This window comes from Streptomyces sp. NPDC031210 (assembly GCF_055570395.1).
Map to the genome: position 1 here is coordinate 72,278 of NZ_JBVIHH010000002.1, position 100,193 is coordinate 172,470.

General features: G+C 72.7%; 88 protein-coding genes, 2 tRNA genes, 1 other RNA gene, 2 pseudogenes and 1 riboswitch (1 of these 94 cut by a window edge). Of the genes and pseudogenes, 63 read left to right on the forward strand and 30 right to left on the reverse strand.

Annotated elements, in window-relative coordinates; genetic code table 11:
- The 4 genes from ftsX to ssrA form a co-directional block, all read left to right on the forward strand.
- Positions 1–253: the final stretch of a permease-like cell division protein FtsX gene (gene ftsX, locus ACZ45Z_RS04060; protein ID WP_468355725.1), read on the forward strand. Its footprint begins 659 nt before the window's first position; the window shows 253 of its 912 coding nt (coding positions 660–912); its start codon lies beyond the left edge, outside the window; its stop codon occupies positions 251–253.
- Positions 254–320: 67 nt separating this feature from the next.
- Positions 321–1,517 (forward strand): S41 family peptidase, encoded by a 1,197-nt coding sequence (locus ACZ45Z_RS04065; RefSeq protein WP_468355728.1) that lies wholly within the window; start codon positions 321–323, stop codon positions 1,515–1,517.
- Positions 1,518–1,535: 18 nt separating this feature from the next.
- Positions 1,536–2,036, forward strand: a complete 501-nt coding sequence (gene smpB / locus ACZ45Z_RS04070) for an SsrA-binding protein SmpB (protein WP_468355731.1) — start codon at positions 1,536–1,538, stop codon at positions 2,034–2,036.
- An 80-nt stretch (positions 2,037–2,116) separates the two neighbouring features.
- Positions 2,117–2,486, forward strand: a transfer-messenger RNA (tmRNA) gene (ssrA, locus tag ACZ45Z_RS04075).
- Positions 2,487–2,500: 14 nt separating this feature from the next.
- Here ssrA and ACZ45Z_RS04080 read toward each other — a convergent pair.
- Complete coding sequence (locus tag ACZ45Z_RS04080) at positions 2,501–3,823, reverse strand: MFS transporter (RefSeq protein WP_468355734.1); 1,323 nt, start codon at positions 3,821–3,823, stop codon at positions 2,501–2,503.
- 105 nt (positions 3,824–3,928) lie between these two features.
- Here ACZ45Z_RS04080 and ACZ45Z_RS04085 point away from each other — a divergent pair, with 105 nt between their 5' ends.
- Entirely contained in the window at positions 3,929–4,897 is a 969-nt protein-coding gene (locus tag ACZ45Z_RS04085; protein ID WP_468355737.1) for a LysR family transcriptional regulator, read from the forward strand.
- On the opposite strand, the gene ACZ45Z_RS04090 is transcribed toward ACZ45Z_RS04085, so the two are convergent.
- Together ACZ45Z_RS04090 and ACZ45Z_RS04095 are read right to left on the reverse strand one after the other, a co-directional pair.
- Complete coding sequence (locus ACZ45Z_RS04090) at positions 4,894–5,139, reverse strand: DUF397 domain-containing protein (protein WP_468355740.1); 246 nt, start codon at positions 5,137–5,139, stop codon at positions 4,894–4,896. The two genes, ACZ45Z_RS04085 and ACZ45Z_RS04090, sit on opposite strands and share 4 nt — an antisense overlap.
- A complete protein-coding gene (locus tag ACZ45Z_RS04095; protein WP_468355743.1) occupies positions 5,136–5,963 on the reverse strand; it encodes a helix-turn-helix domain-containing protein in 828 nt (275 codons plus the stop codon). The genes ACZ45Z_RS04090 and ACZ45Z_RS04095 overlap by 4 nt, the downstream gene beginning before the upstream one ends.
- A gap of 80 nt (positions 5,964–6,043) precedes the next feature.
- Between ACZ45Z_RS04095 and ACZ45Z_RS04100 the strand changes: the two genes are divergently transcribed.
- Together ACZ45Z_RS04100 and ACZ45Z_RS04105 are read left to right on the forward strand one after the other, a co-directional pair.
- A complete protein-coding gene (locus ACZ45Z_RS04100; RefSeq protein ID WP_468355746.1) occupies positions 6,044–6,445 on the forward strand; it encodes an ATP-binding protein in 402 nt (133 codons plus the stop codon).
- Between the two features lie 259 nt (positions 6,446–6,704).
- Positions 6,705–7,761: pseudogene (locus ACZ45Z_RS04105) on the forward strand (IS110 family RNA-guided transposase).
- Here ACZ45Z_RS04105 and ACZ45Z_RS04110 read toward each other — a convergent pair.
- The gene (locus ACZ45Z_RS04110) at positions 7,727–9,745 is read right to left on the reverse strand and encodes an asparagine synthase-related protein (protein WP_468355749.1); all 2,019 of its coding nucleotides are present in this window, start codon (positions 9,743–9,745) and stop codon (positions 7,727–7,729) included. The pseudogene ACZ45Z_RS04105 and the gene ACZ45Z_RS04110 overlap by 35 nt on opposite strands.
- A 352-nt stretch (positions 9,746–10,097) precedes the next feature.
- Between ACZ45Z_RS04110 and ACZ45Z_RS04115 the strand changes: the two genes are divergently transcribed.
- From ACZ45Z_RS04115 to ACZ45Z_RS04150, 8 genes are all read left to right on the forward strand, one after another.
- The gene (locus tag ACZ45Z_RS04115; protein WP_468355751.1) at positions 10,098–11,513 is read left to right on the forward strand and encodes a nitrate/nitrite transporter; all 1,416 of its coding nucleotides are present in this window, start codon (positions 10,098–10,100) and stop codon (positions 11,511–11,513) included.
- 186 nt (positions 11,514–11,699) lie between these two features.
- Positions 11,700–12,935, forward strand: a complete 1,236-nt coding sequence (locus ACZ45Z_RS04120) for a uroporphyrinogen-III synthase (RefSeq protein WP_468355753.1) — start codon at positions 11,700–11,702, stop codon at positions 12,933–12,935.
- 118 nt (positions 12,936–13,053) lie between these two features.
- Positions 13,054–13,680 (forward strand): CGNR zinc finger domain-containing protein, encoded by a 627-nt coding sequence (locus ACZ45Z_RS04125; protein WP_468355756.1) that lies wholly within the window; start codon positions 13,054–13,056, stop codon positions 13,678–13,680.
- Positions 13,681–13,781: 101 nt separating this feature from the next.
- On the forward strand, positions 13,782–14,321 hold the full coding sequence (locus ACZ45Z_RS04130) for a sigma-70 family RNA polymerase sigma factor (protein ID WP_468355759.1): 540 nt from the start codon (positions 13,782–13,784) through the stop codon (positions 14,319–14,321).
- Positions 14,318–15,061 carry an anti-sigma factor family protein gene (locus tag ACZ45Z_RS04135; RefSeq protein ID WP_468355762.1) on the forward strand — a complete coding sequence of 248 codons (744 nt, stop codon included), beginning with the start codon at positions 14,318–14,320 and terminating at the stop codon, positions 15,059–15,061. Before ACZ45Z_RS04130 ends, ACZ45Z_RS04135 begins: the two co-directional genes overlap by 4 nt.
- Positions 15,062–15,223: 162 nt before the next feature.
- Entirely contained in the window at positions 15,224–17,827 is a 2,604-nt protein-coding gene (locus tag ACZ45Z_RS04140; RefSeq protein WP_468355765.1) for a HelD family protein, read from the forward strand.
- Positions 17,828–18,286: 459 nt separating this feature from the next.
- Complete coding sequence (locus ACZ45Z_RS04145) at positions 18,287–19,720, forward strand: NAD-dependent malic enzyme (protein WP_468355768.1); 1,434 nt, start codon at positions 18,287–18,289, stop codon at positions 19,718–19,720.
- A 337-nt stretch (positions 19,721–20,057) separates the two neighbouring features.
- Positions 20,058–20,339 carry an HU family DNA-binding protein gene (locus ACZ45Z_RS04150; RefSeq protein WP_006605312.1) on the forward strand — a complete coding sequence of 94 codons (282 nt, stop codon included), beginning with the start codon at positions 20,058–20,060 and terminating at the stop codon, positions 20,337–20,339.
- A gap of 202 nt (positions 20,340–20,541) precedes the next feature.
- On the opposite strand, the gene murA is transcribed toward ACZ45Z_RS04150, so the two are convergent.
- On the reverse strand, positions 20,542–21,888 hold the full coding sequence (gene murA, locus ACZ45Z_RS04155) for a UDP-N-acetylglucosamine 1-carboxyvinyltransferase (RefSeq protein ID WP_468355772.1): 1,347 nt from the start codon (positions 21,886–21,888) through the stop codon (positions 20,542–20,544).
- 361 nt (positions 21,889–22,249) lie between these two features.
- Between murA and ACZ45Z_RS04160 the strand changes: the two genes are divergently transcribed.
- A complete protein-coding gene (locus tag ACZ45Z_RS04160) occupies positions 22,250–22,924 on the forward strand; it encodes a YqgE/AlgH family protein (protein WP_468355775.1) in 675 nt (224 codons plus the stop codon).
- Positions 22,925–23,103: 179 nt separating this feature from the next.
- Positions 23,104–23,787 carry a hypothetical protein gene (locus ACZ45Z_RS04165; RefSeq protein ID WP_468355778.1) on the forward strand — a complete coding sequence of 228 codons (684 nt, stop codon included), beginning with the start codon at positions 23,104–23,106 and terminating at the stop codon, positions 23,785–23,787.
- Positions 23,788–23,842: 55 nt separating this feature from the next.
- Here ACZ45Z_RS04165 and ACZ45Z_RS04170 read toward each other — a convergent pair whose 3' ends face one another.
- Entirely contained in the window at positions 23,843–24,730 is an 888-nt protein-coding gene (locus tag ACZ45Z_RS04170; protein WP_468355781.1) for a LysR family transcriptional regulator, read from the reverse strand.
- A 134-nt stretch (positions 24,731–24,864) separates the two neighbouring features.
- Between ACZ45Z_RS04170 and ACZ45Z_RS04175 the strand changes: the two genes are divergently transcribed.
- Both ACZ45Z_RS04175 and ACZ45Z_RS04180 read left to right on the forward strand, forming a co-directional pair.
- Entirely contained in the window at positions 24,865–26,046 is a 1,182-nt protein-coding gene (locus ACZ45Z_RS04175; protein WP_468355784.1) for an MFS transporter, read from the forward strand.
- A complete protein-coding gene (locus tag ACZ45Z_RS04180; RefSeq protein ID WP_026169910.1) occupies positions 26,033–26,326 on the forward strand; it encodes a DUF3039 domain-containing protein in 294 nt (97 codons plus the stop codon). The genes ACZ45Z_RS04175 and ACZ45Z_RS04180 overlap by 14 nt, the downstream gene beginning before the upstream one ends.
- Before the next feature lie 246 nt (positions 26,327–26,572).
- Here the strand turns inward: ACZ45Z_RS04180 and ACZ45Z_RS04185 are convergent, their stop codons facing one another.
- Complete coding sequence (locus tag ACZ45Z_RS04185; protein ID WP_468355787.1) at positions 26,573–27,121, reverse strand: SSI family serine proteinase inhibitor; 549 nt, start codon at positions 27,119–27,121, stop codon at positions 26,573–26,575.
- Between the two features lie 275 nt (positions 27,122–27,396).
- Here ACZ45Z_RS04185 and ACZ45Z_RS04190 point away from each other — a divergent pair, with 275 nt between their 5' ends.
- The 6 genes from ACZ45Z_RS04190 to ACZ45Z_RS04215 all read left to right on the forward strand — a co-directional run bounded on the left by ACZ45Z_RS04190 (position 27,397) and on the right by ACZ45Z_RS04215 (position 39,438).
- Complete coding sequence (locus ACZ45Z_RS04190; protein WP_468355790.1) at positions 27,397–29,091, forward strand: beta-N-acetylhexosaminidase; 1,695 nt, start codon at positions 27,397–27,399, stop codon at positions 29,089–29,091.
- A 310-nt stretch (positions 29,092–29,401) separates the two neighbouring features.
- Complete coding sequence (locus ACZ45Z_RS04195) at positions 29,402–30,298, forward strand: FAD binding domain-containing protein (protein WP_468355793.1); 897 nt, start codon at positions 29,402–29,404, stop codon at positions 30,296–30,298.
- 73 nt (positions 30,299–30,371) lie between these two features.
- Entirely contained in the window at positions 30,372–33,029 is a 2,658-nt protein-coding gene (locus ACZ45Z_RS04200; protein WP_468355796.1) for a (2Fe-2S)-binding protein, read from the forward strand.
- Positions 33,026–35,362 carry a xanthine dehydrogenase family protein molybdopterin-binding subunit gene (locus tag ACZ45Z_RS04205; protein WP_468355799.1) on the forward strand — a complete coding sequence of 779 codons (2,337 nt, stop codon included), beginning with the start codon at positions 33,026–33,028 and terminating at the stop codon, positions 35,360–35,362. The genes ACZ45Z_RS04200 and ACZ45Z_RS04205 overlap by 4 nt, the downstream gene beginning before the upstream one ends.
- Before the next feature lie 483 nt (positions 35,363–35,845).
- Complete coding sequence (locus tag ACZ45Z_RS04210; RefSeq protein ID WP_468355802.1) at positions 35,846–37,915, forward strand: ATP-binding protein; 2,070 nt, start codon at positions 35,846–35,848, stop codon at positions 37,913–37,915.
- On the forward strand, positions 37,906–39,438 hold the full coding sequence (locus tag ACZ45Z_RS04215) for an ABC transporter substrate-binding protein (protein WP_468355805.1): 1,533 nt from the start codon (positions 37,906–37,908) through the stop codon (positions 39,436–39,438). The genes ACZ45Z_RS04210 and ACZ45Z_RS04215 overlap by 10 nt, the downstream gene beginning before the upstream one ends.
- A gap of 95 nt (positions 39,439–39,533) precedes the next feature.
- Here ACZ45Z_RS04215 and ACZ45Z_RS04220 read toward each other — a convergent pair.
- Both ACZ45Z_RS04220 and ACZ45Z_RS04225 read right to left on the reverse strand, forming a co-directional pair.
- Positions 39,534–39,605, reverse strand: a tRNA-Cys gene (locus tag ACZ45Z_RS04220).
- Positions 39,606–39,728: 123 nt separating this feature from the next.
- Positions 39,729–40,592: an alpha/beta fold hydrolase gene (locus tag ACZ45Z_RS04225; protein ID WP_468355808.1), complete on the reverse strand. Its 864-nt coding sequence runs from the start codon at positions 40,590–40,592 to the stop codon at positions 39,729–39,731.
- A 161-nt stretch (positions 40,593–40,753) separates the two neighbouring features.
- Between ACZ45Z_RS04225 and ACZ45Z_RS04230 the strand changes: the two genes are divergently transcribed.
- From ACZ45Z_RS04230 to ACZ45Z_RS04240, 3 genes are all read left to right on the forward strand, one after another.
- Positions 40,754–42,550: a DEAD/DEAH box helicase gene (locus tag ACZ45Z_RS04230; RefSeq protein ID WP_468355811.1), complete on the forward strand. Its 1,797-nt coding sequence runs from the start codon at positions 40,754–40,756 to the stop codon at positions 42,548–42,550.
- A gap of 471 nt (positions 42,551–43,021) precedes the next feature.
- Complete coding sequence (locus ACZ45Z_RS04235; RefSeq protein WP_468355814.1) at positions 43,022–43,663, forward strand: IclR family transcriptional regulator; 642 nt, start codon at positions 43,022–43,024, stop codon at positions 43,661–43,663.
- A 162-nt stretch (positions 43,664–43,825) separates the two neighbouring features.
- Entirely contained in the window at positions 43,826–44,605 is a 780-nt protein-coding gene (locus ACZ45Z_RS04240) for a S16 family serine protease (RefSeq protein ID WP_468355817.1), read from the forward strand.
- A gap of 29 nt (positions 44,606–44,634) precedes the next feature.
- Here the strand turns inward: ACZ45Z_RS04240 and ACZ45Z_RS04245 are convergent, their stop codons facing one another.
- Genes ACZ45Z_RS04245 through ACZ45Z_RS04265 form a run of 5 tightly spaced genes read right to left on the reverse strand, consistent with a single transcriptional unit; the run spans position 44,635 to position 48,852 of the window.
- Positions 44,635–45,627, reverse strand: coding sequence for a glycine betaine ABC transporter substrate-binding protein (locus tag ACZ45Z_RS04245; protein WP_468355820.1), 993 nt, complete (start codon positions 45,625–45,627; stop codon positions 44,635–44,637).
- On the reverse strand, positions 45,627–46,466 hold the full coding sequence (locus ACZ45Z_RS04250) for an ABC transporter permease (RefSeq protein ID WP_468355823.1): 840 nt from the start codon (positions 46,464–46,466) through the stop codon (positions 45,627–45,629). The genes ACZ45Z_RS04245 and ACZ45Z_RS04250 overlap by 1 nt, the downstream gene beginning before the upstream one ends.
- Positions 46,463–47,728, reverse strand: coding sequence for a betaine/proline/choline family ABC transporter ATP-binding protein (locus ACZ45Z_RS04255; protein WP_468355826.1), 1,266 nt, complete (start codon positions 47,726–47,728; stop codon positions 46,463–46,465). The genes ACZ45Z_RS04250 and ACZ45Z_RS04255 overlap by 4 nt, the downstream gene beginning before the upstream one ends.
- Positions 47,721–48,368: an ABC transporter permease gene (locus ACZ45Z_RS04260; RefSeq protein ID WP_468355830.1), complete on the reverse strand. Its 648-nt coding sequence runs from the start codon at positions 48,366–48,368 to the stop codon at positions 47,721–47,723. The genes ACZ45Z_RS04255 and ACZ45Z_RS04260 overlap by 8 nt, the downstream gene beginning before the upstream one ends.
- A gap of 16 nt (positions 48,369–48,384) precedes the next feature.
- Entirely contained in the window at positions 48,385–48,852 is a 468-nt protein-coding gene (locus tag ACZ45Z_RS04265; protein WP_468355833.1) for an Lrp/AsnC family transcriptional regulator, read from the reverse strand.
- Positions 48,853–48,981: 129 nt separating this feature from the next.
- On the opposite strand from ACZ45Z_RS04265, the gene hppD reads away from it, so the two are divergent.
- From hppD to ACZ45Z_RS04290, 5 genes are all read left to right on the forward strand, one after another.
- Positions 48,982–50,133 (forward strand): 4-hydroxyphenylpyruvate dioxygenase, encoded by a 1,152-nt coding sequence (gene hppD, locus ACZ45Z_RS04270; RefSeq protein ID WP_468355836.1) that lies wholly within the window; start codon positions 48,982–48,984, stop codon positions 50,131–50,133.
- Between the two features lie 125 nt (positions 50,134–50,258).
- Complete coding sequence (locus ACZ45Z_RS04275) at positions 50,259–51,623, forward strand: FAD-binding oxidoreductase (RefSeq protein WP_468355839.1); 1,365 nt, start codon at positions 50,259–50,261, stop codon at positions 51,621–51,623.
- A 69-nt stretch (positions 51,624–51,692) separates the two neighbouring features.
- Positions 51,693–52,013, forward strand: a complete 321-nt coding sequence (locus tag ACZ45Z_RS04280; RefSeq protein ID WP_468355842.1) for a hypothetical protein — start codon at positions 51,693–51,695, stop codon at positions 52,011–52,013.
- A gap of 11 nt (positions 52,014–52,024) precedes the next feature.
- A complete protein-coding gene (locus ACZ45Z_RS04285) occupies positions 52,025–52,321 on the forward strand; it encodes a hypothetical protein (RefSeq protein WP_468355845.1) in 297 nt (98 codons plus the stop codon).
- Positions 52,322–52,405: 84 nt separating this feature from the next.
- The gene (locus ACZ45Z_RS04290) at positions 52,406–53,851 is read left to right on the forward strand and encodes a dihydrolipoyl dehydrogenase family protein (RefSeq protein WP_468355848.1); all 1,446 of its coding nucleotides are present in this window, start codon (positions 52,406–52,408) and stop codon (positions 53,849–53,851) included.
- Positions 53,852–53,940: 89 nt separating this feature from the next.
- Here ACZ45Z_RS04290 and ACZ45Z_RS04295 read toward each other — a convergent pair whose 3' ends face one another.
- Together ACZ45Z_RS04295 and ACZ45Z_RS04300 are read right to left on the reverse strand one after the other, a co-directional pair.
- Positions 53,941–54,540: a CBS domain-containing protein gene (locus ACZ45Z_RS04295; RefSeq protein ID WP_468355851.1), complete on the reverse strand. Its 600-nt coding sequence runs from the start codon at positions 54,538–54,540 to the stop codon at positions 53,941–53,943.
- 108 nt (positions 54,541–54,648) lie between these two features.
- On the reverse strand, positions 54,649–55,125 hold the full coding sequence (locus tag ACZ45Z_RS04300) for an SsgA family sporulation/cell division regulator (protein ID WP_468355854.1): 477 nt from the start codon (positions 55,123–55,125) through the stop codon (positions 54,649–54,651).
- A gap of 239 nt (positions 55,126–55,364) precedes the next feature.
- On the opposite strand from ACZ45Z_RS04300, the gene ACZ45Z_RS04305 reads away from it, so the two are divergent.
- Entirely contained in the window at positions 55,365–56,897 is a 1,533-nt protein-coding gene (locus tag ACZ45Z_RS04305; RefSeq protein ID WP_468355857.1) for an RDD family protein, read from the forward strand.
- Positions 56,898–57,015: 118 nt separating this feature from the next.
- Complete coding sequence (locus ACZ45Z_RS04310) at positions 57,016–57,717, forward strand: RDD family protein (RefSeq protein WP_468355860.1); 702 nt, start codon at positions 57,016–57,018, stop codon at positions 57,715–57,717.
- A gap of 18 nt (positions 57,718–57,735) precedes the next feature.
- Here the strand turns inward: ACZ45Z_RS04310 and ACZ45Z_RS04315 are convergent, their stop codons facing one another.
- A complete protein-coding gene (locus tag ACZ45Z_RS04315; RefSeq protein ID WP_468355863.1) occupies positions 57,736–58,011 on the reverse strand; it encodes a hypothetical protein in 276 nt (91 codons plus the stop codon).
- A 392-nt stretch (positions 58,012–58,403) separates the two neighbouring features.
- Between ACZ45Z_RS04315 and ACZ45Z_RS04320 the strand changes: the two genes are divergently transcribed.
- Positions 58,404–60,788, forward strand: a complete 2,385-nt coding sequence (locus tag ACZ45Z_RS04320; RefSeq protein WP_468355866.1) for an immune inhibitor A domain-containing protein — start codon at positions 58,404–58,406, stop codon at positions 60,786–60,788.
- A gap of 116 nt (positions 60,789–60,904) precedes the next feature.
- Positions 60,905–61,237: pseudogene (locus ACZ45Z_RS04325) on the forward strand (hypothetical protein); the annotation flags it as partial.
- 286 nt (positions 61,238–61,523) lie between these two features.
- Here ACZ45Z_RS04325 and ACZ45Z_RS04330 read toward each other — a convergent pair.
- Positions 61,524–62,120: an isochorismatase family protein gene (locus ACZ45Z_RS04330; RefSeq protein WP_468355869.1), complete on the reverse strand. Its 597-nt coding sequence runs from the start codon at positions 62,118–62,120 to the stop codon at positions 61,524–61,526.
- A gap of 287 nt (positions 62,121–62,407) precedes the next feature.
- Positions 62,408–63,736 carry a nicotinate phosphoribosyltransferase gene (locus tag ACZ45Z_RS04335; RefSeq protein ID WP_468355872.1) on the reverse strand — a complete coding sequence of 443 codons (1,329 nt, stop codon included), beginning with the start codon at positions 63,734–63,736 and terminating at the stop codon, positions 62,408–62,410.
- 449 nt (positions 63,737–64,185) lie between these two features.
- On the opposite strand from ACZ45Z_RS04335, the gene clpS reads away from it, so the two are divergent.
- From clpS to ACZ45Z_RS04375, 8 genes are all read left to right on the forward strand, one after another.
- Positions 64,186–64,536: an ATP-dependent Clp protease adapter ClpS gene (clpS, locus tag ACZ45Z_RS04340; protein WP_468355875.1), complete on the forward strand. Its 351-nt coding sequence runs from the start codon at positions 64,186–64,188 to the stop codon at positions 64,534–64,536.
- Positions 64,536–65,132, forward strand: coding sequence for a DUF2017 domain-containing protein (locus ACZ45Z_RS04345; RefSeq protein ID WP_468355878.1), 597 nt, complete (start codon positions 64,536–64,538; stop codon positions 65,130–65,132). Before clpS ends, ACZ45Z_RS04345 begins: the two co-directional genes overlap by 1 nt.
- A 474-nt stretch (positions 65,133–65,606) precedes the next feature.
- On the forward strand, positions 65,607–67,067 hold the full coding sequence (locus ACZ45Z_RS04350) for an amino acid permease (RefSeq protein WP_468355881.1): 1,461 nt from the start codon (positions 65,607–65,609) through the stop codon (positions 67,065–67,067).
- A 79-nt stretch (positions 67,068–67,146) separates the two neighbouring features.
- Positions 67,147–67,572, forward strand: a complete 426-nt coding sequence (locus ACZ45Z_RS04355) for a M67 family metallopeptidase (protein WP_468355884.1) — start codon at positions 67,147–67,149, stop codon at positions 67,570–67,572.
- Between the two features lie 277 nt (positions 67,573–67,849).
- The gene (locus tag ACZ45Z_RS04360; RefSeq protein WP_468355887.1) at positions 67,850–68,011 is read left to right on the forward strand and encodes a putative leader peptide; all 162 of its coding nucleotides are present in this window, start codon (positions 67,850–67,852) and stop codon (positions 68,009–68,011) included.
- A gap of 138 nt (positions 68,012–68,149) precedes the next feature.
- Entirely contained in the window at positions 68,150–68,428 is a 279-nt protein-coding gene (locus tag ACZ45Z_RS04365; RefSeq protein WP_468355890.1) for a MoaD/ThiS family protein, read from the forward strand.
- Positions 68,428–69,378 carry a PLP-dependent cysteine synthase family protein gene (locus ACZ45Z_RS04370; protein ID WP_468355893.1) on the forward strand — a complete coding sequence of 317 codons (951 nt, stop codon included), beginning with the start codon at positions 68,428–68,430 and terminating at the stop codon, positions 69,376–69,378. The genes ACZ45Z_RS04365 and ACZ45Z_RS04370 overlap by 1 nt, the downstream gene beginning before the upstream one ends.
- Before the next feature lie 601 nt (positions 69,379–69,979).
- The gene (locus ACZ45Z_RS04375; protein ID WP_468355896.1) at positions 69,980–70,732 is read left to right on the forward strand and encodes an MBL fold metallo-hydrolase; all 753 of its coding nucleotides are present in this window, start codon (positions 69,980–69,982) and stop codon (positions 70,730–70,732) included.
- 129 nt (positions 70,733–70,861) lie between these two features.
- Here the strand turns inward: ACZ45Z_RS04375 and ACZ45Z_RS04380 are convergent, their stop codons facing one another.
- Positions 70,862–72,133, reverse strand: coding sequence for a PTS transporter subunit EIIC (locus tag ACZ45Z_RS04380; RefSeq protein ID WP_468355899.1), 1,272 nt, complete (start codon positions 72,131–72,133; stop codon positions 70,862–70,864).
- A 253-nt stretch (positions 72,134–72,386) separates the two neighbouring features.
- Complete coding sequence (locus tag ACZ45Z_RS04385) at positions 72,387–73,700, reverse strand: PTS transporter subunit EIIC (protein ID WP_468355902.1); 1,314 nt, start codon at positions 73,698–73,700, stop codon at positions 72,387–72,389.
- Here ACZ45Z_RS04385 and ACZ45Z_RS04390 point away from each other — a divergent pair.
- The 4 genes from ACZ45Z_RS04390 to rdgB all read left to right on the forward strand — a co-directional run bounded on the left by ACZ45Z_RS04390 (position 73,636) and on the right by rdgB (position 76,243).
- Entirely contained in the window at positions 73,636–74,160 is a 525-nt protein-coding gene (locus tag ACZ45Z_RS04390) for a PTS sugar transporter subunit IIB (RefSeq protein ID WP_468355905.1), read from the forward strand. The two genes, ACZ45Z_RS04385 and ACZ45Z_RS04390, sit on opposite strands and share 65 nt — an antisense overlap.
- A 97-nt stretch (positions 74,161–74,257) precedes the next feature.
- Entirely contained in the window at positions 74,258–74,989 is a 732-nt protein-coding gene (gene rph / locus ACZ45Z_RS04395; RefSeq protein ID WP_468355908.1) for a ribonuclease PH, read from the forward strand.
- 199 nt (positions 74,990–75,188) lie between these two features.
- Positions 75,189–75,599 carry a hypothetical protein gene (locus tag ACZ45Z_RS04400; RefSeq protein ID WP_468355911.1) on the forward strand — a complete coding sequence of 137 codons (411 nt, stop codon included), beginning with the start codon at positions 75,189–75,191 and terminating at the stop codon, positions 75,597–75,599.
- 8 nt (positions 75,600–75,607) lie between these two features.
- Positions 75,608–76,243 carry an RdgB/HAM1 family non-canonical purine NTP pyrophosphatase gene (rdgB, locus tag ACZ45Z_RS04405; protein WP_468355914.1) on the forward strand — a complete coding sequence of 212 codons (636 nt, stop codon included), beginning with the start codon at positions 75,608–75,610 and terminating at the stop codon, positions 76,241–76,243.
- A gap of 68 nt (positions 76,244–76,311) precedes the next feature.
- On the opposite strand, the gene ACZ45Z_RS04410 is transcribed toward rdgB, so the two are convergent.
- The 3 genes from ACZ45Z_RS04410 to proP form a co-directional block, all read right to left on the reverse strand.
- Positions 76,312–76,394: transfer RNA gene (locus ACZ45Z_RS04410), tRNA-Leu, on the reverse strand.
- A 10-nt stretch (positions 76,395–76,404) separates the two neighbouring features.
- The gene (locus ACZ45Z_RS04415) at positions 76,405–77,445 is read right to left on the reverse strand and encodes an HNH endonuclease signature motif containing protein (protein WP_468355917.1); all 1,041 of its coding nucleotides are present in this window, start codon (positions 77,443–77,445) and stop codon (positions 76,405–76,407) included.
- Positions 77,446–77,556: 111 nt separating this feature from the next.
- Entirely contained in the window at positions 77,557–79,098 is a 1,542-nt protein-coding gene (gene proP / locus ACZ45Z_RS04420; RefSeq protein WP_468355920.1) for a glycine betaine/L-proline transporter ProP, read from the reverse strand.
- A 391-nt stretch (positions 79,099–79,489) separates the two neighbouring features.
- Between proP and ACZ45Z_RS04425 the strand changes: the two genes are divergently transcribed.
- Together ACZ45Z_RS04425 and ACZ45Z_RS04430 are read left to right on the forward strand one after the other, a co-directional pair.
- Positions 79,490–79,996 carry a hypothetical protein gene (locus ACZ45Z_RS04425; protein ID WP_468355923.1) on the forward strand — a complete coding sequence of 169 codons (507 nt, stop codon included), beginning with the start codon at positions 79,490–79,492 and terminating at the stop codon, positions 79,994–79,996.
- Positions 79,996–81,276, forward strand: coding sequence for a sensor histidine kinase (locus tag ACZ45Z_RS04430; RefSeq protein ID WP_468355926.1), 1,281 nt, complete (start codon positions 79,996–79,998; stop codon positions 81,274–81,276). The genes ACZ45Z_RS04425 and ACZ45Z_RS04430 overlap by 1 nt, the downstream gene beginning before the upstream one ends.
- A 60-nt stretch (positions 81,277–81,336) precedes the next feature.
- On the opposite strand, the gene bcp is transcribed toward ACZ45Z_RS04430, so the two are convergent.
- A complete protein-coding gene (gene bcp, locus ACZ45Z_RS04435) occupies positions 81,337–81,804 on the reverse strand; it encodes a thioredoxin-dependent thiol peroxidase (RefSeq protein ID WP_468355929.1) in 468 nt (155 codons plus the stop codon).
- 227 nt (positions 81,805–82,031) lie between these two features.
- Between bcp and ACZ45Z_RS04440 the strand changes: the two genes are divergently transcribed.
- The 3 genes from ACZ45Z_RS04440 (at position 82,032) to ACZ45Z_RS04450 (ending at position 83,319) form a co-directional block, all read left to right on the forward strand.
- Positions 82,032–82,349: a DUF3618 domain-containing protein gene (locus ACZ45Z_RS04440; RefSeq protein WP_468355932.1), complete on the forward strand. Its 318-nt coding sequence runs from the start codon at positions 82,032–82,034 to the stop codon at positions 82,347–82,349.
- A gap of 144 nt (positions 82,350–82,493) precedes the next feature.
- Complete coding sequence (locus tag ACZ45Z_RS04445; RefSeq protein ID WP_468357318.1) at positions 82,494–82,796, forward strand: GroES family chaperonin; 303 nt, start codon at positions 82,494–82,496, stop codon at positions 82,794–82,796.
- A gap of 105 nt (positions 82,797–82,901) precedes the next feature.
- Positions 82,902–82,967: riboswitch (guanidine-III (ykkC-III) riboswitch) on the forward strand.
- Between the two features lie 31 nt (positions 82,968–82,998).
- Positions 82,999–83,319, forward strand: a complete 321-nt coding sequence (locus ACZ45Z_RS04450; RefSeq protein ID WP_468355935.1) for a DMT family transporter — start codon at positions 82,999–83,001, stop codon at positions 83,317–83,319.
- Between the two features lie 37 nt (positions 83,320–83,356).
- On the opposite strand, the gene ACZ45Z_RS04455 is transcribed toward ACZ45Z_RS04450, so the two are convergent.
- Positions 83,357–85,843 (reverse strand): transglycosylase domain-containing protein, encoded by a 2,487-nt coding sequence (locus tag ACZ45Z_RS04455; protein ID WP_468355938.1) that lies wholly within the window; start codon positions 85,841–85,843, stop codon positions 83,357–83,359.
- A gap of 290 nt (positions 85,844–86,133) precedes the next feature.
- Between ACZ45Z_RS04455 and ACZ45Z_RS04460 the strand changes: the two genes are divergently transcribed.
- The 4 genes from ACZ45Z_RS04460 (at position 86,134) to ACZ45Z_RS04475 (ending at position 89,618) form a co-directional block, all read left to right on the forward strand.
- Positions 86,134–86,931, forward strand: coding sequence for an ABC transporter permease (locus ACZ45Z_RS04460; protein ID WP_468355941.1), 798 nt, complete (start codon positions 86,134–86,136; stop codon positions 86,929–86,931).
- A gap of 88 nt (positions 86,932–87,019) precedes the next feature.
- Entirely contained in the window at positions 87,020–87,784 is a 765-nt protein-coding gene (locus tag ACZ45Z_RS04465; RefSeq protein ID WP_468357321.1) for an ABC transporter permease, read from the forward strand.
- Positions 87,785–87,884: 100 nt separating this feature from the next.
- Positions 87,885–88,943, forward strand: coding sequence for an ABC transporter ATP-binding protein (locus ACZ45Z_RS04470; protein WP_468355944.1), 1,059 nt, complete (start codon positions 87,885–87,887; stop codon positions 88,941–88,943).
- 9 nt (positions 88,944–88,952) lie between these two features.
- Complete coding sequence (locus ACZ45Z_RS04475) at positions 88,953–89,618, forward strand: DUF1707 SHOCT-like domain-containing protein (protein WP_468355947.1); 666 nt, start codon at positions 88,953–88,955, stop codon at positions 89,616–89,618.
- A 19-nt stretch (positions 89,619–89,637) separates the two neighbouring features.
- Here the strand turns inward: ACZ45Z_RS04475 and ACZ45Z_RS04480 are convergent, their stop codons facing one another.
- Entirely contained in the window at positions 89,638–90,948 is a 1,311-nt protein-coding gene (locus ACZ45Z_RS04480) for an SGNH/GDSL hydrolase family protein (RefSeq protein WP_468355950.1), read from the reverse strand.
- Between the two features lie 315 nt (positions 90,949–91,263).
- Here ACZ45Z_RS04480 and ACZ45Z_RS04485 point away from each other — a divergent pair, with 315 nt between their 5' ends.
- The 4 genes from ACZ45Z_RS04485 (at position 91,264) to ACZ45Z_RS04500 (ending at position 95,324) form a co-directional block, all read left to right on the forward strand.
- Entirely contained in the window at positions 91,264–92,589 is a 1,326-nt protein-coding gene (locus tag ACZ45Z_RS04485; RefSeq protein WP_468357324.1) for a DUF445 domain-containing protein, read from the forward strand.
- A 139-nt stretch (positions 92,590–92,728) separates the two neighbouring features.
- Positions 92,729–93,478, forward strand: coding sequence for a class E sortase (locus tag ACZ45Z_RS04490; protein WP_468355953.1), 750 nt, complete (start codon positions 92,729–92,731; stop codon positions 93,476–93,478).
- A gap of 80 nt (positions 93,479–93,558) precedes the next feature.
- Positions 93,559–93,792: a DUF3311 domain-containing protein gene (locus ACZ45Z_RS04495; protein ID WP_468355956.1), complete on the forward strand. Its 234-nt coding sequence runs from the start codon at positions 93,559–93,561 to the stop codon at positions 93,790–93,792.
- A complete protein-coding gene (locus ACZ45Z_RS04500) occupies positions 93,789–95,324 on the forward strand; it encodes a sodium:solute symporter family protein (RefSeq protein ID WP_468355959.1) in 1,536 nt (511 codons plus the stop codon). Before ACZ45Z_RS04495 ends, ACZ45Z_RS04500 begins: the two co-directional genes overlap by 4 nt.
- On the opposite strand, the gene ACZ45Z_RS04505 is transcribed toward ACZ45Z_RS04500, so the two are convergent.
- The 3 genes from ACZ45Z_RS04505 to ACZ45Z_RS04515 form a co-directional block, all read right to left on the reverse strand.
- Complete coding sequence (locus ACZ45Z_RS04505; protein WP_468355962.1) at positions 95,302–96,255, reverse strand: SCO0930 family lipoprotein; 954 nt, start codon at positions 96,253–96,255, stop codon at positions 95,302–95,304. The two genes, ACZ45Z_RS04500 and ACZ45Z_RS04505, sit on opposite strands and share 23 nt — an antisense overlap.
- A gap of 146 nt (positions 96,256–96,401) precedes the next feature.
- Entirely contained in the window at positions 96,402–97,925 is a 1,524-nt protein-coding gene (locus ACZ45Z_RS04510; RefSeq protein ID WP_468355965.1) for an NADH-ubiquinone oxidoreductase-F iron-sulfur binding region domain-containing protein, read from the reverse strand.
- Entirely contained in the window at positions 97,922–98,671 is a 750-nt protein-coding gene (locus tag ACZ45Z_RS04515) for a hypothetical protein (protein ID WP_468355968.1), read from the reverse strand. The genes ACZ45Z_RS04510 and ACZ45Z_RS04515 overlap by 4 nt, the downstream gene beginning before the upstream one ends.
- 578 nt (positions 98,672–99,249) lie before the next feature.
- Between ACZ45Z_RS04515 and ACZ45Z_RS04520 the strand changes: the two genes are divergently transcribed.
- Entirely contained in the window at positions 99,250–100,050 is an 801-nt protein-coding gene (locus tag ACZ45Z_RS04520) for a PucR family transcriptional regulator (RefSeq protein WP_468355971.1), read from the forward strand.
- Positions 100,051–100,193 lie beyond the last annotated feature (143 nt).

The window sequence follows — 100,193 nt, forward strand, 5'->3', positions numbered from 1 at the left end:
CAGCTTCTACATCCAGATGCCGTTCATCATGGAGGCGGCCATCGCGGGCCTGATCGGCGCCGCCTTCGCGTGCGTACTGATCGTCGGCGGGAAGTACGTCCTGATCAACAACTGGCTGGCGGAGAAGATCCAGGTGGTCAACTTCATCGGCTGGGACTCGGTGCTGTCGGTGTTGCCGCTGGTGCTGCTGATTGGCCTGTTGATGCCCGCGCTCGCCGCGTTCTTCGCCTTGCGCAAGTACCTGAAGGTGTGAGCTTCCCCAAGGGCGCCGTACGGTCAACTCACCGTGCGGCGCCCCTTTGTCGCCTAGACTCACCGGCATGTCGGGCCCGTGTGCGTACGACCGGCCCCGCCGCATTCGCCGCGGGGCGGCCCTGACGTTGGTCTTCGCCGCGATGCTGGCCACCGGTGTGGCGACGGGCTGGGGCGAGAAGGCCGAGGGCGCCGCTGGGCGGCCCGGCGGGCATTCCCGCGGCGGCCACCACGGTCGGGCCGCGGACCGCGCGGCCGTGGAGCGGGCCGCCGCTCAGGCCATGGAGGACGGCAAGTCCGGTTCGCAGGCCGCCGCCGACGTCGTCAGCCGCAGCGGCGACCGCTGGTCGGCGATCTACACCCCCGGGGAGTTCGAGGACTTCCGGCAGCAGTTGGACGGCGCGTACGTCGGCGTCGGCCTGTGGGTGCGCCAGGCGCACGGTGACCGCGTCGAGGTCTCCCGGGTCCAGCCGGGCAGCCCCGCCGCGCACGCCAGGATCGCGGTCGGCGACGACCTGCGGGCGATCGACGGGCGGGCCTGCCGGGGCCGCCCGGTCACCGAGATCGTCGCCCGGCTGCGCGGCGTCGCCCGGGACGGCTCGCACGCCGCGGCCGGCAGCCCCGTGGAGCTGGATCTCGGGCGCGGCACCCGCCACTGGAGCGTGACGCTGCACCGCACCCGGCTCAGCGCCCGCAACGTCGTCATCGACCGGCCGGCCGGGGCGCACGGACCGACGCGGATCAAGGTCACGGCGTTCGCCAAGGGCACCGGCCAGGAGGTCCGCCGAGCGGTGCGGTCCGCGGCGCCCAGGGCCGGGCTGCTGCTGGATCTGCGCGGCAACACCGGCGGGCTGGTCACCGAGGCCGTTCACACCGCCTCCGCGTTCCTGGACGGCGGCCTGGTCGCCACCTACGACGTCCGCGGCAGCCAGCGCGCCCTGTACGCCGAGCGGGGCGGCAACACCCGCCTGCCGGTGGTCGTCCTCGTCGACGGCGGCACGATGAGCGCCGGTGAGCTGCTGGCCGGGGCGCTCCAGGACCGTGGCCGGGCGCTCGTGGTGGGGTCGCCGACGTTCGGCAAGGGCTCGGTGCAGATGCCCAGCGAGCTGCCGGACGGTTCGGTGGCCGAGCTGACCGTCGGCCACTACCGCACGCCGTCCGGCCGGACCGTCGACGGGCGGGGCATCACCCCCGACGTGAGCGCCGGTGAGGGGGCGGAGAAGCGGGCACGGAAGGTATTGAGTGGCCTCGGGGGCGGTATGTAGTGCGAAAATGGCCGCACTATGGCTAAGGACAAGGGCAAGGACCCCGGGCGCAAGCTCATCGCGCAGCACAAGAAGGCGCGGCACGATTACCACATCCTGGACACCTATGAGTGCGGTCTGGTGCTGACCGGGACCGAGGTGAAGTCCCTGCGGCAGGGCCGGGCGTCGCTGGTGGACGGCTTCGTGCAGATCGACAGGAATGAAGCCTGGCTGCACAACGTTCACATTCCGGAATACGCGCAGGGCACCTGGACCAACCACAGCGCCCGCCGCAAGCGGAAGCTGCTGCTGCACCGCATCGAGATCGACAAGCTGGCCGCCAAGACCCAGGAGTCCGGCAACACCATCGTCCCGCTGGTGCTCTATTTCAAGGACGGCCGGGTCAAGGTCGAGATCGCGCTGGCGCGGGGCAAGAAGGAATACGACAAGCGGCAGACCCTCCGCGAGCAGCAGGACCGCCGCGAGGCGGACCGTGCGGTCTCGGCGGCGCGCCGGCGTCAGCGGGCTGCCGGGGAATAGGCTGGCATCGTCGTGCGTTGGTCACGTACGATGGGGCCTGCACCCCGCGAGGGGTGTGTACCACCTTGATAAAAAAACATGGGGATGATCGGTTTCGACAGCGGATGTTGAAGCAGGGGAAGCGAGTCGAGGAAGCGGCAATGATCTCGTTAACCATATGTCGCAAACAATAATCGCCAACACCAAGCGCGATTCCTTCGCCCTCGCTGCCTAAGTAGCGACTTGCGAAGTGTCAGCCCGGGGCTGTTCCCGACCCGGATCCTGGCATCAGCTAGGGAACTAAACTTCTAGACCCGGTCACGGGGCCTAGGAGGAAATCAAACAGTGACTGAGCCCGTCGGAGACTTGTTCGCGTGATCTCCGGGGCCGAGAAAATCGCAGCGAACTGCACTCGGAGAAACCCTGTTTTTGCACCGTTGGACGCGGGTTCGATTCCCGCCATCTCCACAATTCCCATGTGAGGCTCAGGCCCCGTGTGTCCGCGAGGACACCGGGGCCTGAGCCGTTCTCGCTCCCGTGCGCACCGCCACGCTCAGCGCGGCCAGGGCGGCCGCGGCGGCGGGCACGGCGTACGCGGCGGCGGTGGCGGCGCCGGGCAGGTGGTCCACGGCCCAGCCGCCGGTCGCCGAGCCGGCCGCGATGCCGGCCAGGATCGCGGTCACGGCGAGTGTCATTCCTTCGTTCAGGCGGTTTTCCGGGACGCGGGACTGGAGCAGTCCCATGCCGGTGACCATGGTCGGTGCGGTCGCCATGCCGGCCGCCAGGAGGGCGGCGGCCAGGGCCGCCGGGCTGCCGGTGGCGGCGGCGAGGAACGGCAGCGGCATCAGGGCGGCCATCGCCGTGACGCAGTGCCGCAGGCGGCGGGTGGCGCGACCGGCCGGTGGCAGCAGGCCGTAGAGCAGCCCGGCCGCGCCCGACCCGGCCGCCTGGAAGGCGAGCATGCCGCCCGCCGCGGACCGTATGCCTTGGCCGTCCGCGAAGGCGATCGTGACGACCTCCAGCGAGCCGAAGACGGCGCCGGTGCACCAGAACGTGAGCAGGAGCGGGGGCAGGCCGGGTAGGCGGAGCGGGGAGCGGGTGCGGGTCCGGGCGGCCGGGCGGGGCGGCACGGGCGGTTCGGTGCGGCGCTGGGCGGCGAAGAGCAGCACGCCGGTCATCAGCAGGGCCGCCCCCACCGCCGTGCCCGCCTCCGGGAAGAGCGTGGTGCACAGCAGGGTGGCGAGCACCGGGCCGAGCATGAAGCACAGCTCGTCCGCCGCCTGTTCGAAGGAGTTGGCGGTGTGCCGGGCGGCGGGGTCGGCGCGCAGGAGGTGGGCCCAGCGGGCGCGGGACATGCCGCCGGTGTTGGGGGTGGTGGCGGTCGCCGCGTAGGAGGCGAAGAGGGTCCAGGCGGGCGCGTCGTAGTGGACGCACAGCAGCAGGGCGAGGGAGCCGGCGACGGCGAGGGCGGTGGCCGGGACGGCGATCCGGGCCTGGCCGTGCCGGTCGACCAGCCGGGCCGTCCACGGCGCGACCAGCGCGGTCGCGGCGAGCCCGGTGGCGGTGACCGCCCCGGCCAGTGCGTAGGAGCCCCGCGCGGCGGCGATCATCAGCACCGCGCTGACGCTGAACATGCCCATCGGCAGGCGGGCCAGCAGGTTCGCGGCGGTGAAGGCGCGGGCGCCGGGGACGGCGAAGATCCGGCGGTACGGCGCGAGGAAGCGCGGCCGGGCCCGGCGGCGGCGCGCACGGGCGGCGGGGCGTACGGGCGGGGCGGTGACGGGGCGGGCGGCGAGGAAGAGGATCATGGGATACAGCCTCGCGGCGGGGCGTATCCGGCGTCCAACACCTGATCAGCCACCATTCACGCAACTCGGTTGTTAATGACGGGCGGTGGCTGGGAGGCTGCCCCCGTGCCCTATGACATCGATCCGCGCCTGCTGCGCGCGTTCACCGCCGTCGCCGACGAACTCCACTTCACCCGCGCCGCGGCCCGGCTGTACGTCGCCCAGCAGGCGCTGAGCCGGGACATCCGGCGGCTGGAGCGGGAGGTGGGCACCGGCCTCTTCACGCGGACCACCCGCCAGGTCGCGCTGACGGCGGAGGGCGCACGGCTGCTGCCCTACGCGCGGCGGGTGCTGGCCGCGTACGACGACCTGGCCGCCGCGTTCCTGGCCGCTCCGGAGCGGCCACTGCTGGTCGATGTCGGGGTGCCGATCGGTACGGCCCACCGGGTGCTGGAGGCGGCCCGGAGCCGGGTGCCGGAGAACTGTGAGCTGGTCGCCCGTTTCCACAGCGGGCTGACGGGAGCGGCGGCGGAGCTGGCGGCCGGGCGGCTGGACGTGTCCTTCGGCCGTATCGCGGCGCTGCCGGCCGGGACGCGGGCCGCACTCGCGCATCAGCCGGTCCGGCTGGAGCCGATGGCGGTGCTGCTGCGCGAGGACCATCCGCTGGCCGCGCGGGAGACCGTGCCGCTCGCGGAACTTTCCGGCGAGACGCTCTACGCGGGCGCGGGTAACCCGCGGACCGCCGAGTGGACGGATCTGGCGCAGCGGCTCTTCGCGGGGCGCGGTATCGCGATGGCCGCGCCGTTCCCCGAGATCGAGGGCTCGCAGGAGTTCGTACGCGTCGTACGCAAGCGGGGCTGGTCGGTGCTGGCCAGCGTGGAGTTCATCGACGTACCCGGGATGGTGCTGCGGCCGCTCACCGACCCCGTACCGCTGTCGCCGGTCTCGCTGGTGTGGCGCCGGGACCTGCGCCATCCGGGCCTGGACGCGCTGCGGACGGCCGCCCGCGAACTCGCCGACGACGGCGGCTGGCTGGCCGTTCCGGCGGAAGCGTGGCTGCCGCCGGAGGACGCGCGTGCGATGGGGGTCGGCTAGGCCGTCGGCCGGGCGGCGGCGAACGCGGTGAAGGCCGCCCAGGCATCGGGGGAGAGGGCGAGCTGAGGACCCTCGGGGTTCTTGGAGTCCCGGACGTGGATGGTGGTGGGGTGGGCGGCTACCTCGATGCAGGCCCCGCCCTCCTCGCTGCTGTAGCTGGACTTCTGCCAGTCATAGGCGACTTCGAGGCAGTTGCCGCCCTCTTCGCTGCTGTAGCTGGACTTGAACCACGTCACGGTCATTGCTCTCCTAGCAGCCGGTCCAACAGGCTCATGGTTTCCTCTGCGTTGAGGGCCTGCATTCGCAGCATTCCATACTTCTGAGAGAGGATGCTGACCTCGTCCGGGTCCTCAATCAGCTCGCTGCTGCGCTGTGCCTCCGTGTAGGCGAAGTGCTGGTGGTCGGGGGTTTCGAGCAGTACGAACGGGCCGGCGAGCCCGGCGTGTGTCTCGCGGCTCAGCGGGAGGGCCTGGATCGAGACGCCGGGGAGGTCCGCGCAGGCCCGCAGGTGGGCAATCTGGCCCCGCATGACCTCGCGTCCGCCGAGATTGCTCAGCAGGACGGCTTCGGAGATGACGAAGCTGGCGGTGATCGGTTCCGTCTTGTGCAGGATCTGCTGCCGGTCGAGCCGAGCCGTGGTGCGTCGTTCGATCTCTTGGTCGCTCAGGTGCTGGACATCGCTTCGGAACGTGGCGCGGGCGTACCCCTCCGTCTGGAGCAGGCCCGGGATATTGCCGTTCTCGTACCAGCAGAGCGCGATGGCGTCCTGCTCCAGCTCGATGAAGCCTTCCGCCCACACCGGATACTTCTCCCGCTTCGGGAGCTTGTCGACGCTCACCGCGAACACGCCGCCGGTGTTGAGGATGATGTCGAACTGGGCCGCCAGGTGCGGCATCAGGACCCGCCTGCCCTGTTCGATGGAGGCGACGGTTTCCTCGGCCGCTCCGGCGCGTTCGCCGAGCTGGCGTTGGGTGAGTCCGGCCTTGAGGCGGAAGAACGCCACCTGGGCGCCGATGACTTCCATGGCCGCCGAGTGCCGGTTCCTGGGCTTACTTCGTGGCTGCATGCCGATCCCATCCCCGTACGACCCCTTCGTACGGTTCCACTTACTGGCACAGCCTAGTTACGCAGTGCGACGGTCGTCGCATGAACGATGAGATTCAACTCCTCGGATTCCGCGAACGGTTCTATCGGCGCGAGCGTCGATCCGTGCCGTTGGCAAGGGAGTTCGTGCGGGACGCGCTCGCCGCGTGGGGGATCGGCGAGCGCGCGGACGCGGTGTTGCTGTGTGTGAGCGAGCTGGCGACGAACGCGGTGCGGCACGGCGTTCCGCCGGGGCGCGGGTTCCGCCTGTTCGTCCACTCCACGGACTGCCGGGTGCTGCGGGTGGAGGTGCATGACAGCGGTGACGGCTGTCCCCGGGTGCGGGCGGCGGGGCCGGGGGACGAGGGCGGGCGCGGATTGCTGCTGGTGGAGGCCCTGTCCGACAAGTGGGGCGTCGGGGAACGGCACCCGGGCAAGATCGTCTGGTGTGAGTTCCAGGTGTGAGCGCGACACGCGCATGCCGTCACCGGCCTCGCGGCGGCCGAGGGCGACCGCCATCAGGCTCCGTAAGTTGTTAGGCGGCCCGGAAGGGCCGGGTGTGGCTGATCAGGCTCTGCCATCAGTGGCTTCGAAGGAGTGGCCGCCCGGCTCTTCGGGGCGCCCTGGCTGCTGATTGAGATGTGCGCTCAAGTCGCTTTTTACGGAGATGACAGCGGGGTGTTCCTCGGGCCGACGGCATGCTGTTCGGAGCGAGGAGGGGCGAGTGAATGAGCGACGGGCCCGGGCCTGGGTCGGCATCGACGCGGGTAAGGGGCATCACTGGGCGGCGGTGGTCGATGAGACTGGTGCAACCCTGTGGTCGAAGAAGATCGACAACGACGAGTCGGCGATCCTGACCGCGCTCGGGGAGATCCTCGACCTGGCCGACGAGGTCCACTGGGCAGTGGATATCTCCGGCACCTCGTCTGCATTGCTGCTCGCGTTGCTGGCCGCTCACGGTCAGCAGGCCGTCTACGTCCCCGGCCGAACTGTCAACCGGATGTCCGGGGCCTACCGGGGCGATGCCAAGACCGACGCCCGTGACGCCTACGTCATCGCCGAGACGGCTCGTCACCGGCGGGACTTCGCAGCGATCGAGGTACCTGCCCAGCTTGCTGCGGATCTCGCCTTGCTGACGTCGCACCGCTCCGATCTGGTCGCCGACCGGGTGCGGATGATCAACCGGCTGAGGGACGTTCTGACCGGTGTCTTCCCCGCGCTGGAGCGGGCCTTCGACTACTCGTCCCACAAGGCCGCACTGTTCCTGCTGACCGGCCTGCGCGGCGCAGATCGTGGCCGACTTGGCCGCCCAGATCCTGGCCCTGGACGACCGGCTGAAGCGAATTGACAAGCAGATCCGCGAGACCTTCCGCAGCCATCCGCAGGCGGAGATCATCGAGTCCCTGCCAGGTATGGGACCCATACTCGGCGCGGAGTTTGTGGTCGCCGCGGGTGACCTGACGGCCTATGCGGACGCCGGCCACCTCGCTTCCGCAGCCGGCCTGGTGCCCGTCCCGCGCGACTCCGGACGGCGGACCGGCAACATGCATCGGCCCAAGCGCTACAGCCGCCACCTGCGCCGGGTGTTCTACATGTCCGCACAGACCAGCATGATGCGCGAGGGCCCGAACCGGGACTTCTACCTCAAGAAGCGTGGCGAAGGACTCAAGCATGTCCAGGCCGTGATCGCCCTGGCCCGTCGTCGGGCCAGCGTCCTGTGGGCACTTCTGCGAGATCAACGGGTCTTCACCCCTGCCCCTCCGATCGCCCTGACAGCTTGACTTCCGTCATTGAGACTCCTTCGGCCGCGGGGGCGGGGAAGTACGGCAGGCCCGCGGGGAGCTGTGCCGGGCGGAGCGAGCGCAGCCAGAACTCGGCGGCCAGGGTGGGGTCGAGGGCCCGCAGGGTGGATGTGGGGGGCTGGAGGGTCGTCAGGCTCAGGCGCAGCGCACCGGGGCGGATCAGGCCGAGGGCGGCCAGCGGGGAGTCGTCGCACAAGGCGGCCAGGGCGCGGCGGTTGCGGTGCAGGCCGGCGTACGCCTCCGCGCTCCGCTCGCCCGTGCTTCGGCGGCCGGGCACGTCCGTCGGCAGGTGCCGGCCGAGTGCGTCCGTCGGCAGGACACCGCGCAGCGCGGCGGCGAGTACGGGTTTGTACGTGTCCGCCTCGGCCTGGTCGGCGAGGCGGACGGTGAGGGCGGCCTCGATGACGGCGTCGTCCAGGAACGGGGCCTCGCAGGCGACGCCGTGGGACGCCGTCGTCACGGCGTCCATGCCGCGCACCACCTCGCCGGCGCGGACGGCGGCGCGCAGCGTCTCGTGCTGGGAGCGCAGCGGCGCCAGCGGCTCGGGGAAGCCGGCGGCGGCCTCGCGCAGCAGGCGGCGGACCGTGGCGACGGCGTCCGGATGGGCCCAGGGCGGCATGGTCGGCACGGCCTCCCAGTCGGCGCCGGTCGTGCCCAGGCCGTTGCCGGGTCCGACGCGGGCGGCGCAGGAGGCCAGCCACTGGGGATACGGTCTGCCGCCGAAGAGGGTGCGCGGGGTGTCGGGGAGCGTCCAGCGGTCGAGGCGGTGGGCCGTCCAGGCCCGGCGGGTGGCGGTGCGCAGGTCGCTGCGGGCCAGGCAGTGCAGGGTGGCCGGGCGGGGCGTGAACAGTTCGTCGCCGCCGAGGCCCACCAGGTGGACGCGCGAGCCGTGGGCGGCGGCGAGCTGGGCCCGGCGCAGCAGCCGGGCGCCCTCCCTGATCACCGCGAGCGGGCCGGCCGGGTCGGTGTGCGAGGGGCGCGCGGGCGGGGTGTACCAGGCGGGGGCCCCGTCGTGGGGCGGGGCGAGGTGCGTGAAGCGGCCGGTGTCCGCGCCGATGCGGATGTCCGGGCGGATGCCGGTGTCCGCGCGGCGGAGGAGGTCCGCGCCGCGGGCGCCCCACCGGGTGTCGTCGTCGCCCGGATCGCGGCCCTCCCAGGCGGTGGTGACCAGCCGGACGCCCTCGCCGGCGGCCAGGAAGCACAGGCCCGTGGATTCCATGCCGCCGGAGAGGTCGGCGCTCAGCGGCCGGCCCGCGGCGCGTGCCGTGCGGGCGCGGACCGCGGCGCGCAGGGCCTCGCGTACGGCCTCGGCGGCGTCCGTGAGCGGTAAGTCCGGCTCCGGGGGATGCCACCACCGCGCCTCCTCGTGGCCGCCGTCGGCGCGCAGGGTGAGGCGGTGGCCGGGCGGCACGGCGTGCACCGACCGCCAGAGCGGGCGCTGGGCGAGGGGGAGCGGCGCGAAGGGCGACAGCAGGCGCACCGCGAGGGCCTCCTCGTCCACGGTGCCCAGGCACGGTGCGCCGCCCGTCAGCCCGGACCTGGTGGCCCGGCCGGCCAGGTCCGTCAGATCCTGCGGGCGGTTCCCGGCGACGGTCACGCCCGCGATCCGGGCGTGGAAGATCTGCCGCAGCGCCGACAGGCCGCCCCGGCAGCGCACCCCCTCCCGCGCGGCGGTGAGCAGGAAGAAGCTGCCGGGGAGTTCGCGGACACGCCGGTCGAGGTCGCGGGGTGCGCGCAGCCGTCGCAGCAGCCGGGTGAGGGTGCGCCGGTCGGCGGAGGTCGTGCCCAGGAGCGCCACCCGGTGCGGGCCCGCCTCGGCCGTCACCAGCTCCGCATCGCGCCACCGCCCGACGATCCAGGGGCGGCCGGAGGCGTGCCGCAGGGTGCGCCGGCCCGGGCCGGCGGGCAGGCACAGGCTCAGCGGGTCCGTTGCGGGATGGTCGGGGAGGACGAGGAAATCCACGATGGCTTACCACCCTTGGCGTGGCGGCTGGGCGTGCGGTGCGGGGCCGGGGCCGTCAACGGAACGTATCGAATCAGTCACACAGAGTTCTAAGGTCAGATTGTCAGCGTTCGACGCACGTGCCAGTGCCCCTAACGAGTGAACGAAGGGGGCGCGCGACGCACGCCGAGGGCGGGCAGGGCCCCCGGGGCCGCCGGCGTGTGCCCCCGCTCAGCGCGGGCGCGGCCGGCCTGCTCACCGCCGGGCCGCGCGCCAAGTGAGTGCAAGGTTTCGCCGTGGTCACCTGTCGGCACGGGCCGGAAACGCGCCGTCCCTAGCTTCGAGGAAGAGAATCCGACCCCTGGGAGGCGCCATGACAGCCGAGGCCGCGGCAGAGACCGGAACGGGCAGTCGTAAGAGGAGGGGAGGGCGGTGGATCGAGCACTGGGACCCCGAGGACGAGGGTTTCTGGCAGGGGGGCGGCGAGCGGATCGCCCGGCGCAACCTCGCCTTCTCGGTGTTCTCCGAGCACATCGGCTTCTCCATCTGGAGCCTGTGGTCGGTCATGGTCCTGTTCATGGGACCGGAGTACGGCATCGACCCGGCCGGGAAGTTCTTCCTCGTGGCGGTCCCGACGATGGTCGGCGCCGTGCTGCGGGTGCCGTACACCTTCGCGGTGGCGCGGTTCGGCGGGCGTAACTGGACGGTCATGAGCGCGCTGATGCTGCTGGTGCCGACGGCCGCGGCGGCGGTGGTGATGACGCCGGGCACCTCCTACACCACGTTCCTGGTCGTCGCGGCGCTCACCGGGGTCGGCGGCGGCAACTTCGCCTCCTCCATGACCAACATCAACTCCTTCTATCCGCTGCGCAAGAAGGGCTGGGCGCTGGGCCTGAACGCCGGCGGCGGCAACATCGGGGTGCCGGTGATCCAGTTGCTGGGGCTGCTGGTGATCAGCACGGCCGGTGCCGCGCAGCCGCGGATCGTCCTCGCCGTCTACGTACCGCTGATCGTCCTCGCGGCGGTCCTCGCGGCACTGTTCATGGACAACCTCGCACCGGTGACCAACGACACCGGCGCGGCGAAGGACGCGGTCAGGGAGCGGCACACCTGGGTGATGTCGCTCCTCTACGTCGGCACCTTCGGCTCGTTCATCGGCTACAGCTTCGCCTTCGGCCTGGTGCTCCAGACCCAGTTCGCGCGCACCCCCCTCCAGGCGGCGTCGCTGACGTTCATCGGGCCACTGCTGGGCTCGCTGATCCGCCCGGTCGGCGGGCGGCTGGCGGACCGCTTCGGCGGCGCCCGCATCACCCTGGGCAACTTCATCGCGATGGGCCTGGCCACCGGAGTGGTCATCTACGCCTCCACCGTGCGCTCGCTGCCGGTCTTCCTCATCGGCTTCATCTCCCTGTTCGTCCTGACCGGGCTCGGCAACGGCTCGACGTACAAGATGATCCCCGGGATCTTCCACGGTCAGGCCCTGAGCCAGGGCCTGACGGGCGAGGAGGCAGCGGCGTACGGGCGGCGGCTCTCGGGCGCCGCGATGGGACTGATCGGCGCGGTCGGCGCACTCGGTGGCCTCGCCATCAACCTCGCCTTCCGGCAGGCGTTCCTCACCACGGGATCGGGCACCGCGGCGTTCGTGTCCTTCCTCGCCTTCTATGCGGTGTGCTGCGCCGTGACCTGGGCCGTATACCTGCGGCGCCCCTCCGGTGCGCGCCCCGACGCGGCGGCGGCCGACGGGGAGACGGAGGACGGGGCTCGGCGGCCGGTTTACGCCGAGGTGTGAGACGCGGTGGCGCGGCGCGCCGTAACCGTGTGGAAATACAGAGGGACCGGGCCTGTCACGTGGTGTTGGCAGGCTCGGCACCCTGACACCCCCGAAGCCGCCCGAGCCGCGGCGGCGACGCCAAGGGCGGCGGGAGGTGTCCGAGGCGCAACGGCACCACACCACTCTGGGCGGAGCGGGACCACCATGCACGATCAGCAGCAGGAGCAGAACGAGCGGCAGCGCGAGCGACAGGAACGCTACGAGCCGCACGAGCGGCCCGCGGCCGGGCAGCCGGAGGCGGCCGCTCCGGCCGTACGGCCCCTGGAGGGCTTCACCGTCGGAGTCACCGCGGCGCGCCGGGCGGAGGAACTGGGCGCGCTGCTGGAGCGGCGCGGCGCCCAGGTGCTGCACGCCCCGGCGCTGCGCATCGTCCCCCTGCCGGACGACGCCGAACTCCTCGCCGTGACCCGCGCGCTGCTCGCGGACGCGCCGGACGTGGTCGTGGCCACCACCGCCATCGGCTTCCGCGGCTGGATCGAGGCCGCCGAGGGCTGGGGGCTGGGCGAGGACCTGCTCGGCCGGCTGTCCGGGGTGGAACTGCTGGCGCGCGGACCGAAGGTGCGCGGCGCGATCCGTGCCGCGGGACTGACCGAGAAGTGGTCGCCCGCCTCCGAATCGATGGCCGAGGTCCTCGACCGGCTGCTGGCGGAGGGCGTCGACGGGCGCCGGGTGGCCGTACAACTGCACGGCGAGCCGCTGCCGGGCTTCGTCGAGGCGCTGCGGGCCGGCGGCGCGGAGGTCGTGGGCGTGCCCGTCTACCGCTGGATGCCCCCCGAGGACATCGCGCCCGTCGACCGGCTGCTGGACGCGATGATCAGTCGCGGCGTGGACGCGGTGACGTTCACCAGCGCCCCGGCCGCCGCCTCACTGCTGCGCCGGGCCGAGGAGCGCGGCATCCACGACGAGGTGCTCGCCGCCCTGCGGCAGGACGTGCTGCCGGTCTGCGTGGGACCGGTCACCGCACTGCCGCTCCAGGCGTACGGCCTGCCCACCCGCCAGCCCGAACGCTTCCGGCTCGGCCCGCTGGTCCAGCTCCTGTGCCGCGAACTCCCCGAGCGGGCACGGCCGTTGCCGGTCGCCGGGCGGCAGGTGGAGATCCGCGGGCACGCCGTCGTCGTGGACGGCGAACTGCGGCCGGTGCCACCGGCCGGAATGGCGCTGCTGCGTGCCCTGGCCCGCCGCCCCGGCTGGGTGGTGCCCCGCGCCGACCTGCTGCGGGCGCTGCCCGGCGCGGGCCGCGACGAGCACGCGGTGGAGACGGCGATGGCCCGGCTGCGGGTCGCGCTGGGCGCCCCCAAGCTCATCCAGACGGTCGTCAAGCGCGGCTACCGGCTGTCGCTGGACCCGCACGCGGACACCGACAAGTACGGCGGTGCGTGACAGAGCGCGTGGGTGACGCCCGCCGTCCGGGGCCGCTCCGCCCGGAGGGTTCCGGCGGGCGGTCGCGCCGGGCACTCTGGAGGCCCACGCGTTCGTTCTGGTGAGGAGTGACAGGCACATGGCGGCGCCTTGCGACCTGCGGTTCGACTGCGGGCGGATCTGCCTGGACCTCGCGGCCACCGCCGACGGCGCCCCCGGCGAACGCCTCACCGCCCCCGAACACCTGACGGCGTGGCTGGTCGGCGCGGGCGTGGTGCCCCAGGGCGTGCCGCTCGACGCCGTCGACGACCGCTGGATCGCCCGCTTCCGCGCCCTGCGCGAGGTGCTGCGCCGCGTCGTCCACGACGAACTGCGCGGCAGGGCGGCCGATGCCGACCTCGCCCTGCTCAACACCACGGCCGCGGCCGCGCCGCCACCGCCCCCGCGCGCGGTGCGCACCGAGGGCGGCACCCTCGTGCGGACCCTCACCGCCCCGCCCGACTGCGCCGGGCTGCTGGCGGCCGTCGCGCGGGACGCCGTGAGCCTGCTGACCGACCCGGCCGCCCGCGGCCAACTGCGCCAGTGCGAAGGCGCGGGCTGCTCACTGGTCTACCTCGACGCCTCCCGAGGGCGGCGCCGGCGCTGGTGCTCCAGCGAGGTGTGCGGCAACCGCGAACGGGTGGCCCGCCACCGCCGGCGGACCCTCCACCACACCGGGGAGCCGGCCCCCGCCACCCCTGCCGGAAACTTTTTCCCCGAACGCTGAGTCGCGCGGCCGCCTTCGTCCGTACACCTCACCGCAAGTCCGTTTCCAGGCATGGTCCCCGGCGCGCTCCGGGAACCCGCGCTATCGACCGGGGAGTTGGAGTGCGCAAGGATGCCGTCGTGGCAGACAGGACGACACCGGACGAGGAGCTCATGCGAGCCCTCTACGACGAGCACGCGGGTCCGCTTCTCGCCTTCGTCCTGCGACTGGTGGCGGGCGACCGGCACCGCGCGGAGGACGTCGTGCAGGAGACGCTGGTCCGCGCCTGGCGCAACGCCGACCAGTTGCAGCGGGCGACCGGCTCGATCCGCCCGTGGCTGGTGACGGTCGCCCGGCGGATCGTCATCGACGGACACCGCAGCCGCCAGGCCCGGCCGCAGGAGGTGGACCCGACTCCTTTGGAGACGATGCCCGCCGCCGACGTGCTCGACCGGGCGCTGCGCCTGATGACGATCTCCGAGGCGCTGAGCGACCTGAGCCAGGCACACCGCGAGGCCCTTGTCGAGACGTACTTCAAGGAGCGTACGGTCAGCGAGGCGGCGGAGGTGCTGCGGGTACCGGCCGGGACGGTGCGGTCCCGGGTCTTCTACGCGCTGCGCTCCCTGCGGCTCTCGCTGGAAGAACGAGGAGTGACGGAGTGAACCCGCCCACGCAGCCGGACCGGCACACCGACGTCGGCGCCTACGCGCTGGGCGTCCTGGACGCCGCCGACGCGGACCGGTTCGAGGCGCATCTGGCCGGCTGTGACCGGTGCGCGGCCGAACTGGAACAGCTCATGGGGCTGACCCCGGGGCTGGCCGAGTTCAAGGCGTCCGCGCCCACCCCCGAGACGCTCACCGCCGTCCCCGGCCCCCGGCTTCTGGACGGACTGCTCGCCGAGGTCGCCGGCACCCGCCGGGCGCGCGGCCGGCGCCGCCTGTTCCTCGTCGCGGCGGCCGCCGTACTGATCGTCGGAGGGCCGCTGGCCGCCGTCGCGCTGACGGACGCGGGGCCGGAGAACCAGCCGCCGCCGCCGCTGGCGAGCGCGGTGCGCGCGCAGTACGCCGCGGGTGAGAAGGCGGCGGCCGTCGACCCCGTCACCAAGGTCTCGGCGGGCGTGTCCATGGCGTCCAAGCCCTGGGGGACGCAGGTCGTCCTGGAGCTCGCCAACGTCAAGGGGCCGCTGACCTGCGACCTGGTCGCCGTCGGCAAGGACGGCCGGCGGCAGACCGTGACGACCTGGGCGGTGCCCGAGGGCGGCTACGGCATCAAGGGCGCCGGCGCGCGGTGGAACCGGGAGCCGCTGTACGCCGCGGGCGGGGCGGCCCTGGGCCGCGGCGACATCGACCGCTTCGAGATCCGTACCTCGGCGGGCGCGCGGCTGGCGACGGTGGACGTCTGAGGCGGGTCAGCGCTGACTGGGTCAAGGGTGGGGCCGGCAAAGTGACGGCTCAAGTCAACATCCGACCGAAGTCGCCCCCTTTTGTCCGTAAAGCCAGGTGCGCGCGGTGGCTGGTTCGCGTACGGTTGACGGCTGCCCTACGCACAGCAGAAGGGGGCCTGGGTGGCCGCGCAGAACGCCACGCACGCACCGGATCACGCCTCGGATTCCTCCGCCGACGGCACGGTGCCCGCCACACGCGATCGCGAGATCGCGGCGGAGCAAACACATCTCGACCGTGTCTACCGGCGCCTTGAGGAGAAAATCCACGAGGCGGAGTTCCTCATGGACGACGCCGCCAAGCGCGGCCAGGTCGGCACGCCCGGCGCGCTCGCCGAACGCGACGCGCAGGTCTTCCAGGCCGGCGTCCATCTCCACCGCCTGAACTCCGAATACGAGGACTTCCTCTTCGGCCGCGTCGACCTGCTCGCCGGCAAGGACGGGAAGAAGGGCCCCGACGGCGCCTACACCTCCGTGGAACCCGCCGACGGCGCCATCGAGGGCAACCGCGCCGCCATCGCCGAGACGCTGCACATCGGCCGGCTCGGCGTCCTCGACGCGGACTACTCCCCGCTGGTCATCGACTGGCGGGCGCCGGCCGCCGCCCCCTTCTACCGCGCCACCCCGGTCAGCCCCGGCCGCGTCGTGCGCCGCCGCGTCATCCGCTCCAAGGGCCGCAAGGTCCTCGGCGTCGAGGACGACCTGATGCGCCCGGAGATCACCGCCACCCTGGACGGCCGGGAACTGGCCGCGGTCGGCGACGGCGCGCTGATGGCCGCCCTGGGCCGGGCCCGCAGCCACAGCATGCGGGACATCGTCGCCTCCATCCAGGCCGAGCAGGACATGGTCATCCGCGCCCCCGCCGCCTCCGTCACGGAGGTCGAGGGCGGGCCCGGCACGGGCAAGACCGCCGTCGCCCTGCACCGCGCCGCCTACCTGCTCTACCAGGACCGCCGCCGCTATGCCGGCGGCATCCTGATCGTCTCCCCGACACCGCTGCTGGTCGCCTACACCGAAGGCGTCCTGCCGTCCCTGGGCGAAGAGGGCCAGGTCGCCATCCGGGCGCTCGGCTCGCTCGTCGACGGCGCGCAGGCCACCGCCTACGACCCGCCGGCGGTGTCCCGGATCAAGGGCTCCAGCCGGATGCAGAAGCTGCTGCGCAAGGCGGCCCGCGGGGCGCTGGAGATGGCGGCACCGGGCGCGGAGGCGGCACAGGACCCGCCGTCACCGGAGCCCGCGGCGGCCGGTGGGAACGGCGGGGCCGGCGCGGACGCCCAGCTCTCCTTGGAGGACCTCTTCGAGACGACCGGCTCCGAGACGACCGGCTCCGAGACGGCCGCCGACACCACCGGAGGCGACGGCGCCGCGCGCCCCGGACGGGAAGGCCGCCGGACCCGCTCGCGGGCGCCCCGCCCCGTCCCGTCCGCCCCCGCCCGCCTGCGCGTCGTCGTCTTCGGCGGCCGGATCGAGCTGGACGCCGACGAACTGCGCGCCATCCGGCAGTCCGCCCTCGGCGGCACCGCACCGGTCAACCTGCTGCGCCCGCGCGCCCGCAGGCTGATCCTGGACGCCCTGTGGGCCAAGTCGGGCGCCACCCGCCGCTACACCGACCCCGAGCTGCTCGCCGAGGCCCGCCAGGGATTCGACGAGGACATCGTCACCGAGCCGGAGTTCCAGGAGTTCCTCAACGCCTGGTGGCCGGAGCTGACCCCGCGCGGGGTGCTGGCCGCGATGGCCGACGAGCGCCTGCTGGGCCGTTGGGCGCGCCGCGTGCTGGCCCCGCGCGAGGTGCGCCAGTTGGCCCGCTCCCTGCGCCGGCTCGGCCCCGATGGCCAGGGCCCGCTGTCGGTGCACGACATCGCGCTGCTGGACGAACTCCAACTGGTCCTCGGCGCCCCGGCGCGCCCCGCCCGCAAGCGCGAGGCGGACCCACTGGACCATCTGACGGGCCTGGAGGAGCTGACGACGTTCGCGGACCGCAACTCCGGTGGCGGCCGCGGCCGCCGCGAGCGCCTTGAGGAGGAGCGCGCCGACTACGCCCACGTCATCGTCGACGAGGCCCAGGACCTGACGCCGATGCAGTGGCGGATGGTCGGCCGGCGCGGCCGGCACGCCACGTGGACGATCGTCGGCGACCCGGCGCAGTCCTCCTGGTCGGACCCGGACGAGGCGGCCCAGGCCCGCGACGAGGCGCTCGGCGCCCGCCCGCGCCGCCGCTTCACGCTCACCGTGAACTACCGCAACCCCGCCGAGGTCGCCGAGCTGGCGTCCAGGGTCCTGGCCCTGGCCATGCCCGGCATGGCCTCGCCGACGGCGGTGCGCTCCACGGGCCTGGCGCCGCGCTTCGCGCGCGCCGCCACGGACGGCGAACGGGGCGCGGCCGGTGACGAGGCGCTGGCCCGGGCGACGGCCGAGGAGGCCCGGCGGCTGCTGGGCGAGGTCGACGGCACGGTCGGCGTCGTGGTCGCGATGAACCGCCGGGAGCAGGCCCGGCGCTGGCTCGCCGGGCTCGGCGACCGGGTGGTGGCTCTGGGCTCCCTGGAGGCCAAGGGGCTGGAGTACGACGCGACGCTGGTGGTCTCGCCCGCCGAGATCGCCGACGAGTCCCCGGCCGGCCTGCGGGTGCTGTACGTGGCGCTGACCCGGGCCACCCAGCAGCTCACGGTCCTGTCCACCGGGCGCGACGAGCCGGACGCGGACGACGTGCCCGACCTGCTGCGCGACTGACCCCGGCGGCGGCCGCGCGGGAGACCGCGCGCGCCGCCGTATGGGGGGTCTTCAAATCGGTGGCGCGGGACGGGATTCGCTTCCCCGGAGGGTTTGTTAGCCTTGGAGACGGCACCGGCCCGATCCAAGCCCCCGGGCCCAACCATCGTCGCTACGAGCGACCACTTGCCGCGAGGCGAGCATGGCGGGTCGGTGCCACCTGAGCGAGTTACGGGCGTCTCTCCCAACGGGAGGGGCGCCCGTAGTCGTGTGCAAGGGTGTGGCGCGCGTTTCACCCGAAGGGGGTTTCGTTCCCCCGATCATCTCTCGTATGGTGGAATAGTTCTTCCGAATTTTGTAGCTGGTTACCGTGTACCGGCTGGTAGGTGGGACGATCGGACAACGTGCTCCGGACTCGGCACCCCTTGAGTCCCGGAGCGCCGCGCACAGAAAAACCAGGGAAAGCAGAGGAAGTCGGCCATGGCAACGGCGCCTAGCGTCTCGTACTCGATGACGGTGCGACTGGAAGTTCCCGCGAGCGGCACCGCCGTCAGCCAGCTCACCACGGCCGTGGAGTCCTCCGGCGGGTCGGTCACCGGCCTCGACGTGACCGCGTCCGGACACGAAAAACTCCGGATCGACGTCACCATCGCCGCGTCGTCCACCGCGCACGCCGACGAGATCGTCGGAAAGCTGCGCGAGATCGAGGGCGTCTCGCTGGGCAAGGTCTCCGACCGAACCTTCCTGATGCACCTCGGCGGCAAGATCGAGATGTCGTCCAAGCACCCGATCCGCAACCGCGACGACCTGTCGATGATCTACACCCCCGGCGTCGCGCGGGTCTGTCAGGCCATCGCCGACAACCCCGAGGACGCCCGCCGCCTGACGATCAAGCGCAACAGCGTCGCGGTCGTCACCGACGGCTCCGCGGTCCTGGGCCTGGGCAACATCGGCCCCAAGGCCGCGCTGCCCGTCATGGAGGGCAAGGCGGCCCTCTTCAAGCGTTTCGCCGGCATCGATGCCTGGCCGCTGTGCCTGGACACCCAGGACACCGACGCCATCGTCGAGATCGTCAAGGCCATCGCCCCCGGCTTCGCCGGCATCAACCTCGAAGACATCTCCGCGCCCCGCTGCTTCGAGATCGAGGCGCGCCTGCGCGAGGCCCTGGACATCCCGGTCTTCCACGACGACCAGCACGGCACCGCCATCGTCGTCCTCGCCGCCCTCACCAACGCGCTGCGTGTGGTCGGCAAGAAGATCGAGGACGTGCGGGTCGTGATGTCCGGCGCCGGCGCCGCCGGTACGGCCATCCTCAAGCTGCTCATCGCGGCCGGCGTCCGGCACGCCGTCGTCGCCGACATCCACGGCGTCGTCCACGCCGGCCGCCCCGACCTGGTCGACGCCGACCCCGACTCGCCGCTGCGCTGGATCGCCGACAACACCAACCCCGAGGGCGTCACCGGCACCCTCAAGGAGGCCGTGGTCGGCTCGGACGTCTTCATCGGCGTCTCGGCGCCCAACGTCCTGGACGGCGACGACGTGTCGCGGATGGCGAACGACGCGATCGTCTTCGCACTCGCCAACCCCGACCCCGAGGTCGACCCGGCCGTCGCCCGCCAGACCGCCGCCGTCGTGGCCACCGGCCGCTCCGACTTCCCCAACCAGATCAACAACGTCCTGGTGTTCCCCGGTGTCTTCCGCGGCCTGCTGGACGCGCAGTCCCGTACGGTGAACACCGAGATGATGCTGGCCGCGGCCCGCGCTCTCGCGGCGGTCGTCCTCGACGACGAGGTCAACCCGAACTACATCATCCCCAGCGTCTTCAACGACAAGGTCGCGGGCACGGTGGCCGGTGCGGTGAGGGACGCGGCGAAGGCGGCGGGCGAGACTGTGACGGCTGCCACGGCGCTCTGAGTACGGCGCGTCGTGTGACACGCCGTGCGGAACACCCCCATAGGGTGGCGGACAGCAGACGGCCGCCGCCCCGGTGGGGGCGGCCCGGAGCGGCACGGGTGCGGAACGTCACCACTACGAGGCAGTGGCGCTTTTCGTGTGACCCTCCAGGGTGCCGGATTGGCTTTACCGCCGCAGGTGGGGGCAGGATGCTCCCCCGAGGACTACGTCCAGGGGGGACCCCCACGGCGCGGAAAGATCAATTGGTCAGACCCGGGTTCGGGGACTGTCCGAGGGCCCTGGCAGCATCGGCTTCGATCTCACGCCTCATTGGCAAGAAGAACACGGGAGTACAAACATGAACCGCAGTGAGCTGGTGGCCGCTCTGGCCGATCGCGCCGAGGTGACCCGCAAGGACGCCGACGCCGTTCTGGCCGCCCTCGCCGAGGTGACCGGCGAGGTCGTCGCCAAGGGCGACGAGAAGGTCACCATCCCCGGCTTCCTGACCTTCGAGCGCACCCACCGTGCCGCTCGCACCGCGCGCAACCCGCAGACCGGCGACCCGATCCAGATCCCGGCCGGCTACAGCGTGAAGGTCTCCGCGGGCTCCAAGCTCAAGGAAGCCGCCAAGGGTAAGTAACACCCTCAGCAACGCCATAAAGGGCGGCCACCCCTCCCAGGGGCGGCCGCCCTTTCGTTGTCCCCGGCGCGGCGCCCGGAGGCGCCCTGAGGGGGCCTGAGGCGGCTGTACGGGGCGCCGGGGCGCCGACGGGGCCCGGCGCGACGCGAAGGGGCGGCCACCCGGACCGGGTGGCCGCCCCTTTCGCGTGCGTGGAGGGCGCTCAGTCGCGCGGTGCGCCGTTCGGCAGCTCGACGTGCGCGCCGAGGCTGACGAGCTTCGCCATGAAGTTCTCGTAGCCGCGGTTGATCAGGTCGATGCCGTGCACCCGGGACGTGCCCTGGGCGGCCAGCGCCGCGATCAGGTACGAGAAGCCGCCGCGCAGGTCGGGGATGACCAGGTCGGCGCCCTGGAGCTTGGTGGGGCCGGACACGACCGCGGAGTGCAGGAAGTTGCGCTGGCCGAAGCGGCAGGCCGAGCCGCCCAGGCACTCGCGGTAGAGCTGGATGTGCGCGCCCATCTGGTTGAGCGCGGAGGTGAAGCCGAGCCGCGACTCGTACACCGTCTCGTGGACGATGGACAGGCCCGAGGCCTGCGTCAGCGCGACGACCAGCGGCTGCTGCCAGTCGGTCTGGAAACCGGGGTGGACGTCGGTCTCCAGCGCGATGGCGTTGAGCGAGCCGCCCGGGTGCCAGAAGCGGATGCCCTCGTCCTCGATCTCGAAGGCGCCACCGACCCGGCGGAAGGTGTTCAGGAACGTCATCATCGACCGCTGCTGGGCGCCGCGGACGTAGATGTTGCCCTCGGTGGCCAGCGCGGCGGACGCCCAGGAGGCGGCCTCCAGGCGGTCGGGGAGGGCGCGGTGGTTGTAGCCGTCGAGCTTGTCGACACCCGTGATCCGGATCGTCCGGTCGGTGTCCATGGAGATGATCGCGCCCATCTTCTGCAGCACGCAGATGAGGTCCTCGATCTCCGGCTCCACGGCGGCGTTCGACAGCTCGGTGACGCCCTCCGCCAGGACGGCGGTCAGCAGCACCTGCTCGGTCGAGCCGACCGACGGGTACGGCAGCCGGATCTTGGTGCCGCGCAGCCGCTGCGGGGCCTCCAGGTACTGCCCGTCCGCCCGCTTCTCGATCGTCGCGCCGAACTGGCGCAGCACGTCGAAGTGGAAGTCGACGGGCCGGCCGCCGATGTCGCAGCCGCCCAGGCCCGGGATGAAGGCGTGGCCCAGGCGGTGCAGCAGCGGGCCGCAGAACAGGATCGGGATACGCGAGGAGCCGGCGTGCGCGTCGATGTCGGCGACGTTGGCGCTCTCCACGTGCGAGGGGTCGAGGATCAGCTCGCCCGGCTCGTCGCCCGGACGCACCGTGACGCCGTGCAACTGGAGCAGGCCGCGTACGACGCGGACGTCGCGGATGTCGGGCACGTTGCGCAGTCGGCTCGGACCGCTGCCGAGGAGGGCGGCGACCATGGCCTTCGGCACTAGGTTCTTCGCGCCGCGAACCCGGATCTCGCCCTCCAGCGGGGTGCCGCCGTGGACAAGCAGTACGTCGTCAGTAGAGACGGTCATGGATCTCGCGTTCCTGGAGACGGGCAGGGCCAAGGGGAAATGGTAAGGGCGGCCGAGGGGGTGTCCGTAGAGGTGTGCGGGCTTCGGCCATGTAATGGCTTTGTCACAGCACCCTCCGCTACGATCCGCCTTTGATCTGTAATCGCTGTTTGGCCGGGAAATCACCCCTATGTCGCGATTGCACGAGGGAACGAACGGCGCGACCCGGATTCACGTCACTTCTCGGGCGGGCCGGAATCCATCGCTCCGAGCCTCGGCGTTTCGCCGCGTGCGCCGGTGCTGCCGCTGTACGCCTGCCCTGTTTCGTACCGGTCAGGCCGTTGACTCCCCGATCAGGGCCGAAGTGCGGGATCATGTGGCCATGACCGAGGTGTCCTCGCTCACCGGCCGGCTGCTCGTGGCCACCCCCGCGCTCGCCGATCCCAACTTCGACCGCGCGGTCGTGCTGCTTCTCGACCACGACGAGGAGGGCTCCCTCGGCGTGGTCCTCAACCGCCCGACGCCGGTCGGTGTCGCCGACATCCTCGCGCCGTGGGCCGCGCTCACCGGCGAGCCGGGGGTCGTCTTCCAGGGCGGCCCGGTCTCGCTGGACTCCGCGCTCGGCGTGGCCGTGGTCCCCGGCGGGATCTCCGGCGACGGCGGCGGCCCGCCTCTGGGGAGGGGCGCCCGGCCCGGCGGCTCCGACACCGAGGTGGCCGGCGCGCCGGCGGCCGGTACGGCGGAGAACGACCGAGCCGAGGACGAACCGCTGGGATGGCGCCGGGTGCACGGCGCCATCGGCCTGGTCGACCTGGAGGCCCCGCCCGAACTCCTGGCCGCCGTCCTGGGCAGCCTGCGGATCTTCGCCGGGTACGCGGGCTGGGGCCCGGGCCAGTTGGAGGACGAACTGGTCGAGGGCGCCTGGTACGTCGTCGAGTCCGAACCGGGCGACGTCTCCTCACCCGCCCCCGAACAGCTCTGGCGCGCGGTCCTGCGGCGGCAGCGCAACGAACTGGCGATGGTGGCCACGTATCCGGACGACCCTTCGCTGAACTAGACGATCCCGCGCCGAACCGGCCTTCAGGCCGCGGGCGGAGGCGTCTCACAGGGTCTTGTTACGGGTTCGTCATGGGGAATTGTCAGTGCCCGTCGCTATCGTTCGACAGGTCAGGGCAAAGGAGCGCGGACGCCGGACGGCCGCGCGGGACACACGGCGAGACATACGGGGAGAGCGCCATGCACAGGCCGAGCGTGCCCGAGGACCTGGACCATCCGGCGCGGGTGTGGGCGCGCGCCGCGACGCTGGCGGTCGTCGCGGCCGCGGTGGAGGACGGCGACGAGTTCACCTGGAACGCCGACGGCCTGGAGTGCTGGCAGGGCGGCGGCAGCTACTGGTGGCGGCTGAAGATGTTCGAGGACGGCCGCGCGGTGCTGTGCGGCCACGACGCGGACGGCAGCTACACCCACAGCGGGAACCGGCAGATCGACTTCCTCGCCGGCGGGCCCGACTGGCTGCCCTGGAAGCGGCTGCGGGACGACGCCGAGGGAAACCTCCTCGGGTTCGTCTACTGGTGGCAGGACGGCGCCTGGGCCCGCGCGCCGTATCCGGAGAAGCTGCCGAACGACGGGCTGGAGATGGCCATGAGCTGGGCCGCCCCGGGAGAGGAGGCGGTCGCGGAGATCGTGGACCACCTCGTGGCGCGCACGGAGACGGACCTCGACCCGGCGGCGGAGGTCCGCGCCTTCCTCGCCGCGGCCGAGGCCCGCACGGTCGGCGCGGCGGACATCGCCGCGCTGCTGGCGGCGGCCTGCGACGAGGACTCCTGGTACGAAGTCCGGCCGGAGGCCGCCCTGGCGTTCGCCACGGAACTGGGGCTGACGGCGGGGGACCGGGGCGGGGTGACGGTGGGGACCGGGTGAGCGCCGCCAAAGCGGTCACCGGGCCGTCCGTGCGGTGACCGCGCCGCCGGTGCGGTCACCGGGCCGCCGGTGCGGCCAGGGCGAAGAAGCGCTCCGCGAGCGGATGGGCGTCGCGGGCCGGCAGCGCGAGACGGACGGGCACGGACGGCGCGTTCTTGAGCCGTAGGTAGCGGATGCCCGGGTGCGGGTGGCGCCGGGCGACCGGCTCCGGGGCCACGCCGACGCCGTGACCGGCCGCGACCGCCTCCAGCCACTCGTCGAAGTTGCCGGCCGTGCAGGCGAGTTGGGGACGCCGCTCGGCGGGCCACAGGTCGGGCCGGGTGGTGCCCGTGACGGTGTTGACCACCAGCGGCAGATCCGCCAGCTCCGACCAGTCCAGCACCCGGCGGCCGGCCAGGGCCCGCGGGGCTTCGCCCGTGCGCGAGACGGCGGCGACCCGCGGTTCGCGCAGCAGCACGGTGGTGCGCAGCCCGGCGCCCGGCGGCACGTCGCCCCGCAGGACGGCCACGTCCGACTCGCCGGTCTCCAGGCCGGCCAGGGGCGCGTCGCGGCGCACCAGCCGCACCCCCGCGCCGGTCGCCGCCTCGAATTCCGCGGTGAGCGCGGCGCAGGCGGCGGGCAGCAGCGAGGTGAAGCCGAGCCGCAGGATCGCGGGCCCGGCGGGGGAGCGCAGGGCGGCGGCGAGCCGGGGCAGCAGCGGCGCGAGGTCGGCGTAGAGGCGGCGGCCGGCGTCGGTGAGTTCGACGCGGCGGGTCGTACGGTCCAGCAGTTGGGCGCCGAGCGCCGTCTCCAGCGCGCGGACGGTCCGCGTCAGCGCGGGCTGGCCGATTCCCAGCCGGCCGGCGGCGTGCGTGAAGCTGCGCTCCTCCGCAACGGCGACGAATCCGCGCAGATGCCGCAGCTCCACACCCTCAAGGCCGTCGAAGGCATCGATCTCACTCATGCCGCCCCAGCATAAATGCCCCCGGCCAGGCATTTCCCCCGGCATCCGGAGACTGCCTACGTTTCCCCTCGGTGCGCCCCGGAGCCCCCGAGGGCGCCCGTAAACCCTCCGGACGATCACGGGAGTCGAACGCGGTGCGCAAGGTCTGGCTGCTGACGCTGGGGGCCTTCACCCTCGGCCTGGACGCGTATGTGATGGCCGGGCTGCTCCCGGTCCTGGCCGAGGACATCGGCACCCGGGTGGCCCTGGCCGGCCAGTTGGTCACCGTCTTCACCCTGGCCTACGCGCTCAGTGCCCCGCTGGTCGCCGGACTGCTCACCGGCGTCCGGCCCCGCGCCCTGATCCTGACGGCACTGGCCGTCTTCACCCTCGGCAACGGCGTGACGGCGCTCGCCCCCTCGCTCGGGGCCCTGCTCCTCGCCCGGGTGGTCGCGGGCGCCGGAGCCGGGGTGTACTCGGCGCTGTCCACCGCCGCGGCCGCCGCCCTCGCCCCGGCCGGACGGCGCGGACGGGCGCTGGCCCTGGTGATGGGCGGGATGAGCGCGGGCACCGTCCTGGGCGTGCCGATCGGGGTACTGCTGGCCGAGCACACCGGCTGGCGCGCCACGATGTGGCTGGTGACCGCCCTGGGCGCGGTGGCTCTCGGCGGCCTCGCCGCGCTGCTGCCGGATCTGCCGGCCGGGCCCGCCGTACCGGTCCGGGCCCGGCTGGCGGCCCTGACCGACCGTGCCGTGACACCCGTCGTCGGCGTGTCCTTCCTGGCCGCCGTCGCCAGCCTCGGCCTGTACACCTACCTCGCGCCGGTGCTGGCCGCCGCGGGCGGCGTCGGCGAGGTGGCCCCCTATCTGTGGGCCTGGGGCGTGGGCGGGGTGCTGGGCAGTGTGCTGGCCGGGCCGCTGGTGGACCGTACGGGCCGGGCCGGCGCGCTGGTCGGCGCGGTGCTCACGGTGATCGTCGTGGCGCAGGCGCTGCTGCCGCCGCTCGCGTCGGCCGCGCTGCCCGGCGCGGTGGTCGCGCTGGTGGCGTGGGGCGCGGCGGGCTGGGCCTTGCAGGTGCCGCAGCAGCACCGGCTGCTGGCGCTGCGCGCGGACCGCGGCACGGTCGCCCTCGCCCTGAACAACTCGGCGCTCTATCTGGGCAGCGCGGTCGGCTCCGCCCTCGCCGGGCTGGCGCTGGCGGCGGGCCTGGCGCCGTACGCGCTGCCGTGGGCCGCGGCCGGTGTGGCGGCCGCGGGACTCGCCCTGCATGTGGCGGCGGGCCGACGCTCCCGGGTTCGCGCGCGCCTGGGTACCCTTGGCGGTTATGAGCACTCTTGAGCCCGAGCGCGGGGCAGGTACGGGGACCCTCGTAGAGCCGACACCGCAGGTGTCGCACGGCGACGGCGACCACGAGCGCTTCGCCCACTACGTCCAGAAGGACAAGATCATGGCGAGCGCGCTCGACGGCACCCCCGTCGTCGCGCTGTGCGGCAAGGTCTGGGTCCCGGGGCGCGACCCGAAGAAGTATCCGGTGTGCCCGATGTGCAAGGAGATCTTCGAGTCCATGGGCGCCGGTGGCGACAAGGACAAGGGCGGCAAGGACGGCGGCAAGAAGTAGGACGCGCGCGGCGGTCCGGTGCCACGGCAGGTTGCGGCGGTGCGGGCCCGGGTCCCTCAAGGGATCCGGGCCCGCCGTCGGATGTGGGCCTGGGATTCGGGTGTGGGCCTGGGATTCGGGCCGTCGGACCCGGGCCTCGGATACGGGCCGTCGGGTCCGCCGTCGGCCCGGCCCGTCAGTGTGCCCTCGCCGCTCCGGCGACCCCGGACGGTCGCCTCCGGGTGACCGGCTCCCCCGGGGCCCGGCTCACTGACGGTGGTGCGGTGCCAGGTCGAAGACGTGGCCGCTGGAGACGCCGGCCACGCACGGGTTGGCGTAGGTGCGCGCGAAACCGATCGCCCGGCCCCGCCAGGTGCCGTGCGCGACGACGGTGACCGGCGCGTAGTGCAGCGGACAGGGCCGGGCGGCGGCCGGGAGCCGGGCGAAGTCGCCCTGCGCGGCGTCCAGGTTGCGGCAGGCGGAGTACGGCCGGGGATGCGTCCCGGAGTCCGGCGCGCAGGCCAGCCGGGCGGAGCCGATCACCTTTCCGGTGGAGTCCACGCCCCGGTGGACGGTGATGGTCACCGTGCCGCGCGGCGCCTGGCCGGGCCCCGGGTCGGCGACGGAGGCCGGCGCGGCGAGGGGCAGCAGCCCGAGCGTGGTGACGGCGAGCAGCGCGACGCGCAGGCGGTTGGCGCGGGCGGTGCGTGCGCGGCGGGTGGGAGGCGTGGTGCGTACGGCGGGCGCGGCGGTGCGTACGGCAGCCGGGCGCGGGCTGGTGACCACGGGATCGGGGTGGGAGGAAGCGGGGCGCATCCGGGCGTCTCCTTCGGGTCAGGGGCGGGCCGGGGCGGGCCGTGCGGGCGGAAGATGCCCTCTGGATAGCCCCACCGGGCGCCAACGGGCCGGAATGTGGGCCACCGGCGGCGTGTCGCACGGCCCACCGGCGCGCCGCCGCGGAAACCGGGCCCGCCCGTGCGGGGCCCTCCCGCCGAACCGGCCACCTCCCGCCGAACCGGCCCCCCTCCCGCGACAACGTGTCAGCATCGACCGCGACGACTCCCTATGCCCCACGACCAAGGACTGACGTCGTGACAGATGTGGACACGGACCTCCTCCCGCTGCCGCTGCGGGCCCGCACCGCCCGCCCCGAGGACGGCGAAGGCTTCGTCCTCGACCAGGACACCGGGATCGAGGCGCCGCCCGGGACGGAAGCGGTCGCCCAGTGGCTGCGCGCCACCGTCGGCGCGGCCACCGGCCTCCCCCTGTGGCCGCTGCCCGCCCCCGCGGACCCTCCGGGCGCCGCGCCCGGCGGCGACCCGCGCCCCGCCAACCGCATCGTGCTCCGCCTCCCGCCCGACGACGAGCCGCCCCTGGGCCGCGAGGGCTACCGGCTCGACGTCACCCCCGACCGCGTCCTCCTCGAAGGCGGCGGCGAGGCGGGACTCTTCTGGGCCGCGCAGACGCTCCGTCAACTCCTCGGCCCGGACGCCTTCCGGCGGGCGCCCGTCCGCCCCGGCTGGCGGGATCGGCCCCTCCCGGCGCTGACCGTCGAGGACGCCCCCCGCTTCCCCTGGCGCGGCATGCTGCTCGACGTCGCCCGCCACTTCCTGCCCACGGACGGGGTGTTGCGCTACATCGACCTGCTGGCCGCCCACAAGCTCAACGTCCTGCATCTGCACCTCACCGACGACCAGGGCTGGCGCATGGAGATCCGGCGCTATCCCCGGCTCACCGAGGTCGGTGCCTGGCGCAGGCGCACCAAGCTCGGCCACCGGGCCTCACCCCTGTGGGACGAGCGCCCGCACGGCGGCTTCTACACCCACGACGACCTCCGCGAGATCGTGGCCTACGCCGCCGCCCGGCATATCACCGTCGTCCCCGAGATCGACCTGCCCGGCCACTCGCAGGCCGCCATCGCGGCGTATCCGGAACTCGGTAACACCGACGTCATCGACACCACCTCCCTGGAGGTCTGGGACACCTGGGGCGTCAACCCGAACGTACTCGCACCCACTGACAACACCCTCCGCTTCTACGAGCACGTCCTGGAGGAGGTCCTCGCGCTCTTCCCCTCGCCCTTCGTGCACATCGGCGGCGACGAATGCCCCAAGGACCAGTGGAAGGCTTCACCCACCGCCCAGGCCCGCATCGCCGAGCTCGGGCTGTCCGGCGAGGAGGAGTTGCAGAGCTGGTTCATCCGGCACTTCGACCGCTGGCTCGCCGACCGGGGCCGGCGGCTGATCGGCTGGGACGAGATCCTGGAGGGCGGACTCGCCCCCGGCGCCGCGGTGTCCTCCTGGCGCGGCTACGCCGGCGGGGTCGCCGCCGCCCGCGCCGGGCACGACGTCGTCATGTGCCCCGAGCAGCAGGTGTATCTGGACCACCGCCAACACCCCGGCCCCGATGAGCCGGTGCCGATCGGCTACGTACGGACCCTGGAGGATGTCTACGCCTTCGAGCCGGTGCCGCCCGAGTTGACGGACGAGCAGGCCGCGCGCGTCCTGGGCACCCAGGCCAACGTCTGGACCGAGGTCATGGACAGTCAGCAGCGCCTCGACTACCAGGTCTTCCCGCGCCTGGCCGCCTTCGCCGAGGTCGCCTGGTCGCGGCTGCCACCGCCGGCCGCGCGCGACCTGGAGGACTTCGCCCGGCGGATGGCCGTCCACTACACGCGACTCGACGCGCTCGGCGTCGGCTACCGCCCGCCCGGCGGCCCCCACCCGTGGCAGAAACGCCCCGGCATCCTCGGACGCCCGATCGACGGGGCGCCCCCAAACGTGTGAGCCAGGGTGCGGGGGAGGAGCCCGCTTCGCCCGCCCCTGGGACCGTGGACGTCCGCACCGCCGTACGGGCGGCGAGCGCCCCGCCCGGAGCCGACGAACGGCCGCTCGGCGCCGCGTGGCACGGCAATCCGCACCTTCGGCACCAGTGGGAGAAATCGGACCAGCGCGCCGTTCGGGGACGGATTGTCGCTTCGCGGACCCTCTCGCCCGTGGGTCCGGCAAGATGTGCCAGAGTTGCCACGTCCGGGCCGTGAGCACGTACCGTACGGCGGAGCGGAACAGCCGGGACACCGGGGAAGGGGCAGCTCGCTTGACCACGCACGCACCGCACGCGTCGCACACGGTGACGTTGCCGGCCTCGCTCGACGAGGCGGTGGCGGCGCTCACCGCCATGCCCGCCGCCGTGCCCGTCGCGGGCGGCACCGACCTCATGGCGGCCGTCAACGCCGGACTCCTCAGGCCGGCCGCCCTGGTGGGCCTGGGACGGATCAGCGAGATCCGCGGCTGGCAGTACCAGGACGGCCACGCGCTGCTCGGCGCCGGCCTCACCCTCGCCCGCATGGGACGCCCCGACTTCGCCGCGCTCATCCCGGGCCTGGCCGCCGCCGCCCGCGCGGCCGGCCCCCCGCAGATCCGCAACGCCGGCACCCTCGGCGGCAACATCGTCACCTGCGCGCCCACCGGCGACACCCTGCCCGTCCTCGCCGCCCTCGAAGCAACGGTGATCATCGCCGGACCGGGAGGCGGCCGCCGCGAGATCCCGGTCAGCCACCTCCTGGCGGGCCGGGAGATGCTGCGGCCCGGCGAACTCGTCGGCTTCGTACGGGTGCCGCTGCTGCACGCCCCGCAGACCTTCCTCAAGGCCACCGGCCGCACCGGCCCCGGCCGCGCCACCGCCTCCGTGGCGATGGTCCTGGACCCGGCGCGGCGCGGCGTGCGCTGCGCGGTGGGCGCCGTCGCCGCCATGCCGCTGCGCCCCCTGGAGGCCGAGCAGTGGGTGGCCTCCCTCATCGACTGGGACGGCGAACGCGGCCTGGTACCGGAGGCGCTGACGGCCTTCGGCGACTACGTGGCCGCCGCCTGCATCCCCGACCCGGCGCCGCCCGAGGACGGCACGGAACCGGTGCCCCTGCCGCCCGCCGCACTGCACCTGCGCCGTACGGTGGCAGCCCTGGCCCGCCGCGCACTCGGGAGGGCGCTCTCATGAGCGAGCGCAGCGAGCCGATCATCAGGAGGTGCGCGCCTCGCGAATGCGAGGCCGAGCGAAGCGAGGGCTCGGCATGAGCGACGCAGACCACCGCAATCCGCAGCAGCACCCCGACCAGGGCTGGCAGCCGCTGCCGCAGGGCGGGGAGTACGAATCGGAGGCGACGGCCTTCGTCCAGCTCCCGGAGGGCTTCACCACCGGGGTCTACGGCGCGACACCCGGATACGGCACCCCCGGCGCCGACCCGCTCGCCGCGCCCGGCCACGGATACACCCCGCCGGCCTCCTTCACCCGGCACGCCGCCACCCCGCCGCTGCCCGGCGCAGCCACCGACCCGGCGTCGACCGGCCAGTGGACCATGCCGTTCGCCGACTCCTCGGCCGGCTACGCCGACCACTCCGGCGGCTACGCCAACCACCCCGGCGCGCACCAGGGACCGCCCGCCGACTACCAGGGCGGCGCCCCCGAAGCGGCGCAGCCGTGGGGCGGCGCCCAGGTGGACTGGCCGGTCGCGGGCGGCACCGAAGCGGCCGCCGCGTCCGGGCCGTGGTCGGTCCCGGCCGCGGCGGACGACGGCCTGGAGGAGTCCGGCGAGTACCTGGTCGGCAACGACGGCGGCCTGACCGACCACCCCGGGCATTCGGGCCTCCCCGGCCACGGCGGACACCCGGGTCACCCCGGGCTCCCCGGGCCGGGCGCCGCCGGCTACCAGGGCGGCGGATACCAGGACACCTACGGCGGCCAGGCCGGCCACGACGGCCCGGCGGGCACCGGCGGGCACGCGGAGACCGGCAACTGGAACTTCACGGCCGGGCTCGGCGCCACCACGGGTGCTGCGCACGGCGGCGAGCAGGGCACGGGCGGCGGTGAGCACGGCGCCTTCGGGGGCGGCCTCGGGGGTGATTTCCGGGGGGACGGTTTCGGCGACGGCGCCGGCGAGGGCTTCGGTGCCGGCGAGGGCTTCCGGGACGGCGTGGGGGAGAACCCCCACGGGCAGTCGGGGCAGCACGGGCAGCCGGCGCAGCCGGGGCAGGCGCACGGCCAGGAGGCTGCCGCCGGGTCGCACCCCGGGCCTGTGGACGGTCCGTACGCCCGGGAAGACGGCCCGTACGCCCGCGAAGGCGGACTGCCGGGCCACGACGTCGGCCCTGGTGGCGAACTGCCCGGCGGCGACCTCTCCGGTGGCGACCTGCCCGGTGGCGACCCGTTCGCGGCCGGAGCGGCCGGCGACGCCCTCGGTACCGGAGGCGCGACCGGGCACTGGTCCCTGCCGGCCGACGCGCTGGCCCAGTGGCCGCCGGCCTCCGAGAGGGCGCCTCAGCACGAGGCGGCCCCGGGTGGGCAGGAGCGGCCGGACCTTTCCGGTGAGTACCCCGGCGGCCCGGGTTCCGACGGCGCCGGTGGTGCGTACGGGGCGTATGGAGCGTACGAGAGCGCCCCGCTGACGGACGGGGAGCACGCCGCGGAGCCGCCCGCCGAGGAGCGCGCCGGGGAGGCCGCGCACCCGCAGGCCGCCGAGACGCACGCCCCCGACGCGCACGGCATGGACGCGCACGCCCCCGAGGCGCACGGCATGGACCACGCCCCGGACGCGCACGCCCCCGAGGCCCAGGCTCCGGACCCGCACGTTCCCGCCCCGCACGCCCCTGAGACGCACGCCCCTGAGACCCACCCGGCCGACGCGCGGGCGACCGCCGAGTCCGGCCCCGGCGGGGACGTCGGCCACGGCCCCGCGCCGGACGCGGACGCTCCCGGTGACGTCTCCGACGCGCCCCTGGCCGGTGCCGCCGACGACGCCGCGCAGCCCGCCGACGCCCCGGCCGAGGCCGCCGCCGTCACCGATCCCGCACCCGTCGCCGACCCGGACCCCGACCCCGCCCCCGGCGCTCCGGAAGCCGCCGAACCGTCGGCGCCGGCCGGCCCCGTGCCCCCCACCGCCGAAGCGGCCCCCGAGCCCCAGGCGGCCCCCGGAGCGGCCGAAGCGGCGGCCGGTGCCGCGGGGCACGCCGACGCCTCCGGCGGCCTCTCCGACGCCCCGGCCGAGCCCGCCGCCGACGCGTACGACGAACACCCCGCCACCTCCTACGTGCTGCGCGTCAACGGCACCGACCGACCGGTCACCGACGCCTGGATCGGCGAGTCGCTGCTCTACGTGCTGCGCGAACGCCTGGGCCTGGCCGGCGCCAAGGACGGTTGCTCCCAGGGCGAGTGCGGGGCCTGCTCGGTGCAGGTGGACGGCCGGCTGGTCGCCTCCTGCCTGGTGCCCGCGGCCACCGCGGCGGGCAGCGAGGTCCGTACCGTCGAGGGACTGGCGCAGGGCGGCGCGCCCTCCGACGTCCAGCGCGCCCTCGCCGCCTCCGGGGCCGTGCAGTGCGGCTTCTGCGTACCGGGCATGGCGATGACCGTCCACGACCTCCTGGAGGGCAACCACGCCCCCAGCGAGCTGGAGACGCGCAAGGCGCTGTGCGGCAACCTGTGCCGCTGCTCCGGCTACCGCGGGGTGCTCGACGCCGTCGGGGAGGTCGTCAAGGCCCGCGCGGAGGCCGCCGAGGCCGCGACGCAGGCGCCCCAGGACACGCCGGTCATTCCCCACCAGGCGGGCCCCGCCGACCCCACCGGCGCCGCCCCGTACGACCAGAGTTCCCCCGGCCACCACCCCCACGACCCGCTCCCGCACGGGCCGCACCACGAGGGCCCGGACGCCGGTCCGCAGACGGGAGGCCCCGCATGAGCGGCATGACAGACGGCGCCGGCTCCATCACGGCGACCCCCGCGGCGGGCGTCCCGGTCCCGCCCGTCGAGCCGTCCCCGCACGGCCTGGGCGTCTCCCTGCCGCCCGCCGACGCGCCGGCCAAGACCGAGGGCACGTTCCCGTACGCCGCCGACCTGTGGGCCGAGGGCCTGCTGTGGGCGGCGGTGCTGCGTTCGCCGCATCCCCGCGCGCGGATCGTGTCGATCGACACCAAGCACGCGGTGGAGATGCCGGGCGTACGCGCCGTCGTCACGCACGAGGACGTCCCCGGTGACGCCGGACACGGCCGCGGCACGGCCGACCGCCCGGTCTTCGCCAAGGACGAGGTCCGCCACCACGGTGAGCCGATCGCCGCGGTGGCCGCCGACCACCCCGACACCGCACGGCTGGCCGCCGCCGCCATCGCCGTCGAGTACGAGCTCCTGGACGCCGTCACCGACCCGCAGCTCGCCTTCGAGGCGGAGCCGCTGCACCCGGACGGCAACCTCATCCGGCACATCCCGCTCCGCTTCGGCGACGCGGAGGCGGTCGGCGACGTCATGGTCGAGGGCCTCTACCGGATCGGCCGCCAGGACCCGGCCCCCATCGGGGCCGAGGCCGGGCTCGCCGTGCCGCGCCCCGACGGCGGCGTGGAGATCTACACCGCCTCCACGGACCCGCACACCGACCGCGACCTGGCCGCCGCGTCCTTCGGCCTCGACCCCGAACGCGTCAAGGTCGTGGTGACCGGCGTCCCCGGCGCCACCGCCGACCGCGAGGACCCCGGCATCCAGCTCAGCCTCGGCCTGCTGGCGCTGCGTACGGGCTGCCCCGTCAAGCTCGCGGCGACCCGGGAGGAGTCCTTCCTCGCGCACGCCCACCGCCACCCCACTTTGCTGCGCTACCGCCATCACGCCGACTCCGAGGGCAAGCTCGTCAAGGTGGAGGCGCAGATCCTGATGGACGCCGGCGCCTACGCCGACACCTCCGCCGACGCGCTGGCCGCCGCGGTCTCCTTCGCCTGCGGCCCGTACGTCGTCCCGCACGCCGTCATCGAGGGCTGGGCGGTGCGCACGAACAACCCGCCGTCCGGGCACATGCGCGGCGAGGGGGCGCTCCAGGTGTGCGCCGCCTACGAGGGCCAGATGGACAAACTGGCCGCGCAGTTGGGGCTGGAACCGGACGAGATCCGGCTGCGCAACGTCATGGCCACCGGCGATCTGCTGCCCACCGGGCAGACGGTCACCTGCCCGGCCCCGGTCGCCGAACTCCTGCGCGCCGTCAAGGAAGAGCCGCTGCCCGAGCTGCCCAAGGACACCCCCGAAGCGGAATGGCTGCTGCCGGGCGGTCCCGAGGGTGCGGGCGAGCCGGGCGCGGTACGCCGCGGGGTGGGCTACGCCCTGGGCATGGTGCACATGCTCGGCGCGGAGGGCACCGACGAGGTGTCCACGGCCACGGTCAAGGTCAGCGGCTCGGTCGCCACCGTCATCTGCGCCGCCGTGGAGACCGGTTCGGGCTTCTCCACCCTGGCGCGGCAGATCGTGCAGGAGACGCTGGGCATCGAAGAGGTGCACGTCGCGGGCGTGGACACGGACCAGCCGCCGGCCGGCCCGGCCTGCCACGGCCGGCACACCTGGGTCTCCGGAGGCGCCGTCGAGCGCGCCGCCAAGATGGTCCGTACGCAACTGCTCCAGCCGCTGGCCCACAAGTTCGGGATGTCGACCGAGCTGCTCCAGATCACCGACGGCAAGATCACCTCCTACGACGGGGTGTTGAGCACGACGGTCGCGGAAGCGCTCGACGGCAAGGAGCTGTGGGCCACCGCCCAGTGCCGGCCGCACCCCACCGAGCCGCTGGACGAGAGCGGGCAGGGCGACGCGTTCGTGGGCCTGGCGTTCTGCGCGATCCGCTGCGTCGCCGACGTCGACATCGAACTGGGCACCATCCGGGTGGTGGAGATGACCGTCGCCCAGGACGTGGGCCGGGTGCTCAACCCGCGTCAGCTACGGGCCCGCATCGAGGCGGGGGTCACCCAGGGCCTGGGCGCCGCCCTGATGGAGAATCTGCGCACCACGCGGGGCCAGGTCCGCCACCCGGACCTCACCGGATACGCGCTGCCGACCGCGCTGGACGCGCCCGACATCAAGATCGTCAAGCTGGTCGAGGAACGCGATGTGGTCGCCCCGTTCGGCGCCAAGCCCGCCAGCGCGGTCCCCGTCGTGACCGCCCCGGCCGCCGTCGCGTCCGCCGTGCGCGCCGCCACCGGCCGCCCCATCGGCCGCCTCCCGATCCGCCCGCAGGCGGCGGTGGCGCAGACGGTGGCGCGGGGGTAGGCGCGCCGGCTGGTTGGTTTTTCCCCGCCGCCCACCCCCCTTCGGGGGGTGGGCGGGTGTATGTGCGTCAGGTTCGGCTGCCGTACGCCGGGGCCCCGGGGCGGCAGGCCGGAGCCCCGTGGCCGCACGCCGAGCCCCGCGGCCGCACGCCGGGGCTCGGTGCCCGGGGCCCTCCAGCTCCCCCGGCAGCCCCGGCCCCCGCCGCCACGCCCCCGCCTCACCCGCCTCCCGCCACGACCGCCTGCCTCACCCGCCTCCCCACCCCTCCCCCACCTGCAATTTCACTCTCCGTAATGGCAATTGTCAGTGTCGTCACGTACAGTGATTTTCGACGCGTGGGGAAGCGACGGGCGAGCGGGGCGGGCGAGTCGAATGGGATCAAAAGGCTTACAGGGCACGGTAATTGGAGGATCCTGGGGCGGCCGGAGGGAGAGTCGGCCGGTCGCGAGGGTCGCGGGGAGCGTGAGGCAGAGGGGGAGCGGGATGCCTCAGGAATGGGCGGGGGAGTCGGGTCGGGACCGGGCCGTGGAGCGGTACGTCCAGGAGCTGCTGGTGCGCCGGCCCGGCAGCCGGGCCGAGTTGCCCGCGACGCTGCTGCTCGGCGCCCGGGGCAGCGGCAAGACCACGGTGCTGCGGCACCTGGAGGACTGGGCGCGGCGGGCCCCGGTGGCCCGTCTCGACCTCGCGGCGCTGGGCCGCGAGGGCCGCAAACCGATCGACGTGCTGGCCGCGCTGGTCTTCCAACTCAACGAGAGGAAACCGGACTTCGCCCGCCTGCGGTTCCCCGCCTTCGGCCTGCTGACGATCGCCGTCGCGGCCCGGATGGAGGCCGCCGATCGGGACGCCGCCGTACGGCAGATGGAACAGGCGCTCATCGGGCCGCCCGGCAGCCGGTCGGAGGTCATGAACCAGCTCGCCCAGTACGCCGCCACGGTCCTGGGCGCCCCCGCCGCGATAACCGCCGCCCTCCCCCTGCTGCCGGAATGGCGGCGCCACTGGGCCCGGCTGCGGGTCCGCTGGCGGCTGGCCCGCATCCGTCGGCGTGCGCGGGGCGGCGGCTCCGTGGACGGCTTCCTGGTCAACCTCAACCAGCGCTACGGCGACCGCGAGGAGGCCGAGCGGCAGCGCGCCGAGGCGGTGCTCTTCGACGCCTTCCTGGACGACCTGCGCCGGTCCTACGGCTCGCACGGCGGCGACAAACGGCGCACCACGCACTGCCTGCTCCTGCTCGACAACGTCGACAGCCCACTCGGCAACGACTTCCTCAAAGCCCTGCTGGACGCCCGCAAGAAGGCCGGCGGACCCGACCCGCTGCTGGTCCTGGCCACCGCCGGCAGCTATCCCGCCGCGCTGGAGAGCTTCGCCTTCGGCGGCCCGCGGCGGCCCGGCGCACTGCCCGGCCGGTGGCCCGCGGAGGAGGAGGCGTTCCTCCCGGAGCACGTCGTCAAGGGCCTGGTGGTGGGCCGGCTGCGCGACCTGGTCCGGCACGAGGTGGAGCGGCAGGCCGAGGAGGTGCTGCGGTCGGCCGGGCGCCGGGTACCGCCGCCGGACGCCGACAACGGCGTGCGGTGGCTGGGCTGGGTGGTGCACGAACTCACCCGCGGCCACCCGGCGGGCACCGCCCAGTTGCTGCACGCTCTCCTGGAATGCGAGGCGGATGCGGCCTGGGAGGTGCGCCTGCGCCAGGTCCTGCGGCCGTCCGCCGACCTTGTCGACGCCCTGCTGGAGCGGCTCCTGCCGATCGACGCGAGCGGGGAACTGGCCCAGGCGCTGGCCCGCGCCGCGGCCGCTCCCGATCTGGCCCAGGCCCAGGCGGGCCGCGTCCTGTGGGACGAGGCGAACGCCCGCTTCCAGGAGGAGTTCAACGACTTCTGTACGGACGTGCTGCGCACCATGCACCTCGACAGCGGCGACGAGAGCGCCGACGGCCGCACCGAAACCCCGCATCCCCTGCTGCGCTTCCTGCTGCTGCGCCGCCTGACCGCCGTGTCCGAGGCGGGCGGCGAGGGCTCCGAGGGCGGCGAGGGCGGCGTCCGTGGCCGGCGCGCGGTGCACGCCGCGCTGCGCGACCGCGCGGCCGCCGCGGGCGACGAAGGCGCCGCGGCGTATCACGCCCTGGCCGGCGGCGATCTGCCCGTGGCCGCCGCCTATTTGGACGACGTGTTCGAGCGGATCAGCCCCGAGGAGTGGTGCGCCGAGCTGTGCCGGCTGCGCCGCGCCCCGCTCACCGAGGCCGGCGCCGGCCTCGACCAGCCGCTGTGGGAGCGCTACGAACGGCTGGTCGACCACCTCGGCCACGGCGCCGTCGAGCAGCGGCTGCGCACCATCACCCGGCTGCTGGCCGCCGTCTGGATCGCGCCCGAGCCGCCCGACGATCCCCGCACCGACCGGGTCGGCGATCCTTACCGCGACCCGCTGGGCGATCCCGGGGCGGAGCTGTACGGCGAGATCCAGGCCCGCTTCCACACCCTGGCCGTGCACGCCGACAGCGTGCCGTGGACCTCCGCGCTCCTGCGCAAGGCGAAGCAGTACGGAAAGGAGCCGTGGCTGTGAGCACCCGCGTCTTCGAACCACCCCGACCGCCCCGGCGCTGGGGCCTGTGGAGCCTGACGGCGCTCGTCGTGGTCGCCGCCGTCGTCGCCGTCGTCCTGCGGGTCGCCGACGCGGCCGGGACGTGCGCGGACGGCGTCAGCGCGACGGCCGGCGGCGAGTGCGTGGGCGTCACCGACGGCGCCTACACCTTCGAGAACATGCGGGGCCTGAGCGGGAAGATCCGCGCCGAGAACGACAAGGTCGCCAAGTCCGGTGAGCCGTCGGTGGCCATCGCCTACGTCGAGGCCATGGCCGGCGGCTCCGCCGACCGGGGGCCGGAGGCCACCCGGCAGGCCGTCCTCGGCGCCTACCTCGCCCAGCGGGCGCTGAACGCCGAACGCGCGACGCTGCCCAAGATCCGGCTGCTGCTCGCCAACACCGGCCGCGGCGACCGCCACTGGAGTCAGGTGGTCGACCAGCTCCTCGCCGTGAAGGACAAGGAGCGGCTCGTCGCGGTGGCGGGTTTCGGGCAGAGCAACGACCGGACGGCCGCCGCGGTGCGACGGCTGCGGGCCGCCGGGCTGCCCATGGTCGGCGCGACCGTCGCCGCGGACGGGCTGAGTTCGTCGGCGGCGGGCTTCTTCCGGGTCTCCTTCCCCAACCGCGACCAGACCGCGGCCGCCGCCCGCTATCTCAAGGCCCAGCAGCGCGCCCACCCCGGCTACCGCGTCCAGGTCATCCGGGACGGCAACGAAGCGGACGCCTACAACACCTCCCTCTACGACGACTTCTCCGCGGCGGCGCGCGGCGCGGGCCTGAAGGTGGACGCGGAAGTCATCCCGTTCCGCTCCGGAGAGGGCGAGGAGGCGACGGCGGGCAACGCCCTGTCCCTGGTCGCCGACAAGGTCTGCGGCGATCCCGAGCCCCCCGACGTGGTCTTCTTCGCCGGCCGGGGCCGGGAGCTGCGCCGCTTCATAGAGGCGGCTGGTGAGGGCGGACGGCGTTGCCGGACGACGGTCCTGTCCGGTTCCAGCGCGCTGGGCGTCTACTTCGACACCGGCGGCAGCCGGCACCGCGCCGAACTGGCCGCGCTCGCCCGACGGTGGAAATCCAGCCAACTGACCGTGTACTACACCGCCTTCACCCACCCCGAGATATCCAAGGCGGTCTACGGCGGCACCGGAAGAGGCCCGTTCGCCGACTTCGCACGCGCCTACGGCGACGAGGGCGGCGGCCCGGTGAGCGCCCTCGCCAGCGGCCAGGCGATGCTCGGCTACGACGCCACGTACGTCATAGGCAAGGCCGCCAGGGGCGCCGTCGGCGTCTACGGCACCCGCCACGTCACCGACCGGATGGTCCTGGCCATGCTGGAACAGACCAACGGCAAATCCCGGGTGCGGGGCGTCAGCGGCCATCTCGCCTTCGACCCCGACACGGGCGAGCCGGTGGACCGGCCCCTGGCACTGGTCGAGCTGCTCCGCCCGACCCCGACCGGACAAGCGGGCGCCACCTACCGGTTCGTGGCGCCCCTGCGGCCCCGCTGAGCCACGGGCGACGCGGCGCGCCGGCCGGCGCACGCCTGAAGGCGACCCCCCGGGTGTGGGGGCCGCCTTCAGGCCGGGACGCGCGGCGCGCGGCGAGGCCGTGGCGGGAATCGAACCCGCGTAACTCGCTTTGCAGGCGAGTCCCTGAACCACTCGGGCACACGGCCGGGATGAGGTGCCGCACCGACTGTAGGCCGCGAGCAGGGGGGCGGGACAAGAGGACGCGGCGGGCTGCCATGAGGCTGCAACGCGGCGTTCACGAAGGGCGCCGCTCGCGCCGCTCGCGCCGCTCAGCCGGTGTGGAGGAATTCTTCGACGACGGAGGTGAACAGGTCCGGTTCGTCCACCCACGGGTAGTGGCCGACGGCGTGCAGGGGGCGTACCCGGGCGTGCGGGAAGGAGGCGGCCACCAGTTCGCCGGCGCGCATGCCGGCCATGCCGTCGCGGTCCCCGGTCAGCACCAGCACCGGGCAGTCCACCCGTCGCAGCCCCTCCAGCACCGCGCGCCGGGCGGGCTCGTCCACGCCCTGCCAGAAGCCGGCCCGCGGCACCGGGCCCAACTGGGCGCCCTGCGTGGCCGCGTGGGCCCGCTGCGGCTCGTCCCAGCGGCCGTAGCCGAGGGGTGCGGCGGTCAGCAGGAGCGTACGCACCTCGTCCAGGTCGGTGGCCTCGGCCAGCCGCCGTACCGCCGCCGCGGCCGCGGGCCACCACTCCTCGTCGCGGCGCGCCTCGAAGATCTCCTGGGCGTCGTCGGGCAGTTCGCCCTGGAGCCGGGAGCCGGGGCAGACCAGTACCAGCCGGGTCAGCCGCCCCGGATACGCCGCCGCGTACGCCTGCGCGACGGCGGCACCGGCGCTGTGCGCGAGCAGCGCGAACCGTTCCAGGCCCAGATGCGCGCGGAGCGCCTCGACGTCCTCGGCGAGGTGGGGGAAGGCGTAGCGGGCGGGGTCGCCGGCGGTGGGGGAGTCGCCGGTGCCGCGGCTGTCGGGGATGATCAACCGCCGGTGTGCGGCCAGGCCGCCCAGATCGCCGAGGTAGGCGGCGTCCCGGCCGGGGCCGCCGGCCAGGCAGAGCAGGGGCGGCAGCGGGGCGTCGGCCGGACCGAGTACGCGGTAGTGGAGCTCGGTGTCGTCGTACGTGCGGAAGTGCGGCATACGCACAGCTTGCCCCGTAGCGGGCGAAGAACGAGGGGGCGGCGGGGCATGTGACCTCCGTCCCACCGCAGGGTGACCCGGTGCCGTGACCCTCAAGCGTGAAGTCGCGCACGGGTAGGCTGACGCGGTTGCCGATCGCCGAGTTCAGCCCGACGGAGACCGTGACTACCACCACCAGCGCCACCAACAGCCATCACCTGTCCCCGGCCTTCCCGGGCCGGGCACCTTGGGGTACCGCGAACAAGCTGCGTGCCTGGCAGCAGGCGGCCATGGACCGGTACATCCAGAGCCAGCCAAAGGACTTCCTCGCCGTCGCCACACCCGGCGCCGGCAAGACCACCTTCGCCCTGACCCTCGCCTCGTGGCTGCTGCACCACCACGTCGTGCAGCAGGTGACGGTCGTCGCGCCCACCGAGCACCTCAAGAAGCAGTGGGCGGAGGCGGCGGCCCGGATCGGGATCAAGCTCGACCCGGAGTACAGCGCGGGCCCGCTGGGCCGCGAGTACCACGGCGTGGCGATCACGTACGCGGGCGTCGGCGTACGGCCGATGCTGCACCGCAACCGGATCGAGCAGCGCAAGACGCTGGTCATCCTCGACGAGATCCACCACGCCGGTGACTCCAAGTCCTGGGGCGAGGCGTGCCTGGAGGCGTTCGAGCCGGCGACCCGGCGCCTGGCCCTGACCGGTACGCCGTTCCGGTCGGACACCAACCCGATCCCCTTCGTGACGTACGAGGAGGGCAACGACGGCATCCGGCGCTCCTCGGCCGACTACACCTACGGCTACGGCAACGCGCTCGCCGACGGCGTCGTCCGGCCGGTGATCTTCCTGTCCTACAGCGGCAACATGCGCTGGCGCACCAAGGCCGGGGACGAGATCGCGGCCCGCCTGGGCGAGCCGATGACCAAGGACGCCGTCTCCCAGGCGTGGCGCACCGCGCTGGACCCGCGCGGCGACTGGATGCCCAACGTGCTGCGCGCCGCCGACCAGCGGCTGACCGAGGTCCGCAAGGGCATCCCGGACGCCGGGGCGCTGGTGATCGCCTCCGACCAGGAACAGGCCCGCGCCTACGCCAAGCTGATCCGGGAGATCACCGGGCAGGGCGCCACGCTGGTGCTGTCCGACGACACCGGCGCCTCGCAGCGCATCGACGACTTCGCGCAGTCGAACGACCGCTGGATGGTCGCCGTGCGGATGGTGTCCGAGGGCGTGGACGTGCCGCGGCTCGCGGTCGGCGTCTACGCCACGACGATCTCCACGCCGCTGTTCTTCGCGCAGGCGGTGGGCCGTTTCGTACGGTCGCGCAAGCGCGGCGAGACGGCGTCCGTCTTCGTGCCGACGGTGCCGATGCTCCTGGAGTTCGCCAACGAGATGGAGGTCGAGCGCGATCACGTGCTCGACAAGCCGAAGAAGGACGGCGAAGAGGATCCGTACGCCGAGTCCGAGAAGGAGATGGACGAGGCCAACAAGGAGCAGGACGAGGACACCGGCGAGCAGGAGCAGTTCTCCTTCGAGGCGCTGGAGTCCGAGGCGGTCTTCGACCGGGTTCTCTACGACGGCGCGGAATTCGGCATGCAGGCGCACGCCGGCAGCGAGGAGGAGCAGGACTACCTCGGCATCCCCGGCCTGCTGGAGCCCGACCAGGTGCAGATGCTGCTCCAGAAGCGGCAGGCCCGGCAGATCGCGCACAGCAAGAAGCGGCCGGACTCCGAGGCCGACCTGCTGGAGCTGCCCGCCGAGCGGCGCCCGGTGGTCACCCACAAGGAACTGCTGGAACTCCGCAAGCAGCTCAACACCCTGGTCGGCGCCTACGTCCACCAGAGCGGCAAGCCGCACGGCGTGATCCACACCGAGCTGCGGCGGGTGTGCGGCGGACCGCCGAGCGCGGAGGCCACGGCCGGGCAGCTCACCGAGCGGATCAAGAAGGTACGGGAGTGGGCCACGCGGATGCGGTGACCTGAGCGGAGCGGCCGGCGGCGGTCCGGGACGCGTCCGCGAGGTGTGCGGGACGCGTCCGGGACGCTCGTGCCGGACGCTCGCCGCACCGCTTCGTCCGAGGAGGGCGGCGCACCTTTTCACGGTGCGCCGCCCTCCGCCTTCACCGGGCACCGCCTTCGCCTTCACCGGGCACCGCCCTCCGCCGTCGGAGGTAACGGCCGGGTCACGTTGTAGCCCTGACTGAAACACCGGAGAGCCGCTCCGTGCCCCCAAAACGGGATATTCCGGGCTCGGAAGCCCGGATTCTGGACGGACTCTTCCGCTGACCGGACCGGCTCGCTACTGTCCCGGTCACGCACACGCCCCGTGGCAGCGCCGCCGCGGAGCGCAGCCGGTGCCAAGCGGCCGGCGGCACTCTTGCGCGCGCTGCTCCGGGACTTGCAGCGCGTCGCGCCCGAGCGTCGCCACTCAAAACGAGGAGGGGGCGTCGTGACCGCGGAGACCTCCCAGACGCTCGACCGGGGACTACGCGTCCTGAAATTGCTAGCCGACACCGACCACGGGCTGACCGTCACCGAGCTGTCCAACAAGCTCGGCGTCAACCGCACGGTGGTCTACCGACTGCTGGCGACCCTGGAGCAGCACGCTCTGGTGCGCCGCGACATAGGCGGCCGTGCCCGCGTCGGCCTGGGCGTGCTGCGCCTGGGCCGCCAGGTGCATCCGCTCGTCAGAGAGGCCGCGCTGCCCGCGCTGCGCTCGCTCGCCGAGGACATCGGCGCCACCGCGCATCTCACCCTCGTCGACGGCACCGAAGCGCTGGCCGTCGCCGTCGTGGAGCCGACCTGGACCGACTACCACGTCGCCTACCGGGCCGGTTTCCGCCATCCGCTAGACCGGGGGGCCGCCGGACGGGCGATCCTCAAGGCCCGCCAGGGCCGTACGCAGGACGGCGGACTCGCCCTGACCCACGGGGAGTTGGAGGCCGGCGCGAGCGGGGCGGCGGCGCCGCTGATCGGCGTGTGCGGCATCGAGGGCAGTGTCGGGGTCGTGATGCTCGCGGACACCGTCTCCGAGCGGGTCGGACCGCGGGTGGTCGACGCGGCCCGGGAGGTGGCCGAGGCGCTGCGCTGAGACGGGCCGCCGACGGGCGCGGGCCGAGACGGGCCGTCGACGGGCGCGGGCCGAGACGGGCCTCCGGCGGGCGCGGGTGATCCGCGAAGATCCGCCGGACGGCCCCTGGGGCCGGAGTGCCGGGACCGCTCTGCCGGGGCGGGGGTCAACTAGGGTGGCGGGGTGTCCTCACGCGCCCGCGCCCTGGTGGTCTGCACCGCCCTCGTCCTCGCCCTCCTGCTCACCGCCGTCCTCGCGCCGCTGCCGTTCTCGCTCGCCTATCCGGGCCTGACGGTGAACGTCCTGGGTGCCGACAAGGGCAAACCGGTGATCACCCTCACCGGGGCCGGTACCCGCGGGACGAGCGGGCAGCTACGGATGACCTCGATCGTCGCCACCGGGCCGGAGGCCTCCGTCCGGCTGCCGGATGTCGTGCGGGGCTGGTTCCACGAGGACGAGGCCGTCATGCCGCGGGAGGCGGTCTATCCGGTGGGGCACAACACCGAGGAGATCGCCGAGCACAACGCGGGGGAGATGCGGAAGTCGCAGGACACCGCCACCCGTGCCGCGCTGGCCCACCTCCACCGGTCCGGCGCCGGCATCAAGGTCAAGCTGAGCCTGGCGGACGTCGGCGGGCCCAGCGCCGGACTGATGTTCGCCCTCGGCATCGTCGACAAGCTGGACGGCGACGGCCGCGGCGGCGATCTGACCGGCGGCCGGACCATCGCCGGCACCGGCACCATCACCGCGGGCGGCGAGGTCGGCGCCGTCGGCGGCGTCCCGCTCAAGACCCAGGCCGCGCGCCGCGACGGCGCGAGCGTCTTCCTCGTTCCCCGCGGGGAATGCGCCGACGCCCGCGCGGAACTCCCCAAGGGCCTGCGCCTGATCCCCGTCTCCACTCTCGGCGGCGCGGTGGACGCCCTCAAGGCCCTGCGCTCCGGCGGCAAGGTCCCCACCTGCTGAGCCCCTGGGCGGGTCCCCCGCCCGCCGGTTCAGCCCCCCTTGATGAAGCCCTTCGCCACCAGCCAGTCCTCCGCGACCTGGTGCGGGTCCTCGCCGTCCACGTCGACCTTGCGGTTGAGCTGCTGGGCGACGGTGTTGTTCAGTGCCCGGGTGACGGGTGCGAGGAGCGCGGCGATCTGCGGGTACTTCTTCATCGTCGCGGCGTTCATCTCGGGTGCGGCGTTGTAGTTGGGGAAGAAGTGTTTGTCGTCGGCGAGGACGGTCAGGCCCATCACCTTGATGCGTCCGTCGGTGGTGAAGACCTCGCCGAAGGTGCAGGAGGTGCCCTGGGCGGCCTCGGTGTAGACGACGCCGCCGGTCATCTTGCGGATGTTGCCGGGCGGGACGGTCATGCCGTACGTCTTCGCCATGCCGGGCAGTCCGTCGTTGCGGGTGGCGAACTCGTTCTCGACGCACAAGGTGACCGCGCCCGGCTTCCGCTTCAGCAGCGCGGCGACATCGGAGAGGTCCTTGACGCCGAACTCCTTGGCGTGGGCGGCGTTCAGTGCCAGCGCGTAGGTGTTGTTGAGGGAGGACTGCGGCAGCCAGACCAGTCCGTTGGCCCGGTCGGCGTCGCGGACCGCCTCCCACTGGCGCCGCACGTCGGGGATGGGCTTGTCGTGGCCCAGGTGGGTGATCCAGCCGGTGCCGGTGTATTCGTACATGCCGTCCGCGGTGCCGGTCCGCACCGCCTCGCGGGCGCCGACCGTGCCCTGGATGTTGGTCTTGTCGATGACGGTGGCGCCGGCCGCCTTGAAGACCAGGCCCATGATCTGTCCGAGGATGATGTTCTCGGTGAACTCCTTCGATGTGACGGTCAGTTCGGCGCCCTTGAGGGGCAGGCCCCGGCCGAGCGTGCCGGGTTCGACGTCGTCGCTCAGGGGGCTGCCGCTGACCAGGCCGCAGCCGCTGGGGGCGGCCGCGGCCAGCAGCGCGGCGGCCACGGCGGCGGGCAGGAAGCGGCGGGATCGGCGCGGCGCCATCAGGTGGTCCCCTCCAGGCCGCGCGGGCGCAGCAGCAGTTCGACGAGTGAGGCCAGCCATTCGACGAGCAGGGCGAGCGCCACGGTCAGAACGGATCCCAGGATCAGCACGGGCATCCGCTGGGTGATGATGCCCGCCGAGATCAGGTCGCCGAGCCCGCCGCCGCCGCCGAACGTGGCCAGCGTCGCGGTGCCGACGTTCAGTACCAGCGCGGTGCGCACGCCGGCCAGGATCAGCGGGACGGCCAGCGGCAGTTCGACCTTGCCCAGGACTCCCATGGGGGACATGCCGATGCCGCGGGCGGCCTCGGTCAGCGTCGGATCGATGCCCCGCAGCCCGGCGATGGTGTTGGCCAGGACCGGCAGCACGGCGTAGATGACCATGCCGATGACGGCCGATCGGGCGCCGATGCCCAGCCAGACCACCAGCAGCACCAGCAGGCCCAGCGCCGGGACGGCCTGGCCCAGGTTGGCCACGGCCATCGCGAAGGGTGTCGCCCGGCGCAGCCCGGCCCGGGTCAGCGCGATGCCCAGCGGAATGGCGATGACCAGCACGAGAAGGGTGGACAGGGCGGTGAGCTGGACGTGCTGACGCAGGGCCAGCCACACCTTGCCGTTGTCGACCGCCTGGTGGGCGACGGAGTCCAGTCGGGCGGCGCGGAACCACAGCCAGGTCGACAGCAGCGCCACGGCCAGGAAGAGCGGCATGAAGGTCCACTTCTGCCAACTGATGCGGCGGGGGCCGCGGGTGGCGGCCGGGGTGGGCGCCTCACCGGCGGCCACCTCGCGCTGCTCGGTCTCCGTATCCCGCGCGCCGCCGGGCGCGCCGTCGGGGCTCATGCCGTGGCCCCCTCGCCGCCGGCCCCGCCCGGGTGGGGGCCGGTCGCTCGGGCGGGCGGCTCCTGAAGGTCCGGCGGCTGCTCCGCGGCGTCGAGCCGGTCCGCCTCCAGCAGTTCGCGGACGTTGTTCATCAGCGTCTCCATGTCCACCACGCCGATGTACTCGCCGCGCCGCCCGGTGACCGCGACCCGGCCGGCGCTGTCGGTGAGCACCGCCTCCAAGGCGTCGCGCAGCGTCGCGTCCCGCGTCACCGTGTCGTGCACCGGCGTCCCGACCCGCGCCAGCGAACCGCGGGCGCGCGCCAGGTCGCCGCGGCGCAGCCATTTGTGGGGCCGGCGGTCGCGGTCCAGCAGCAGCACCTCGTTGACGGGGCCGGCGCGCAGCAGGTCCACGAGGGACTCCAGCGGGTCGTCCATCCCGGCGGTGGGGAAGTCGACGACGCCGACGTCGCGGACGCGGGTGAGGTTGAGCCGTTTGAGGGCGGCGCCGGCGCCGACGAAGCCGGAGACGAAGTCGTCGGTGGGGTTGGTGAGGATCGCTTCGGGGGTGTCGAACTGGGCGATGTGCGAGCGCTCGCGGAGCACCGCGATCCGGTCGCCGAGCTTGATCGCCTCGTCGAAGTCGTGGGTGACGAAGCAGATGGTCTTGTGCAGCTCGTGCTGGAGGCGGATCAGCTCGTCCTGGAGGTGGTCGCGGGTGATGGGGTCGACGGCGCCGAACGGTTCGTCCATCAGCAGGACGGGCGGGTCGGCGGCGAGCGCGCGGGCCACGCCGACGCGCTGCTGCTGGCCGCCGGAGAGCTGGCGCGGGTAGCGGCCCTCGAATTCGCCCGGGTCCAGGCCGACCAGGTCGAGCATCTCCGCCACCCGGCTCTTGATCCCCGACTTCGACCAGCCGGTCATCTTCGGCACCAGGGCGATGTTCTGGGCGACGGTCATGTGCGGGAAGAGGCCGGAGGACTGGATGGCGTAGCCGACCTTGCGGCGCAGCCTGACCGGGTCGATGCCGGTGACGTCCTCGTCGCCGATCCTGATCCGCCCCGAGGTCGGCTCGATCAGCCGGTTGATCATCTTCAGGGTGGTGGACTTGCCGCAGCCCGACGGCCCCACGAAGACCACCAGCTCGCCGGCCCTGATCTCCATGTTGACGCGGTCCACCGCCGGCTGCGGAGTGCCCGGATAGATCTTCGTCAGGTCCTCCAGTTGGATGCTCGCGCCGGAGGTGGCGGCCGCCGCCGTGGTCGTCCCGGACGTCTCAGGCACGAATCCCCCTGGGGATGGTCAGGCGTCCGATCAGGACGTACGCGGCGTCGAAGAGGAGGGCGAGCAGGACGATGCCCAGGGTGCCGGAGAGCACCTGGTTGAGGGCGTTGGCGCTGCCCAGCGAGGCGATGCCGCGGAAGATCTCGTTGCCCAGGCCGGGGCCCGAGGCGTAGGCGGCGATGGCGGCGATGCCCATCAGCATCTGGGTGGCGACCCGGATGCCGGTGAGGATCGGCGGCCAGGCCAGCGGCAGCTCGACCCGCAGCAACCGGGCCGCGCGCGACATGCCGATGCCCTTGGCCGCGTCGACCAGGGAGGGGTCCACGCCGCGCAGGCCCACGATGGCGTTGCGCACCACCGGCAGCAGCCCGTAGAGCGTCAGGGCGATCACGGTGGGGGCGACGCCCAGGCCCACGATCGGGATGAGCAGACCGATCAGGGCCAGGGAGGGGACGGTCAGGATGGTGGCGGTCGTGGTGGTGGCCAGGGCGCCCGCCCAGTCGCTGCGATAGGTGGCGACGCCGAGCGCGACCCCCAGCACGGTGGCGATCACCATGCACTGGAAGACCGCGCTGGCGTGCTGAAACGTATCCGTCAGCAGTTGGGCGTGCCGGTTGCCGACGTACTCCCAGAAGCCCACTGAGCACTCTCCTCGGTCAGTGACCCGACGCCTGTTTCACCAGCGGGATGATCCGCAGCGGAACCGGATTTTCCATGACGATCGCGGTCGAAGCCCGCACGATGCCATCAAAACCCACCACGCGGTCGATCACCCGCTGCAGATCGGCGTTGGACCGTGCGACGAGCCTGCACAGCATGTCCCCATGTCCCGTCGTTGTATGCAGCTCCAACACCTCGGGCACGGTCGCCAAATGCGCGCGCACATCACGCCCTTGGCCCTGTTTGATCTCCAGGGTCGCGAACGCGGTCACCGGATATCCCAGCGCCGCCGGGTCCACATCCGGCCCGAAACCCCTGATCACTCCGTTCGACTGAAGCCGCTCCAGCCGCGCCTGCACCGTCCCGCGGGCCACGCCCAGCCGCCTCGACGCCTCCAGGACGCCGATCCTCGGCTCCCGTGCGAGCAGCTCCAGCAGCGCCCCGTCCAAATGATCGATCGCCATGGCCGGTCCCTCCGCTTGTGATGGTCATCCTGTACAGATAGCCCGGCAACTGTGCCCCTTCACTGGACACAATGCCCAGTAGAAACGAGAACTATTGCGCACCTTGTGGATCGGAGGGACTCTGCGGCCATGGCAGACACCACGATGCACACCCAGCCCACCCCCGGCACGGCTCGGCAGGCGGACCCCTTCCCGGTCAAGGGGATGGACGCGGTCGTCTTCGCCGTCGGCAACGCCAAGCAGGCCGCGCACTACTACTCCACCGCCTTCGGCATGAAGCGCGTCGCCTACTCGGGACCGGAGAACGGCAACCGCGAGACCGCCAGTTACGTGCTCGAATCCGGCGGCGCCCGGTTCGTGTTCACCTCCGTCATCAAGGCCACCACCGACTGGGGCCGCTTCCTCACCGACCACGTCGCCGCCCACGGTGACGGCGTCATCGACCTCGCCATCGAGGTCCCCGACGCCCGCGCCGCCTACGCCTACGCCGTCGCGCACGGCGCCACGGGCATCGAGGAGCCCTACGACACCAAGGACGAGCACGGCACCGTCGTACGCGCCACCATCGCCACCTACGGCCAGACCCGGCACACCCTCGTCGAACGCACCGGCTACGACGGCCCCTACCTGCCAGGCTTCGTCGCCGCCACCCCCCTGGTGGAACCCGGCCCCCGGCGCTTCCAGGCCATCGACCACTGCGTCGGCAACGTCGAACTCGGCAAGATGAACGAGTGGGTGGCCTTCTACAACAACGTCATGGGCTTCACCAACATGAAGGAGTTCGTCGGCGACGACATCGCCACCGAATACTCCGCCCTGATGTCGAAGGTCGTCGCCGACGGCACCCGGAAGGTGAAGTTCCCGCTCAACGAGCCGGCCATCGCCAAGAAGAAGTCGCAGATCGACGAGTACCTGGAGTTCTACGGCGGCCCCGGTGTCCAGCACATCGCCCTCGCCACCAACGACATCGTCGCCACCGTCCGCGCCATGCGCGCCTCCGGCGTCGAATTCCTCGACACCCCGGGCTCCTACTACGACACCCTCGGCGACTGGGCCGGCGAGACCCGCGTGCCCGTCGAGACCCTGCGCGAACTGAAGATCCTCGTCGACCGCGACGAGGACGGCTACCTGCTCCAGATCTTCACCAAGCCCGTCCAGGACCGCCCGACCGTCTTCTTCGAGATGATCGAGCGGCACGGCTCCATGGGCTTCGGCAAGGGCAACTTCAAGGCCCTGTTCGAGGCGATCGAACGCGAGCAGGCCCGCCGCGGCAACCTCTGACCCGGCGGGCGGGGCCGGGGGGCTCCCCGCGAGCGCCCCGCCGCCGCCCGAACAGCCGCCCCGCCCCGCCTGATCGGCCGCCGGTGATCTTCCACCCGCGGCCCGCGGGTGCGACGCTGGACGCTATGGACCTCCTCGCCCGTCTGCGCGCCGGCCTCCCCCCGGACGCGATCCTCACCGATCCCGACGTCACCGGCTCCTACGCCCACGACATGGCGGGCTTCTGCGAGGCCGGCACACCCGCCGTCGTCGTCCTGCCGCGCACCACCGAAGAAGTCCAGCACGTCATGCGCACCGCCACCGAACTGCGCGTCCCCGTCGTCCCGCAGGGCGCGCGCACCGGCCTGTCGGGCGCCGCCAACGCCAGCGACGGCTGCGTCGTCCTGTCGCTGGTCAAGATGGACCGGATCCTCGAAATCAACCCCGTCGACCGGATCGCGGTCGTCGAGCCCGGCGTCGTCAACGCCGTCCTCTCCCGCGCCGTCAACGAACACGGCCTGTACTACCCACCCGACCCCTCCAGTTGGGAGCAGTGCTCGATCGGCGGCAACATCGGCACCGCCTCCGGCGGCCTGTGCTGCGTCAAATACGGCGTCACCGCCGAGTACGTCCTCGGCCTCGACGTCGTCCTCGCCGACGGCCGCCTGCTGACCACCGGCCGGCGCACCGCCAAGGGCGTCGCCGGCTACGACCTCACCCGCCTCTTCGTCGGCTCCGAAGGCACCCTCGGCGTCGTCGTACGCGCCGTCCTCGCCCTCAAACCCCAGCCGCCCCAACAACTCGTGCTGGCCGCCGAGTTCCCCTCCACCGCCACCGCCTGCGCCGCCGTCTGCGACATCATGGCCCGCGGCCACGCCCCCTCCCTGCTCGAACTCATGGACCGTACGAGCATCCGCGCCGTCAACGACATGGCCCGGATGGGCCTGCCGGACAGCACCGAAGCGCTGCTGCTCGCCGCCTTCGACACCCCCGACCCGGCCGCCGACCTCGCCGCCGTCGGCGAGCTGTGCGCCGCGGCCGGCGCCACCCAGGTCGTCCCCGCCGAGACGCCCGCCGAGTCCGACCTGCTGCTCCAGGCCCGCCGCCTGACCCTGACCGCCCTGGAGCGGGTGAAGTCCGCCACGATGATCGACGACGTGTGCGTACCGCGCTCCCAGCTCGCCGCGATGCTCGACGGCACCGCCGCCATCGCCGAGAAACACCAGCTCACCATCGGCGTCTGCGCGCACGCCGGCGACGGCAACACCCACCCCACCGTCTGCTTCGACGCCGCCGACCCCGACGAGTCCCGCCGGGCCCGCGCCTCCTTCGACGACATCATGGCGCTCGGCCTGGAACTGGGCGGCACCATCACCGGCGAACACGGCGTCGGCGTGCTGAAGAAGGAGTGGCTCGCCCGCGAACTGGGCCCCGTCGGGCTGGAGTTGCAGCGCGGCATCAAGCAGGTCTTCGACCCGCTCGGACTCCTCAACCCCGGCAAGCTGTTCTGACCCCCATCCGGCGCACGCGGCGGGGCGGCCGGATGTGCGCCGCCGCCCTGGGAGAGATTGACTGACCCCATGACGATGAACGATCCGAGCGGTCTCATAGAGGGCACGGTCACCTTCCGGGTGACCGGCCAGGGCGTCGACGACATCACCTACGCCGTCCAGCCCCCGGGCGCCGGAGCGGAGCAGCAGGTCACCCGTCCGGAGCTGCCCTGGTTCGCGGTCGTGGACGCGCGCGGAGTGGGCGCCATGCCGATGCTCACCCTCACCCTGGAGGGAGCCGACGCGCACGCCGAATGCGAAATCCTCACCGACGGCGCCCTGGCCGTCCGCGGCAGCGTGCACGGCCCCGCCGCCACTGTCGTGTTCATGGCGCGCGCCGCGGCGTCCTAGAGTTACCGATCATGGACAACTCCTTCGCCTGGGCCGTGCTCGCCCTCCTCCTCATCACCCTGACCGGCACCGCCGCGACCACCGACCGCCGCGGCAAGCAACTCGACCGCAGGCTCCAGCGCCTCGAACGCAAAATCGACCACCTCCTGGCCCACACCGGCGCCGAAGAGCCCAAGGACCCCGGCATGGCCGAAATCGACGAACTGATCCTCCAGGGCAAAACCCTCCATGCCATCAAGCGCCACCGCGAACTGACCGGCTCCGGCCTCGCCGAAGCCAAGGAAGCCGTCGACCGCCGGATGCGCTGACGCCCGCACGGGCCGAGGATGGCCCCTAGCAGGGCCCTGCGGGGCCCCGCAGGCACCACCGCCCACCCGGAAGGCGACGAGCCGATGGCAGCCACCGCAGCGACCCGAGCCGCCGAAGACGCCTACGACGTCCTCGTCCTGGGCGCCGGGCCCACCGGCGAGAACCTCGCCGACCGCGCGCACGCCGCCGGACTGAGCGCGGCGATCGTGGAAAACGAACTGGTCGGCGGCGAATGCTCCTACTGGGCGTGCATGCCCAGCAAGGCCCTGCTGCGCCCGGTCACCGCCCGCGCCGACGCCCTCCGCATGCCCGGCCTCAACGGCACCGCCGACGGGCCCCTCGACCCCCCGGCCGTCCTCGCCCGCCGCGACGCCTTCGCCTCCCACTGGCGCGACGACGCGCAGGTGCGCTGGCTGGACGCGGCCGGCATCGACCTGTTCCGCGGCCGCGCCCGGCTGGCCGGCCCCCGCCGCGTCGCACTCGACGACGGGAAAATCCTCACCGCCCGGCACGCCGTCGCCGTCTGCACCGGCAGCCGCCCCCTCCTGCCACCCATCCCCGGACTCGCCGACGCCACCCCCTGGACCAGCCGCGAAGCCACCAGCGCCACAACCGTCCCCGGCCGGCTCGTCATCGTCGGCGGTGGCGTCGTGGGCGTCGAGATGGCCACCGCCTGGCGGGCCCTGGGCGCCTCCGTGACCCTCCTCGCGCGCGGCGACGGACTGCTGCCCCGCATGGAACCGTTCGCCGGCCGCCTGATCGCCGAAGGGCTCGCCGAGGCCGGCGTCCTCCTGCGCACCGGCGTGGAAGTACGCGAGGTACGCCGGGAGGCACCCGGCGGCGTCGTCACCCTCGCCCTCGACTCCGGCGACGAGATCATCGCCGACGAACTGCTCATCGCCGCCGGCCGCGCACCCCGAACCGACGACCTCGGCCTCGAAAGCGTCGGCCTGGAACCCGGATCCTGGCTGGAGGTGGACGAAAGCTGCCGGGTGACCTCCGTGCCGGGCGGCTGGCTCTACGGCGTCGGCGACGTCAACCGCCGCGCACTCCTGACCCACCAGGGCAAATACCAGGCCCGGATCGCCGGCGCCGCCATCGCCGCCCGCGCCCGGCGGGTGCCGATCCTGGAGTCCGACCGCTGGGGCGCGCACGCCGCGACCGCCGACACCGCCGCCGTACCGCAGGTCGTCTTCACCGACCCCGAAGCCGCCTCGGTGGGCCTGACGGCCGCCGCCGCCGAACGAGCCGGCCACCGCGTCCGCGTCGTCGACCAGGACCTGGCCGCCGTCGCCGGCGCCTCCCTCTACGCCGACGGATACCGCGGCCGGGCCCGCATGATCGTCGACCTCGACCGCGAAGTGCTCCTCGGCGCCACCTTCGTCGGCCCCGGCGTCGCCGAACTCCTGCACTCCGCGACCATCGCCGTCACCGCCGAGGTCCCCATCGAACGCCTGTGGCACGCGGTGCCCGCCTACCCCACCATCAGCGAGGTGTGGCTCCGGCTGCTGGAGACCTACCGGGGCTGACGGCGGACCCACCGGCGCCGGGACGGACGGCGACCCGACCACACCCGGCGCACCGCCCCCCCACCCCGCCTACCGCCCCCGCACCCCGCTCACCCGTCGTCCTCCTCGTAGGCCAGATGGTTCACCACCTCCACCACCCCGTCGACGCTCGCACACAGCCGCACGGTCACCGCGACCAGACTCCGGCGCGGCACCGTACCGCTGAGCGTGACCCGCCCCTCGCTGACGTCGACGGTCAGGGCGGACGGCGCCAGCCCCAGCGTGCGGGTGACCACGTCCTCCACGATCTCCTCCTGGATCGCCCGGTCCCGCCGCAGGAAGAGCCGCAGCAGATCCCGCCGGCTGACGACCGCGACCAGCCGGCCGTCGTCGTCCACCACCGGCAGCCGCTTGACCCGGTGATCCTCCATCACGCGGGCGGCGTGCGCCGCCGTCCACTCAGGCCGCGCGACCACGGCCGGACTGGTCATCACATCCCCCGCCGTGCTCGGGGAACGGGCACCCGCCGGGAACCGCCGCCGCAGCAGATCCGCCTCGGACACCACACCGACCGGCCGCCCGTCCTCCACCACCGGCACCGCCGTGATGTCGTACTCGTCGAGCAGCCGCGCGATCTCCTTGAACGGCGTCCCCCGCTGCACACTCACCACGGAGGGCGTCATCAGGTCGGCGACCCGGCTGTGCTTCATCGCGCTCGCAGTCCTCTCCGGGGCGACCCCACGGTCTCCCCCCCACCAGGGTGGGGCCGGAACACCGCCCGCGCACGGGGCCGAGCGGCCCTGCGCGCCGCCACCGCCCTACGCGCCCGGCTCCGGCGACTCGTCCGACGGCCACGGGTCGCTCAACCACAGATCATCGCGCGGCGCCATCGCCAGCAGCTCGCTCAGCCCTTTGTCGATGCCCAGATGCCCGTGCTCCGAGCCCGGCGGCACGACCCGCAGCGTGCGCTCCAGCCACGCGGAGACCGCCGCGGCCGGCGCCTCCAGCAGAGCGTCGCCGTCGGGCGAACTCAGCGCCATGCACACCAGACTGCGGCCGTCCACCTTCGTCGGCCACACCCGCACGTCCCCGTGACCGCACGGCCGGAACACGCCCTCGACGAGCAGCTCGCGGGCGAACGTCCAGTTGACCGGGGCGTCCGAACCGATGTGAAAGGTCACATGGACGGCGTAGGGGTCATCCGTCCGGTACGTCAGCCGGGCCGGCACCGCGAGGGTGCGCTCCGGCGACAGGACCAGACCCAGCTCCAGCTCTCGTTCCACCACGGTGTGCATCGAATCCGCCTCTTTCCCTCTCCCTGAGCGGGCGCCCGTAACGAGCCCGCACCCACTGAGAGGCGGCCGGGACCGGACCCTTACACCACTTCGCACAACTTTTTTCGCGGCCCTCTTCCAGGTGGTCGTGACCGGGGACCGCCACCGCCAAGACCCGGGGTCTGATAGATGTGGACGTCGCGTTGCGGCAGACTGCACCCCACACCCACCAGGCCGAGTACAGATACGGGACTTCGGACATGAGCGCCCCTACCTCAGGATCCGCCGGCGGCAGCCCTACGCCAGGCTTCTACCCGGACCCGTCCATCCCCGGCTACATCCGGTACTGGAACGGTGCCGCATGGGTGCCGGGCACCAGCAGGCCGGCCCCGGCCGAGGGCGAAGCCATGCCCGCGCCCCCGCCCGGCGCCACCCCGCCGCCCGCAGCGGCCACCCCCGCCGTCGAGGAAACCGGCCCGGTCTTCCTCGACGAGGAGGCCCAGGCCGGCGGCGCCGCCGTGCCCGCCGTACGCCACGCCGGCGAAGCCGACACCCCGGCCGCCACCACCAACTGGGACGACCCGGCCCGACTGCACGGCACCGGCCCGGAGCCGGGCGCCACCTGGCAGGCCGACGCCTCCCGGCAGAGCGGCTTCGGCGGCGAGGCGGACCGCCGTATCTCCTGGGGCTCACCCGACCAGCCGGCCGGCGCACCCTCCTGGGGCAACGTGCCGCCCCCGCGCGAACAGGGAGCCGGAGCCTCCGAAACCGGCCGGGACGACGCCTCCGGCGAGGCACCCGGCACCCCACCCGCCGGTTCCGCCGCGCCCGGCACCCCGCGCCGGCCCGACGCCCCCGCCGACGGCACGGTCGCCATCCGCGCCGTCAACCCCTCCGCGCGCCCCGACTCCGGCCGCGGCGCCTCCGCCGACCAGGGCACCACCGCCATCCGCGCGGTCCGCCCCGGCGCCGCCCGCCCCAAGGCCAACGAGACCATGGCGATCCGCCTCGGCCCCGGCGACGTCCCCGGCGCCCGGACCGCCCCAACCGGCGGCGACGCGCCCCAGGCGCTGCCGTCCGTCGGCGCCCCCCAGCAGGGCCGCCCCGGACAGCCGCCCGCCGGCCGTACGCCCGCCCAGCAGGCACCCGCACCGCAACCGTCCGCCGCGCAGCCGGCCGCGCCGGCCGCCGGTTTCCCGCCCCAGGGCGGCACCACCACCCCCGGCCCGCGGGCCGCCGGCGCCGACGGCGTCATCCCCTGGAAGCCGCCGAGCGCCGACGTCTTCTTCGCCGCCGCGCAGGCCGCCCAGGGCCACCCGGCGGGCCTGGGCCGCCGCTTCGCGGCCCGGCTGATCGACACCCTCGTACTGGCCGCCGCGGCCGCCGCGGTCGCCGTACCGATGTGGGGCACCGCCGCCGACCACATCGACGCCAAGATCGAGGCGGCCAAGCAGTCCGGCCGCCAGGTGACGGTCTATCTGCTCGACGGCACCACCGCCCCGGTGCTCGGCGCCGTGCTCGCCGTCCTGCTCATCGGCGGCGCGCTCTACGAAGCGCTGCCGACCCTCAAGTGGGGCCGCACCCTCGGCAAGAAACTGTGCGGGGTGCGCGTCCTGGACATCGAGAGCCACGACACCCCGACCCTGGGCGCGGCCCTCAAACGCTGGTTCGTCTACGGCGTGCTCGGCATCCTCGTCGTCGGTGTCGTCAACGCCGCCTGGTGCCTGTTCGACCGTCCGTGGCGGCAGTGCTGGCACGACAAGGTCGCCCGCACGTTCGTCGCCGCCGACTGACGAACCCCGGACGGGACTTCGCGGCTTCGCGGACACCTGGCGCCCCACCGGGGAGCGGCGGTCCCCCGAACGGCCTTGGCCGGATGCGGCGGGCGGCCGTACGGGGTCGACTCGGGCCATGAGCACCGACCAGCCCGGGCCCGGATCCGGTGAACCCCCGGAGAACGACCCGTTCCTGAAGAAGCCGGGCGGGGTGCCCCCCGGCGGCGGCACCCCGCCCCCAGGGGGCACCCCGCCCCCGTACGGGACGCCCCCCGGGGGCATGCCGCCCCCACCGCCTCCCGGCGGCACCCCGCCCCCGTACGGGGCGGACCCCTACGGCGGCAATCCCTACGGCGGGCCGTACGGCGCGACCGACCCGCTCGCCGGGATGCCGCCACTGGCCCACCGCGGCCGCCGGCTCGTCGCGCGGATCATCGACTGGCTCGTCGTCGCCGTGCCGATGTCGCTCATCATGACCGCCCTCGTCGGGTGGCGGAACTACTTCACCGACGACGGCACCTATACCGGTAGGCAGCTAACGGTAGGCGGCATCACGATTTTGGCGTACTTCATCTACGAGGGGCTGATGCTCACCAGCCGAGGCCAGACCGTCGGCAAGATGGCGATGAAGATCCGCGTGGCGATGCTGGCCAACGGAGCGATCCCGTCCGGCCAGGCGGGCTGGGTCCGCGCCGGCGTCTACACCCTGCCGGAGGTCGTGCCGTGCTGCGGCTTCGTCTTCTGGCTCGTCAACGTCCTGTGGTGCGCCTGGGACCAGCCCTACCAACAGTGCCTGCACGACAAAGCGGCCCGAACCGTGGTCGTCTCCGCGGTCTGACCGCGCGGACGGGCCCGGTTACCGCGAATGGTCCCCGACCCGGGCCGGCACCGGCCGCGACGGGGCGGCCGTCCCCGCCGGGGAGCCGGCGCGTACGGCCTGGCGGCGCACGACCCGCGACCAGCGCGGCATCGGGACCGTCATGGCGACCAGCAGGCCGAGCCCGAGCCCGGCGAGAGCGATGACCGCGACCCCGATCCCGGTCTGCGTCTGCGAGAGCAGCAGCATCGCGAGGGTGGAGAGGAAGACGGTGGCCGAACCGTAGACGAGCTGGGTGGCAGTCGGACGAGGCATGGCGGAATCCGTCCTCGGGGGTCGGCAAGGGGTGGGTCGTGGCACGCCGTGAAGCGAGCCTACGGTCCTTACTTCCCGAGCGGAACGCCAGGTAAGCGTGACCTAACCCACGGTCCTGGTGCACAGGGGGCGCACGCGCTCCGCGAGGCGGAAAGGCGCCGCCGCATACGAGCAGTTGACGACGGGGGCGCATGCCCACGCGGCATATCCACCACCGCCCGCACCGACCGCGACCTGTCCGCTATGCCCCGTCCGTCCGTGTCCGATAGCCGTAACTCGTGGACCGGGTAACGTACTTCGCTGACGTGGGCAAGTCAAGATCTGTCTTTTTCGTCGCGCTTCCGGTCGAATGCCCTCGACCAGTGACCGTTCCAAGGGGAGGACAGCGCCAAGTGAGAGACAACAAAAGGGTGTTCAGATCGGCCGCCCTGGCCACGGCAATAGCCGCGATCGGGGCGGCCGCTCTCTCGTCCGGGGCGGTCGCGGCCACGCCCCCCTCGCCCGTCGCGAAGCGCCATGACCCCGCCCCCGAGCGGACCGTGGACCACGACCTCAAGGGCCCGTTCAGCGACACGCAGTCGGCGCAGCGCAAGGAAGCCCTCCAGCAGGTCATATCCGGCGACGCCACCGCCACCGAGCGCGGCGGCTCCAAGGTCGTCAAGCTCGCCAAGGGCAAGTACGTCGAGCTGGCCCGCCAGAAGACCGACAAGATCTTCACCGTCCTGGTGGACTTCGGCGACAAGGTCGACGACACCACCATGTTCGACCCGGACGGCGCCGGCCCGAAGCCGCCCGTCAAGAAATACGGCGGCGATGCCGGCCCCGCGCACAACCAGATAGCCCAGCCGGACCGTGCGAAGGACAACAGCACGGCCTGGCAGAAGGACTTCAACCGCCGGCACTTCCAGGACCTGTACTTCTCCCACGCCGAGAAGAAGGAGTCCCTGGCCAAGTACTACGAGAAGCAGTCCTCGGGCCGCTACTCCGTCGAGGGCGAGGTCTCCGACTGGGTCAAGGTCGACTGGAACGAAGCCCGCTACGGCTCCAACTACTGCGGCCAGACCAACTGCGCCAACGCCTGGGACCTGATCCGCGACGGCGTCAACCGGTGGGCCGAGAACCAGAAGGCGGCCGGCCGCACCGATGACCAGATCAAGACCGATCTGGCCAAATACGACCAGTGGGACCGCTACGACCACGACGCCGACGGCAACTTCAACGAGCCCGACGGCTACATCGACCACTTCCAGATCGTCCACGCCGGCGAGGACGAGTCCGCGGGCGGCGGCGTCCAGAAGACCAACGCCATCTGGGCGCACCGCTGGTACGCGTACGGCACCGACGCCGGCAAGACCGGACCGGCCGACAACAGGTCCGGCGGTACGCAGATCGGCGGCACCGGCCTGTGGGTCGGTGACTACACCATGCAGCCCGAGAACGGCGGCCTGGGCGTCTTCGCCCACGAATACGGCCACGACCTGGGCCTGCCGGACGAGTACGACACCACCGGCAGCGGCGAATCCTCCGTCGACTTCTGGTCGTTGATGTCCTCCGGTTCCTGGCTCGGCCGCGGCAAGGACTCCATCGGCGACCTGCCCGGCGACATGAGCGCCTGGGACAAGCTGCAGCTCGGCTGGCTCAACTACGGCAAGGCCAAGGCCGCCAAGAAGTCCACGCACAAGCTGGGCGTCGCGGAGTACAACACCAAGGACAAGCAGGCGGTGGTCGTCGAACTGCCCGCGAAGGCCGTCAAGACGGACATCGTCCCGCCCGCCGAAGGCTCCAAGCAGTGGTGGAGCGGCATGGGCGACGACCTGAAGAACACCCTCTCCCGGCCGGTGGACCTCACCGGCAAGTCCAAGGCGTCGCTGACGCTCAAGGGCTGGTGGGACATCGAGGAGAACTACGACTACCTCTACGCCGAGGTCTCCACCGACGGCGGCGCCAACTGGACGCCGGTCGACGGCACCGCGGGCGGCAAGGCCATCCCGCGCGACGGCGGCGACAAGCCCGCGCTGACCGGCACCGTCGGCGCCTACCAGGACCTCGTCTACCCGCTGGACGCCTACGCGGGCAAGAAGATCGACGTCCGCTTCCGCTACCAGAGCGACGGCGGCGTGGCCCAGAAGGGCTTCGCGGCCGACACCCTCAGCATCGTCGCCGACGGCCAGCCGCTGTTCACCGACAACGCCGAGGGCGACGACAACGGCTGGACCAGCAAGGGCTTCTCGCGGATCGGCGCGTCCTTCACCAAGGACTACCCGCAGTACTACATCGCCGAGAACCGCCAGTACGTCTCGTACGACAAGACCCTCAAGGTCGGCCCGTACAACTTCGGCTGGACCACCGAAAAGCCCAGTTGGGTCGAGCACTTCCCCTACCAGAACGGTGTGCTCATCTGGCTCTGGGACACCTCGCAGGCCGACAACAACGTCGGACAGCACCCGGGCCACGGGCAGATCCTGCCCGTCGACGCGCACCCCAAGGCCGAGCGGTGGTCCGACGGGAAGCTGATGCGCAACCGCTTCCAGTCCTACGACTCGACCTTCACGCGCTTCCGCACCGACGCGCTGTACCTGCACAAGGACGGCAAGCCGGTCACGATCACGTCGAAGAAGGGCGTCACCGTCTTCGACGACCGGCACGGCGTGTACTACGACACGGCCAACCCGACCGGTGGCGTGATCGTTCCTGACACCAACACCCGCATCAAGATCACCAAAGAGTCCGGAAACGGCGCCACGGCGACCCTCCGGATCGGCCCCGCCGGTAAGTAATCGGTAAAGCCGCAGGTCAGAAGCTAATCGGCCGTCGCCCCTAGCGGGCGGCGGCCGATTAGCGTTTAGATGCGTCCTATCAGTTCCTTGTTGACGATGAGTCTCACGGGGGAGATATGACACTGACCGGTGGCGGCTTCATCAAGCTTCCTGGCGGAAGCGTGGTGGTCGCCCTTTCCCTGCCCAGACCGGGCCACGGCCCGCTCCCGGGCCCCTACGACGGCGCCCGCCGCGTCCGGGTCCTCGTCCACGCCGTAAACCGCCCGCGCGCCCTGACCAGGCTGCGCAACCTCGGTCTACGCGCCGTCTACCTACGCGGCAACACCGAACCCCCCACACCCGACGAGATCACGGCCGTCCTGCACCACCCCGACGGCCTGGTCTGGCGCGCGGCCCCGGACGACGACACGGAGTCGTGGCATCCGATACGGGCGTTGCTGCGGGGGGCTGGGCCGGTGCCGGGGGCGGTGCCGAGCCCGGGGCCGGTGCCGGGCGCGGCGGTGTCGGGCCCGGGGGCGGCGGGGGCGGCGGAGGCTTCGGGTGGTTCTGCGACCCTGGGTGGTCCTGTGACTCCAGGGGTTAAGGGTGTGGGTGTCCCGGAGGCCGTGGTGGGGGTGGCGCCGGTGATAGCCGGACCGTAGGGGCTCCTGAGGGCGTGGCGGGCGCCTGAGGGGCGTGGCGGGCGGTGGCCGGCCCGTGGTGGTGGTGCCCCTCTCCCTGCCCCCGCCGGGGCGCTCAGCCGCCGGCGAGAACCGGTTTGCCGGTCAGCTCGGCGCCCGCCGCCCGCAGCTCCTCAACGGCCCGCTCGGTGGTGGCCGCCGAGACTCCCGCGGTCAGATCCAGCAGCACATGCGTACGCAGCCCGGCGCCGAGCGCGTCCAGGGCGGTGGCGCGCACGCAGTGGTCCGTGGCGATGCCGACCACGTCCACCTCGCTCACATCCCGCTCCCGCAGCCAGTCCGCGAGCAGCGTGCCGTTCTCGTCGGCGCCCTCGAAACCGCTGTAGGCGGCGGAGTAGGCGCCCTTGTCGAAGACCGCGTCGATCGCGCCCGAGGCGACGGCCGGCGCGAAATTGGCGTGGAACCCACTGCCTTCGGTACCCGCCACGCAGTGCGCCGGCCAGGACCGGACGAAGTCGGGATGGTCGGAGAAGTGGTCGCCCGGATCGATGTGGTGGTCCCGGGTGGCCACGACATGGCGGTAGCAGCCGCCGGCCGTCTGACCCACCAGGTCGGTGATGGCCGCGGCGACATCCGCCCCGCCCGCCACGGCGAGACTGCCGCCCTCGCAGAAGTCGTTCTGCACATCAACGACGATCAATGCCCGGTGCATGGTGCGTGCCTTCCGGCTGGGAGTCGGGGGAGGGGCGCGGAGTGAGTGGAACGATGTGACCGAGGGTAGTCACTGCGCACCCGATGCGGGAGGGGTCGAACCCCTCCACTCAATGAACCCCTCGTGCAGTAACATAGAGTGACGAATACCTGGAACTACTAACTCTCCGTAATCGTTGCGGTAAAAAGGAGGAAGCCCGCCGCGAGCCCCAGCCACCCGAGCCACCCCCCCCCCCCCCCGCCCCACGCACCCGCCCGCTCCCACCCCACCCGGTGGGCAGCCTCGCTCTACACGTACTCGGTGGGCAGGACGGGCTCCCCCCGCGAGAGCTGGGTCGCCGACAGCGGCAGTCCGGCGCGGGCCGCGATGTGCCGCTCGCGGGCGGCGTCCAGCGGCTCACGGGCCACCACCTCGCCCGCGCGAACCAGCGGCACCAGTAGCTGCCGGTCGGCGAGCTCGGCCGGCACCGGGCCCGTACCGATGACCTCGGCCTCGGCCACGCCGTCCTCGTCCAGCCGCCGGGCGGCCCACTTGCGGCCGCCGACCGAGGACTTGGCGCCCATCGACTTCTTCGCGACCGGCCGCAGCGGGGCTCCGGGCTCGTCGCTCTCGGCGCGGGCGACCAGCTTGTAGACCATCGAGCTGGTCGGGTGCCCGCTGCCGGTCACCAGTTGGGTGCCCACGCCGTACGCGTCCACGGGCGCGGCGGCCAGCGAGGCGATGGCGTACTCGTCCAGATCGCTGGTGACCACGATCTTGGTCTTCGTCGCACCCAGCTCGTCGAGCTGCTGGCGTACGCGGTGGGCGATGAGCAGCAGGTCGCCCGAGTCGATGCGTACCGCGCCCAGCTCCGGGCCGGCCACCTCCACGGCCGTACGGACCGCCTCGGTGACGTCGAAGGTGTCCACCAGCAGGGTCGTCCCGCTGCCGAGGGTCTGGACCTGGGCGGTGAAGGCGTCGCGCTCGTTGTCGTGCAGCAGGGTGAAGGCGTGGGCGCTGGTGCCGACGGTGGGGATGTTGTAGCGGAAGCCGGCGGCCAGGTCGGACGTGGTGTGGAAGCCGCCGACGTACGCGGAGCGGGCCGCGGCGACGGCCGCGAGTTCGTGGGTGCGGCGGGCGCCCATCTCCATCAGCGGGCGGCCGCCGGCCGCCACCGCCATCCGGGAGGCGGCCGCGGCGACCGCGGAGTCGTGGTTGAGGATCGAGAGGATCACCGTCTCCAGCAGCACCGCCTCGGCGAAGGTGCCCTCCACCCGCATGACCGGGGAGCCCGGGAAGTACACCTCGCCTTCCGGGTAGCCCCAGATGTCGCCGCGGAAGCGGTAGTCGGCCAGCCACTTCAGCGTCGGCTCGTCGAGGATGCCGCGCTCGCGCAGGAAGTCCAGGATCGTGGCGTCGAAGCGGAAGTTCTCCACCGCGTCCAGCACCCGGCCGGTGCCGGCGACGACGCCGTAGCGGCGGCCCTCGGGCAGGCGGCGGGTGAAGACCTCGAAGACCGCGTGCCGGTCCGCGGTCCCGGACCGCAACGCGGCCTGCAGCATGGTGAGTTCGTACTGGTCGGTGAAGAGCGCAGTCGCCGGCACGGTCACCGGGAGCCCCAGGTCTGCAACGTTCACTTCGACATACCTCGCAATTCGGTCCATGCCGGCCGCACCGGACACCTGACGGGGAGTGGGCAGCCGGCGACGGCGGCCGCCGGGCGTGCGATCCCCCGGGAGTGCGGCACGGAAAAGATGCTACCTCGAATACTCGTCAGTTTGACGATTTCTGCGGGCGGGAGGGGAGGGAGAGGGGGAGGAGGGGGAGGGGGAGGGGGAGGGGGTACGGGAGCGGGAGGGGGATGGAGTGCGGGATGGGGATGGGGGTGGAGATGGAGTGCGGGAGAGGGAGGGGGGAGGGGGGAGGGGGGAGAGCAGGGGCCAGTGCGCGGGTGGATGCAGCGAGCAGATGCGGCGGGGAGGCAGGCGCGCGGCAGGGGCCGAGGGCGGAGTTCGGCGGCGGGCGCCGACGCGGCCAGGTGAGGGTCGTTTGTGCGTCTCGCGTCCCCGGGTGGCAGCATGGGGCTGTGAGCGCCCATCCGTCACCCACGATCACTCTCCGGCCGCATCGCTGCACCCTCAGTGTTCCGGTTGAGATCGAGCGTCCCGAGTCGAGCGAGGCACCCGCCGAGGTCCCCGAACCCGACGTCCCGTGGGTCACGATCGTCCACAACGACCCCGTCAATCTCATGAGCTATGTGTCGTATGTCTTCCAGACGTACTTCGGCTACTCCAAGGACAAGGCGCATCAGTTGATGCTCGACGTGCACCACAAGGGCCGCGCGATCGTCTCCAGCGGCAGTCGCGAGGAAATGGAACGCGACGTGCAGGCGATGCACGGCTACGGCCTGTGGGCGACCCTTCAGCAGGACCGCTGATGAGCGGCCAGTTCGAGCCCCTGCCCGACGGAGGCGCCGCCGTCCTCCTGGACGAGGTCGAGATCTCCATCCTGCGCAGCCTGGCCGTGCAGCTCCTGGAACTCATCGGCCCCGGCGACGAGTCCGCCGGCAGCGAGAGCGACGACCTGCTCGCCTCGGTCTTCAACGACGGCCCCAGCGAGCCGCCGGAGGACCCGGTCCTCGCCCGCTTCTTCCCCGACGCCTACGGCGGCCCCGACCTCGTCCCCGACGACGATGTGCGGGCCGCCGCCGCCGAATTCCGCCGCTACACCGAGAACGACCTGCGGTCGCGCAAGCGGGACGACGCCCTCTCGTTGGTCCGCGCGCTGGACGCGCTGTCGCCGGGGGAGGACCGGGGTGCGGTGCTGCGACTGAAGCCGGACGAGTGCCGGCAGTGGCTGGGCGCCCTCAACGACCTCCGGCTGGCCATCGGCACCCGCCTGGAGGTCACCGACGAGGACGACGGCGGGGAGCTGCTGCGTCTGCCGGACACGGACCCGCGCAAGCCGATGGTGATGGCCTACCTCTGGCTCGGCGGCCTCCAGGAGACCCTCGTCGAATCGCTGATGGGCTGAACCCGGGCGCGGGACCGGGGCCCGGCACCGGGGCGCGGCACCCGCGGCGCACCGCCCGGCGCGCCGTCCGGCGCACCACCCAGGGCGCACCACCCCGGCGCGGCACCCGCGGCGCACCACCCGACGCACCACCCGGGGCCCACCACCCCGGCGCCGCGCCCCGGCCCCCCGGGCCCACCACCCCGGATGTTCGCTCAGCGGACGCTCAAATCCGGATAACGATCGCGTCACCACACCGGCGCACCTTGTGCCCGCTTCCGCTCTTTGTCCCCTTTTTCCTGTGACCGGCCTCACGCGGGCAGTAGTTGATCTTGATACTTCCGTGATAAATCTTCACGACCTGCCGTGCGTGACGCCACCCCTGTCACCGCGGGAGCGCTGAGCCGGCCGACCGTCGGCGTGCAGGAACTCCATCCGGGGGGTCGGGACCCGACCCGGACAGGCCGGGTCGGAATGGAGAAAGGCGCACCACTCATGACCTCTGTGCAGGTCGACAAGCAACACGACGGCAACGAGGCCGCTGGGCAAGCTCCCGAAGAGGGCTATCAGCGGGGTCTGGGAAGCCGGCAGATCCAGATGATCGCCATTGGTGGCGCCATCGGGACCGGCCTGTTCCTCGGAGCGGGGAAGGCGATCTCGAAGGCCGGGCCGAGCATCATCCTGGCCTACGCCATCGTCGGTCTGGTGATCTTCTTCATCATGCGGGCCCTGGGCGAACTGCTCATGTACCGGCCCGTGTCCGGCTCCTTCTCCGAGTACGGCCGTGAATTCCTCGGCCCGTTCATCGGCTTCGTGACCGGCTGGACCTATTGGCTCTTCTGGGTCGTCACCGGCATCACGGAAGTGACCGCGGCGGCCACCTACGTCCAGTACTGGAACGAAGGCATTCCGCAATGGGCCTCGGCGCTGGTCTTCACCTGCGCGCTCTTCGGGATCAACCTGATCTCCGTAAAGCTCTTCGGAGAGCTGGAGTTCTGGTTCTCGATGGTGAAGGTCACCGCGATTCTCGGCATGATCCTCATCGGTCTCGGCGTGATCATCCTCGGCTTCTCCGACGCCGGTGACACCGCTTCCTTCACGCTCCTGTGGTCCGACGGCGGATTCTTCCCCAAGGGCATCGGCGGCACGCTGATGACGCTGCAGATCGTGATGTTCGCCTTCCTCGCCGTCGAACTCGTCGGCGTCACCGCGGGCGAGGCGGCCAACCCGAAGAAGGTCCTGCCCAAGGCGATCAACACCGTGCCGTGGCGGATCGGCCTCTTCTACATCGGCGCGCTCATCATCATCCTGTCCGTCGTGAGCTGGACGGTCTTCAAGCCGAACGTGAGCCCGTTCGTCGCCGCGTTCCAGGAGATCGGCCTGCCCGCCGGCGCCGGCATCGTCAACTTCGTCGTGCTGACCGCCGCGCTGTCCTCGGCCAACTCCGGCATGTACTCCACCGGCCGGATGCTGCGCGACCTCGCGCTCAACGGACAGGGCCCGAAGCTCTTCACCCGCCTCAGCAAGAACGGCCTGCCCACCTGGGGCACCGGCGTCTCCGTGGCGATGATGCTCTGCGGCGTCTGGATCAACTACCAGTGGCCGGGCGAGGCGTTCAACTACGTCGTCTCCTTCGCGACCATCTCCGGTATGTGGGCCTGGATCGTCATCCTGCTCTCGCAGTTGCGCTACCGCGCCAAGGCCAACCGCGGCGAGCTGCCGCAGTCCGAGTTCAAGGCCCCCGGCAGCCCCTACACCTCGGTCTTCGCGCTGGCGTTCATCGCCATGGTGATCGTGATGATGGGCATCGACCCGGACGCCCGGATCTCGCTCTACGCGGCCCCGCTGTGGGCGCTCATCCTGGCGGTGGGCTACCTCTGCATCAAGCGCCGCGACGCGGCCGCCGCCCTGAAGGGGACGCCCGCGGGCGCCGCCGCCAAGGGCGAGAAGGACTGATCCTTCGCCGCTGTCCAGCATGCGGGCCCGCGCGTACCACTCTTCGGTACGCGCGGGCCCGCTGTCTATTCTTGGCGGCATGCTGACCCTCACCAAGGACCTCTACGACCGGATCGTCGAGCACGCCCGCCAGGACCACCCCGACGAGGCGTGCGGCGTGGTCGCGGGCCCGGCGGGCAGCGGGCGCCCGGAGCGGTTCATTCCGATGCTCAACGCCGCCCGCTCGCCCACGTTCTACGAGTTCGACTCGGCCGACCTGCTCAAGCTCTACCGCGAGATGGACGACCGCGACGAGGAGCCGGTGATCGTCTACCACTCGCACACCGCCACCGAGGCGTACCCCTCCCGCACGGACATCACGTACGCCAACGAGCCCGGCGCGCACTACGTCCTGGTCTCCACCGCCGACACCGACGACGCCGGCCCCTTCCAGTTCCGCTCGTTCCGGATCGTGGACGGCCAGGTCACGGAGGAAGACGTCGAGGTGGTGGCGGAGTACGCCTGAGTCGGGACGACGGGAGGGTGGGAAGCGGGTGAGCCGGGGCGTTTCCCCACGGGGGCGGCGGACGCCCCCGGAGTGACGCGAGGTGACGCACGCCCCACCGGTGCCGGGCGGCCGATCCGCCGACGGCCCGCACGCCGCCCGTGACCTGCCCATACGCCGACCGCCGGCCCGCCCGAGGGCCGGCCGCCCGGATCCGCGTCCCACCTGGCGTACACCGAGCGTCCGCATCATGGGACAAGCTTCCAATACCCGGACCGGGAATCGATACGATGCCCGCATGGTTGACCACGACGTGAGCGAGAAGAGGACGGGAATGCGACAGCACGCTCCCCTCGCCACGCGTCGGTGCGCCTCCGCCCTGCTGGGCGCCTTCGGCTGCGGAACCGCCCGGCTGCACATCGACCTGTGCCGCCTCTCCAGCGCCATCTGTCCGCGCTGAGCCGCCCGTCCCCGGACCGCTCCCTCCCACGGCCGCCCCGGTCCCCCCTCGCACCCCCCCGCACTTCCGCGTCATCCGGCGCACCCGCCCCGCACCCGCGACACCGCACCCGCCACTCACTCCCACAGGAGCACCGTCATGGCCATCGAGGTCCGAATCCCGACCATCCTGCGCACCTACACCGACGGCCAGAAGGCCGTCGAGGGCAGCGGTGAGACCCTCGCCGACCTCTTCGCCGACCTGGAGAGCCGCCACACCGGCATCCGCGAGCGACTGGTCGACGGCGAGCAGCTCCGCCGCTTCGTGAACGTCTACCTCAACGACGAGGACGTGCGCTTCCTGGAGGGCATCTCCACCAAGCTCGCCGACGGCGACAACGTCACGATCCTCCCCGCGGTCGCCGGCGGCTCGCGCTGATGCGGTACGACTCCCCGCTCGCGGCGGTCGGCAACACGCCCCTCGTCCGGCTGCCGCGGCTCTCCCCCTCCGAGGAGGTCCGTATCTGGGCCAAACTGGAGGACCGCAACCCCACGGGCTCGGTCAAGGACCGGCCCGCGCTGCACATGATCGAACAGGCCGAGAAGGCCGGCCGGCTCACGCCCGGCTGCACCATCCTGGAGCCGACCAGCGGCAACACCGGCATCTCGCTCGCCATGGCGGCCAAGCTCAAGGGCTACCGCATCGTGTGCGTCATGCCGGAGAACACCTCCTCCGAGCGGCGCGAGCTCCTCGCCATGTGGGGCGCGGAGATCATCTCCTCGCCCGCGGCCGGCGGGTCCAACACCGCCGTGCGGGTCGCCAAGGACCTGGCCGCCGAGCACCCGGACTGGGTGATGCTCTACCAGTACGGCAACCCCGACAACGCCGGCGCGCACTACGCCACCACCGGCCCCGAGATCCTCGCCGACCTGCCCTCCGTCACCCACTTCGTGGCCGGCCTGGGCACCACGGGCACGCTCATGGGCGTCGGGCGCTTTCTGCGCGAGCGGCTCCCCGACGTGCAGATCGTCGCCGCCGAACCGCGCTACGACGACGTCGTCTACGGGCTGCGCAACCTCGACGAGGGCTTCATCCCCGAGCTGTACGACGAGTCGGTGCTGACCACCCGCTTCTCGGTCGGCTCCGAGGACGCGGTGCGCCGTACCCGCGAACTCCTCGCCGAGGAGGGCATCTTCGCCGGCATCTCCACCGGCGCGGCGCTGCACGCGGCGATCGGTGTCGGACGGAAGGCGGTGCGCGCCGGGCAGAGCGCCGACATCGTCTTCGTCGTCGCCGACGGCGGCTGGAAGTACCTCTCCACCGGCGTCTACACCGCCGAGTCCACCGAGGCGGCCATCGCCACGCTGCACGGCCAGCTCTGGGCGTAGGGCGCCTTCCCGGGCCGAGCCCCGGCCGCGCCCGGGCCGGGCCCCCGCCCTCGCGGCAGGCCCTCACGGCAGGCCCGCCCCGGCCCCCGCTACCGCCCCACCGGCCCCGCGCGCCACGCCGGGGCCGGGCAGCCGAACCGCGAACATCCGTACGGACGCCCGCACGGCCCGGACACCGGGACGGCGGGCGTCCGCGCGTCCGCCCCCACCCCCTGCCGGCGGGCCCCGGCCCGCCCCCGCCGGCCCCCGCCGCGCCGGCCGCCACCCTCGCGACCAGCGCCGATACGCGACCGGCCGACGCACCCGGCCCCGACCCGCGTGCCCGTGCCCCGCGCACCGTCCGCCCGGCCCGGCCGCCGGGGCCCGCCACCGCCCGCCCGGCCCATGGGAACAGCGCCCGGTACGGGCCCACCCGGACTGGTGATTCCGCCCACAGCTCGCCCCGCTGGAGGAGCCACATGACCTTTCGCGCCTTACGCTCGTGGGCACCGCACAGCGCGCCGAGGCCCTCAAGGCTCACCACGAAACCGCGAGGATCCGCCGAGAAGCCCCGCCTGGACACCCCGCACCGTCGCCCCCGCCCACGGAGGTTCACGCCCGCATGAAGCTCACCGTCGTCGGATGCTCGGGGTCGTTCCCTTCCACGGAATCGGCCTGTTCGAGCTACCTCCTGGAGGCCGACGGCTTCAGGCTGCTCCTCGACATGGGCAACGGCGCCCTGGGCGAGCTGCAGCGCCACTGCGGTCTCTACGACCTGGACGCCGTCCTCCTGTCGCATCTGCACGCCGACCACTGCATCGACCTGTGCGGCTATTTCGTCGTGCGCTATTACCGCCCCGACGGCGGCCGTTGCGGGCCGATGCCGGTCTACGGGCCGGCCGGCACCGAGCAGCGGCTGACCGTCGCGCACGGGGACCTGCCGCACGACGGGGCGATGAGCGAGGTCTTCGACTTCCGCACGCTGACGCCCGGCACCTTCACCATCGGGCCGTTCACGCTGCGCACCGAGCGGGTGAGCCACCCGGTGGAGGCGTACGGCTTCCGCATCGAGCACGGCGGCAGGTCGCTGACGTACTCCGGGGACACCGGCCCCTGCGACGCGCTGGACACCCTGGCGGCGGGCACCGACTTCTTCCTGTGCGAGGCGTCGTTCACCCACGGCAAGGAAGACATCCCCGACCTGCACCTCAACGGCCGGGAGGCCGGCGAGCACGCCCGGCGGGCCGGCGCGGGCCGCCTGGTGCTGACCCATATCCCGCCGTGGACCGACCCGGACATCAGCCTGCGCGACGCGCAGAAGGTCTACGACGGACCGGTCGAGGTCGCCAAGGCCGGCGCGGTCTACGAGATCTGACGGCGGCGCGGGCGCGGCGGCCGCCCGGCGCCGGGAACGACGAGGGGCCCCGGAACCGAGTCACTCGGTTCCGGGGCCCCTTGTCGGGTCCGCCGGTTCGCGCCGGCGGGCGTCAGGCCACGGCGGCTCTCACGCCTTGAACTGCGCCTTGTCCTGCTCGGCGATCTCCTCGTCGGACTCGCGGCCCGGCGTGGGGATGTTGAACTTGACGATGGCGAAGCGGAAGACGGCGTAGTAGAGCGCCGCGAAGCAGAGCCCCACGAGGGCCAGCATCCACGGCTTGGTGGCGATGCCGAGGTTCAGGACGTAGTCGATCGCGCCGGCCGAGAAGCCGAAGCCGTCCTTCATGCCCAGCGCCCAGGTCAGCGCCATCGAGATGCCGGTGAGCACCGCGTGGATCGCGTACAGGACCGGCGCGATGAACATGAACGTGAACTCGATGGGCTCGGTCACGCCGGTGACGAAGGCGGTCAGGGCGAGGGAGACCATCATGCCGCCGACGACCTTGCGGCGCTCGGGGCGGGCGCAGTGCGTGATCGCCAGGCAGGCGGCCGGGAGGGCGAACATCATGATCGGGAAGAAGCCGGTCATGAACTGTCCGGCCTGCGGGTCGCCGGCCAGGAACCGGGCGATGTCGCCGTGCTTGCCGTCGAAGTCGCCGGCCTGGAACCAGGGGAAGGAGTTGAGCAGGTGGTGCATGCCGACGGGGATCAGCGCGCGGTTGGCGACACCGAAGATGCCCGCGCCCACGGCGCCCGAGCCGACCAGCCACTCGCCGAAGTTGTGCAGACCCGCGCCGAGGACCGGCCAGATGTAGCCGAAGAGGATGCCGATGAGCAGGCCGGCGAAGGACGCCAGGATCGGGACGAGGCGGCGGCCGCTGAAGAAGCCCAGCCAGTCGGGGAGCTTCTTGCGGCTGTAGCGCTGGTAGAGGAGGGCGACGACGATGCCTATCACGACACCGCCGAGGACTCCGGCGTTGACCGGCGGCGCGGCCTCGACGATCTTGCCGTCGACGACGTTCTGCACCTTGGGCAGGCTGCTGTCGGTGAACGTCCCCAGGACCTTGCTGAAGACCAGGTAGCCGACGACGGCGGCGAGCGCGGTGGAGCCGTCGGACTTCTTGGCGAAGCCGATGGCGATACCCACCGCGAACAGCAGCGGCATGTTGTCCAGGAGGGCGCCGCCGCCGGCGGCCATGAACTCGGCGAGCTTGTTCAGGAACGCCGGGAGGGCCTCCCGGCCGAGCATGTCGGGCTGGCCGAGGCGGACCATCAGGGCGGCGGCGGGCAGGGTGGCGATCGGCAGCATGAGGCTGCGGCCGATGCGCTGAGCCACTGCCATGGCGCCTGAGCCGCGGCCCTTCTTCTTGGGGGCCGCCGGAGCGGTGGCCGAACTCATCGGATTCCTCCTGGTGAGGCGGGCGCTCGAAAGGGGGGACGGCCCGCTCGCTGGTCGTACCGTGGTCTACACCACAAGTGGTTTAGACCATTCTTAGCACGTCGCCCCGACATAAAGGAATCCATTGTTCCAAGTGGTTTGGACCACATGACGACCGGCCCCGGAGTCCTGGGACCCGGGGCCGGCCGACACGGGCCGCGAGGCCCTGGCGCACACGGCCGGAGCCGCCCCGCGGCGGCCCGGCGCGCAGGCGCTACCGGACGTTCTCCTTCTCCAGTTCCTCCCCGACCTCCGGCGGTTCACGCCCCGGAGTCTGGAGATCGAATTTCGTGATCACGAAGCGGAAGAGCGCGTAATAGACCACCGCGAAACACAGCCCGATCGGAATGATCAGCCACGGCTTGGTCGCCAGCCCCCAATTGATGACGTAATCGATCAGCCCCGCCGAGAAACTGAAACTGTCGTGCGCCCCCAGCGCCCAGCTCACCGCCATCGACACACCCGTCAGCAGCGCGTGGAGCACGTACAGCACCGGCGCGATGAACAGGAAGGAATACTCGATCGGCTCGGTCACGCCCGTCACGAACGACGTCAGACCGACCGACAGCATCATGCCGGCGACCTCCTTGCGGCGATGCGGCCGCGCGCAGTGCGCGATCGCCAGCGCCGCGGCCGGCAGCGCGAACATCATGATCGGGAAGAAGCCCGTGGTGAACTGGCCCGCACTCGGATCGCCCGCCAGGAACCGGTTGATGTCACCGTGCACCACCGTCCCGTCCGGCTTGGTGTAGTCACCGAACTGGAACCAGACGAACGTGTTCAGGAACTGGTGCAGGCCCACCACCAGTAGCGCCCGGTTGGCCACACCGAAGAGTCCCGAACCGATCCAGTCCAGATCGGTCAGCCACTTGCTGAAATCGGTCAGCGCGTCACCGATCGGCGCCCACACCCACAGGCACACCACCGCGAACGCCAGCCCGATGAACGCCATGATGATCGGCACCAGCCGGCGGCCGTTGAAGAAGCCCAGCCAGTCCACCAGCTTCACCCGGTGGAAACGCACCCAGAACCAGGCGGCGAGGAACCCCATCAGGATGCCGCCGAACACCCCCGGATTCTGGAACAGCGCGGGCGTCGCCGTCCCGTCCGGCGCCACACACACCCCGCTCCACAGGCCCGCCTGCGCATACGTCCCACCCGCCGCGCAGTCCACCGGGAACTGGTGCAACACCGCGTAATAGACCAGGAACCCGACCACCGCCGCCAGCGCCGTCGACCCGTCCGCCTTCTTCGCCATCCCGATCGCCACACCGACGCAGAACAACAGCGGCAGGCCCAGCCCGGAATCCAGCAGCGCGCCACCCGCACCCGCGAACACCTTCGCGACGTCGTCCCAGCCCAGCCCGTCCGCGCCGAACACATCGGGCTGGCCCAGGCGGTTGAGGATGCCCGCGGCGGGCAGAACCGCGATGGGCAACTGAAGGCTGCGCCCCATCTTCTGCATGCCCTGGAAGACTGTGGCCGACCACTTCTTCTTCGGCGCCTGGGCCGCTGCTTGGGAACTCATCCGCTTCCTCCCGGCGATCGGCCCGCCGGCAGCCGGCGCGCCACGTGCCGCATACTGGTGGTGTAGACCACTTGTGGTGCGGTTCCGGTCACCCGGAGCGCGCCCCGAGTGCTCGCCATCCTTCGCCAGAGCGCGGACATACGCCCATGTAGTTGGGCTGAACGTGCGTTACCGTTTGAAAACCGTGCGGCACAACCGCCGGCGGCCGAGACAAGCAGGAGTGGACATGGCCAGCAAGGCTGAGAAGATCGTCGCCGGGCTCGGCGGACTCGACAACATCGAAGAGGTCGAGGGCTGCATCACCCGCCTCCGCACCGAGGTCAACGACCCCTCCCTCGTCGACGAGGCCGCGCTCAAGGCCGCCGGCGCCCACGGCGTCGTCAAGATGGGCACCGCGATCCAGGTCGTCATCGGCACCGACGCCGACCCCATCGCCGCCGAGATCGAAGACATGATGTGAGCTGAGACCACGGCCACTCCCCGGGCCCCGCACCGGACGCGGAACGACCAACCGCCACCGGAACGGGGCCCGCGCCATTCCCGCTAGGCTCTCCACCATGTCTCGCATCGACGGCCGCACCCCCGAACAGCTCCGCCCCATCACCATCGAACGCGGCTGGAGCAAGCACGCCGAAGGCTCCGTACTCGTCTCCTTCGGCGACACCAAAGTCTTCTGCACCGCCTCCGTCACCGAAGGCGTCCCGCGCTGGCGCAAAGGCACCGGCGAAGGCTGGGTCACGGCCGAATACTCGATGCTGCCCCGCTCCACCAACACCCGCGGCGACCGCGAATCCGTACGCGGCAAGATCGGCGGCCGCACCCACGAGATCAGCCGCCTCATCGGCCGCTCCCTCCGCGCCGTCATCGACTACAAAGCCCTCGGCGAGAACACCATCGTCCTGGACTGCGACGTCCTCCAGGCCGACGGCGGCACCCGCACCGCCGCGATCACCGGCGCCTACGTCGCACTGGCCGACGCCATCACCTGGGCCCAGCACAAGAAGCTCATCAAGCACGGCCGCCAGCCCCTGACCGGCACCGTCTCCGCCGTCAGCGTCGGCATCGTCGCCGGCGTCCCCCTCCTCGACCTCTGCTACGAAGAGGACGTCCGCGCCGAAACCGACATGAACGTCGTCTGCACCGGAGACGGCCGCTTCGTCGAGGTCCAGGGCACCGCCGAAGCCGAACCCTTCGCCCGCGACGAACTCAACGCCCTCCTCGACCTCGCCGTCGCCGGCTGCGCCGAACTCGACACCGCCCAGCGCGAAGCACTCGCCCGCACCCTGTGACCCGCCCCGGGACGCGCACGGCCGAACGGGCCGGGGCGCGTCCCGGGACGGGCCGGTGACGGGCCGGTGACGGGCCGGGCCGGCCGTCGCCGGCCGGCCCCGCAGCCCGCCCCCTCCGCTCTCGTCTCGCCCCGGCAACCAAACCCCCGCCCCCTGCGTTCTTCCTCTTGCCCGCACCCGAACCCAGGGAGAGCCCACCATGGCCCAGCGCACCCGCCGCACCCGCCGCCGTCCCGCCACCGCCGCACTCGCCGCGCTGGCCGCCACCGCGCTCGCGATACCGCTCCTGTCCTCCTGCGGAGCGGTCCAGAGGGCCATGGACTGCGCCAAGACCGCCACCGCCGTCGCCAACGGCGTCGACAAACTCCAGCAATCGGCCGGCAACGCGGTCGACAACCCCCAGGACGCCCAGAAGGCCCTGGACGACATCGACCAAAGCCTCTCCAAGGTCGGCGAAACCGCCTCCGACCCCGAGCTGGCCAAAGCCGTCGACAAGATGAACACCGGCATCAAGGACGCCCGCAAAGCCCTCGACGACGCCAAGGCCCCCGACCTCGACCCCCTCGTCGACACGGCCGGTGACATGACCAAGATCTGCACCCCGGGATAATCACCGGCATGCAGCCTCACACTGGCGGGCGACCCGCACACCCCCGACGCCTCATCCTCGCCACCCGCAACGCCGGCAAGGTCACCGAACTCCGCGCCATCCTCGACGCCGCCGACCTCGACGTCGAACTCGTCGGCGCCGACGCCTACCCCGACATCCCCGACGTCAAGGAAACCGGCGTCACCTTCGCCGAGAACGCCCTCCTCAAAGCGCACGCCCTCGCCAAGGCCACCGGACACCCCGCCGTCGCCGACGACTCCGGCCTCTGTGTCGACGTCCTCGGCGGCGCCCCCGGCATCTTCTCCGCCCGCTGGGCCGGCAGGCACGGCGACGACCGCGCCAACCTCGAACTGCTCCTCGCCCAACTCGCCGACATCGCCGACGAACACCGCGCCGCCCACTTCGCCTGCGCCGCGGCCCTCGCCCTCCCCGACGGCACCCAACGCGTCGTGGAAGGCACCCTCGAAGGCACCCTCCGCCACACCCCCACCGGCACCGGCGGCTTCGGTTACGACCCCATCCTCCAGCCCCTCGGCGACACCCGCACCTGCGCCGAACTCACCGCCGCCGAGAAGAACGCCATCAGCCACCGCGGCCAGGCGTTCCGCGCGCTGGCACCGGTGCTGAAGGAGTTGCTGGGCTGAGCGACGTCCCCGCCCACGAAAAACGGCCCGCGAATCGAAAGCTTCGATTCGCGGGCCGTTTGTCTTTGTGCGGCGGAAGGGATTCGAACCCTCAAACCCTTAACGGGTCACTGGACCTAAACCAGCTGCGTCGCCACTGCGCCACCGCCGCTAGCCGTCAGTCATGGTATCGGGCCGGAGGTGGGGATGGGAGTCGGGTGGCGATGGCCTGTCTTCCGGGTCCGATGCCCGCGGCGGCACCACGTGGCGGTAAGGGCGTGGCAATTCGGGCAGAGGTAGCGCAGATTCTCCGCGCGATTGTCGAGCCAATCGCCGTTGATGTGGTCGATCTGCAGCGTGAGGGGTTGGCCGCGCCATACGCCGGGGTTGCCGCAGAAGGCACAGGCGCAGGCGACGCCGACCTCGCCGAGGGCACGATGCAGGCGATCCCGATTGACGCGAGGCGACCCCTCGGGGCGTAGGCACAGCACCTGCTCGGCGACGGGCTTGAGGCGGGCGGGCTGGACGACGCGTCGCGACTTCCGCGTGAAGTGGGACACGTCCAGACGAAGTTGGGCGGCCTTGCGCTGGACTCGACGGTGGTTCGCGTCATTCACGGGCAGGCCGAGCGCCCGCATCACATCGGCGTAGCTGGTGGCCTCGGCTGTCGCCGCGCGCAGCCGGTCCTCGGGCAGCGGCGCTCGGGAGTGGGTGAAGTGGCTTACCTCCACTCCGAGCTCGGTCAGTACACGCCGCAGTGCGGCGCGCGTGCGGCCGTCGTCGGAAACGCCGAGGGCGCGCGCCAACGCGCGGACGCTGGTGACCGACGCGGCGGCCGATCGCAGCTCCTGCGGCGTGCACGAGAACTCCGGTCCGGAGCGTGTCAGCCCCGGGAAGTGACCGGTGTCGACGCCGGCGGCGGTGATGCGGCGGCGCAGGTGGGAGAGCGTTCCCGGCGCGGGCGTGGCGCCCAGCTTCTCGGCGACTTCGCGCAGCGTGGTGGACGTCGCCACCGCCCGCGCTATCGCCTCGTCGGAGTACCTGCGCCAGGGGTTCCGCGGTGTGAAGTGCCCGACGTCGATGCCGAAGTCGGCGACCGCCGCCTGGAGGGCCCGGCGCCTCCCGCCGCTCGCCCGGACGCCGAGCCCGCGCATCAGATCGGCCCAGCTCGATGCCTCGGCGACCGCCGTGGTCAAGCGCTCACGGGTGAGGTCACCGGGCAACTGACACCACCTCCCGTTCCCGTTCCGCGCACCGGGCCCGCCCCGGGCGCTCGCTCCTTCTCGAACTGGAGAACGAGCGAGGGCGGGGGCGGTTACGCGCGGTCGGAGGGGTCAGAAGCGTGGTTCCGGGGATTGGGCGGTGACCATTTCGATGGCTTCTTCCTTGGTGGCCACCGAGGGTGGGGAGCCGTCCAGGGGCTGTTGGGCGGTTTCCTTCATGCAGGCGACCGCGATGACGCCGACGAGGGCGGCGGCCATGGTGTAGAAGGCGGGGACCATGACGTTCTTGTCGAAGGCGTCCGTCAGGGCGGTGATGATCAGCGGGGTGGTGCCGCCGAAGAGGGAGACCGCCACGTTGTAGCCGATGGAGAGCGAGCCGTAGCGGACGTGGGTGGGGAAGAGGGCCGGGAGGGCGGCGGACATGGTGCCCAGGAGGCAGACGAGGGAGAGGCCGAGCATCAGCATGCCGCCGATGACCGCCGGCAGGCTGCCCTGGTTGACCAGGAGGAAGGCGGGGACGGCCAGCAGGAAGAAGCCCAGCATGCCGCCCATCAGCAGGGGCTTGCGGCCGTAGCGGTCGTTCAGTTTGCCGACGGAGCTGATGACGCACATGAGGGCGACCATGGTGCCCAGCAGGATCAGCAGGCCGTGGGTCTCGTCGTAGTCGAGGGAGTCCGTGAGGTAGGTCGGCATGTAGGACAGCAGCATGTAGTGGCACATGTTGTACGCGCCGACCAGGCCGACGCACAGGATCAGGGTCGGCCACTGCTGGGAGAAGATCTCGCCGAGCTTCTTCTTGGGGGCGTTCTCGGAGAGGTGGGAGAACTCCGCTTCGGTCTCCGGCGTCACGGTCTCGACGGTGCCGTGCGTCTGGGACGCCTCCAGCTTCTGGAAGGCGGGGGTCTCGTCCAGCTTGACCCGCAGGTAGAGGCCGACGAGGCCGAGCGGCCCGGCGACGAGGAAGGGGATGCGCCAGCCCCAGTCGAGCATGGCGGCGTCGCCGAGCGCGGTGTCGAGGACGAGCACGATGCCGGCGGCGCCGGTGTAGCCGATCAGGGTGCCCATTTCCAGGAAGCTGCCGAAGAAGCCGCGCCGCTTGTCGGGGGCGTATTCGGCGATGAAGGTGGAGGCGCCGCCGTATTCGCCGCCGGTGGAGAAGCCCTGGACGAGGCGGAAGAGGATCAGCAGGACGGGCGCCCAGAAGCCGATGGCGGCGTAGGAGGGGATGAGGCCGATGCAGAGGGTGCCCAGCGCCATCATGATCATGGTGAGGGCGAGGACCTTCTTGCGGCCGACGCGGTCGCCGAGGGGCCCGAAGTAGACGCCGCCGAGGGGGCGTACGAGGAAGGCGACGGCGAAGGTGGCGAAGGAGGACAGCAGGCTGGCGGTGTCGCTGCCGCCGGGGAAGAAGACCTTGCCGATGGTGACGGCGAGGTAGCTGTAGATGCCGAAGTCGAACCATTCCATGGCGTTGCCGAGTGCGGCGGCCTTGACGGCGCGCTTGACGATCTTCTCGTCGGTGATGGTGATGTCGGTACGCCGCAGTTTGGGGTTCCTGCGCCGGGCGACGGCACGGAAGAGTACCCGGTGGCGCTTGAGTGCTTCCGGGTCGTGTTCGGAAGCGGGGTCGGCTTCGGTGCTGCCGGTCGGCACGAGGCGGTCCTCTCGGTCGGTCAGCGCGTGGTGCGCGGTGGGGGGTACGACAGGTGCGCCTGCGCCGTGGCGCGCGGATCAAACCACTTTGGCCGGATCTCGCGATGAACGTCACGCGTGGCGGGGCCGTACGGAGCAGGAGACGGAGCGCGAAACGGCGGCCGCCGCCAGGGTGGTGACGGGGCTTGTTACAGGACTGGTACACAGCCGAGCGGTCACCGCAGTGTCCGGGCAACGCGCCTGTGTGACGGGGAAGGGAGAGTGGCGGTCGAAACCGCTGTTTTCCGTCGAAGCCTGTCCGGTCGCCGGACCCCTTTTCCGGTGGGGTGGCGGCGTTCGTGTGTGGTGGGGTTTCAGGGGCGCGGGTGCGCGGCCCCGGAAGGAGAACGTGATGACCGACCGTGCGGGGTTTCGCCGGTTGCGGGGGCGGGCCGCTTTGGTGGTCTTCGCCGTGGTGACGGTGCTGGCGGCGGGCGGGGTGTGGCTGGGCCAGGCGTCGCACCGGGCGTCGGCGGTGGACGCGGCGCCGAAGACGTCGGCCGTGCGCGAGGTGAAGTCGGCCGGTAAGCCCTCGGGGGGGCTGCCGGGTGTGCGGGACTGCGGGATCGGCGAGCCGGAGGTCAAGCCGCGGGTGATCACGCTGACGTGCGCGGACTCGGGGATGGTGGCGACGGCGATCACCTGGGAGCGGTACGGCTCGCGGGAGGCGGAGGGCAGGGGCGTGGTGCAGGTCGAGAAGGCCACCGCGGGGGTGGGTTCGGACGCGGGTTTCGCGGCGACGTTCCGGCTCTACGGTCCGGAGACGGTCGAGGGCGGGCGGGCTTTCACGGGGCTCGAGGTGACGTACGAGGGTTCGACGCCGCTGGGTGACACGAGGGAGCTGTACAACCTCGCGTGATGGGCATTCGAGGCCGGATCGCCCTGGCCATTTCGTGTATGACGGCGCTGGCGGTGGTGGTGCTCGGCTTCGCCGTGCATCACATAGCGGACGTCGAGCGGGAGCGGGCGGCGCGGGCGTATCAGGACGACCGGCTGAGTTCGGCGCTGCAGATCTACGAGCGGGACGCGAAGCTGGCGCTGGGGGCGCAGTTGGATGACGCGACGTTGCCGGCGCCGTTGCGGGCGGCGGTGTTCCGGGGCAGGTCGGGGACGTACATCAGCGGGGGCGGGGATCCGCGGGTGTGGGCGGCGACGGGGGTCGGCGGGGGGTCGGCGGATGATCCGGAGCGGTCGTTGTCGGTGTCGGCGCCGTTTCCCGAGGACGATCCGGCGCGGCTGGCGCTGGACCGGACGCTGTTGGTCGCGGGGTGCGGCACGGTCGTGCTGATGGCGGGGGTGTCGTGGTTCGTGGCGCAGCGGTTGTCGCGGCGGCTGCGGCTCAGCGCGGCGGCGGCGCGGCGGATCGCGGCGGGTGCGGCGCCGGACGCGGACGCGCTGGCCAGTCAGGGCCGGGACGAGGTGGCCGAGTTGGGGCGCAGTGTGCATCACATGGCGATGTCGCTGGCGGCGCAGGCGCAGGCGGAGCGGGAGTTCACCGCGGATGTGGCGCATGAGCTGCGGACGCCGGTGGCGGGGCTGGTGGCGGCGGCGGAGTTGTTGCCGCAGCCGCGTGCGGTGGAGATGGTGCGGGACCGGGCGCAGGCGATGCGGCACCTGGTGGAGGATCTGCTGGAGGTGTCGCGGCTGGACGCGGGGGTGGAGCGGGCGGATCTGGATGCCTGTGAGCTGCCGTCGCTGGTGCGCGGGATCGTGACGCGGGCGGCTCGTCAGCGGGGGGTGGCCGGGGTGTCGGTGGCGGTGGAGGGGGAGCCGTGGATCGTGGAGACGGACCGGCGGCGGGTGGAGCGGGTGCTGGTGAATCTGCTGGCGAACGCGGCGAAGCACGGCGAGCCGCCGATCGAGGTGGTGGTGCGGGGTGCGCGGATCGTGGTGCGTGATCACGGGCCGGGGTATCCGCCGGAGTTGTGCGCGGAGGGGCCGCGGCGGTTTCGTACGGCGGCGCCGGAGCGGGGGACCGGGCACGGTCTGGGGCTGACGATCGCGGCGGGGCAGGCGGAGGTGCTGGGGGCGCGGCTGGACTTCGGCGCCGCCGCGGGGGGCGGCGCCGAGGCCGTGCTGGAGCTGCCGGACCGGTCGGCGGTGGTGGCCGGTGGGCCGGGTCCGGCGGAGGGGCTTTAGAGGCCCGGGTCCTTGGAGGCTCGAATCCTCAGAGGCCCGGGTCCTTGGAGGCCGAGACCCTTAGAGGCCCAGATCCTTGATGATCTTGGCGACGTGGCCGGTGGCCTTGACGTTGTAGAGGGCGCGCTCGACCTTGCCGTCCTCGTCGATGACGACGGTGGAGCGGATGACGCCGGTGACGGTCTTGCCGTAGAGCTTCTTCTCGCCGAACGCGCCGTACGCCTCAAGGATCTGCTTGTCGGGGTCGCCGAGCAGCGTGACGCCGAGGTTCTCCTTCTCGCGGAACTTCGCGAGCTTCTCCGGCTTGTCGGGGGAGATGCCGATGACGTCGTAGCCGTGGCCGGCGAGGAAGTCGAGGTTGTCGGTGAAGTCGCACGCCTGCTTGGTGCAGCCGGGGGTCAGGGCGGCGGGGTAGAAGTAGACGATGACCTTGCGGCCCTTGTGGTCGGCGAGCGAGACCTGCTTGCCGTCCGCGTCGGGAAGGGTGAAGGCGGGGGCGGTGTCGCCGGTTGCCAGTCGCTCGCTCATGGCTCTCCTCGTGGGGTGGGTGTGTATGTCCCGAGGTTACGCAGCCGGGCGGGGTGGCGGGCCTCGGGGCGGGGCGGCCGTTCCGAATCGGGGGTGCTGTGGGGCGCGGGCGGGTGGGAGCTGACAGACTGTCCATCACGAATCGGTACGCCAGGATGTGGCCGGTTCCGTGCGGGGCCTCGTGCGGGTTCCCGTACGCATCGGCCCGAGACGACGGAGGCAGCGCGGTGTCGGAAGCCAGGACCCCTGCGCAGATCGAGGCGGACATCGCCCGCAGGCGGCAGGATCTCGCCGTGACGCTCGATGAGATCGGTGTGCGCCTGCACCCCAAGACGATCATGGGTGACGCGAAGGCGAAGGCCGCGGCGGCGGTGGACCGCACGGCCGGGCGGGCGTACGTGGCCGCGCACCGGGCGATGTCGGACATGCGGGGCCAGTTCGTGGCGGAGGACGGGGCGCCGCGGCTGGAGCGGATCATTCCGGTCGCTCTGGTCGGTGTGGCCGTGGTGGGTCTGCTGGCGATGCGCTCCCAGCGCCGCCGCTAGAGGGTGTCGCCAGGTGTCGTGTCCGGCGGTTGACGGTGGGCCCCGTTCGCGGCCCGCGGTGCGTGCGGGGCGGCTCCGGCCAGGTACGGTCGTGCCGTGAGCCCGAATAACACCAAGGACACCCACGACAAGCTGCCGATCCGGATGCTGCACGACCGTGTGCTGGTCCGGACCGATATTCCCGAGGGCGAGCGCCGCTCGTCCGGCGGCATCGTCATTCCGGCGACCGCGGCGGTCGGCCGTCGCCTGGCCTGGGCCGAGGTGGTCGCGGTCGGGCAGAACGTGCGGACCGTCGAGGTGGGCGACCGGGTGCTGTACGACCCCGAGGACCGCGGCGAGGTCGAGGTGCGCGGGGTGGCGTACGTGCTGATGCGCGAGCGGGATCTGCACGCGGTGGCCGCGGAGCGGCTGGAGGGCGCGGAGGACGCGACGGGGCTGTACCTGTAGGCCCCGAACCTGTGGGCCCCGACGTCTCGACCCCGACTTCTTGATACGGCCTCTCGACCCTGGTGTGCGGCGGGCGGTGACCTCGGTCACCGCCCGTTTCGCTGCCCTTTGTTAGCCTCGGACGGAACCCGACGAGACGCGCCGTACCGGGTCACGACAAGACGACGCACCCCTGTTGAAGCACGTTCACGGAGGTGCCGTCATGGCCTGGGTCCTGCTTGTCGTCGCCGGTCTGCTGGAGATCGGCTGGTCGGTCGGGATGAAGTTCACCGAGGGCTTCACCCGCCTCTGGCCGAGTGTCTTCACCGGCGCGGGCATCGTCGCCAGCATGCTGCTGCTGTCGTACGCGGCCCGCACCCTGCCGATCGGGACCGCCTACGGCGTCTGGGTCGGCATCGGGGCCGCCGGAGCGGCGGTGGTGGGGATGCTGGTGCTCGGCGAGCCGGCGACCGCCGCCCGGATCTTCTTCATCTGCCTGCTGCTGGTCGCGGTGGTCGGCCTCAAGGCGACGTCCGGCCACTGACCGGGCGGCCGGACGGGCCTCATTTTCCCGGTCCGCCTCATCCCTCCCATCCGGCCCGGCGTCCCCAGCCGCCCTCCTCCGGTCCGACGGTCGGGAAGTCCTCCGTCGGCTCGCCGGTCGGCTCCTCCGTCGGGAAGGTCGGGGTGGGCGGTTCGACGGTCGGCGGGGTGGGGAAGTCGGTCGGCGGCGCCACGGTGGGGCTGGGCGGCTCGGTGGTCGGCGAGGTGGTCTCGGTGGGCGGCGCCGGGGCGCTGGTGGTCGGCGCGGGCGTGGGTGATTCGGCGCCCTCCTCCAGTTCCAGGTCGAAGTCGCGGACCGGCCGGCCCTCCAGGGCGGCGGCGGTGTACTCGGCCCAGATCTCGGCGGGGAAGCCGCCGCCGTTGATGCGGGGCAGGCCCGCCGCGCCGTACAGCGGCTCCTGCGCGGCGGTTTCGGGGTGCTGGCCCAGGACGGCGACGACGGTGGCGAGTTCGGGGGTGTAGCCCGCGAACCAGGCCGCCTTGTCCTTCTCCGCGGTGCCGGTCTTGCCGGCCGCGGGCCGCCCGGCCTCCTGGGCGGCGGTGCCGGTGCCGCCCTCGACGACGCTGCGCAGGACCGAGGTGGTGGTGTCGGCGGCCTCCCGGCTGAGGGCGGTGCCCTCGTCCCGCTCGGGCAGCCGGAGGTCCTCGCCGCTCCTGGAGACCTTGTCGACCAGGGTGTAGTCCCGCTGCCGGCCGTGGCGGGCGAAGGTCGCGTAGACCTGTGTCATGTCCAGGACGCTGGGGGTGGCGGTGCCGAGCGAGATGGCGCCCTGGGAGGAGGCCAGGCTGGGAGTGTCGGCGGGGATGCCCAGGTCGATGGCGGTCTTCTTGACCGTTTCGGGGCCGACGTCGATTCCCATCTGGGCGTAGACGGCGTTCACGGATTTGTCGGTGGCCTCGGTGACGGTGATCGGGCCGTAGGAGCGGTCGTCCTCGTTGGCCGGGGCGAAGCCGGTGGGGGAGCCGTGGCTGACGGTCATCCGCTTGTTGGTGCCGTCGTACACCGTGTAGGGGGTGATGCGGGCGCCGTCCTGGGTGGTGGAGGCGTTCTGCACGGCGGCGGCGAACACGAGGGGCTTGAAGGTGGAGCCGACCTGGTACTCGCGGCGGGTGGCGCCGTTGACGTACTGCTTGGCGTAGTCGATGCCGCCGTACATGGCGACGACGCGGCCGGTCGCGGGGTCGATGGAGGCGCCGCCGGCCCGGACGTAGGAGTCGACCTTCCGGGAGTCGCTGAGCTTGTCCATCAGCCGATTGTCGACCGCCTTGACGAAGGCGTTCTGGCGCTTCCTGCTGAGGGTGGTGGTGATGCGGTAGCCGCCGGCGCGCAGCGTGTCCTCGTCGAGGATGTCGTGGGAGGTGAGGTAGTCCTTGACGGCTTCGACGAGGTAGCCGCGCTGGCCGGAGAGTCCCGCGGACGGCTTGGCGCGTCCGGGCGTCGGGAACTTCATCGCCGACCGCTCGGCGCGGGTGAGCCACTTCTTCTTCACCATGCCGTCCAGGACGTAGTCCCAGCGCGCCAGGGCCCGCGGCTTGTTCTCGGGGTGGGCGGCGATGTCGTAGGCGCTGGGGGCGTTGAGGAGGGTGGCGAGGTAGGCGCCCTGGGCGGTGGTCAGCTTCTCGGAGTTCTTGCCGTAGTACGCCTGGGCGGCGGCCTGGATGCCGTAGGCGTTGCGGCCGTAGTAGCTGGTGTTGAGGTAGCCCTCCAGGATGTCGTCCTTGCTCACCTCGCGGTCCAGCTTGATGGCGATGAAGAACTCCTTCGCCTTGCGGGTGAGGGTCTGTTCCTGGGCGAGGTAGTAGTTCTTGACGTACTGCTGGGTGATGGTCGAGCCGGACTGCTTGCCCTTGCCGGTGAGGGTGTTCCAGCCCGCGCGGACCATCGCGGCCGGGTCGACGGCGGACTCGGAGTAGAAGTCGCGGTCCTCGGCGGCCAGTACGGCCTGCTGGACGGATTTGGGGATCTGGCTGAGCGTGACGTTCTCGCGGTTCACCTCGCCGTCGCGGGCCAGCTCGGAGCCGTCGGAGTAGAGATAGACGTTGCTCTGCGCCTTGGCGGCCTTGTTGGCGGGCGGGATGTCGACGAGGAGGTAGCCGGCGATCATTCCGCCGGTGATCACCAGGAGGATCAGCAGCACGGTGCCGAGGACCACGCGCCAGGTGGGGATGACGCGGCGCCAGCCGGTGCGCCGGGGGCGGGACTCGGCGCCCCCGGCCGTCTCCGCGCCGGCCGTCTCCGCGCCGGTGTCGTCCGGCCGGGCGTCCTCCCCGCCGGCGTCCTCGGCTCCGGCGTCGTCCGCTCCGGCGTCGTCCGCCCGGGCGTCGTCCGCGCCGGTGTCGTCCGCCGGGGCGTCCTCCGCGCCGGTGCCCTCCCCGCTGTCGGCGTTCTCGCCGGCGGTGTCCCCGCCACCGGCCTTCCCGCGCTCGGCGTCCGGGCCGTCGGCGTGGTGGCCGTCGTCCCCGCCCTCGGCGTTCTTGCCGTCGTTCTGCGGATCGTCGCTCATGTCTGTATGGACTCCTCGGCCGCCGCCGATGGTTGTGCCGCGGCGGAGCGGTGTGGTGCGCGGGGGGTGCGGGGCCCGACGCCGGAAAGGGAACTGCCGCCCGAGAACAAACTCTCGCATCCCGCGTGTCGCTCCACGGAGGGGGCGCGCACCCGTGACCCCGTCGTGACCGGCCGGATGGAGCCGGGGACTCACCCGAAGCGGTGAAAACCGATAGTGCGGAGCGAGGTCGCGCCACTAGGCTCCGGTGCTTCGCCGTCCGGCGGCAGCGAGGCGGGGAGGACGCGGACGTGTGGTACGCGGCAGTGGCGTCCGGCAGCTTCCGGCGGTACGCCACCTACCGGACCGCCACCGTGGCGGGCGTCTTCACCAACACCGTCTTCGGATTCATCATGGCCTACGCCTATCTCGCCCTGTGGCACGAGCGGCCGCGGCTGGGCGGCTACGACCAGGCCCAGGCGCTGACGTTCGTGTGGGTCGGCCAGGCGCTGCTGGCGGCCGTGTCGCTGCTGGCCGGCGGCGGCCTGGACGAGCTCTCCGAACGCATCCGCACCGGCGACATCGCGGTGGACCTCTACCGGCCCGCCGACCTCCAGACGTGGTGGCTGGCCGCGGACCTGGGGCGGGCGGCGTTCTCGCTGATCGGCCGCGGGGTGGTGCCGATGGCGGTGGGCGCCGCCTGCTTCGAACTGGCCCTGCCCCACGACGCGTTGACGTGGGGCTGCTTCCTGCTCTCGGTGACCCTCGCGGTGGTGGTCAGCTTCGCGCTGCGCTATCTCGTGGCGCTGGCGTCCTTCTGGCTGCTCGACGGATCGGGACTCTCCATGATCAGCGGGCTGGCGTGCATGTTCTTCTCCGGCATGGTGCTGCCCCTGCGGGTCTTCCCCGACGGCTTCGCCGAGGCCGCCCAACTGCTGCCCTGGGCGGCGATGCTCCAGGTACCGGCCGATGTGCTGCTCGGCGCCCGCAGCGGCGGCGCGGTGTGGGGCGGGCTGGCCTTCCAGGCGGCGTGGGGCGCGGCGCTGCTCGCGCTGGGCCGGGCCGTCCAGGCCGCCGCCACCCGCAAGGTGGTGGTGCACGGTGGCTGACAGCCTTCGGGGCGGCCGGGGCGGGGGGTTACGCGGCCGGGCGGGCACGGTGGCGCACGGCGTGTGCGCCTACGGGCTGATCGCGGGGATGTGGGTGCGCTCCACCCTCGCCTACCGCGCCTCCTTCCTGATGATGGCGTTCGGCAGCTTCGCGGCCAACGGCCTCGACTTCGTCGCGATCATGCTGATGTTCTCGCGGGTGGACGCCCTCGGCGGGTTCTCGCTCCCCGAAGTCGCCTTCCTCTACGGCACCTCCGGCCTCTCCCTGGGCCTGGCCGACCTGCTGCTGGGCAACATGGACCGGCTCGGCCGGCGGATCCGCGACGGCACCCTCGACACGCTGCTGCTGCGGCCGGTGCCGGTCTTCGCGCAGTTGGCCGCGGACCGTTTCGCCCTGCGCCGGCTGGGCCGGATCACGCAGGCGCTGCTGGTCCTGGGCTGGTCGCTGGGCCAACTGGAGGTCGACTGGACGCCGGGCCGGGTGCTGCTGGTGCCGCTGATGGCGGTGTGCGGCGCGGTCATCTTCGGCGCCGTGTTCACCGCCGGTGCCGCGTTCCAGTTCTGGGCCCAGGACGCGGCCGAGGTGCAGAACTCCTTCACCTACGGCGGCAACGCCCTGTTGCAGTATCCGCCGACGGTCTTCGCCAAGGACCTGGTGCGCGGGGTCACCTTCGTCGTGCCGCTGGCGTTCGTGAACTGGCTGCCGGCGCTGCGGCTGCTGGGCCGCCCCGATCCGCTGGGCCTGCCGGGCTGGGTGGATCTCCTGGGGCCGGCGGTGGCGGCCGTGATGTGGGCGGGGGCCGGGCTGGCCTGGCGGGCCGGGCTGCGCGCGTACCGCGGTACGGGGAGTTGAGTGCGGGTGAGGGGAGGGGCCGGGAGCGGCCGGGTCCAGGGGGCGGACTCGGGACAGCGGCGGGTGCCGGAGGCATGGGTGACGGGTGGGGAGGCGTGTGGTGAGCGGTGTAGCGAGGGATGAGCTGATCGTGGTGGACGGCGTCGAGAAGGTCTTCGACGTGCGGCGCAGGGTGGGCCGGTGGCGGAGGGTCAGGAAGCGGGTGCGGGCCGTGGACGGCATCAGCTTCGGCGTGCCGCGCGGCGAGATGGTCGGCTACATCGGGCCGAACGGCGCGGGCAAGTCCACCACCATCAAGATGCTGACCGGCATCCTGGTGCCCAGCGGCGGCCGGGTGCGGGTGGCGGGCATCGATCCGGCGCGGGAGCGGACCCGGCTCGCGCGCCGGATCGGGGTGGTCTTCGGACAGCGCACCACGCTGTGGTGGGACCTGCCGCTGAAGGACTCCTACGCGCTGGTGCGGCGGCTGTACCGGATCCCGGAGGCCACCTACCGCGCCAACCTCGCCCGCTGCGTCGAGCTGCTGGACCTCGCGCCGCTGCTGGAGGTGCCCGTACGGCAGTTGTCGCTGGGCCAGCGGATGCGCGGCGACCTGGCGGCGGCGCTGCTGCCGGACCCCGAGGTGCTCTACCTTGACGAGCCGACCATCGGCCTGGACATGATCAGCAAGGCGAAGGTGCGCGCGTTCCTGCGTGAGGTGAACGCCGAGCGGGGCACCACGGTCCTGCTGACCACCCACGACCTGACCGACATCGAGCAACTGTGCCGGCGGGTGATGGTCATCGACCACGGCCGTCTGGTCTACGACGGCGGACTCGACGGGCTGCGGGCCGCCGGGGACGGCGAGCGGACGCTGGTGGTCGACCTGGAACGGGAACTGCCGCCGATCGAGGGCGTGGCGGGCGCCCGCACGGTGAAGGTGGAGGGGCCCCGGCAGTGGCTGGCCTTCCCGGCGGCACACAGCGCGGCGCCCCTGGTGGCGGCCGTCGCCGCGCGCTACCCGCTGGTGGACCTGTCGGTGCGCGAGCCGGACATCGAGGAGGTCATCGCGCGGCTGTACGCCCGGGGCGGCCCGCCGCCGGCCCCCGCCGGCCCGGACGCGCCGAGCGGTGCGCGGGGCGCGGCCGAAGACCGCCCGCCGGTGCCCGGCACGCCCTAATCTGTTCGTATGACCGACGAACTCCCCCAGTTGCGGGCCTCCGACACCGACCGCGAGCGGGTCGCCGAGATCCTGCGCGACGCCCTCGCCGAGGGGCGGCTGGTGATGGAGGAGTTCGAGGAGCGGCTCGAAGCGGCGTACAAGGCCCGCACCTACGGGGAGTTGGCGCCCCTGACCGCCGACCTGCCGGCGGCCGGCGCGTCGCCGGCCCCGCTGTCGCTGCGCAAGGACCACGGCGAGGTGACGGCCTGGTCCGGGCGGATCGTCACCGGCGCGGACGGCTCCTCCGCGGGCGTCGGCATCATGGGCGGCTTCCAGCGCAAGGGGCGGTGGACGATCGCGCGCCGTTTCACGGCCGTGTGCTGCATGGGCGGCGGCGAGATCGACCTGCGGGAGGCGGACTTCGCCGGCCCGGAGATCGTCATCACCTGCTACGCGCTCATGGGCGGGGTGAACATCGTGGTGCCGCCGGGCGTCGAGGTCGACGTGCGGGGGCTGGGCATCATGGGCGGCTTCGACTCGGGGGAGGAGGGGGTGCCGGGCGAGCCCGGCGCGCCCCGCGTCATCGTCCGGGGCGTGGCGCTGATGGGCGGCGTCGGCGTCGAGCGCAAGCGGCGCAAGTCCGACAAGCGCGGCCCCGGCCCGGAGCGGGACCGGCGCGGGGAGCTGGACTGAGCGGTCGCGCCGGGGGCGGTCAGAGGGAGGCCGGTGCCGCCCGCTTGAGGTGGTGCAGGTTCACCGCGCCGGCCATCGCCCGGTAGCCCGCGTCGCTGGGGTGGAGGTGGTCGCCCGAGTCGTAGACGGGGCGCAGCCGCACCGGCGCGGACGGGTCGCGCAGCACCTTGTCGAAGTCGACGACCTCGTCGTAGACGGTGCCCGAACGGATGATGCGGTTGACCCGTTCGCGGACGGAGTTGAGCACGGCGGAGTAGCCGCGGTGGCCGCCGAACGGGGTGAGGGTGGAGCCGGTGACGCGCAGGCCGCGGGCGTGCGCCTCCCGCACGATCTGCCGCATCCCCTCGACGATCTTCTGCGGGTCGAGCTGGCGCGGCGACTTGAACAGGTCGTTGAGGCCGATCTCGACGATCACCGCCTTCACGCCGGTGCGGGCCAGCGCGTCGCGCTCCAGGCGGGACAGCACGCTGGGGCCGTTGTTGGGCGAGAAGCGGCTGCCGTTGACCAGCAGCCGGTTGCCGCTGATGCCCTGGTTGAGGACGCCGTAGCGCGGCGCTCCCGGCTCGGTGCGCAACCGGGCGGCGAGGAAGTCCGTCCAGCGGTGGTTGGCGCCGGCGGTGGAGGTGATGCCGTCGGTGATCGAGTCGCCGATGGCGACGACCGTGCCGCGCGCCTGGGTGCTCCACACGTCCACGCCGGTCAGGTAGCGCCAGTAGGGGCTCTGCTCGGTGTAGGCGGCGCCGGTGGCGTCCTCGGCCCGGTCACCGCGCGCCAGATAGGACGTCTGGCGGGCATAGGGGTGGTAGGTGGCGGGGCCGGAGGGCGACGGGGTGTAGGTGGTGACCAGGAGGTCGGCGTCGTGCGGCACGTTGAGCCGGACGGGGTCGCTGGTGACGGCGCCGCCCGCCGGGATGGTGACGGCGGGCCGGCCGCCGAAGGACAGCATGCGCATGGTGCCGGCCGCCGCGGTGGGGTTGCTGGGGGCGGCGGCGAGGGCCAGCGAGGCATGGCTGACGGGCAGCGGGCGGGTGCCGTAGAGGTTGGAGAGCTGGATACGGGCGCTGGTGCCGCCGACGCTGGTGTGGACGACGTTGCGTATCGACATGCCCGCGTAGCCGTCCAGGGTGCCCGGCTCCGCGGCCGCGGCCGCCGCCGACCAGGTGCCGACCCAGTGCCCCGCGACGGCCGGGTCGGCCGGGTCGCGGGGCTTGCGCGGGGAGCTGCCCGGGCCGCCGTTATCGCCGCCGAAGCCGACGAATATCGCGGTCGAGATCAGTACGACCACTGCCGCCAGGCCGGCGAGCAGGGCGCAACCCACACTTTTGTTCATGGCCGGAGGGGTCTCCTGGGGCAAGCGGAGCCTGACGCTCCGGGCGGACAAGGGCAGCGGATGATCAGCGGCACCGTCGCGGTCCGATCGGTCCTCCATGATCCCACGGACCTCTGTACGACCGCCCGGCGCCCTGGGCTCCGCGCTCCGGATGGGACGCGGGGAACTCGTGGCGGGTTCCGGGAGTAGGTCACAGTGGGACATACGGCGGGAGAGGTGACCCGGACGGGTGGCCGGGCGGCGCGTCCCGCCCGCCGCAGCGTGGCGCGGGGTACGGCCGTACGGATGGCGGGCACGGTGGGAGCGGTGGAGCGGATGGAACGGACGGATGCGGAGATGGCGGCCCGGGCCCCGAGGGGCCGGGCCGCGCCGGCGGGTGGTTTCGGCGACACCGCGGCCGACGAGGAGCGGCGGCGCGGCGTACGGCGGATGAAGGCGTTCGCCACCGGGCTGCTGCTGGCCGTGGCGCTGGTCTACGTACTGGCGAAATGGGGGCAATCCTCCGGGGCGGGCGGCTGGACGGGCTTCGTTGCGGCGGCCGCGGAGGCCGGCATGGTCGGTGCGCTGGCCGACTGGTTCGCGGTCACCGCCCTGTTCAAGCGGCCCATGGGACTGCCGATCCCGCACACCGCCATCATTCCTACCAAAAAGGATCAACTAGGTCAGAGTCTGGGCGACTTCGTCGGGGAGAATTTTCTCTCCGGTGACGTCGTCCGCCGCCGGCTGCGCTCGGTCGGCATCGGCGGCCGGCTCGGCGCCTGGCTCGCCGAGCCGCAGAACGCCGACCGGGTCACCGCCGAGCTGTCCACCGCGCTGCGCGGCGCCCTGACCGTGCTGCGCGACGCCGACGTGCAGGCGGTCGTCGGGGAAGCCATCACCCGGCGCGCGGACGCCCAGGAGATCGCGCCCGGCCTCGGCGCGATGCTGGAGAAGATCGTCTCGGAGGGCGGCCACAAACGGGTGGTGGACCTGGTGTGCGGACGCGCCCACGACTGGCTGGTCCTGCACGGCGACTCCGTCATGGCGGCGGTCTCCGGCGGCGCGCCGGGCTGGACGCCGCGGTTCGTCGACCGCAAAGTGGGCGACCGGGTCTACAAGGAGCTGCTGCGGTTCGTCACGGAGATGCGCGACATGCCCGAGCACCCCGCGCGCGGCGCGGTGGACCGCTTCCTGAAGGACTTCGCGGGCGACCTGCGGTCCGACCCGGACACCCGGGCCAAGGTGGAGCGGCTGAAGTCCGATGTGCTCGGGCGCGCCGAGGTCCAGGACCTGATCGCGTCGGCGTGGGGCTCGGTGCGGGCCATGATCGTGGCCGCCGCCGAGGACGAGCGCAGCGAACTGCGGCTGCGGGTCCGGGCGTCGCTGCTGTCCCTGGGCCGGCGGATGGCCGTCGACGCCCGACTCCAGGGCAAGGTCGACGGCTGGCTGGAGGGCGCGGCGGTCTATGTGGTGACGACCTACCAGCGGGAGATCACGTCGCTGATCACCGACACCGTCGCCGGCTGGGACGCCGAGCACACCTCGAAGAAGATCGAGGCGCACATCGGCCGGGACCTCCAGTTCATCCGGATCAACGGCACGGTCGTCGGCGCGCTGGCCGGCCTGTGCATCTACGCCCTCTCGCGCGCCCTCGGCGGATGACCGCCCCCGACCGGGCCGCGCTCCCGGGGCCGGCCGGTCCGCCATGCCTCTGGTGACCCGCGCCCCGAGGGCTTACGGTGCCCGCGTGCGGGAGCGGATACCGGTAGTGGTGCGGGGGCGGCCCAGGCGCCGCCGGCCTGTGGCGCGGGCACTGTGGACCGGCGCCGAACTGGCCGTCACCCTCGGCGTCGTCCTGCTGCTGCTCGTCGCCCATCAGGTGTGGTGGACCAACCGTCAGGCGCGTGGCGAGGCGCGTGAGGGCGTCGCCCGGCTGGAGCGGCAGTGGCAGGCGCGGCCGCCGGGCGCGGACCCGGCACCCGGCGGCGCGGACGACGGCCACCACGGCGGCGCGGACCACGGCGACGACGGCACCGCCGGGCCGCGCGGCGGCGCGAGCACCCCGCCCGGGCCCGGTCGCGGCCCCGCCCGGCCGCCGGCCGACCTGGCCTACGCGGTCCTGCGCATCCCGCGGATCGGCCTGACCGCGCCGATCGCCCAGGGCGTCGCCAAGTCCGCGGTCCTCAACCGGGGCTACGTCGGGCACTACCGGCACACCGCGCAGCCGGGCCGGGCCGGCAACGTCGGGCTGGCGGGCCACCGCGACACCCACGGCGAGCCGTTCCGCGACCTCGACCGGCTGCGGCCCGGCGACACCGTCCGCATCGACACCGCGGCCGCCCGCTACACGTACGTCATCGCGCGGATCCTGCCGAGGACGACGCCCGGCGACGGCACGGTCCTGGCGCCGGTCCCCCGCAGCGGCGTGCATCCCGCCCAAGGGTTCACCCGGCCGGGCGCGTATCTGACGCTGACGACCTGTACGCCGCGGTTCAGCTCGGCCTACCGGCTGGTGGTGTGGGGCGTGCTGCGGTCGGCACGGCCGCGATGAAAAGGCGAAGAAGACGAAGAAGGGGGCGGCGGGCCGTCCCCTGACGGGGGGTTCGCGGTCACCCCGTAGGCTTTCGCCACGTGCGAGACGATACGTCCGGCGGACGATCCCCGGCCTCCCGAAAGCGCCCCGCGCTGCTGTGGCTGCTGCTGCCCTATGTGCTGTTCCTGGGGGTGCTGCCGCTGGTGAACCGGGTGACGCCCACCGTGCTCGGGGTGCCGCTGCTGTTCTTCTGGATGCTGGTGGCGACCGTGCTGACGCCGGTGTCGGTGTGGCTGGCGCGCCGCGCGGAGCTCAGGCGGGGCCGCGCGTGAACGCCGCCGTCGCGACCTCCGTCTTCGGCGCGTTCATGGTGCTGACCGTCGTGCTGGGCCTGCTCGCGGTGCGCGGGCGCGGGTCCGGCGGGGGCCTGAGCGAGTGGTCGCTGGGCGGCCGGAGCCTGGGCACCGCCTTCATCTGGGTGCTGATGGCCGGCGAGAGCTATACGAGCTTCAGCTACCTCGGGGCCGCCGGCTGGGGCTACAAGTCCGGTGCCCCGGTGCTCTATGTGCTGGCCTACATGTCGTGCGGCTACGCGCTCGGCTACGTCGTCGGCCCGATGCTGTGGGCCTACGCACGCCGGCACGGCCTGGTCGGCATCTCCGACATCGTCGCGCACCGCTACGGCCGGCCGTGGCTGGGCGCCGTCGTCACCCTGCTCGCCACCGTCTGCCTGCTGCCGTACATCCAGCTCCAGATCACCGGCATGGGCGTGGTCGTCACGACCATTTCCTACGGGGCGATCGGCATCGAGTGGGCCTACTTCCTGGGCTTCGCCGTCACCACCGGCTTCGTGGTGGTCAGCGGGCTGCGCGGCAGCGCGTGGGTGTCGGTGCTCAAGGACGTCCTCGTCATCGCCACCCTCGCCTTCCTCGCGCTGTATGTGCCGCTGCACTACTTCGGCGGCTACGGGCCCCTCCTGGACCGGATCGTCGCCGAGAAGCCGCGGTGGCTGACCTTCCCCGGACACGCCTCGGGCGGTCTGGGCCAGAGCTGGTTCGTGACCACGACCCTCGTCAACTCGCTGACCGTGGTGATCTTCCCGACCACGGTGGCGGGCTATCTCGGTGCCCGCGACGCCGACGCGCTGCGCCGCAACGCGGTGTTCCTGCCGCTCTACAACGTGCTGCTGTTCGTGCCGGTGCTGCTGGGGATGGCGGCCCTGTTCGTGGTGCCCGGGCTGGTCGGCGCCGAATCCGATCTGGCGCTGTTCAAGCTGGTGGTGGACTCCCTTCCGGCGTGGGCGGTGGGGCTGATCGGGGTGGCCGCCGCGCTCTCCTCCATCGTGCCGATGGCCGTGTTCATGCTGGTCATCGGCACGATGTGGGGGAGGAGCGTGCTGGGGGCCGTGCCGCGGCTGGCCGGCCGCCAAAAGCTCTGGTCGCAACTGGTGGTGGTGGCCGCCGGTTCGCTGGCGCTGCTGCTGACCTACACCGTCCCCGACACCCTCGTACGCCTGTCGTTGATTTCGTACGAGGGCATGGCGCAGCTCGTGCCGATGCTGCTGCTGGGGTTGGTGTGGCGGCGGCTGACGTGGCAGGCCGCGGTGAGCGGGCTGGTGGCGGGCCTGGCGCTGGTGTGCGCGCTGGTGTTCGGGGGCCGCGACCCGGTGTGGGGGATCAACGCCGGGCTCGTCGGGCTCGCGGTGAACACGGTGGTGGCCCTCGCGGTCACCTGGCTGGGACCGCGGCCCGCGGACGACCGTCCGGACGCCGAGGTGCTGGCGCTGGACGACGCCTTTCCCGAGGACGGGGAGCGGGCGCCACAGCCGGCGGTGGCCGGTGTCAGCCGGCCGGCTCGTCCGTGATCTTCTTGCCGTCCTTGGAGACGGCGAACCACAGGCCCATCTTGCCCTGTCCGTTGATGTCACCGGGCTGCTTGTCGCCGGTGAACCAGTAGACCGGCCAGCAGTCGACGGCCAACTGCCGTACGCCGTCGGGGCGGGTGACGGTGCTGATCAGCTTCTCGGGGATGCCGTTCAGTTGCGAACGGTCGGCGGGCTTGGCGGGCTTCCAGGTGTCCAGGCACGCGTCGTTGCAGGCGAACTTCATCGGCCAGGCGCTGTCCTTGTTGAAGCGGTAGAGCGTGCGGCCCTTGCCGTCGACGAGCATCTCCCCGAGCTCGGGGTGGGGGAACACCGAGACGTCGCCCGGCTTTTGGGCGCCGGCCTTCTTGCCGTCGGCGGCCAGCGCGTTCCAGGTGCCGCCGACGCCGTGGCCCTTGGTGTCGCCGGCCTTGGTGTCCTTGCTGTAGCGGTAGGCGGGCCAGCCGCCGATGGTGAGCTGCTTGGTGCCGTCGGCGCGGGTGACCGAGCCGAGCGCGCTCTTGGCGATGCCGGCGGGGGCGCTGGAGCCGGTGGCCGGTACCGGCGGCCAGGTGGTCGCGCAGGCGCCGGAGCAGTTGGACTCGGGCGGTTTCGCGGTGTCGTTGTCGAAGCGGTAGAGCGTCATGCCCTTGGCGTCGGTGACGACCGGGCCCAACTCGGGCGCCTGGCGCAGGCCGAGCTTCCCGGCCGAGGGTCCGGCCTGCGCGGCCTTGCCGTCGTCGCCGCCCGCCTGCCCTCCGTACGAGCCGTCGCCGCCGGAGGTGCCGTAGTCGCTGGTGCCCTGGCCGGCGGGCTGCACGGTGTCGGTGGTGGGGGTGCCCGCGCTCTGGTCGCCGCTGCTGCCGCAGGCGGCGGTCAGTGCCAGTGTGGCGACGGCCGCGGCCGCGAGTCCCGCACGACGTCGAGTGATCATGGTTTCTCCTTGGTGGGTTGCCTGTCCGGTGGTCTGGAAGGTGCCGTTGCCGGGGCGCCGTCGGTGGGGGATACGCGGGGCGGGGTGCCCCGCGTTCACCCCGGCCGCGAATTTTCCGCACCGGGCGGAAAACCGGCCCCGCGCGCCTAGTTGGCGCCCTGGATGCGCAGCGCCAGCGCCGGGCAGCGGCGTACCGCCAGTTGCGCGCGGCGCCGCATCCGGGCCGGCATCGGCATGCTGGCCTCCTGCGGATAGCCGTCCGGGCCGAGCCGCACCATGCCGGGCACGACGTCCGCGCACAGCCCGTGGCCCCGGCACAGCGTCCAGTCGACCAGCAGCCGTTCCTGGGGCGGTGGGGGAGGGGCGGCCGGTGGTGGCGGCAGATGCCCGGTGACCGGCAGGGCTCCGGTCACCGGGCGGCCGCACCCGAACCCGCGCGCGTGGCGTTCGAACTCCTCGGGGAAGGCGGCGAGGGCCGAGGCCACGAAACGCGCGGTGCCGTCCGGGTGGCTGCAGGCGCCGCGCCCGCGCACCGCCCGCATCCGGGCGCGGACCGCCTCCAGGGCGGTGTCACCGCCGCCCCGTACGGCGAGTGCGAGGGCGTCGGCGAGGGCCGGCAGGCCCAGTACGCAGGGGCCGCACTGGCCCGCCGACTCGCCGGCCATCCACTGCGCGACGCGTACCGTCTCGCCCGCCGGGCACGTCTCGGGCGGCAGCGGGAGGACCGCGCCGGCGCCGAGCACCGCCCCGTGGTCGGCCAGCTCCTGGCGGGAGAGCAGCGCGGTGGCGGCGGTCTCCGGGGACAGCCAGGTGCCGTGGTAGCCGCCGAGCAGCACGCCCTGGCCCGGCCCGCTGCCGCACAGGGCGAGGACGCGGGCCAGCGGGATGCCGTAGGGGACTTCGACGACGCGGTTGCCGGCGACGGTCAGCAGCAGGGTGCCGGGCTCGGCGGGCAGGCCCGTGGTGCGGTAGCCCAGCGCGCCCAGCCGTGCGGCGACGGCGAGCTGGGCGTAGGTCTCGGTGTTCGACAGCAGCGTCGGCACACCGTTCAGCCCGCGTTCGCTGGAGCGGACCTTGCGCCCGGAGGGGAGGCCGGGGCCGCCGCCCAGGCCGTTGGTGAGCGCGGTGCCCTCGCCGGTGACGAACCGTTCGGTCAGCAGCGTGACGCGTAAGGCCGGGCGGACCGGGCCGCGTTCGGCGATGGCGCGGCGCACCGAGTCCGCCACGTCCTTGCGGGTCACGCCGATCGCGACCTCCTGGGCGCCCAGCGCCTCGGCGGCCAGCAGCGCGCCGTCCAGCACCAGGTGCGGGACGTGCAGCAGCAGCGCGGTGTCCTTCAGGCAACTGGGCTCGCCCTCGCTGCCGTTGACGACCACCGCCGCCTTGCCGTCCGCGCGCCGCATACCGTCCAGCACGGCGGTCAGCTTGCGGGCGAAGGGGAAGCCCGCACCGCCGCGGCCGCGCAGATCGGTGTCCTCGGCGAGCGCCACCAGCTCCGGTGCGGTCATCCTGGGCGGTGTGCCGTGCCGGGCCAGGTGCGCCACCCGGTCCAGGCGCGGCATCTCCTCAAGGCCCGCCAGCAGCCGCGGCGGACCCAGCGACGCCAGCGTCGGGACGGGCTCGGGGCCGGTGACGGCGGGCAGCGGGCGGGTGGGGGCGGGTGCGGTCACGGTCGTCCTCCGCGGGTCGTGCCCGGGCCGCCGCGCAGCCGCAGCGCGAGCCGGACGGCCACCGCCACCAGGCAGATGCCGTATCCGGCCGTCGCCCAACCGGCCGCCTCACGGCCCGATTTCAGTCCGTGGACGAGCGCCAGCGCCCAGGCGGCGTAGGCGCTGGTGTGCAGCGCCCGCCACCAGCGGGACGCGGCGATGCCGGTGAACGCGCCGCGCACCGCGCCGGTCACCGCGACGGCGATGAAGAGGTAGGCGGCGAGCGTGCCGAAGCCGATGAGGACCGGCCGGGTGGTGTCGGTGAACGGCACCGCGACGGACGCGGCGCCGGTGTGGTTCTGGGCGACCTTCACCCAGATGTGCAGGCCGAGGAAGCCCAGTCCGGCGACGCCGGTGCCGCGGTGCACGGCCTGCGCGAGCAGCCGGTGCCCGGAGTGCAGCACCATCCGGTCGGTGGCGGCAAGGCCCCACAGCACGGTGACGGACAGGGAGACCAGCGCCAGCACTCCGGCGCCGAAGTCCAGGAAACGCACGGTGGTGTTCATCGCGCCGGAGTGCAGGGTGACGGCGAGGAACAGCAGCAGGGCGGCCGGAAGCGCCGGGCGCAGCAGGGTGGTTGAGGCGACGCCGCCGGCCGGCCGGAGCGGCGGCGTGCCGGGTTCGTTCGGGGGGCGCCGGGGGCGGGGCGGGGGTGGCGAGGGCCGGGCGCGGTGTGCGTGGCGGCTCTGCAAACGGGGTGCGGGCATCGAACCTCCCGGTCATGGAGGGCGCGGGTGCGTGAACCGAATTTCTATGAAATCTCCCGGCGGCGGTATTTGTGCCGGGTCTTTTGTCGGGTGACCCCCGGTAACAGTAAACATTCTGTGACCGGCTGGATACACAGGGCCGTAATCCGGATGTGCAAAAGCATCACCGACCGACTTCCAGATTTCGTGATGTTTATCGTGCTGTGACAAATTCCTGCACCGGCGTCGCGGTCGCGCCGGGTGACTCCGGATGATGCCGACTCAGGCGCAAGGGCGGTGTCCCTGCCCTGTCCAGCCGCATCCCCGCCAGGATCGAGGTAGCGATGTGTGATCTCCTGAACCGCATCTGGTCGCGTCCCCGAGGCGAGTGGACCCGCGTTGTGAGAAAGGAACTCCCGGGCCTTGCAGAGAAGGTGGTCGCGGAGTTGCAACGCGGATTTCCCGCATTGTCCGCACGTCTCGGGGATACACCCGTGGAAGAGGCGCAATGGGCGCTCGAACAGGCCCTGCTGACATGTCTTGGGTACCAGAAAACATCGGAAAGTAAACGGCCGGCCGTATCGTCCGTCGTCACCCCGATGCCCGTCGCCAGGGCCCGCCAGGACCTGTTCGACGCGCTCGCCGGACAACGTGAGGTCCCCGAGGGCGAACTGGCCGAACTGGCCCGCGCGGCCGGCTGGCCGGTGCCCGACACCCTCCAGGCCGTCGTGCTCGCCACGCCGGCCGAGGCACCCCAACTGGCCGCGGCCCTCGGCCACGCCCTCATCGGCACCGTCGAGGGCGACACCTGCCTGCTCGTCCCCGACCCGGCCACCCAGACCAGGGCCCGGCTGGAGGCGGCACTCAAGGGACGGATGGCTTCGGTCGGACACGTCGTGGCCGCCAACGAGGCGCAGTCGTCGCTGCGTTGGGCCCGCTATCTGCTGTCGCTGGCCCCCAGCCGGGTCGGCCCCGAGGCGCGGCCCGCGTTCGTCGACGACCATCTCTCCGCCTTGCTGCTGCTCCAGGACGAGTCGCTGGCCGACGCGCTCACCTCCCGCTGGCTCGGCCCGCTGGAGGAGTTGACGCCCCGGCAGAGCGAACGCCTCGAAGTGACGCTGCTGGCCTGGTTGGAGGGCGGCGGCGCCCCCGAGGCGGCCAAGCTGCTGCATGTGCACCCGCAGACGGTGCGCTACCGCCTGCGCCAGATCGAAAAGCTCTTCGGCCCGGCGCTGCGCGATCCGCGTACCCGCTTCGAGCTGGAGATGGCCCTGCGCAGCCGCCGGCTCATGGCCCATGTGCGCAGCTACCGGGCGCGGGCCGGCCGTCGCGCGCGGGCCGGCACCGCCGCCATCCGCCCGCTGGGCGTGGCCAGGGAAGCGCGGGTGAACGGGCTGTGACACACCTGCGGATGAACGTTTCCCCACCATGGTTCGCCGCCCTGTTCTTATGACGGGCGCACGGCATGGAGCGGGGGGGGGGGGGGGGAGGCGGGGGGGGGGGGGGGGTGGGGTTGTTTGTCTTTCCCTGTTTTCCTCCTTCC

What these genes read in the sequence shown, in the direction of transcription:
- ACZ45Z_RS04250 (WP_468355823.1), bottom strand. Translation starts at nt 46,466, where the DNA reads ATGAGCCCCGACGGCGCGCCCGGCGGCGCGCGGGATACGGAGACCGAG.
- ACZ45Z_RS04390 (WP_468355905.1), top strand. Translation starts at nt 73,636, where the DNA reads ATGCCCTGGAAGACTGTGGCCGACCACTTCTTCTTCGGCGCCTGGGCC.
- ACZ45Z_RS04200 (WP_468355796.1), top strand. Translation starts at nt 30,372, where the DNA reads ATGAGCGACGCAGACCACCGCAATCCGCAGCAGCACCCCGACCAGGGC.
- ACZ45Z_RS04445 (WP_468357318.1), top strand. Translation starts at nt 82,494, where the DNA reads ATGCTGCACGACCGTGTGCTGGTCCGGACCGATATTCCCGAGGGCGAG.
- ACZ45Z_RS04290 (WP_468355848.1), top strand. Translation starts at nt 52,406, where the DNA reads ATGGCAGCCACCGCAGCGACCCGAGCCGCCGAAGACGCCTACGACGTC.
- ACZ45Z_RS04185 (WP_468355787.1), bottom strand. Translation starts at nt 27,121, where the DNA reads ATGCGCCCCGCTTCCTCCCACCCCGATCCCGTGGTCACCAGCCCGCGC.
- ACZ45Z_RS04285 (WP_468355845.1), top strand. Translation starts at nt 52,025, where the DNA reads ATGGACAACTCCTTCGCCTGGGCCGTGCTCGCCCTCCTCCTCATCACC.
- ACZ45Z_RS04350 (WP_468355881.1), top strand. Translation starts at nt 65,607, where the DNA reads ATGACCTCTGTGCAGGTCGACAAGCAACACGACGGCAACGAGGCCGCT.
- ACZ45Z_RS04475 (WP_468355947.1), top strand. Translation starts at nt 88,953, where the DNA reads ATGACCGACGAACTCCCCCAGTTGCGGGCCTCCGACACCGACCGCGAG.
- smpB (WP_468355731.1), top strand. Translation starts at nt 1,536, where the DNA reads ATGGCTAAGGACAAGGGCAAGGACCCCGGGCGCAAGCTCATCGCGCAG.
- ACZ45Z_RS04360 (WP_468355887.1), top strand. Translation starts at nt 67,850, where the DNA reads ATGGTTGACCACGACGTGAGCGAGAAGAGGACGGGAATGCGACAGCAC.
- ACZ45Z_RS04100 (WP_468355746.1), top strand. Translation starts at nt 6,044, where the DNA reads ATGAACGATGAGATTCAACTCCTCGGATTCCGCGAACGGTTCTATCGG.
- rdgB (WP_468355914.1), top strand. Translation starts at nt 75,608, where the DNA reads ATGCAGCCTCACACTGGCGGGCGACCCGCACACCCCCGACGCCTCATC.
- ACZ45Z_RS04090 (WP_468355740.1), bottom strand. Translation starts at nt 5,139, where the DNA reads ATGACCGTGACGTGGTTCAAGTCCAGCTACAGCAGCGAAGAGGGCGGC.
- ACZ45Z_RS04265 (WP_468355833.1), bottom strand. Translation starts at nt 48,852, where the DNA reads ATGGCGATCGATCATTTGGACGGGGCGCTGCTGGAGCTGCTCGCACGG.
- ACZ45Z_RS04505 (WP_468355962.1), bottom strand. Translation starts at nt 96,255, where the DNA reads ATGATCACTCGACGTCGTGCGGGACTCGCGGCCGCGGCCGTCGCCACA.
- ACZ45Z_RS04120 (WP_468355753.1), top strand. Translation starts at nt 11,700, where the DNA reads ATGCACGATCAGCAGCAGGAGCAGAACGAGCGGCAGCGCGAGCGACAG.
- ACZ45Z_RS04515 (WP_468355968.1), bottom strand. Translation starts at nt 98,671, where the DNA reads ATGCCCGCACCCCGTTTGCAGAGCCGCCACGCACACCGCGCCCGGCCC.
- ACZ45Z_RS04280 (WP_468355842.1), top strand. Translation starts at nt 51,693, where the DNA reads ATGACGATGAACGATCCGAGCGGTCTCATAGAGGGCACGGTCACCTTC.
- ACZ45Z_RS04465 (WP_468357321.1), top strand. Translation starts at nt 87,020, where the DNA reads ATGTGGGTGCGCTCCACCCTCGCCTACCGCGCCTCCTTCCTGATGATG.
- ACZ45Z_RS04210 (WP_468355802.1), top strand. Translation starts at nt 35,846, where the DNA reads ATGCCTCAGGAATGGGCGGGGGAGTCGGGTCGGGACCGGGCCGTGGAG.
- ACZ45Z_RS04330 (WP_468355869.1), bottom strand. Translation starts at nt 62,120, where the DNA reads ATGCACCGGGCATTGATCGTCGTTGATGTGCAGAACGACTTCTGCGAG.
- ACZ45Z_RS04430 (WP_468355926.1), top strand. Translation starts at nt 79,996, where the DNA reads ATGGGCATTCGAGGCCGGATCGCCCTGGCCATTTCGTGTATGACGGCG.
- ACZ45Z_RS04375 (WP_468355896.1), top strand. Translation starts at nt 69,980, where the DNA reads ATGAAGCTCACCGTCGTCGGATGCTCGGGGTCGTTCCCTTCCACGGAA.
- ACZ45Z_RS04380 (WP_468355899.1), bottom strand. Translation starts at nt 72,133, where the DNA reads ATGAGTTCGGCCACCGCTCCGGCGGCCCCCAAGAAGAAGGGCCGCGGC.
- ACZ45Z_RS04160 (WP_468355775.1), top strand. Translation starts at nt 22,250, where the DNA reads ATGACCGAGGTGTCCTCGCTCACCGGCCGGCTGCTCGTGGCCACCCCC.
- hppD (WP_468355836.1), top strand. Translation starts at nt 48,982, where the DNA reads ATGGCAGACACCACGATGCACACCCAGCCCACCCCCGGCACGGCTCGG.
- ACZ45Z_RS04170 (WP_468355781.1), bottom strand. Translation starts at nt 24,730, where the DNA reads ATGAGTGAGATCGATGCCTTCGACGGCCTTGAGGGTGTGGAGCTGCGG.
- ACZ45Z_RS04455 (WP_468355938.1), bottom strand. Translation starts at nt 85,843, where the DNA reads ATGAGCGACGATCCGCAGAACGACGGCAAGAACGCCGAGGGCGGGGAC.
- ACZ45Z_RS04145 (WP_468355768.1), top strand. Translation starts at nt 18,287, where the DNA reads ATGGCAACGGCGCCTAGCGTCTCGTACTCGATGACGGTGCGACTGGAA.
- ACZ45Z_RS04275 (WP_468355839.1), top strand. Translation starts at nt 50,259, where the DNA reads ATGGACCTCCTCGCCCGTCTGCGCGCCGGCCTCCCCCCGGACGCGATC.
- ACZ45Z_RS04520 (WP_468355971.1), top strand. Translation starts at nt 99,250, where the DNA reads ATGCCCGTCGCCAGGGCCCGCCAGGACCTGTTCGACGCGCTCGCCGGA.
- bcp (WP_468355929.1), bottom strand. Translation starts at nt 81,804, where the DNA reads ATGAGCGAGCGACTGGCAACCGGCGACACCGCCCCCGCCTTCACCCTT.
- ACZ45Z_RS04080 (WP_468355734.1), bottom strand. Translation starts at nt 3,823, where the DNA reads ATGATCCTCTTCCTCGCCGCCCGCCCCGTCACCGCCCCGCCCGTACGC.
- ACZ45Z_RS04305 (WP_468355857.1), top strand. Translation starts at nt 55,365, where the DNA reads ATGAGCGCCCCTACCTCAGGATCCGCCGGCGGCAGCCCTACGCCAGGC.
- ACZ45Z_RS04425 (WP_468355923.1), top strand. Translation starts at nt 79,490, where the DNA reads ATGACCGACCGTGCGGGGTTTCGCCGGTTGCGGGGGCGGGCCGCTTTG.
- ACZ45Z_RS04125 (WP_468355756.1), top strand. Translation starts at nt 13,054, where the DNA reads ATGGCGGCGCCTTGCGACCTGCGGTTCGACTGCGGGCGGATCTGCCTG.
- ACZ45Z_RS04205 (WP_468355799.1), top strand. Translation starts at nt 33,026, where the DNA reads ATGAGCGGCATGACAGACGGCGCCGGCTCCATCACGGCGACCCCCGCG.
- ACZ45Z_RS04180 (WP_026169910.1), top strand. Translation starts at nt 26,033, where the DNA reads ATGAGCACTCTTGAGCCCGAGCGCGGGGCAGGTACGGGGACCCTCGTA.
- ACZ45Z_RS04370 (WP_468355893.1), top strand. Translation starts at nt 68,428, where the DNA reads ATGCGGTACGACTCCCCGCTCGCGGCGGTCGGCAACACGCCCCTCGTC.
- ACZ45Z_RS04150 (WP_006605312.1), top strand. Translation starts at nt 20,058, where the DNA reads ATGAACCGCAGTGAGCTGGTGGCCGCTCTGGCCGATCGCGCCGAGGTG.
- ACZ45Z_RS04385 (WP_468355902.1), bottom strand. Translation starts at nt 73,700, where the DNA reads ATGAGTTCCCAAGCAGCGGCCCAGGCGCCGAAGAAGAAGTGGTCGGCC.
- ACZ45Z_RS04245 (WP_468355820.1), bottom strand. Translation starts at nt 45,627, where the DNA reads ATGGCGCCGCGCCGATCCCGCCGCTTCCTGCCCGCCGCCGTGGCCGCC.
- ACZ45Z_RS04165 (WP_468355778.1), top strand. Translation starts at nt 23,104, where the DNA reads ATGCACAGGCCGAGCGTGCCCGAGGACCTGGACCATCCGGCGCGGGTG.
- ACZ45Z_RS04115 (WP_468355751.1), top strand. Translation starts at nt 10,098, where the DNA reads ATGACAGCCGAGGCCGCGGCAGAGACCGGAACGGGCAGTCGTAAGAGG.
- ACZ45Z_RS04345 (WP_468355878.1), top strand. Translation starts at nt 64,536, where the DNA reads ATGAGCGGCCAGTTCGAGCCCCTGCCCGACGGAGGCGCCGCCGTCCTC.
- ACZ45Z_RS04300 (WP_468355854.1), bottom strand. Translation starts at nt 55,125, where the DNA reads ATGCACACCGTGGTGGAACGAGAGCTGGAGCTGGGTCTGGTCCTGTCG.
- ACZ45Z_RS04365 (WP_468355890.1), top strand. Translation starts at nt 68,150, where the DNA reads ATGGCCATCGAGGTCCGAATCCCGACCATCCTGCGCACCTACACCGAC.
- ACZ45Z_RS04485 (WP_468357324.1), top strand. Translation starts at nt 91,264, where the DNA reads ATGGAACGGACGGATGCGGAGATGGCGGCCCGGGCCCCGAGGGGCCGG.
- ACZ45Z_RS04295 (WP_468355851.1), bottom strand. Translation starts at nt 54,540, where the DNA reads ATGAAGCACAGCCGGGTCGCCGACCTGATGACGCCCTCCGTGGTGAGT.
- ACZ45Z_RS04450 (WP_468355935.1), top strand. Translation starts at nt 82,999, where the DNA reads ATGGCCTGGGTCCTGCTTGTCGTCGCCGGTCTGCTGGAGATCGGCTGG.
- ACZ45Z_RS04065 (WP_468355728.1), top strand. Translation starts at nt 321, where the DNA reads ATGTCGGGCCCGTGTGCGTACGACCGGCCCCGCCGCATTCGCCGCGGG.
- ACZ45Z_RS04225 (WP_468355808.1), bottom strand. Translation starts at nt 40,592, where the DNA reads ATGCCGCACTTCCGCACGTACGACGACACCGAGCTCCACTACCGCGTA.
- ACZ45Z_RS04480 (WP_468355950.1), bottom strand. Translation starts at nt 90,948, where the DNA reads ATGAACAAAAGTGTGGGTTGCGCCCTGCTCGCCGGCCTGGCGGCAGTG.
- ACZ45Z_RS04310 (WP_468355860.1), top strand. Translation starts at nt 57,016, where the DNA reads ATGAGCACCGACCAGCCCGGGCCCGGATCCGGTGAACCCCCGGAGAAC.
- ACZ45Z_RS04315 (WP_468355863.1), bottom strand. Translation starts at nt 58,011, where the DNA reads ATGCCTCGTCCGACTGCCACCCAGCTCGTCTACGGTTCGGCCACCGTC.
- murA (WP_468355772.1), bottom strand. Translation starts at nt 21,888, where the DNA reads ATGACCGTCTCTACTGACGACGTACTGCTTGTCCACGGCGGCACCCCG.
- rph (WP_468355908.1), top strand. Translation starts at nt 74,258, where the DNA reads ATGTCTCGCATCGACGGCCGCACCCCCGAACAGCTCCGCCCCATCACC.
- ACZ45Z_RS04400 (WP_468355911.1), top strand. Translation starts at nt 75,189, where the DNA reads ATGGCCCAGCGCACCCGCCGCACCCGCCGCCGTCCCGCCACCGCCGCA.
- ACZ45Z_RS04095 (WP_468355743.1), bottom strand. Translation starts at nt 5,963, where the DNA reads ATGCAGCCACGAAGTAAGCCCAGGAACCGGCACTCGGCGGCCATGGAA.
- ACZ45Z_RS04355 (WP_468355884.1), top strand. Translation starts at nt 67,147, where the DNA reads ATGCTGACCCTCACCAAGGACCTCTACGACCGGATCGTCGAGCACGCC.